Consider the following 115,343-nt stretch of genomic DNA (forward strand, 5'->3'; position numbering starts at 1 on the left):
CCGCCACATGTTCCTGAATTATCATCATAGACAACAACATCATAGTCGCCTAAATCTGCGCCTCCAGGGATACTTATCGTTCCGCTAAGGCTCGTAGTCGAAGCTGCAGTACCCGTAAAGGTGATTGTTGTGCCTCCATTCGTCAATTCTACACAGTGGCTGTTCGGGGTAGACCAGGTCGTTCCCATTCCCGTTATTGTTACACCAAACATATCGCCTTGCTCACCGGTATTTGGCGAAACGGAAATGGTTTGGCTTTGGAGAAACCCAATTGTTCCAATAGAACAGAGTAAAAAAAGCCAGAAGGCTCTTTGGAGAGAATGTTTCATGAGAATAAAATTTGTTTCCAACCAACACAAAAACAGGTCGTTGTCAGAAAAACAGTCCATTAAGGGCTTTATCCCCACTGTATCAAATTATCAAAAATGATATTTGAAAATAAATGGTCTGTCTTTTCGAGTGTAAAAAAACAAAAAAAACGTCGGATGTCCCAGTATTTTCAAAGAGAAGCTCTATTCTTAACCACCTTGACTTTCGGAATTGGCTAAAAAACAAACTCAACATTATTCCTTAGCATTTACCGCATCCTGAATTTGTTGTAGAAAAACGCTCTTCTTTTCCGGATTCCCTTCTGTTTTATTCACCCAGGACAAAGCTTCCTCTAGTGCTCCGATTTGATAATAAGAGTAGGATAAATTAAACATACCTTCTTCAAATTTAGAGTTGATCTCTAATGCCTTCAGGTATAAGGGGATCGCACTTTCATATTCTTTTAACTGAACATGTGTACTTGCTAAGTTATTGATCACATTGAAGTTGTAGGGGTTTACCTCATAAGCCTTCAAAAATAAACCTTTAGCCTTTTCATAGTCTCCCATACTGTATTCGGCTACGCCAGCATACCAATCCAAAGGAATCACCATTGGGTCCACATTGTACCAGATAGAATTGCCTTGGGTGGCATTGTCTTTAATAACCTTGAATTGGTCGCTATTGCGAAAGGTGATAATTTGTTTGCTAGCCGCATCTCCGATGTAGCGATAATAACCGACAGGAAGATTAATCAGCAGCAGCAGCAGTAACAGGCCGACTGAAAAGAACATTTTTTGCTTTTTTGAGGTCAAAGCAGCAAAAGAACTGCTAGGCTCTTTTGATCTTTCATAACCTATCAACGCTAATAATAAAGCCAGTGCGATCAGATGTTCGATTCGTTCTTTCGGAAAATCAAAGAAAGAAATTATACAAAAGCCTAGTAGCGTTGTTCCCAATAAAACCCAACGTACCTTGAAAGATGGTTTTGATCGCCGAAAGCCTTTCCATACCTGCCAAAATGCTAAAAGAAAAACACCTCCAAACAGTAACAGGCCAACGGTACCCACTTCTGCCCATACTTCTAAATAATCATTGTGCACCCTGGTGAATATCAGGTCTTTCTCCTGCATTCGGAATCCTCCTTCTATATTTTTGCTAGGAAAGAACAGCTTCCAGTTGCCACTACCAAAGCCCAATACTGGTCGGTCTTTTATTAACTCCCTGGTTTTATACCATACAAAGGTACGCTCAACAGCAGAAGCGCTTTGTGAATAGGTCGTCGGGTTTAAATATTTCAGATATTGTTGCCCCGCACCTGTCAATGATATTATCGCGCCACCAGCTATTACTAAAACAACTACAGCAGGCAATATTCGCCGAAGGGCTAACTGCCTAAGTTTACTATTTGAAAGTAAGAAATAAGCCATATTGATCACCGCGAAAGCTCCAATCGCCAGATAAACTGCACGTGCCCTTAGCAGTAAAATCAAAACCAGCATCCAGCCTAACAACAGGTAAAGCCACGGCTTTTTATTGAGGTCTTTAAACCAAAAAAGCAACAAGGAAAACAGCAAAAAGAGATAAGAAGAAGCCAGGTTTTTATGCCCGGAATAACCAGGAACATTGTACACTCCTTTTCCATCCAAGCCCGTTGTTGTAGCAACTTCTACCAACTGAACTGTAGGTACTATGCATGCGATAATCGCTGTTCCAATAAGAACTGGAAATAAATAACTTGCATACTTTTTGTCTTCTTCTAAAATCAGTCGAAATGCGAGATAGGCAATCGCTAAAAGCAGGCACTTTTGAGTGGTGAAAATTGCTTCGCCAAAGTTGTCGGCCCAGCTGACGGAAACAAGGTTAAGGAAGTAAAAGCCAAACAGTAAGCCATCCATTGGTTTCAGCTTTATCTGCTTCAACTTTGGGAAAATCATTAATACAGCCCCCAAGCAAAAGATGGTCGCTACTATAAATCGACTAACATGAAATTCATCTATCAGCGCAGGAGCCTTTATCAAAAAAGTAATCAACAAGATTCCTGTTATGAATACGTATATACTTCTACTTTGCGACATTTAACAACCTTGCTTAAAAATTCAGCTTAAAAAAATTGCTGTAATTTAGTAGAATATTACCGTCTGAAAGACTAAAAATACAGCTATTTTTCAGGGTTCTTAAAAATTTCCCTATTCTTGTCGGGCTCTAATTCTCTTGACAATTCTACGGTGTAACGAATTCCATGTTCAAAAATATAAGTTCATATCAGCCCGCAATTATTGACGCAAACAATTCTTTGCATCATGTTCTCATGCCTCTTTTGTACTTTGAAATATTCTCTTACCCACTGACCTTTGATGAAATATTACATTTCTGTCAAGATCAAAACTGCCAGCCGGAAGCACTAAAGAAATCGATACAGGAAGGCATTGAGAAAGGGTATATTTTCCAACACGAGCAATTCTATTTATGCCAAAATAAACCAGCATGGGTAAAAAAACGAAAAGAACATAACCATAGAGCAACCCGTTACTTATCCAGAGCCTATAAAATGGCGCAGATTATCCGTCGATTCCCTTACGTAAGGGCCGTATTCCTGTCCGGCGCACTCTCCAAAAATGTGATGCCCAAAGATGGAGATATCGACTACTTTATTGTTACCCAAACAGGCCGATTGTGGATCAGTAGGACCCTTCTGGTTTTATTTAAAAAAATATTCCTCCTCAATTCTCACAAATACTTCTGTGTAAATTACTTCGTAGACGAGGAACACCTGGAGATTGAAGAGAAGAACCTTTTTACAGCTATGGAAACGGTGACCTTGGTTCCACTCCACAATCCCGAAATTTATCGACAGTTTTATGCTGTCAATGATTGGGCCCAACAATATTTCCCAAATTCTCCAATGCGGCCCCTTGAAAAAACAATTCCCGTTAAAAAAAGCTTTTTACAGAACTCCATGGAGTCATTATTGAATGGAAAAATGGGAGATCGGATTGACCTGTACTGCATGCGAACCACCCTCGGTCATTGGAAGAAGAAATTCAGTAATTTTGATTCCGACAAATTCGATAACGCCTTGAAGTCTAGAAGCTATGTTTCCAAGCATCACCCGCAGGATTTCCAGAACAAGGTACTGACCGCTTATGAGGAACGTATTCAAACTTTTGAGCATCACCATCAGATCCAATTGGATCGCCCTATGTCATTGCTAAAAAAAGAGACAAAGAACCATGAATAAGGTACTGTTCACCAATGCCTATTTTTATCGCTTCGATGCCAAGCAGTGGGAAGATCAACGCCCCTACCCTCCTTATGGCACCATGTACGCTGCGGCATTGCTACGCCAAGAAGGCTACGACGTGGAGTTGTTTGACACCAACTTGGCCTCCTCTCCCAAGGAGATTGAGCCTTACCTGATAAATGCCCCCAATTTCCTGGTGATCTACGATGATGGCTTCAATTACCTCAGCAAAATGTGTCTGACCGTAATGCGCGAAGCCGCACTCGATATGATCAAGATAGCCCGTGAAAAGGTCGATTACATTCTCGTATGCAGCTCTGACTCTACCGACCACTCCGCATTATACCTTGACGCTGGGGCTGACTTTGTCATCAAGGGCGAAGGCGAATTAACCTTGTCGGAATTGTGTAGGCTACTAAAAAATGGAGAAACCAAAGCTGCTAAAAATATCCTCGGCGTTGCTTATTATGATAACGGAAAGCTTATCAGTAACACCAAACGCCCCGTATTAAAAAACCTGGATGAACTACCCGACCCCGCCTGGGACCTGGTAGACACCAGTGGTTATGAAGAAATATGGCGTAATGGACGAGGTTTTTTCTCTTTAAATATTGCGACGACCAGAGGCTGCCCTTTCAAGTGCAATTGGTGTGCCAAACCTATTTACGGCAATCGTTACAACTCTCGTTCTCCTCGTCGGGTGGCACAGGAAATGGCCATGCTGATGCAGGAAAAAGGAGCCGAATATTTTTGGGTTTGTGATGATATTTTCGGTCTCAAACCCGGATGGGTACAGGAATTTCAAAAAGAAATTGATAAGCTGGGGATTCAACCTAGATATAAGATCCAATCGCGGGCAGATTTGCTCTTAGAAGCCGACAACATTGACGCTTTAGCAAAATCCGGATTAGATGAAGTATGGATTGGGGCCGAATCCGGTTCGCAAGCCATCCTCGATGCTATGGACAAAGGAACTAAGGTCGAACAGATTTATGAAGCTACTCGCTTGCTCAAAGCCAGAGGGGTACGCGTGGGCTTCTTCCTACAGTTTGGCTACCTCGGCGAAACCAAAGAGGACATCAAAAAAACCATCAATATGGTGCGGGAATTGGTGCCTGATGACATTGGGATTTCCGTCTCTTACCCGCTGCCTGGTACAAAATTCTTCGACACGGTGGCCAGCCAGCTCGAAGGCAAACAAAACTGGACCGATTCCGACGACCTGGCCATGATGTATCGAGCGACCTTCTCGCCGGCCTATTACCGCCGCCTTCATCGCTATGTGCATAAGGTTTTTCGTTTACAGCAAGGCTGGGAAGCTTTTACGGGGCTTATCCGGCGTCCTTTTCAGGCAAGTACCCAGAAGCTTCGGTCGGTGGCGGCTACCGCGTATTACCTTCCTGCGATGTGGTTGGACCGGATCAGGTTGCAGCGGTTGCAGTAGATGGGTATTAGGTACTTGGTACGAAGTACTAGGTTTTTGATACTCCCTACATGGCTTGGGCTTCAGCCCGAGCGTGGATTTTACGTTTGGGCTGAAGCCCAAATTGCGCCCCTGAACGAGCTCAGCTTGGCCCAATGTGATTACCTATAATTAAAGTAAAAAGTGAAGCACACCTCCGCATTTGACGCCATTGCTGGCAGCTACGATGATACGTTTACCAACACTGCTGTTGGTCGGCTACAGCGAGCGAGTGTGTATGATTTGGTGGCTCCTTATCTCCGTAACGAACAATGCCGGCACATTTTAGAGGTCAATTGTGGCTCTGGGCAGGATGCTTTCTGGCTAACGCAGCAAGGAAAAACCGTATTTGCTACCGATATTTCAGCGGAGATGATTGCGGTTGCTGCGGTTAAAAGGCGAAAATTACCGACCGATCAACAAAAACGTCTTCGGTTACAAACCCTATCAGCAACAGATATATCCAGCATCAAGGAAGAAGGCCCCTTTGATTTGATCTTTTCCAACTTTGGTGGATTGAACTGCCTCTCTCCGCAAGAGCTGACTCCGTTCCTTGAAGATGCCGCCCAATTATTGCGCCCAGGTGGCCATCTCGTAATGGTAGTGATGGGAAGATTTTGCTGGTGGGAGACCTTGTACTTTACGCTCAAAGGTGCTTGGCAAAAAGCTTGGCGCAGGAGAAAGCGCACCGCGACAGATGCTCCGCTGGATGAAAACACCAGTATTCCTACCTGGTACTATTCGCCTTCGGATTTCACCACCAAGGCACCAAAGGGTTTGACTCAAAAGCAACTGAATCCTATTGGTTTTTGGGTACCTCCCTCCTATCTTGACCCTTTCTTTGCTTCGCGACCGAAGCTGTTACGCGTACTCCACCAATTGGAGGAAAAGACGAAGCTGTTTTCGGGATTGGCGGGTGGGGCGGATCATTATTTTTTGGTGATGGGGCGGTGATATTTAACACGTAAAAAATTATTGAACAGAACACTAAAATCTGTAGGATGAGGAAGGTGTCTCCTTATTTCCGTTCGTCTTTTTTTAGTGCTTTGTGTATATCTTCTTTATCTGTCTTGGAAACGCTTGGATCAGATAAGTACCTTATAAGATTGTCTCTTGCTAAATCCTTTTCCTTGACACTAGTTCTATTATTCCTAAGCAATTTTATGCTAAGCGAAAGAAAATCTGGATCTGGAAAATATTGCATGAAATACAGCGAAAGTCGTCTAGTGTAGTTGGAGTTGTTTTCTGCATACTTGTTCTTTATGTATAATTTTAAATCCTCTACGTTATTTGTTCCTAGCAAATGTCGAAATTTGTAATCTTTTTTGACGAAAGATAAATCTGACATACTAGAACTGTGATATAAAGAATCTAGTAGAAAAAGTGGGATAGTGCTTTCGTGCTCTAAAACTGAAGTAGCCTCGTATAACCATACAACTCTTCCATTCTCTGCAAAGTAGCTAAATGATGCTTCGATAAACTCCTCTAATGAACTAACAGCTTCTCTTTCAGCAATTCTCATTGTAGTTTTCAAGATAGACTTCATGAACAAAAGCTCATAAACCGCATCATTTATCTCGGTATAACTGTCTTCTTTTTCAAATCTGAAAGCTTTTAAGTAACTTATGAAGATTGGCGTTATTTTTTTTGAATAAATTTTTAGATAGTCGATTCTAGTTCCTTCGTAAGAATAAAACCAACCATTCAGAAGCATTCTTCGATAATATTTGGAATGACAGTTATAATTTTTCAAATAATCGTTACTCTGACGAGTTAAAAATCGCTTCCAGTCAAAAAAAATCTTTCTCTCTTGAGAGAAAATCTGTTCACCAGTCAAACTCTTTTCTCTGATTTGTAGGGTAGTTAATGCAGATTCGAACAAGTCAATTATTTGGAAATGATTAGAGAATAAATCATAATCACTTTCAAAGCACCTAACGTGCTTCCCCAATCTGATAAGAGGTTCGTACTGATCCTCTATAACTTTTATGTAACTATCATAAAGTTGTAAAACACGATCGTAAACATCGTATCCTTCAATGCTGATTAAATCGTAAAAAATACGATCTATCGTTCTTGCATTAGGCTGTCTTTTGTATAGTTGATAATGAGAAAGATCATATTGTTTCCAGCAAACTGGCACTATCTCTTTTGCTTCGATCAACTCTTGATTCTTAAGGTATAATGAATCGCCTAGCATTTTAATCATGTCATCAACCTAGCTTTGGCAAGACAAAAATCCTATAGGACTCAGAATAGTGATTAGGATAAAAATTAATTTATTTTTCATTATTTCTTCCAGTTAATAGAATGCATACTTTTAGCTTTCAGATTTAGAGAGATTGTTTTCGTTCTGTCATTTGTCAATATATAACCAATTGCCAAAAGCGCAAACGCAGAACCGGTTCCCCTAAAAACCTTCTTGGACAAAAGTCAGGATACTGAATGTACGGTTCCCTCAATGCACTAAGATTTAATAATTATCTGTCGGTTCACCCAAGATGATGAACGCAATGTCACTACGTATGCTCCTGCCGGCAAGGTGCTCAAGTCTATGATATCGCGATATGGCGACTTGTAAACTACTGTGGACTGCATGTTTCTCAGCTCTACAGTTATGCCTGGGTCAGCTAGTAATTGATCCGCCAAGGTAAAATATAAGGTAGAGGCAACTGGGTTGGGAGAAATCAGCACCTTATCGTTCTCGACAATTTCCAGGTTGTTTGTGATAACACAATCATATTCGAACATCCCGTTGAGCGTCAAACCTGTACACGGTTCTTCGTCATCTAAAAAGGAAAAAGCGAAAACTTCTAAGTCTGGGGCGCTGCCCGGTGTGGTACTAAATTGGTAAAGTGAATCGTAAGAAAGGCTAAGCACTTCGTTGGCAAATGGCGCTATGTTCGCATTGTAAAGCCCAGTAACATTCACGCCGGCCATCTCCAAAGTCAATTCGTAAAAATCATCCGTTTGATCTGAGGGCGTACCATTATTATTACAGTCAATGCTCAACTCCGTCGTCGTCAATAGGCAACCATCGGAGCAAGAACCGGGATCAAGAACAGTGACCGTTTTACGACAAGTAGCATCCGAGGCATCTTCGACAATGATTGGGAAATCGCCGCTTCCGGCAGGAACTATCCCTTGCGTACTAATCGGGTGAGCATTGTTGTATGTAAAAGGCCCTTGCTCGGTACCATTAGGAAAAATAAGGTAATAGCCTGACTCACTTAAGTTAAAACCCCAGGCTTGGAACAAAAACTCAAGGTAATCATCATCAGTGCTCGCTCCTGTGTCATTGTCATTGCACTCCAAATTGATAATCTGATGATAAACAATATCACAAACCGGAGAGCAATTCTCCGGAGCAGTTAATATTACCGTGGTTTCGCATTCCCCATCATTGGCGGTTAAGGTAAGTTCGTAATCTTCCCCTGTGGCTGAGCCAGGCTCAGTCCCTACAAGACAAGAAGCACATTCGGGTGTAACTGTATTTGGAAAAATGTCAATTCCCGGAATTGAGAGTTCAATATTTCCGTTAAGGTTGACTCCCTCAACGAAGGGAACAAATGTAAAATAATCATCCGACGGATCACTAGGTGTTTGCGCATTTTCACACGTGATATCTCTCAGGGTGACTTCAGTGATACTGCAAGTAATGTTATCATCACAAATAGAAGGGTTGGCTTGAAGGAAATAGCCCTCAGGGTTTCTACGATTTTCTGGTTCAATTAGTTCAATTGATGATCCACTTGGAACAGCGGGTACAAAAAGAGCGGGGTCGTCCCACAGCCCCATAGAAAAAGCAAAAGTTACTAAACTCTGGCTACCTCCCCATTGCAAGTAAGCCGTTGGAGTTCCCGAAGCAAACTCCAATAACAATTGCCCCCCTGCATTACTAAGCGGGCCATTGAACGTAAAAACAGTAATTTCTCCTGGGGCAAAGATAAAGTCTCCGCACTCCGTGGGCACACTAGTGCCCAGTGTTAGATCCCCTTGCATGGCATCCCATATACGACCGCCCGTTAGGTTGATGACATCATTGCCAATGTTTTTTAGTTCAATTTGATTAGTTGTAGGGTATACTTCATTGATTACTACCTGGCTTTGGCCAGTAACGGCAATTAGGAGAAAAAGGAAGGTTGTTAGGTGTTTCATAGGAAAATTAGATTTTGTTATTTTAGGTATTATCAGCTACTGATTTTAGGATGCTCTCCTTCCTTCGGGAAAACGACCTCCTCCCGCTTCTGCTGTATCCAGCGGACTTTAACCTGCACTTTTTTTTGTTCATCAACGGTGATAAGTAAGTAGTTGTCGGTCATTTGGTTGCCCATGCCACTGGCGACGAGGTGAATATTTTCCTTACGATCGGCAAAAAAAGCGGTACGATTCCCTGCTGCAGCTACATCTCCAGCAAAGCAATATACGGGTTTATCTGTAGCGATGAGCATTGGCATGACCTCCGACAGGAAGTTGACATCCGGTGCTCGTCCATCCAGGGAATTGGGGCGATACTGCTGGTATTCGTTATCTGGTGCCCACCAAACAAGGTGATGGAAGAACAAGAAAATATTGTCATAACCTGGGGCTGTAGCCAAGGTTTCTTTTAAAAATGCCATTTGCTCGCCCCAGATGTTCCAACCGCCTAAACCGGGATTAAGGATAATGCAGAGGTCGTTTTCTTGCTCAAAAGCAGAGTAGGTGATACCGTAGCGATCTTTGTAAGGCGATTTATGGCCTTCGTCGTGATTGCCGGTGGTGAAGTGAGTGGGTACTTTCAACTGTTGCAGTTGCTGATCGACATGGTTCCAGGAGGTATCATTACTGTAGTAGACGATATCTCCGGTGAGCACACCAAAGCGCATACCAGCGTATTGATTGAGGTAATCAAATTCGGCTACAAAAGGCATGTGTAGGCCGGGAATACGTTTCTCTTTGACGCCATAGGTGTGTCCAGCAACAAAGAAGCTATAGGGCAGAGGTGGCGGATCAGCACATCCCGATAAGATTAATACAAAAATTAAAAAAACAAAGGTATTTTTGGTCATAACTTATAACTTACTATCATTCTCCAAACATACTAAAACGAGTGACGCATTACAAAAATGTACTTGACCACTATGCCAATATTAATACGTCTTTTCTCCACGGAGCAGGCATTAAGGGTTCCAAACATTTATTAAGTGAAGCAAAATTGGCAGGAAACGAAAGTGTCTTTGAGTTGGGCTGTGGGACGGGTGCAAGCCTCGTGTTATTAAAACATAATTTTCCTGGCTTAGCAATTTCCGGAGGTGATCTGTCTCAAACAATGCTAAATGCAGCCCGGAAAAGAATCCGTTTTTGTGGCCTACACAAGGAAGTAACACTTTACAAACTACAACAAAACCAAGCTATTCCTCTCCCAGACAATAGCAAGGATGTCGTTTGGATTGAATCCGTTTTGGCCATCCAAAATGATCAGCAGCTTGACTTTTTGTTAAAGGAAATACATAGAATTTTGAAACCAGGAGGGAAACTTATTATTAATGAGACTCTCTGGTTACCGCACGTAACCATTGAACAAGCCAACCGCCTTAATGAAGAATGTCAAAAAGCATTCGGCATTATTCAAGCAAATGCTAATAATGCTCGTTTAGACAACTGGGGCGACATTATTGAAACTAAAGGATATAGCATTGATTACCACGGATGTATTGAAAGTTATTCAAACTTAGGCCCAAGCTTAACATCATGGAAAAACAACCACCGATCCAGGTTATTTGACTTTTTGGGAAAAACCAAGCGATTAGTCAACATTAAGTACCGATCAGATCACAAGACAATTATTCAAAAAGGAGAACAAGTCATTAGCAGCAGGGTCAAGGTACTAAATGCCTATGCTATGGTCGCTCGAAAATATTGATAACTCGAAATATTTTGAACCACATAAGGCATATAAGGGCATTTAAGGTTTTGTTTCTGGGGGTTTTGTTTATTCTACATGGCTGTACAAAGGACGCAAGGGTAGCTACTAATCTGCCCTTGCCTGATCTGAGGATAGAGATTGACGCGAGCGCCTTCCAAAAGATTAAGCAAAAGCGTGCGCAAGCGCTCGCACGCGGGCTTTTGGTCAGCGAAAAAGATGATTTTGTGCCAGCAAAGATTACCCTGGACACTCAACAATACACCGCAGAAATTCGGCTCAAAGGAGATTGGCTCGACCACCTCAAGGGGCAAAAATGGTCATGGAGAGTCAAACTGGGCGACGACCAAGCCCTCTGGGGTACGCGACGATTTTCGCTACAGCATCCCAAAACGCGTTATTACTTGCACGAATGGGTTTATCATCAGTTACTAGAACAAGAAGGGCTGCTCACTCCACAATACCAGTTTGTTGAGCTTTGGCTAAACGGCGACTATAAAGGGATTTATGCTTTTGAGGAACACTTTAGTGCCGACCTCCTGGCGCGTCAGCAGCAACCCGATGGCCTTATTTTCAAATTCAACGAGGATGGCTTTTGGCAAACCCAGGATTTCCGCATGCGCTACGGCAAAAATGTCACCCCTAATCTACCCGATTTTGAAGCCGCTGACATTGAAGTTTTCCAACAAAAACGTACGCTTGGTGATCGTATGCTTTCCTCTGCTTTCCTGGCAGGAAGGACGCGCATGGAGCAACTTCGCTCAACGGAGAACGATACACTCAATGCACCCTACATTGATATAGATTACTGGGCAAAATTCCTGGCGCTCACCGACCTCTGTGAGGCTTACCATGCCTTGCGTTGGCATAATATGAGGTTCTATTACCATCCCCATACCACCCAGCTTTACCCCATAGGGTTTGACGGTTACGGGGAGAGTGGCATTTATCGTTGGTTTAACAAACCGTTTTTAGGTTTTTACCAACCAGAAAAAGCCAAGGTCTATTTTGCCGAAGAGTACTTCCTTTTTAAGCTGTTCAGAAACAAGGAGTTTCGAGAACGCTATGGTCATTATCTCCACATTTATTCAGCACCAGCATTCTACCAAAAGACTAAAGAGGAATTAACGGAAAAGCTCAACGAACTCGCGCCTATTCTACAAAAGGAGTTTCCTGATTATGAATATTCTTTCGATCAACTTGGAAAGCGGGCCGAAGACTTGCGGCAGCTTTTAGAAACTTACAACTTTGCGGATGATAGTAATTTTAAATACACGATCTACGACCCCATGTACGAAGATTGTGCTACGAGTGTACCCCTAGCAGCTATTGGCTTAAAAGCTTACCGATCTGAGGACGGTGATGTTTTAGTTCAAAATTACTTTTGCAAAGAAATCACGATTGAAGCTACCGGTCCAAAGCGCTCTAAGCCATTGCATCCGCTTGACCAATCCTTCCAGCTTCCCCCTTTTGACATTCATTCGCCCATCCCTCCTTTTTCGGTTATTGAGCGTTCGCCAAGCGACCAGTATGTTTTTTATAGTGTGGCGGGAGTTGATTATTGGTTCAAACAAAAAATAGCGCCCTGGCCAGCGACTCCAACTATGTTTCTGAATAAGGAGCAATTACAAATTGACACCACTGTTTTTGTACAAAAGGGCAATCGTATCACCGTCAAGTCAGGCATCCATCAAATAAGAAGCGTTCAGGTTATTCCTCAACAATACGAACTAAATATTGAGCCCGGTACGCAGTTGGATTTACTGCAAGGTGCAACACTCCTGGTTTATGGTCCCGCGACCTTCGCAGGCACGGCAAAATTGCCTATCAAGGTTATGTCTTCTGATCAGACAGGTAGAGGTATCCACTTTTTCCAGCAAAACCCGGTACAAATTGCCCATCTCCATTTCAGTGACCAAACGACTTATCAGGACCATGGCCTCTTGCTCAATGGTGCGATGAGCTTTGATGGTTCCTTCCTGCATTTGACCCACAGTATTTTTAATAATATTGATGCGGAAGACGCTTTAAACATCAGTCAGTGCCAAGATGTCTGGCTTGAAAACCTTGTGTTCAAGGATGCTACCGGAGACGGGCTGGATATTGACTTTTCTACGGGAAGTATTCAAAACCTCATTTTCAATAAGCTTGGAGGAGACGCTGTAGATGTTTCCGGAAGCAATTTTGAAATCACCCAAGTTGATATAGAAAACATAACAGACAAGGGCTTCTCCATCGGCGAAGGAGCTATCATAACGGCCAAAAATCTTACGATCAATAATACGTTTACCGCAATAGCGGTTAAAGATGGTTCTAGTGCAAACATTCACGCTGTCAATATTACTAATGCCGAATATGGACTAGCGGTTTTTACAAAGAAAAGCACTTATGGAAATGCGAGCCTTGTTGTTCACGATGTAAATTTCACTGCCGTTAGGAAGCAAAACTTTGTGCTTGAATCTCCTCATAAGCTTACGGTAAACGGCAGTATCCAAGCATTCACCCATTTACCTCGACAGTTACTTCCCGTTTTTTATCCACCGGAAGAGTGAATTAACTATTTTTGACGTATGAATATTTGCTTTACCCATGCTTACTACATGTTTGAGGATGAGAAGGAACAGAAGATCAACAAACCTTATCCTCCTCTGGGCCTTTTGTATCTCAGCGCCTGGCTAGAACAACATGGCTATGACAATGAGGTCTATGACACGACTTTCTCTTCTTTTCAAGACCAACAAGCCTACCTGCTAGAACAGCAGCCCGACATCATTGCCATCTATACCAATCTGGTAACAAAACTGGGGGTCATTTCGCTCCTGAAATTCATCCGATCGCAAAAAACTTTGGCCAATAGCCTGGTCGTCTTAGGTGGCCCCGACCTACGCTACAATATCGACAACTACCTCGCAACTGGTGCTGATGTCCTGGTCATTGGAGAAGGCGAACAAAGTATGCTGGCGCTAGTAGAAGCAGTTGAACAGGGCTTACGGCCACATTTTGGGCACATTCCTGGTTTGGCTTTTATTGATGAAGACGGGAAGGTAACCCAGACGCCAGCGCGTAAGCACCTCCGAGCGGTGGATGAATTACCGATGCCCAATCGCAAGAAGATCGACCTAAAGCGCTACTTAGACCTTTGGAAAAAGCATCATTCCAGAAGTTCGATCACTGTGAGTACTCAGCGCGGCTGCCCCTACACCTGTCGCTGGTGTAGTACTGCTGTTTATGGGCAATCCTACCGACGGAGGAGTGCCGCCAAGGTAGCTGCAGAGCTAAAAATGCTAAAAGAGGAATACCAACCCGATCAGGTTTGGTTTGTCGATGATGTTTTTACCGTTAGCCACAAATGGCTGGCCAGCTTCCGCGATGAAGTGCTTCGGCAAGATGCTGTCATCCCTTTCGAATGTATCACCCGAGCGGAACGACTCAACGAAGAAGTCCTCACCATGCTCAAGGAAAGTGGCTGCTTTCGAATTTGGATTGGTGCAGAGAGTGGCTCACAACGTATTATTGATGCCATGGATCGCCGTGTATCCGCCGAGCAGGTGCAACAAATGACCATTTCGACCAAGCAGGCAGGCATGGAAACAGGCACTTTCATCATGCTAGGTTATCCCGGTGAGACAGAGGAAGATATCTACCTTACCCTCGACCATTTAAAGAAGGCCAATCCCGATCATTTTACGATTACGATCGCCTATCCCATCAAAGGCACGGGCTTGTATGAGGATATAAAAGATAAAATCACAAAGCAACCCGATTGGTTTTCTAGTACTGATCGTGATATTGATTTCCTTCGAACCTATCCACGAAAATACTATGACTACGCGGTGCGCTGGGTCGTTAATAGTGTACAATTACATAAGCTACAATTGGCTGGCAAACAGAACAAACTACAGGGATTGAAACTCCAACTAAAAGTAGTCGTTGCTCGCCTTGGTATGCTCTGGTACAAAAAAAGCATAAAAAAGGGGGTGTATTCAAAATCAGGTAACTCGCGCAGAGACGCAGAGCCCGCAGAGGTTTTCTAACTATGAAACTGCTCAATAACTACCCGGAAATAAACAACCTAACACATCTGACGCCGCCAGAGAATGACTTTGAGGCTGCTTACCTGGAGGCACGTATTAAAGAAGGTAGGTTGTATCCTGATGAAATAGTCAAGCAACTCCCCTATTTGCCTTTAGAGCACCCTCAAGCCAGAGAATGGAAGTTGCGGCAACACAATGTGAAACTGCTGCTGGAACAACTCAAGAAACAACCTAAGTCATCCATCCTTGATTTGGGCTGTGGCAATGGCTGGCTCACTCACCAGTTGGTTACTAACGAAGAAGTCCAGGTATTGGGCATGGATATTAACACTCCAGAACTTGAGCAAGCCAATCGGATATTCGCAAGTGATCAATGTTCTTTTGCCTACGGCGATATATTCAAAGCCACCTTGCCAGAGCATAGCTTTGACCTTATCCTTTTGGTTAGCTGTATTCAGTATTTTCCTGATTTAAGTAAACTTATGCACTGTCTGACAAGCTTATTAAGTCCCGGAGGGGAGCTACACATCATGGACAGCCCCATCTATGCTGCAACGCAAGTAGCTCAAGCCAAATCCAGAACGAAAGCCTATTACCAAGAACAAGGTAGCTCAAGCATGAAAGACCATTACCACCACCATTGCTGGGAAGCCTTGAGTGAATTTTCCTATCAATTGCAATACAACCCTAGCAATCTGACAAACAAAGTGCTACGAAAACTGGGAGCTACCAAAAGTCCATTCCCTTGGGTAATCATCTCAAAACCATGACTCGGTGAAGGTGGACCATCAAACATTTTCGTACGCCCACTTTTGGATACTCACCCTCTTGCTGATCGGTATCCGCTTTTTACATTTCCAACCTCAGCTGGACTTGCCTCATGATTGGCGGCAGGCCGATACTGCTTTTTATATCTGGGATTTTACCGAAAACGGTATTGACATTATGCACCCTCAGGTTTCCTGGATGGGAAGTCATGGAGAACTAGTCCTGGAATGCCCTCTTCCCGAAGCCATTGTAGCGCAATTACAGCTATGGATCGGGCCATCTATGTTTCTATCCAGAAGTGTTTTCCTCTTGTTCTTCTTGTTTTCTGTTTACTACTTTTATCGGATTACGAAATGGCTGTTTTCGATCACCATCGCACAATATGCGACATTAATCTTTCTGGCACTGCCACTTAGTCAATTCTACTCCCGGGCTATCCATATTGACTTTTTTGCGCTCGGCTTTGCTTACGCTATGTTTTACTATGCTATGAAAGCGGTAGCACGTAGCTCATTGTCTTTATTGTTACTTAGTAGTCTGTTAGCAATTCCTGCATTCCTCGTAAAAGTGCCTTACATCTTCTACCTGGCGCTCCCGATTCTAATCTATACTTGGCAACAAAAGAAGCTGACCTGGTTAATAACTCGAAGCATTTTTTTTGTCCTACCGCTGATGTGTTTTTTACTTTGGCGAGAGCATGCTTACTTGGTTAATGATGCCGCACCTGATTGGGATTACATCCTGCATTATCGCAAATTCACGGACAACGCTTCCTGGTATTTTGGGGTATGGCAACAGCGCATTTCCCTTTACCACTGGAAGGTTATTTCCATCAGAATGCTACTGGAGGTTGGAGGAGCAATGGGTATACCATTAGCCTTTGCGGGATGGTGGTTGAAACGAACAGATCAGCAAATGCCTATTCTTTATGCTTGGGGACTAGGATTGCTAATTTATTTACTGGTCTTCTTTAACCTCAATGCCATTCATAATTATTACCAAATCCCTTTTCTTGGGTTTGTTGCTATTCTGGCCGGCCTGGGAGTTGATAATATCAGCTCCATGAAGAACGAATGGGGATTGACCGTACTTGCAGCGCTGATCCTTAGTAGTACATGCTATGCCGAATACAATTATTATGACAGACCAAAGGCTCTTGAGGAGATCAGTCAATTAGTAAAAAGCAATACATCCACAAGTGATTTTCCTATTGTTGTTTACCAAGATTTTGATTGCAGAAATCCTCGAATTTTAGCGAGGGCACAACGAACGGGGTGGTCCTTGGAAAGTAATGCCGCAAAAGCAGAGGTAATGGAAAGGCTCAGAAAAGAAGAAGGCGCAACCCATATCTTCTGTGTTGATCCAAAGATCGCAACTGATTTTAAGACACAGTTGCCGCTTAACGTTATAAAGTTGGATAGCATACTATTAAAACCTGGTAAGGACTACTTGTATCGTCTAGAATTGCAGCCTAATCAATAATTGTACCTTTATAAAATCAAATTCGAGCTATCCTCCGTGGAGACTATTAATACAAAACATATCATCTGGGTAACACCGGGTTTTGCGGCCACCGAACAGGATAGCCAATGCATCCCCCCGATGCAATTGTTGGCAAAAGCGCTCATGAAGGTCGATGGGCTTCAATTGCATATCATAAGTCTTCATTATCCCAAAGACAATACGCCTTACCAATGGCACGGTACACAGGTATACCCATGTGCAAGAAAGGGACCGGCTACAAAAATACGTACCCGCATTGCTGCTTTTCGGCAACTCACCAAATTGCTTAAGCAATACCCCACCGCTTTACTACACAGCTTTTGGATGACCGATGCCTGCTTGGTTACCCATTTAGCCAACCGGCGTTTTGGTGTCAATCACCTTGTGACGCTCATGGGGCAAGATGCGCGGCCAGGGAATCGTTACCTCAAGCTCCTCCCTTCCACATCAATGACTAAAGTGGGGTTATCTTTGTTTCATGCTGATCAATTTCAAAAAACGACAGGTAGCAAAGTGGACTATATTATACCCTGGGGAGTCGCAGCGCATTCTATTAGCTCATCTACAAGCAAAAAGTATGACGTCATTGGCGTAGGCAGTCTTATTCCTTTAAAGCAATACGATTACTTTATTGACCTCCTTGTTTTAGTCAAAAAAACAATCCCTTCCTTTTCTGCTCTGCTGGTTGGGGATGGCCCAGAACGGCAAAAACTGGAAGCATTAGCAACAGAAAAAGGTCTTGCTGATAACCTGACCTTCACTGGGGCTTTACCACGAGAAGAAGTATTGTCACTCATGGCGCAAAGCAAGGTTTTCCTGCATACTTCTTCTTATGAATCTTTTGGCTTTGTGCTAGTTGAGGCATTACAGCAAGGGGCACAAGTGGTCGCTACCCCAGTAGGCATCGCTCCGGAGCTTAGTAATACAGTGGTAGGTACTAATAGCCAAGAACTCTTTGAAGCAATCATTGGTGGAATTCACCGGCTTTTTGAAGCAGAAAATGTCACCAATTTCTCTTTATCTAGCGTCGCAGATGCGTACCTTGAGCTTTATACTGCGCAAAAACAAACAACAAATCCTTGAATACTGTGTCCAAACCGACTGCTCATAAAGTTATTCTATTCAATCCCCGTAGTGCTGATTACAATCATCGCATTCCCAATAGCATATTGCAGGTTGGGGCCTCAATACACGGCACACATGACTATGTTTTTGTAGACGGAAACATGGAGGAAGATCCGTGGTTAAAAATCAAAAGCTATCTAGATACCGGCGAGTTCGGTTACCTGGGAACAACAGCCATGCCAGGGCCACAATTACAACAGGCAATTCCTATTTCAAAGCAAGCCAAGGAGCAATATCCTCATATCACTAATATTTGGGGAGGATACTTTGCAGCCAACCAATACCGGGCCGTCATGGGTGCCCCTTATATTGACTTTGTCATCAACGGCCCTGGAGACAAAGCTTTTCCCGCCCTGCTGGATGCACTCAACAACGGCACTCCCTACGAGTTTATCTCGAATTTGATCTANCAAAACCCGGATGGAGAGATTATCCAAAATGGTAAAAACGACCTGCTAGATCAAGATGCTTTAGCTGCATTGCCTTACGATTATCTCAACGAATTCTATCCGCTGCAAGGTTACCTCGCAAATACTTTTTTAGGGAAGCGAACCATTGCTTATCACTCTAGCGTCGGGTGCCCGTTCAAATGCTCTTTTTGTGCAGTTGTCCCTATCTACGAAGCTCGCTGGAAAGGTAAAAATGCCCAAAACATCTATGCAGATGTCAAAAAGCTAAAGCGAGAATACGGAGCAGATTCTATTGAATTCCACGATAATAACTTCTTTGTTTCAGAAAAGCGGGTGGCAGAATTTTGCCGCCTCATGCTCAACGAAAACATGGTCTGGTGGGGTGAGGGCCGCATTGACACCATTGATCGGTACAGTGACGAAACCTTGGAACTCATGCGCCAAGCAGGCTGTCGGATGATCTTCTTTGGTGCAGAAAGCGGTAATGACGAAATCCTAAAAGAAATGGACAAAGGCGGGAAACAAACCGCTGCGCAAATCAAGGCCTTTGCAGGCCGCATGAAGAAATTTGATATTATCCCCGAGTATTCTTTTGTGCTGGGCATGCCTGCCAAAAGCTCGGAAAAAGTGATGAATCAGATTGAGTCAGACATTGCTTTTATCAAGGAAATCAAAGACATCAATCCAGATACAGAGATCATTATTTACGTCTACAGCCCCGTACCTACGGAAGGGTCAGACCTTTACCGTCGAATAACGGAAGCCGGATTTAAATTCCCTACAACATTGGAGGATTGGCTCAGCCCAGAGTGGCAGGCGTTCGACTTGCGTAAAAATCCACTTACCCCTTGGTTGAAACCAGAAATGGTAGACAAAATCAAAGGTTTCGAGACCGTACTCAATGCCTACTACCCTACTGCTACCGATGTCAAACTATCCGCTTTTCAGCGTAAAGTAATGCGAGTAATCGCGGCCTTTCGCTATCAAAAAAACTGGTACAAATACCCTTACGAAATCAAGGCATTACAGAAGTTCTGGCTACGCTATCGCCAACCTGAAATTGAGGGATTCTAATGATCAAAAAGGTAATAAGGCGTGCATTGCAGCCCATTATTTGGCTAATGTATCGATGGTATAATGGCCGTGAACATTGGCATACCATGGATGATATCGAGATCTGCCTCGAACCCGGTGTATTTCATCCTCGCTGGTTTCTAACGACACGTACTTTTGTCGATTTTGCAAAAACAAAAATTGAGGCCAATAACACCGTTTTGGAACTAGGTGCAGGCAATGGTTTACTGGCCTTAAGCTGTAGCAAAATGGGTGGCATTGTAACCGCTAGCGATATCAATCCAGCAGCGGTAAGCTCCATACAGCGCAGTGCAGAAAGGAATGGGCTTGAACTTAAAGTGATTGCTTCTGATCTCTTCGCAGCTATTCCCGCACAAAGCTTTGATTTTATCTTTATTAACCCTCCCTATTTTGCCAAAGCTCCTACGAACGACCAGGAAAGAGCTTTCCTTTGCGGCGAAAATTTCGAGTATTTCAAAGCCTTGTTTTCCCAACTAAAAGCCTACAAAGAAAGCACCGTTTACTTTATCCTCACAGATGCCTGTGATCTCCCCAGCATCAGTGCAATAGCTCAACAAAACAATAGTGAGCTTATTCCCATCCAGCGGCGTAAAACATGGGGAGAAGAGCACTGTATTTATATGCTTCAGGAAACAAAGCATGAACAGGCTCAAAGTATTCAAGAAAGGTAGTAATGAAAACCCCTCCTCAGCAAACATTTTTCATTGCGGGTGTGCCTCGATCTGGCACCACCTTACTTCAACTGCTCCTCGATCATCATTCTGAAATTGCTGTTTGTCCTGAGACAAATATCTTCAATGTTATTGATCGGGTTTTAGCTAATAAAGAAATCAAAAAAGACTGGCAGTATGAACAATTAATAGCTGTACTTAACCAACGTTTGAAAGATTTTGACGACCCTGCCTTTAGTGTTATGAATGCTTTTCAGGCAGCACACTCTTCCTACTCCGGCAGCACCACTGAACTATTAAATGCGTTAAGAGAAAGCTACCTTTCCGCTAAGGGTAAGAAAATCTTCGGTGAAAAAACACCTGAAAATATTTACTTCCTCTCTACTATCCATAAGGTTTGCCCCCAGGCTAAAATCATTTTAATTGTCCGGCATCCACTGGACGTCACCTGTTCTTTGTTAAAATCTTTTCAAAAATCTAGTGTTAGCAGAAGCTATTCCGCTTCTCGCTTGCTACAGAAAGCCGCAATCTTTGTCAAGCGTGGGCTATTAGCCATTAAGCAGTTAGAACGCTTATTTCCAGGCAAGGCTTACATCGTTTATTACGAACAGCTGGTCAAGAATCCACAAAAAGAACTCCAACAACTTTGCCAATTTCTACAGGTAAATTATGAATCAGGCATGCTTGATTTCTATAACCGTGATCTAATTCGTGAAAACACCCCCGTTCTCGAAAACATCCATCAGCATCTTTCCAATCCTATCTCAAGCAATCGCACCCAAAAGTACCTGACCGAACTCCGTCCTTTTGAACGCCAATGGGTGAAAACTTTCTTAGGAAAAAGCATAAGTAACACCCATTATGAATTACCTAGCGAAACGGCCAAATGGCCAATGCGATATCATATTCAGCTGGTATTGGCTCGCCTGAATTTTTCGCTAAAGACCTACTATTGGCGAGAGGTTTTAAAAAAGAGTTGGAATTACTTGCGATTGAAGGCCAATAGGTAAAGGACAGCCGTAATGGACAAGCTGATAAAACCAGCAAGCAAACCACCAAGGATACCTAGAACCGGCAACAGTACCAAGGAGAGCGTAAAGTTGACACCAGCATTTATGATGCCATAGCGAATAACAATCGCTTCTTTTTTAATCCGATACAGATAAACTACACAAAGGATAATCACAAAAGTAGGTAGACAATAAAACACTGCCACAAGGTATATCTCGAAGTCGAAAGCCAAATCAAGGCCGTACTTAAACAATAGCGATAGGGCAACAACCCCGGCAAGGCTAATCCCCACTCCCAAAGCAGTTAATCGTTTGAGCTGTAGCGAAATATCGGCCTTACTCATTTTATAAATATCCGTAATGAAAGCGTAGACGATAAAACCTGCCGTTGCTCGGATAAAATTGAGCCCGCCCGTAAGGATTTGGTATTGGCCACTGCTTTCCGCGTCAAGCGTATAAGTGACTACATACAGGTCCATCTTACTACTCAACAGACCTACCATACCTACCACTAAAAGAGGTGCCGCAGTAGACAAGTATTTTAAATCAAAAACCTTAAATGTTCCCTTTTTAGGCAACTTGGGCAAGCCTATCAAAAAGAATAGCAGCAACCACCTTAAAGTGTAAGACATAGCATACAATGCAATCAAATATAGTGGCGCGGAAAAGGATGTTTGAGGTTGTAAAAACAACGCACCAACAATGAGCCCAAGGCCTAAAGCATCTACCAATGCCGCCAATCCAAAGGCCTTCTGATAAGTGATCCATGCATCACAACTTTGGTATAGAAAGAAAGCGACCAACCAGCCTAACAACCAGGTGACGGGTATTCCGATAGGCGCCAAAAAACTACCTACGAAGCTGACAACCACCAATAAACTCGCTCTGGCTCCCAGGCTTGAATAGAAAGCGCTGGCTATGTTTTTTTCGTCCAGGCTAAACTGTCGTAATAAAAACTCCTTATTGCCCCACCCAAGCACATGCGTCACCAAACCCATTCCCACCAAGTAAGGGACAAAAGTACCCCATTCTTCCGCAGAAGTTTGCCGAATAACAAGCCAAGCAATGAGTAGATTGCCTATACTGATAACAACAGTACGCAGGCCATTGGTAAAAACAGGTAGCACTATTTTAGCGGTCAGGCGCATTCTTTATTTTTGATTCTTTATTTGATACAATACCCAACCATCAGGAAACGATTCTAGCTCCTCCAGATAATAGTTCTTTCGTAAGTACTCCCAGTTTTCCATCAAGGTGTGGCCTTCCCACTGGTGGTTGAATCTTGATGGGTGAAACAATACATAACTTTGAATCTTATAGGCCGTAATGGGTTCCTTCCATAAGTTAATCAGTTTTTGAGGCACCTGATAACTCTCCAGGGCGGGGTAAAGATAGAAACAATACAGGTTGTCAGTAGGATAGGTTTGCAAGCTTGTAGCAATCGTTTTTTCGATCCTGTTCATTAACCAAACGGTATTAAACGAGTAAACGAACAATACCAACTGTAGACTCACCAAGCCCATAAAAACCCATTTGCGCTGCAGCCTGATTTTTGTTTGCAACCACTGCCAACTCCGTAAAAACGCCGGATAAAACAAGATCAAGCCAAGCGGCAACAAAGGCAGTAAAAAACGTTGGTTCTGAAAACCGATCCCCGCAATAAAAAAGGTATACAAGAGAACAGAGCAAAGTGTTATTCTTTGGATTGTTGGTTTCCAGTCGCTCCATTTTACAAATGGTAATACCCCTGCTCCAAGCAAAAAGAAACCAGGATGATAAACGTAGGAAAACGCATAAAGCACATTCGGCAATCGGTAGGCAACTTGGCCATCTTGCCTGCTAAACACACGCTGAAACCAGTGCTGCCAGGACCATTCGCCCAAGTAATTGTGTCCTAAAAACGCAAAGGGCTCTTCGTACCGAATCCATCCATGAGGAATCAAAAACAAAGCAGCTAAAACAATCGCCGGAAACAAAAGGTACCAATGACGGTTTTTAAACACCAAGACAAGCAAATGAAGGGCTGGAAGCACCAAGAATATCGCTAAAGCATAACGTGTCATCACGGCAGCTCCCGCGGCAGCAGACAATAAAAGGAGCCACTTCGCTTGCTTCGTTTCCGCATAACGAAAGTGGCCATAATAGAAGCACACAACACCCAAAATGGCCATACTGTCAGACATTACCAACAAGGCTGATCGAAGCAAAAATGGCGCCATTACACAGCAGCAAAAGCAATACAAGAACAATATATTCTTATCCTTTCCTGTAAAGTCTCCCAGAATTAGGTAAACCAGAAATGCTGTAGCTGTTAATGAAAATACAGAAATGAGCTGTAAGCAGGCCAATGTATTGCCCGTAAGGTAGCCGCCTATTGCACCGAAAAAAGGATAATTGACAGGCCAGAAATAGTCGCCGGGAGGATTCCCGTTTTCCAGCCAGTCTACCAGCGCATTCGCATATCGCAAGTATTCGTAAGCATCTTGTCCATAGAGGCCATTGAAGTCAAATAAGCGTAGCAGTATCCAAATCACTAACGGAAATACAATTAAAAAGCATAACGCTACTACAGCGCTGGAGAGATTCTTCCCATTTGGATTCGATGGTAAAACCAACATTCTTTAGGTTTAGTGTACGCTGATCAAGACAACTGCTGCTTTGGAATTAAGCGATCTGCCAATATCTTTTCCATTGGCCATTCGAAAAACAATGAATCACACCGTAGGCCCGCTATCCATTGAGCAGGAGCGGTATACCATTTCCGTTTTCTTCCTGCCAGCTTATTGTAGAACTTAAAGCGGTCCACCATTCTGTATTTTTCGGCACTTACCCATGGGCCAGATGAGCCGATATAATCAAAATCTGCCCAATCTTCGATAGTTTGAGGAAGTTGATAGCCTTTAGCAACTACATCCTGGGTAATTTTAGAACCAGGATAAGGCTTAAAGAAAAAGATAGGTGTCGTAAACCCTGGGTGCATACTATTCAATTCCCGAGCAACGCGAAGTGAGTCTAAAACACTTTTATCTGTTTCATCAGGAAAACCGACAATAAAGGGAAAAATCACATTGATATCTCTGGAGGCACATTTCTGGGCAGTTTCGTACACCTGCTCAAGTTTGATGTCTTTGGCCAACCAGTCCATCATTTCCTGGGACCCCGACTCCACTCCTACCAAGACGCGCCTGAGTCCGCCAGCTTTACACAAATCAAACTCTTCTTCGCTCATCCTGGCACCCTGATCAGCCCTCATTGTTCCTGCCCAGGTAGTTTTGATATCACGGTCCAGGAATTGTTGTGCAATCGCTGTTACGCGTTGCCGCTTAGTAAAAAAGGTCTCATCCTGAAAATTCAGGTCAGTAAATTGATACTTTTTATGCCAATACTCCAATTCTTCACCCATTCTATCAGGCTCAATCGCCGTCCATTTCCTGCTAAAGACAAATGGATCAGCACAAAAAGTACAACGAAATCTACAGCCCGCTGAGCTGATATAATCAAACTGGCGCTGCTTTTTGGCTTTGAAGTATTTCTCGACATCAATCAATTCGTAGTTCACCCTGGGCAATAAATTCATATCCTCTAGTGCTCTGCCAGGGTTCTTGACAATCTCTCCTTTAGCTGTTCGGTAACAAATACCATTGACGTTTGCCAAATCAGCTCCACTCTCAAGACAAGCAACGAGTTCTCGAAAAGTACCTTCGCCCTGGCCTTGAACACTGATGTCAATCGCGGGTTCATCACGCAAAGTTTCTTCCGCAAATAATGAGGTATGCCACCCTCCCCAAATGATAGGAATATTGGGATGACGGGCACGTACGGTTCTTGTTACCTTCAATGCATCACGCAGAGGGTTACCGGTTAGAGAAGTAACACCAAAGCACAATGCCCCTTCTGTAGCTTCTAACAATGCCTCTAATGGACGATCATCTACTCTGCCATCAATAATTATTACTTCATAATGAGCTGGATCAAGCATCGAACCAATCGCCAATAGCGCAAGCGGCATATCATAAAAAACAGCCTTAGGATTGTATAAAACGACCTTCTTTCTAGTCATCACTGTAGTTGATTAAGGATTTTTGCCCTAAAAGCAAGTAGCATTCCCTCTAATAAATAAGGAAATAAAAGGTAGCGGCCCAGCCCAGTATAATAAACTGTAACACCCTGTCACGATAGATGATCTCTACAGGTGATCCTGAAAATTTCTCATCAAGCGTAAGTAATAAGTAGCGTAAAATACCAAGAAAAACGAAAAAGGAAGTAAGATAGATCTTATCGGAATTCAATCGTTCCATCACCACTGGGGAAAGCGAGTATATAACATAGGCCATCAGTGTAATAGAGAGCATAATCGTAATAGCAAGATCTAAGAAAGGTAGTGTATAAGTAGGCCCGTTCCGGGATTCTAGCGCAACCTCCGGAGCAATCGCCAGATCGTGCCGGCGTTTTGCAAATCCTAAAGCTGTACTCAATAGAAAAACGATAGCCACCAACCATTCTGACACAAAAACCTCGGCATAAATCCCGCCCGCCACTACCCGCAAAACAAAACCAATTCCTAACACAGCAACATCTACGATTGCCAGGTATTTCAAATACAAGGTGTAAGCAATATTTAGAACAAGGTAAGCCCCAATAACCGGCGCAAGCTCCGGCAAGCAGAAACCACCTCCAATAACGATCAGCAAAAGGATAAACATACAAGCAAGGGCCATCCTGGGTGTAAAGTACCCACTAGCTATGGGCCTGAACTGTTTTGTCGGGTGCCGGCGATCCTTATCAAGGTCGATTANATCGTTGAAAATGTATACGACCGATGAGGTGATACAGAAATACAGACAGACTAGCAGAAGCGCCCATAAAGTATCCGCTCCTAATGCGCGGGCAAAAATGGCAGGGATAAACACAAAACCGTTCTTTACCCAATGCCGAACGCGCAACAACCTTGAAAATTGAACAACAAAGGTCTTCATACTGCCAAGAACGCAAAGTTGGAGAAGTATTCAGCAGTTTTAAGCTTGTTTTTAATAAAAAGTAAGGTAATTCCATATAAGTGCTAATTTTGGAAAATGCGAGCACTTGGAAAAATTAGCTGGATATTAATCGGTTTCTATTTACTATTGGTGGTTTTGAATGCCTGGATGTCTGATGATATCTATATCAGTTTTAGAAGCATCTACAATTTCACCCACGGGTATGGCCTCCGCTGGAATATTACCGAGCGGGTGCAAGTATTCACGCATCCGTTGTGGGTGATTCTGCTCGTTCCTTTTTATTGGATCAGCCATCATGCTTTCCTTACGGTAATGGGAATCAGTGTGACCTTATCAGCTGCTACTGCTTACCTATTGGTGAAACACGCTGCTACGCCTAAGCTTGCCCATGCAGCCCTTTTGTTATTGATCTCTTCTAAAGCATTCATTGATTATTCTACCTCGGGATTGGAAAACCCTTTGGCTCATTTTCTAATGATCTTCCTTTTTATTCAAATGGATCGGTGGCGTCAGCAGGAGGATGTTTCAACGTGGCTACTGGGCCTTTTGGGAGGTTTGCTCGTCATGGTTAGGTTAGACTTTGCGGTCTTGCTACTACCTGTATTTGTTTGGGTAATTGCCCAACAACCTCGTTGGGCTAACTTTAAGGGCTTGCTGCTGGGCAGTATTCCTTTTGTGTTGTGGGAGCTTTTTTCGCTGGTTTACTACGGCTCTTTTGTACCAAACACCTTCTATGCCAAGGCACAAACAGGCTTGCCTGCCATGAGTATGCTAACACAAGGAGCTTACTATTTCCTGGATTCACTACAGAATGACTGGCCAACTTTGCTTTGTATTTCCGGAACCATCTTACGCTGCCTCCGTAAAAGCAACTGGCTCTACAAATGCTGGGCAATTGGTTTGCTTTTCTACTTGTTTTACATTGCAACCGTAGGTGGAGACTTTATGAGTGGCCGCTTTTTTAGTGTTCCTTTTATCTTGGCGGTAATGCTTCTCAGTCAATTACAGTTACCTGAAAAAATTGTCTTTCGGGCCTCGCTTCTGGTTTTCTTGCTAAGCCTGCTCCAACCTTACCACCCCTTACATACTCGCCCTAGTTATTACGATGACCGAAAAGGCAATGAACGTGTACTCTATCCACATGGCATAGTCGATGAAAAAGGCATTGCCTGGGAACGCTCCGGTTTTCTAGACCTACGTTTTTGGGATCCCGTCTTTAAAATTGAGCAGCAGCTAAAACAAGATGCCTGTGCCAATCCTTCTGACACCATTGAAGATTGGCAGGTGCAAGTGGCCATAGGAATGCGTGGCTACCAGGCCGGGCCTAAAGTGTACATTGTTGACCAATTGGCCTTGAGCGACCCTCTTCTGGCACGGCTCCCTGCCGAGAGGCGTGACAATTTGCGGGTTGGCCACTACTTTAGAAAACTTCCGGAAGGGTACTTAGAAAGTTTAAAATCAGGTACGGACCAATTCACAGATCGCCCTCTGGCCACTTATTACGAAAAGGTGCAACTCATCACTCAAGGAGAACTGTGGAGCAAGGAACGATGGAACGCCATTTATGAACTAAATACCGGGCAATTGGATAAGCTCATCAATACTTCCTACTATGAGCAGCCACCGGAAGTTTACCCTCATTGATACTACACTCCAAGCTCAACAATCGGCATTCCTGTTACTGAGGTACCCAAGACTGTTGTTCCAATAACTGAAACAAGGAATCCGCAAGGCGTTGCTGTCCCACCTCATTCATGTGCGGGTCATTAGGATAGAAGTACAGCTCCTCTCTACTTGCATTTTTCACCCACGGCAAAGCGTTGACTACGCTACAATTACTCGTCGAGAGTTCTGCATTTAAGTAATCAAAAAAGGGATAATCTTCAGCCAATAAAGCAGCATGATCAGCTGGAATTGCCCCCAATTCCTCCATGCGTTCCAGATACAGCTCGCCAGTTTGAGCACAGTGAGGAATCACTAGTACGATTACTTTAGTAGCGGAAGGCACATCGTCTAACATGTCCTTAATATCTGCGCAAAAGGCTTTCATATCCTCCGCTCTCCCCCCTTGCAACAAGACCGAGTTTTGAATCAAGGCAGACTCCGCCTTTAGCAATAGCTTAGTCCTTTGATTATAGGATTCGGCACTATATGTGGCATCAGATTTGGGTTCCCGTGCCAAATCTTCCTCTTTTGTCCGTACTCTTTTAAATCCCAGCATTCTGGCATTGAGGTAACCTAAAACTAAAAACCGGTCAGCCAACCACCAATATGCTTTTCGCTTAACGCTAATGGCCTTACTGTCTATAGGATGTCGGTATTCGAGCAAATCATTGCCTACATAAACCTGATAAATCAATAGATCAGGTGTAAATTGTTCCAACCGTTTTTTTGCAAATAGTTGATGCTGCCGGATGCAAGTGCCAGGAATCGCCGCATTCACAATGCTTTGATCTGGCATTTTTGCCCGCAGGCCCTTTACATAACTTCGTTGATCTGCACTGAAAGAATCGCCAATGACCAAAACACTGGTTCCGGAAAAGTCTGCGCTTGTATTCAAGCCAGCTAGGTTGCTACCATAAAAATCGACCACGTACATTCTGAAGCACAACTCAAGTAAGCACAAAACGGCTATTCCCAGGAATAAAACATATCCAATTGCCCCCCCTACCCTTTTAAAACTCAAGCTTTTGTTACCCAGCATTTTAGTGATTTTCTTTGGCCTTGTATCCAGCAATAAGGTGGTAGCTATAAAATCGTTTCCTCAGAAAACACAGGATAAGCTATTGACCTAGTGGACCAACTGGTAAGTTTCGTTATACTAAGTCGCCATTTATTTGTGCTTGGGCGAGGAGCTGAAACCGGAATGTAGCCATAGCTACATGAGGATTTCAGGCCACTAGCTACCCCTTCAGGCCAAAACTACGTATTGGTTATTCATTGCCAAACAATTTTGGCTACAAGCTTTTCTCCTTCTTTGACGTAAAGGTTTCAATGAGTGATTGTACAGCTAAAACTAGCTAAAGAAGAAAATTACAAATGAGTAAAATTAAAAAACATCTAAATAATTTCAATTAGCGTTGTTAAAAAATGCCATTCCCCCAAAATCAAAATGGCCAACACCACCAAGGCACCGTGCCAAATGGCATCATTGAACCTATGGGTGATCCACAACCATCCACACTCAATAATTGGGAAAATTAAAAGTCCTTGCAAAACATCTAGAAAGTGAAGGGGCAAATCCCACCCCAAAAGTGGCCCTAGCCCACTGCTGATTGCCATTATTAAGAACACGGCAACCATCCCCATACCTAAAGCTAAGATAGGGGACACAATGAGAATGGATGAAAATATTTGCATTGCTGATTCACCTCCGTATGGTTTTTGAAAACGCCTTAAGGAACGGAAGTACCGAAACAACACATAGGCGCTCACGGAGCAGAATAGGCCAAACATGATCCTATGAATGATCCATAGATACCTGAGGGTAGGCAAGGGTTTTCCTCTGGTAAATGTAGCTCCTTTCTCATAACGGACCTTTTGGAGTTCTCCGCCCAAAGCATATTCCTCTGTGTATTGCAACTTTCCTAGGGTATCACGATATTCCCAAATGCCAAATTCAGTGCCCTCCTGAAATTGACCTATTTGCAACAACCCCAGGCTATCAAGTGTCGCAAACTGCCCCTGCAAACGACCGTCAACAAACCGATAACTTACTTCCTCATCAAATGCCGAGCTGTGCCACGTCAAGGAATCCACTGGATGCAATTGTTCTCTTTCAATCTGAAACAGATCAGTATTACCAGTAATGGAAATTGTCGTTGGATCATCATAAACAGGACTGGTACTAAAATATACCTCTTCTGGAAACAGGTCGCTTATTCTACTTGCTAGATTAGCATTACTTCGACGCCTTTTAGTTTCAAAAATCGTCTGATCGCCTACACCCAAAAGCGGAAAACTATAAGTGGCATCCAACTGTACGATTAACAAACTATCATTGATCCAAAATCGAAAAATTTCCCCCATAGTATTCGAAAACAAAACTAGTCCTCCATCTACCGTTGTTGCACTTATGGAAGTATCTTTTTCGAGCGTATATCTCCAACTAGTAAAATCCAATTGATGGTTAAAAGCTACCAAAACAGGGTTGGGCAATGGATAGGCTACCTGCCGCTGCGGAGAGCAGGTCGTCAACAGAAAAAGGCATAAGAAGAGTGAAGCCTTAGTTTTCAGATTCTCTAACATTTTTTGTACTTAGAGTCAATCGAAAACAAATAACCTGATTATTAGTTAATTCGTTTCCATTTCCCTTTCTTGAAAAAGAGGTTGTGAAATTTAGGAGACTTAAACACCAAATAAAAACTCCATGCACTATATACTAATCCAACTCAACATCTCAGGAAAGATAATGATGAGCACGAGTACAATGGCTTGAATAATGATAAAAGGAATAATACCCCGATAAAGATGCCCTGTTTTAACTTCCGGAGGTGCGACACCTTTGAGGTAAAACAAAGAGAACCCAAAGGGTGGCGTTAGAAAAGAAGTCTGCAAATTGAGCGCAATAAGGATACCCAACCAAACCAGATCGACACCCATCGCCTCGAATATAGGTGCCACAACAGGAACGATGATGAAGATAATTTCGATAAAATCAATAAAGAATCCAGCTACAAAAATCAAGATCATCACCATTGCAAGGAAAGCATAGGTAGAGAGGTCGGCTTGCTCAATAAGTTCCACCAAGTAGCGATCTCCTCCTAATTCACGGAATACCAACGAGAAGGTTGTTGCTCCCAGAAGAATAACAAACACCATAGTGGTAAGATGGGTAGTTTGCTGCATTACAGCTTTCAATACTTCCAGGTTGAAGCGCTTCTCCATAATCGTTAGCACCATCGCACCTACGGCTCCTACAGCTGCAGCCTCTGTAGGCGATGCGATCCCCCCTAAAATCGACCCCAAAACGGCAACAATCAGCAACAAAGGCAAGAAAAATGCTTTAAACAGCCGTTGCCAGTAATTCGATGCTCTAAATTCCGCAACTTCTTCCGGGGGCATTGCTGGCGCTAATCCTGGTTTGGCCCGAGCCAATAAAAACACATAAAAGATGTAAGCCACAACCAGTAAAAAACCCGGCAAGAGCGCTGCTGCAAATAATTGTCCAACACTAACATTCAGAACACTCCCTAGCAAGATAAGGACTATGGAAGGCGGTATGATTTGCCCCAAGGTGCCCGAAGAGGCGATTACCCCCGTGGCCAACTCTATCTTATAGCCTCTCCGTAGCATTGTAGGCAGACTAATCAAACCCATCGTAATTACGGTAGCGCCTACAATACCGGTACTTGCGGCCAATAGGGCTCCAACAATAATGACCGCAATGGCCAAGCCGCCAGGGATTCGCCCAAACAGCAATGCCATCGTTTCTAACAATCGCTCAGCTAGTCCCGATTTTTCCAGCATAATCCCCATAAAAACGAATAACGGAACGGCAATTAATTCCTCCTTGGCCATAATTCCTGCTATGCGCAGGGGCAGTAAGCTCACAACATCTGGCGACAAAAAACAAATACCATAAATCAGGGATAAGCCACCCAGCGTAAACGCGACAGGGTAACCATACAAAATGAGTAGAAATATGCTAACAAAAAGCAATAAGGCAAGTATCTCCATGACATAAAGAGCTTATTCCGACACATCGGTTCGTGAGCGAATTAATTCGGCAATGCCTTGTAACAATAACAAACCGATTCCCAAGGGTAAAGCAAATTGGATGAGCCATAAATTCGGCAATCCTGCTGCCTCCGGAGAACGTTCTCCCATTTTCCAGGCATCTACTGCTGCATTCCAACCTGAATAAATGAGCACCAAACACCAAGGAATTAGAAAAATAAGTGTGCCCCAAAAATTGATGCGTCGCTGGTCAGCCTTATCTGCTTTTTCATAAAAAAGGTCAACCCGTACATGTCGATCATGCCGAAGGCTATACCCTGCGCCAAATAGAAAGATCAGCGCAAACAAATGCCATTCTAATTCTTTAGACCATGCCAACGGCAAATTAAAGACGTACCGCAAAGAAACATTGGTAAATACAAGTAGTACCAAGCCCAAAGTCAGCCAGGAAACGCACCGCCCTACCCTTTCGTTTAACCGATTAATCCAGGAAGCCAAGCGCTCCATAATTATTTTTCTTGCAATGTAAAAAATTTAATTTGCTGAAAAGCCTATTCTGGTCTTTTTCCTTTTTCTTGAAAGAGATCATTAAAATTATCCTTGGTTTTTACAACTTTTACAAGTAGTTTTCCGCTCTTAAAAGCTCCACTTAGTGTAAAATTTACACTACCTTTGCTTAGCTAATAACTCAAGTCAATATTACCGTGATCATGAAAGTCATAGTCGATAGCGGATCTACCAAAGCAGATTGGAAATTTTTATCAGGTGAAGAGGAAACCAGCCTCCATACCATGGGTTTCAATCCTGTTTTTCACTCTAGTGATCAGATCGAACAAGAAGTAAACAAAGCCTTCAAGGGGATTGTAGACCTCGAACAAGAGGCAGAAATTTATTTCTACGGTTCTGGCTGTTGGGACCAAAAACGCAAAGTCATTATTGAAAACGGTCTAAAGCGCGTCTTCACAAATGCTAAAATTGATGTTCATCACGATCTCCTTGGGGCTGCTCGGGCTACCTGCGGCAATGACCCTGGTATCTCCTGCATCATCGGCACAGGTTCTAACACTTGCCTTTATGATGGCAAAGATGTGATCGACAACGTCACCAACCTTGGTTACCTTTGTGGTGATGAAGGTAGCGGAACCCACTTGGGTAAAAAGCTTATCCGCCATTATTTCTACCGGGAACTCCCCAAAGAACTAGAGGCGGCCTTTGAAGTTTTTGTAGGCGGCGGCAAGCAAAAAATTCTTGATACTGTTTACGACGGTACACCTCCAAACGTTTACCTGGCGTCATTCACACGTTTCATGTCTGAGCACGTTGATCATCCCTTTATTCAGCGTATCCTCTATCGCTCTTTTGCAGAATTCATTGATCGGCATGTTCGTAAATATCCCGGTCACCTAAAGTTACCAGTGCATTTCATTGGTTCTATTGCTTACGTTTTTCAAGATATGCTCAAAATTGTACTTACAGAAAGAGCAATGCACCACGGTATTTTCATCAAGCAACCTATCGACAACTTGGTTGCTTATCATCGTGAGTTTGCACACTAAATAAATCTATCATGCCAAACGAAAAAATAAAAAGAATAGCCGTTTTCACTTCAGGTGGCGATGCTCCTGGTATGAATGCAGCCATACGTGCAGTAGTGCGTACTGCGGCCTACCATGATTTACATATTTTTGGTATCCACAATGGCTATGAAGGAATGATTGATGGTGACCTTCACCGCCTGGATATCCGTGATGTTGGCAATATCATCTACCGGGGAGGAACCATCCTCAAAACTGCCCGTAGCAAACGTTTCATGACGCCTGAAGGTCGACGCAATGCCTACGAGGCACTCCAGGCTTTCGATGTAGATGCCTGTGTTGCCATTGGTGGAGATGGTACCTTTACTGGGGCCAAAGTTTTCTCGGAAGAGTACGACATTCCTATTGTTGGTATCCCTGGAACCATTGACAATGATTTGTTTGGTACCGATTACACGATTGGTTACGATACTGCAGTCAATACAGCCGTACAAGCTGTAGACAAAATTAGAGACACTGCTGATTCTCATAACCGACTATTCTTTGTGGAGGTAATGGGCCGGAATTCTGGTTTTATTGCACTTTCTACGGGTATTGCCAGTGGTGCTGGTAATGTGATGATTCCAGAGGTAGACACCAATATGGAACACCTTATTGAGTTGCTTCGCCATGGTGTGAAGCGCAAAAAGATGTTTGGAATCATTGTAGTAGCGGAAGGGAATAAACTTGGCCCAACAGCAGAGATCGCACAAAAAGTACAAGACGCTATTAGTTTTTACGATACCAAAGTCACTATCATTGGCCACATGCAACGCGGAGGATCACCTTCTGCTTTAGACCGGCTTTTGGCCAGTCGCTTAGGTTTCGGCGCAGTTGAAGGGCTCTTGGCTGGCCAGGGCAATGTCATGATTGGCTTGGTAAATAACGAAGTCGTCTTTACACCATTTACTGACGCGATCACGATAGAGAAGAAGCCTAATCAAAATTTGGTTAGAATGGCTGAAATCTTGGCCATTTAAAGCTTTTTGGGCCATGCAGGCAATGGCATTGCTGCACCGGGCTGTTTGGTCGCTATCGCTTCCGGCCATCACTTGTCCTCACTTCCGATGGAAGATCGGAATGCGGCAAGCTCCAGGCTACGCCTTGCGCGACAGTACTAATTACGTAGCCACTTCTAAGTTATACTTGTTGCCCTATCTAATAAAAAAATCAGCGGTCAACTCTTGGTAGGCTGCACTACGAGGTGAATCAGCTCCGCCTCTAGCATAAATACTCAAAGCTCCGTCTTCAGGCATATCGCCAGGAGGCGGAGTTTTACGTAAGGAAAGCAAAAGGCGATTGGGTGATTTTTCAGGACTAGGGCTGACTTTGATTTTTTGCCAAGTATATAATTGGTAGCTTTTCGCGAGTTCCATAAAACGCAAACCTTCCAGCCAGGGCAGCACCAAACAGAAACTCCCCGCTGGTGCCAATAGTCGCTGTACGCTGCGCAGTAAATCCTGATGAGATAGCTTTACGGTGTGCCGTACATTTGCTCTTCCTTCTTGTTCGGAAATTACACCACCAGTAAAAAACGGAGGGTTACTCACTATCAAATCAAACGTTCCAGCAGCGGTTGGGGTGTAATCCTGAATACTTCTTTGAATAATTTCCACTCGATCTGCAAATGGACTTGCAGCAACATTATCCCGAGCTTGCTCAGCCGCTCCCTCGTCTATTTCTATGCCAATGACTTGGGCCTGAGTTTGTCTTTGCGCCAACATCAGAGCAATCAAGCCGGTACCTGTACCTATATCCAGGATTTGCCGAACCTCCCCCACCCTGGCCCAAGCTGCCAGCAGAATACCGTCGGTACCTACCTTCATGGCACACCGATCCTGTGCTATAGCAAATTGCTTAAATTGAAAAACATTACTAGAGGCAGGTTTAGCCATTACTATCATTTTAATACGGGTACTTACAACAAGCCTCCAGACAGCTTGTTGTGTCTGGAGGCTTTATTTGAGTGTATTTAACTGCGCTGATCTATCTTGATCTGCTCTTATTTCACGACTTGAATTACCCGTGACATTTGTTCGTTTCCAATTTGCAATTGAATGATGTATTGTCCAGCTGGTAGCGACTGTACATCCAAAGATTCCGTATACTCGCCTTGCACATTGTTTATAACAATGCTCTGTAGGAATACGCCTCTAAAGTCGAGTAAATTCAAAACCAAATCTTCCTTTTTCTCTAGTGTAACATTGACCGTTGTAGTCGTACGTGCCGGGTTTGGGTAGATGGCTAACTCAACACCTTCTATTACACTTTGCTCGTCAACATCCGTTGCTACACAATCTTGGCCACCATGTGCTTCACACCACCTTGCTTCAAATTCCTGCAGGTAGATATTAGCAACATTGGCATCATGAACAATCAATGTATTTTCATCATTGCTGTTTTCTGCTCCAGCCGACCAATTGTGTGAACCCAAAACAACCTGTGGATCAGAATTCACATTGGTAGCATCAACGATACAGTATTTGTGGTGTGTCTGAACAGTTGTATTATCCTCTGTTACATCGACCCCCTGATTAACTAAGAAATCAAATTCAGATCCTTGGCTATTCACTTGATCAATAATTCCACGCACTGCTACACCGCTATTATGCTCGCTTAGCACAGCAGACCCCAATTCGTTATTTGTAAATACCAACAAGGCAAATTCAAGGTCGGTATCTGCACTTTCAACGGCCTTGGCAATACCTATCGTTGTATTATCTGAAGGTGAGAAATAAGATTCTATAACGATATCATTGATCAGGAATGTGTGCGGAGTATTATTGGTCTTATTTTCGCCAAACAATGCAGAAAAAACACCAGGCGAAGCACCTTCTGAACCCCACATTTCATTAAACTCTAAAGTATAAGCCTTAGCCAATGCTTTATCTTGAATGAAGACCGTATTATTATAATCAGTCGCAATGTTGTTGGCCGTCATGTTGGTAGAACCAGACATTACCCACGAATTGTCATTGTCATCTGCATCAAAAATAAAAAATTTGTTGTGCATCAACCCATCTTGATTTCCTCTTATTACTGGAAACGGGGGAGCAGGGTTTTGTAGCGCTAGGTTAGCAGTTTCATTATCCGCAACATACCTTACAACAACACCTCTTTCATGGGCATCTGTCAAAGCAGCAACAATGGTCGTTCTATTAATATTATAGATAGAACAATCAATAGAAACCTGAGCTTCATTTATTCTATGAATAATTTCACCTTCAAGAGCAGCACCTGTTGTGCCTGTAGGAAAATTACCGGTAGAATAACTTGGATCAACGCCACCATTGAAATAGATTTTCATCACACCAGAAGACGTAGAGGCCGTACTGTAAATTTGCTGCGTTGATGTCACCGTTGATGTTCCATTATTCGAAGATACTTCAACGTAGTAGAAGGTAGCTGGCTCCAAGCCTGTAACATCCAAACTGTGGGTTGTTGTCATATCCGATGCCGCAACCATCTCATTCAGATCAGTAGCTGTTGTACCGTATCTAACTGTTGAATTTCCTGCTACATTAGTCTCCCAACTCACGGTAAAACCACTTGTTGAAAGGTCCGTTTGAAGAGGAGCTGATGTCAAATAAAAATCGTCAGCGATTTCTAAATCGTTAATATCTCTTGGTAATAATTGATAGATTGAATTAAACTGAGACGCTATACCTGTTAAATTAACAGTTGCTAAAGGGATCTCAGTCCCAATCAAACTATGGCCAGTACGGACATAAATTTCTGATGCCTCTCCATTGGCGGTAAATTCATAATTTCCAACAGAGAACAAACTACCACCAGCAGTGAAAGTAACACCATTAATTTGAAGTAGCTCTGACTCCGTTTCTTCTCCTACACCAGCTGGTGTGGTTACCAAAGCATCAGGTAACGGATTACCCGAAGAGATGACATTGTACGACATCACAGGGTCTATCTCTAGTAAACCATTGTAATCCTTAAGGGCACCAGTCACTTCAACCAAGTCTCCTCTTTCTACAGCGTCAGGAAAGCCACCTACTGATCCGGTTCCTGGATACACAGCAATAGCTCCTGTCTCATCCTGGACATACCTAATAATTCCTAGACCGTCACCATTGGTTGCGATTCCTTGAATAGTAACTGTTGTGCCTTCAGACATACCTCTTACATCTGCTATGTCTTCTTGAGCATAAGCCATGCTGAAGGAGAGAGAGACGAGAAGGCAAAGTAATGTTCTAAGCATTGTTTGTTTTTTAAATGTTTAATTATTCGTTAGAGCTTGTTTGGCAGGATGAAATTTGCCGATTGCAGGGAATTGAGCCCCTACCAAAAAAGCGCTTAAAAACTAGCCTGCAATGATAAGCTCCACCGACGTCCTTGCCCATAAAATACAGAGGCAGACTTTGCATCAAAGTCTGTAAAACTTGGTGAATTGAAATCATCATTATCTCTAGCGTCCGTCAAGTAGACAGCATTGAATACATTCAATACATTGGCCCGAACGTTCATCGCCACTTTATTCCATTTGAAGTAATATCCAGTATGGAAAGACGACAGGTAATAAGAAGGCATTTTCCATGATTCTCTTCCACCATTATCTCCTTGGAGGTTTTCTGGTTGAAAATCAGCATAGTTATTGTCAAAGAATGTCGTATTAATTTTCACATAAAAGTCTTTGACTGGCTCATACCGTATCTGGCCACCAATCTGTAGTTGAGCAGCATCACCAACGTGTACACCAGCAGCATCAAACTCGTAAGTATAAGCCACACCATTAGGCAACACCCCTTCCACAACTTGCCCGGATTGCCATGTCCAATCACCTATAGAAGCTAAACCTTCTATAGATAAGTTAGGCACAGGTTTGAATACAAAGTCAATCTCAATGCCTTTATGCAAGGCATCAATACCAGGGATATTAACCGGTATACGGTTTGATTCCGGGTCACTTTCATCTTCAGCTATCGTAGGCAAACGATCTAAAGGCTTATTGCCCCAAAACGTATAATAAGTATTCACATTAGCAGAGAAGCGTTTGCTTTTATAATTATATCCGACTTCAACGGCGCGAATATCCTCGTTCTCATAATTATTAGCAACTTGTGCATCCACAGTAGGAGCCCAAAAGTTGGTAATAATTACGTTCCGGTAGGGCTGTGCTTTATTCAAAATTCCTGTATTGACAAACAAGCTGTTTTGTGTATCAAACTTATAAGTTGCCCCCAACTTGACGGTATAAGTTTGTACATCTACAAATGGGAGTTCAAATTTCGAGAAATTATCAATAAAGCCATATTGAGCATTCGCCACCGACAAATTCACAAAGGAAGCCCAATGGTTTCTCTTGTATTCTAATAATCCAAACGCACCGATTGATCGTACTTTACCGGTATAGTCATACTCATATTTATCCCCTACTCCGAGAACCGGACTATTAGGTGAAACCTGCCCTTCTTGCCAGCCTGAGCCACCTAACAAATCATATACTTCTCTAAAGTGATCACCATCATAAGATCGGCCATCTACTCCTCCTGAAAGGATCATATTCTCATTGATAGTGTAACGCAGTGTTGACAACATACCATACCAAAAATGATTATTCCTATTGGACCGAAGAATAGTATTTGAAATACCCTCTGGATTAAAAAGCGTGGGTTGATTACCCTGAATCGCTTGCTCTATATCCAGTTGGTCATCGTCTCCTCTTTGTATAGAGGCACCATCTACAGCGACTCCTCCTCCATTACCAATAGATAAATAGGCAACATTAGACCAATACAGTTTATCACTAGCTTGCCAGCTATGACGTAAACTAAACTGAGGTTTGTGGTAATAGTTTTGCCTTGTATTAAGTAGTTCGCCATCTCTGTAGCCCCAAGCATCATTATATCGACGGCCTTTGTTTTTTATATTCAGCTCTTCATTAACATACGCAGGAACACCTATGCTCCGCGCATAAGCGGTATCCACCTGACCCGCTTCTGCTGAAAACGGCCTTTGCCCGTGTTTTTGGGGCGCACCAAAGCCAGAGACACTCAAAAGGTGATCTCCTAATTGCTTATCAACTCTTGCGTAATAAAAGAAGCCTTGTGTGAAGTTACCATCGACCCAACCATTGCCTTGTTTGTAAGATCCAGCAAGCGAAACACCCCAACCATTCTTCAGCCTTCCGGTCGTTAAGCCCATCGTTGTTCTTGTGTAACCATTGTTACCAATTTCTTGCCTGACCCTAAGACTTTTTTTAGCATCTATACCCTTGGTAAGAATATTGATGGTACCACCAACAGCAGGTACTGATATTTTAGAAGCTCCCAATCCTCTTTGAACCTGCATGGTTTGGGTTACTAAATCTAAACCAAACCAATTGGACCAGTACACTTCTCCGTTTTCCATATCGTTAACGGGGATACCGTCCAGCATCACAGCTACATATCTTTGATCAAAACCACGAATGGAAATCCGGGCATCTCCATCACCTCCACCAGCTTCTGTGGCATAGGCACCTGGCGTAGAATTCAAAAGCATTGGAATATCCTGAGCTCCTAGCTCTTCTTCAATTTTTATGCTTGGTATGTTGGAAAAAGCAACCGGCGTTTCTCTTTCGATAGCAATGTCCGCCGTCACTACAATTTCATCCAACATCAGACTAGACCCCATAGCAATATCTAGGGTCTGGTCTCCTTTTATACTTACATTGATGGTTTGGGTGGCGTATCCAACATAAGAAAATTGAATACTGTAATCACCATTCTCCAAAGCCAGAGCATATTTCCCATCTAAGTCGGTAACAGTACCCGTGGTGCCAACAGTAATGGTTGCACCAATAAGTGCATCGCCAGAAACTTCATCGGTAACAACTCCTGATAAAGTGCTTGTCTGTCCTAACAATACCGAGCTGAAAAAACATAAACAAACACTCCAAATTATGGCCTTATTCATTAGCTTCATTAATATTAAGTAAGTAGGCCTTTGATAATTGATGAAAAACAAATGGAAAAAAGAAGAGAAAACAATCTTAATTAGAAGGCCTAGTAAGAAGGATTGTGTATAGAATATACTTATTCTTCACCTGATCCTAGAAAATATTAGAGGGTAGAGAAGTTGTATTTCCCTACCCTCTACTTCAGCATTTTTACTTTACAATTAATTTCTGAGTTGAAATCATATTGTCAGCGAAATGCACCTGAACAACATAAATTCCTTTTGCAATTGACCCTAAATTAAGGTTTGCAGTTTTCTGTGAAGCATTGTAGTTTTCTAACAAGATTGTTTGTCCCATTAGATTTACAACAGCAACTTTTTCAATGTTTTCTTCCGCTTGGATATCAAGTGATCCAGTACTGTTTGGGTTAGGATACACTTTGAAATCAATAGCATTGATAACAGATGTACCTGATACTGGGCCATTAGCACAACTGTACTGAATAAATTCTTGATCTGGGTGACATACACTGCTGTGGATGCCCAGGTAGCTAAAATCGTTTTTACGATTAATAGACCATTCTTCTCCTACGAAAGTACCGCCGAAAGCAGCAATGACATCCGTTGCTTCATTTCTACCGGTCATCACATTAGCATTTCTAACAATAGTCTTATCCTTGGTAATCCATCCTCCCTCTTCTGTTACCCAAGCATCTTGAGCTGGATCCCAGTTCTCTGGGTTTTCTCCAATAACACCGATAACATCTAAAATATTAGATCCATCACCTGCTATCACAGTTCCTGTGATCAATGCCATTGCATCATTTCCATTGAAATACATAGCGTTGTTCGTCTCATACTCTGGACAAAGGAAAGCGTCAGCTTTACATTGAAGATCATACTCTTCATTGTATTCCGTTCCGAAAACAGCATTGCCATCAATATATACAGGCCCCATCAATGGTTCTCCTGTTTCTTCATCTATAACTGGTTCTCCCGTCACTTCGTCAATAATGACGTCAATGACATTAAAACCATTCCAAGCTGGCTTATCAAACTGAGAGTCCCAGTCCATAGTATCCGTCAAATCAACCACAACAACAAAAACATCACCTGCAGCCAACATCTCGTTTGGCAATGAAATGATTTTATCAGCTCCCGCATTCGTGTTACCGTTTGAGAAACGAGCGATAGAATAACCAGACAGATTGATAGCAGCGTCTGTTGGATTGTAGATTTCCAACGCCTTATTGTTACTGTATCCTTCAACATATTCTGAGAAGAAAAGGTCATCACACTGTGCATTTGCCATCACAGCGAATAACATAAGGCTAAAAAATGGTAAGAGTTTATTCATTTTTTGGTATTTAAGAGTTCAATAAAAATATAAGCAGTCGTTTAAAACTCCTCATATACTGCATCAATTTAGACAAAAAATGACATTTACAATGTCTCCTTTCTGACCATCTCAAAAACAGGAAATCAAAGGTACTGATTTTTGATTTCAAAAGATACCTAGAGCCTGTTAAGCTTCTATTTTGACTCAAAAATAACATAGGCTTAATAGCGTAGTGTACTATCTTGCGAACTAGTACACTCAAAAGCATAGCTCTAAAAGAACCCCCATGTATTCAAGAGAAGAAGCTTCACAAATACGCAAAGCATTCTGGACCGCCTTTGGACAGTATATGCGACCAATACCTTCTGCGGATGGCTTAAAAGTCAATTGGGTCAATTACAAAACGGGGTTCAAGGGACTGAGCTTCAGCTTGAATGTTGATAAGAAAAATGCTTATCTGGGCATTGTCTTAAACCAGAAAGACCCCGACCTGAGAAGTCTTTTCTATGAACAGCTGCTGGAACTAAAAGGCGTACTCCATGCCCAACTTGGAGAGGAATGGACATGGGAAGAGACTGCAACAAATGCGCAGTACCAGGAAATTAGCCAAGTATATACGCTTTTACCAGCCGTAAGCATCTTTCGGCAAGAGGATTGGCCTAGTATCATTTCCTTTTTTAAACCAAGGCTAATTGCACTGGATGAATTTTGGTCGATGGGTAAATACCACTTTGAGCCGCTGCGGTTTTAATTTGAACCACCAAAGACACCAAAGTTTTTTTTTCTTAAGTGCCTTTGGTGGTTTAAATCCACGCTCGTTTTTTAACGCAGCACACTGCGCAGTACCCCCAACAAGCGATCTACCTCCTCTTTGGTGTTATGATGAGAAAAAGATACGCGGATATTTACAGCGTCATCATCATCCCCGCGAAGGGCACGAATTACGTGAGAACCCGTATCTGTGCCAGAACTGCAAGCGCTACCTCCACTCACGCTGATGCCAGCGATATCCAGGTTAAACAGCAACAACTCTGTCTTGGGAGACGGAGGAAATCGTAGATTGAGCACTTTGTAATGCCCTTGAGTCGGGTCTCCATTGAGATCTGCCTCGGGGAAATCCTTTGCGAGTTGCTCACAGAGGTAAGTTCGCAAGGAACGGATCTTTTGTTCCCTGTCTTCCCGTTCCTGACAAGCGAGGTCTAGCGCAGTGGCCATTCCTACAATCCCGTAGGTGTTTTCAGTACCTGCGCGCATGTTACGCTCTTGAGCACCACCATCAAGGTAAGGTTTGATGATGTTATCACCATTGATGTAAATAAACCCAACCCCTTTAGGGCCATAGAACTTATGCGCCGCTCCTGATAAAAAGCTAATAGCCGTGGCTTCTACATCTATAGGGTAATACCCCATTGTCTGAACGGTGTCGGAATGAAAATAAGCACCGTGCTCCTCACAAAGGGCACCGATCTCTTGGAGGTCGATCATGGTACCAATTTCGTTATTGGAGTGCATCAGGGAAACCATCGTCTTCTGGCTTTGATCCGCTAGCAAACGCCTCAAATCCGCCAAGTCTACCCTCCCTTTTTCGTCGAGTTCAACCTGTACTATCTCAACCTGATCCTCTTGTTCACCAATACTATCCAGCGAATGCAAGACACAATGGTGTTCTGTTGGTGAGGAGATAATCCGACGAACACCTAAATCCCGAACCGCACATTTTAGGGCCATATTGTTGGCTTCTGTTCCTCCGGAAGTAAAGAAAATCTCTCCAATGGAAGCATTCAGATGTTTCGCTATGGTGCGCCGTGCTTGCTCAATCGTCGTTCTGGCCTGACGGCCTTCGGCATGAATACTTGAGGGATTGCCATGGACGTCCTTCATTACCGCAGTCATAGCCTCTATAACTTGTGGGTCTAGTGGTGTGGTGGCGGCGTTGTCTAAATAAACTCTTGGGTTACTCATTTTGGAGAGTGTATATAAAAGCATGTTCGCGCAGAGACGCAGAGACGCAGAGTTTTTTCTCTCTTAATCTCTTTACGCTCTACTCTAAAAGCACGCGAAGTGGCTTGTGTCTTTATACGGACTTTGGCGATGCCAATGGCAAAGTCAAGCTTACAGCTCGCGGCTAAACCAGTCAGCTACGAGGCCCGTTTCCGTTCCCACCTCGTCTCGATGATGAAATTCGTTCGTACGTGGGTTGTATTCGTACTCTTTGGCCCATTCCTCATGGTTTTCAGCGAGTGCTTTGATACCATCGGCAATATAGTGTACTTCTTTATTGCTCATCACAGGATGGACAGACATTCTTATCCACCCCGGCTTGTCGGTTAGGTCTCCCTGATTGATCTTATCTGTGATCGAATGAGAAAATTGCTGGTCTACATTGAGCAAGTAGTGGCCATAAGTTCCTGCACAAGAACACCCTCCTCGCACCTGGATACCGAAACGGTCATTCAGAATACGAACGCCCAGATTGTAGTGAAGGTTTTGAATGTAGAAAGAAACTACACCCAAACGCTGACGATGCTGCTGTGCAAGCAAATTGAGGTTAGGCGTTTGATCAAAAACCTCCCAAATAATCGCCAATTGCTCCTCTTCTCGCGCAAGCATTTTACCAATATCCATTTGCTCCTTCAGTTGTACACACAAAGCGGTACGCATGGTTTGCAAAAAGGCTGGCGTGCCTCCGTCTTCTCTGGCCTCGATAGATTCCAGGTACTTGTGCTCGCCCCAGGGATTGGTCCAATCAACAGTACCGCCGCCAGGGTTATCAGGCACTCTGTTTTTATAGAGCAGTGGGTCAAAAATAAGAACGCCTGCCGAACCAGGTCCTCCTAGAAACTTGTGCGGAGAAAAATAGATAGCATCAAGGTGCTGTAGCGGATTTTCCGGCCGCATATTGATCTCAATATAAGGCGCAGAACAGGCAAAATCAACAAAGCATAGCCCACCAGCCTTGTGCATCATTTCAGCAATTTGGTGATACGGTGTCTTTATTCCGGTTACATTCGAACAAGACGTAACCGCTGCGATCTTCACCTTACGATCTTTGTATTTTTCCAACAACTCACTTAAGCAATCTAAATCCGTCAAGCCTTGTGAGCAAGGGCGGATGACTTCTACCTGCGCGATGGTCTCTAACCAGGAAGTTTGGTTTGAGTGATGCTCCATGTGACTAACAAAGACAATGGGGCGTTCTTCTGGGGTAAGGCTTACTTCTTCGCGGAAGCGTTCATGTAGCTTGAGACCAAGAATGCGTTGAAATTTATTGACCACCCCTGTCATGCCGGAATTAGAAGAGATCATTACATCTCTTGGATCTGCACCACAGTGCTGCTTGATAATTTCCTTGGCATGATGATAAGCCATCGTCATCGAAGATCCCGTAACGGTGGTCTCCGTGTGTGTATTACCCACAAAAGGGGCGATCTCCTCAGAGAGCAATGCTTCGATGGGAGCATACATACGACCGCTTGCTGTCCAGTCTGCATAAACCAACGGCTGATTACCGTAAGGCGTATCGAATCGCATATCATGTCCAATGACATTCTCACGAAAGTGAGCAAAATACTGTTCTAACGAGGTGGTGGTGGCAGTTGATGGCATATTACACTGGGCTTAATTTGCAACAAAAGTAGTAAGCAAAACTGAGAACAAGGGCACTAAAACCAATAGAAAGTCAACTATTTTACGTATCTTGCTGTTTTTGAGATAAACGATAACGATGAGAAGAAAGAAAGGATTTGACTACGGTAAAGGAAAGTACTACCTGACGATTGTTGATTTCCCCAATAACATTACGATGCACCGCATTGAGAAGGCTGCTGCTGTCCGCGCTTACGAGCACTACATTGCCATTGGCAAGAAAGTAGAGTGGCTGGGCAAGTGGGACGGCAAGAAATTTATTGAGGCCAAAGCGCCACAAGCTTCTAGCGCTGCATAACCCAATACTGCTAAGCAGAACGAAAAAAGCCGAGACTTACTTCATGTAGGTTTCGGCTTTTTTCGTTTTGGGGGTAAAAATTAAACCTCGTCTCATCCCGTAAAATAATATTCAACACTTACTTGTCTATCTTGAAATATAGATTTATGTTCGCATTTTTAATTTTATAATCTAACGTGTTAACTCTCTTTGAAATGAAAAAACTAGTCTTATTCCCCCTACTTGCTATTTTAATAGCTAGCTCAACCAGTGCACAATCCATCAGTTTTGCACCAGAAGAAACTCTTTTTGCTCACCCCGAGAGCAATACTTTCAACAGCCTTGAGTTTGACAGCCCCTATATTCCTTGCGATTATAACAACGATGGCTATATTGACTTTGTAGGAAAGAGAGGCTCCCAGGAACAGCTTATCTTAAAAGGTACCGCCGTTGATACTTTTCAGGAAGTGAATATACTCCCAGTAGGGTCACCTTCTGCAGGTGTGGTTTTTGACGTCTTAGATTTTGACCAGGACGGTGATGAAGATATTATTGCCGAACGTTATATCCTGATTAATGAAGGAGATGATCTTTTTTCTTTCCTTAACGTGGGTTTGAGCATTGGATTCGGCTTTGAGGAATTTGTTATTGGCGCAGCTGATTTTAACGGTGATGACCTTTTAGACCTATTGGTATTAAAAGATGTCTTCTTCGAAGATGAGGAAATGGCTATCCTTACCAACAATGGTGATGGTACTTTTACCAAATGCCTGATCTTTCTAGGGGATCGCATTGGCGACACCGAAATAGGCGACATCGACAATGATGGCGATCTGGATATTATCACTAGTAGCAGTAATAATAATGGCACTATACTATTACTAAAAAACGACGGCGATTGTCAGTTCTCTAATAGTGAGATGATCTACGAAGGTTTCACGCCGCTTTCTAGCCGAAGTATTGAGGTAAATGACATGAATGGTGATGACCAACTCGATATCCTTGTTATAGGCTTCAGTTCTGTATTTATCTTTGAAAATACGGATGGCTTTGTCACCGAACCACCTTTCACCAGTATTTCTACCGGCCAAAACACTTTCTTCAATGTTGCCGATTTCAACAATGATGGCAAGACCGATATCGCTGTATTGACCAGAGAAAGTTCTTTCAAAATCGCAGTCTTCGAGAACCTTGGTAACATGTCTTTCTCGTCGGCCATCCAAGCTGCCTCATTTTCTTTGGCTCCAGGATATGGCACCCCTGACTATAATTATTTTGAGCAAAATATGAGCCTCTACGATTACGATGACAATGGTATGCTAGACATCATCTTTACCAATGGATTTGGTCCACTTGGTAGCAATAATGTTTCGCTGGTATTGAATACAACGGAAGTCGTTAGCGTTGACGATATTTTTGCAAATGCAATTGATCTAGCCGTATTCCCTAATCCAGCAACTGCCGAAATTAGCCTCCCATTGTTATTCGATGCCAATGACAACAAGGCTGCATTCTTCCAACTTACCAACATCAATGGTCAAACCGTAAAAAGCGGATACCTGAGCAGTACTACCATTGATATAAACGACATCGCTAACGGCCAATACATTCTCTTGTTAAGGACTGATAGCGGCGATGTGTATCGTAGTACATTTATCAAAATGTAGCGTCTACTTTTTACGATAACCTTTAGCATGAGTCAACACGGATTTTGATTGTCACCAAAATCCATACTGACTCATGTTTGTTTTTCACAAAAGATCTAAAGAAACTTGTAGACAATTGAACATGATATTTTAAGGCTAGAAAGACATACGCTACGTAGAGATTTTAGATCGACCTCCGATCATGCAGTACCAGCAAAGCTGGCACTGCACCCACTGGGCGCTATACGTTTATCCGCTTAGCGCGGCCAGCACATAGCTAGCCAGTGGGGGGGATTAATAAAGCGTTACCATTTGTCCGATCCCTATCTCAATTTCCTCACCTTTCTCAATTTTGCCATGATGGATAATGTGTAAACTATCCTTCTGTTCATTTAAATTAGTAAGAAATTCTAAAGTTTCATTAACTTCTTTATTTATAAAAAATGGAAAGCTGAATTGAGCAAATTTTAGCTTTTTATTTTGTTCGGTCCAATAATATTCTTCAATAAAATAGTAACTCCCTTCCCCAGGGATTAATGTATCTCTACTATCTGCTGCTGATGTCGTCGTCAATCTTGACTCTCCAACAAGGGTATCTTTATTTGGAGATACAGAAAGGTACCCAACAGTTTCTGGGCTATACCATTTAACTCCATAAATCTTCGTGTAAGGAATAATTACCGTATCAAGAAGATTGTTATTGACTTGAATAAGTAATATTTTTCCATCGTGAACCTGGTTATAAAACGGAGCAAGAGAGCTAAGTTCTTTTTCGTCTGTTATCAACTCAACAAGTAGATTTTTGGGGCTTTCACCTGAATCAGATTTAGCTATAACACAACAATATTGAGTCAGAACAATGAGTAAAACCGAAGAAAATAGCTTAGTCATAATCATACAGCCCCGTGGCCTCATCCAACTCCTTACCATTATACCGATACGCATTATACGGCAAAACCTCCCAGACAAAACACTTACCTACTCTCCCCCATCACCATCTTTCTTCTTTCGGCGGAAAGGATTGAAGTCTTTGATATCTTCTTTAATTTTATCAACAGCGCCCTCTGCCTGCTCACGGATATTTGTGCCCGTAGCTGTAGAGTCTTTCGGTGTATTGGTACCAGTCAGCTGATCACGAATGGATTGGCCTGCTTGGTTCAACTGACTGGCGGCAGCATTTTTGATAGAATCAGCTAGTGCTGTTGCCTGCTGGGTGGCTTGGTCTTTCACTTGATTAACCTCATCTCTAACCTGATCTTTGGCAGCATCAACCTGCTCATTCACCAGGGCTTTGGCTTCGTCTTTAACAGCGTCAGCTACGGTTGCTTCACCATCTGCGCCCAGTAATTTGAATCCTACTTTAGGGTCGGCAATGTTCCCCGTAAGGGTAATCCGCACATTAAGATTTTCAGCGTCATTTACATTGACACCTAATTGACTAGCCTGTTTAACGAGCGCACTTACTCCTTGGTTGATCGTATTCCCCAGCTGGCTACTCCCTAATTTAGAACGTGGGATCACGGTATTAATCGCGTAATTCATTTCCTGGGTTAGGCTGTGGGTACCTGAAATATTAAAAGGCAAATCTGCAACCTTAATATCAAAAGGTTCTACTTCAACAGTTCCTTTTTCGATGGTAAACCAGGTTTTCAACCGGTCGATATTGATATTATCCTTAAGCTCGGAAATATCGAGGGCATTCCCGATGGCATTCAATGGCTTAAAGTTTAAGCCGCTAAGCGTGCCATTCAGTGTTTCAAAAAGGCCTTCAGCGTTGATAGACTCCAGCTTGGGCATCATGTCTTCCCCTAATTCCCCCGACATGATCAAGCTACTGGAGAACTTGCCATCTACCAATTTACCAATCGGGGCAAATGTAGCAAAGGTGTTAAAGGTGGAAAAGCTTTCCTTGAAATCAAGCTTATCCAGATCGAATTTAAACTCATAAAAAGGCTTGGTAACATCCTGGGTGTCATAAGCGCCAGTAAACCCTAGATTCCCACCCAAAGTACGAGCAGAACCATCTTCAATCACTACGGTCTCATCAGCGATGGTCAACTTTCCTTTAAGGTCCTTAAGCTCCATATCCGTATACTGTAGACGATCGACGGTTGCGCGAATGACCATATCGATATTTGCAGGAATAGGAATAACGCCATAAGCTTCTTCCGTATCGCTACTAGCAGTACCCGTTGTTTCCGTTTCCACCATAAAAGGATTGAGATCAAAATAACCGGATTTCAAGGATAAATCTCCTCGGAGTACGCCGTCATTGAAGGCATAATCAAAAGCATCCAGGATAACGCCATTACCACTAAAATCACTTTCTCCCAGCTTGGTTTTTATTTGGCTCACCTCCATCCGGTTCGGCTGGATACGACCTGTGACAGCAGCATCCTTCAATTCATAAGCGTCATAGACAATCTTATTCGCCGTAGCATTGAGCTGAAAATCAAAACGATCAAATACTTCGGTTTCTTCCACTGGGCCACTAGCAGGAATAGCTGTTGTTGCTTCTTCTTCCGTCATCCACTCATCTACCAAAAAGTAGTCGGTATGAGCGGTAAAGTTGCCTCGCATAGTCTTTTCTGGCGAAATGTAGGCCAAAAGGTTATCGATGGAACCACTGGCACGAAGGTCGCTTTTTCCTAATTGCGCAGAGAAATCAGCAATTTTTACACTTTGCGGTGTAAAGGTGGCTTCCGTATTATTAATAACGATTGCCGGCATACCATCCGCTACATACTTTAAGTCATTGATAGCAATAGAACCTGCCATCTTGACTTGATCATAAGCCTCTCTTTCTATGGTAGAAAGCCGCGTTTGAATATCTACATTCGCAACAATACGGCCTGTCATTTCCTGGATACCTTCCATCGGGAAAGCTTTTGCCCACTGGCCAAGGTCAATGACCCCATCCACATTGGCATTCACGTCAGGATCTGAAATCGGCGTTTTGACATTAAACTGCGCTGTAAATGGGTCTTTTCCTATGGTAAGGGCTATTTTTTCCGCGTCAATCACCATCTGATCGAGGTCTGCACTTGGGCTATTTACATCCAAAAGCGCCTGGATATTACTGATCCCAAGCGGAAGATCAGGATACTTTACATTACCATCTTTAACTTGGGTACGGATACGAAAGGCAGGATAGGTGGTTTCGTTATAGGTGCCTTTAACCAAGCCTTCAAGCGTAAAGCTGCCATTGATAGCTACGTCCTCATAGTCTTTGGTGTAGGCATTTGGTATCAGTGACCAAAGAGAACGGAAGTCGCTGCCAGGAGAATTAAACGCCAAATCGAGGAGAATATCCTCTTCCAAAAGCTGTACCTGCCCTTCAGCATTGAGTAGCAGTTCATTCACTCGGAGCTGGTTGTCTTTCAAGACATAAAGACTTTCATCCATATTGATATGAAAAACAGCATCCAAACCAAGCTCTGCATTTTTCAAATAAGCAACACCACCCTGTTTAACACTCATACTACCGATGGTAGTTTCCGTGTCCAGGTCGTATTCCGTTAGGGTAAAATTCCCTTCACCACTGTGATTAAGTCCTTCAATAGCCAGGTAAATATCACCTGCACGGTCGTCGTAAACTACGGTACCATCAGTAATACTGTAAGACTGCAATGCGATTTCCAATGCGCTGGCGGCTTCCGTCGTTTCTGCCGTTGGTTCTTCTTCTGTAGGAATAGCGATGTCATAATTAGCGGTACCATCAGCAAGCACGAGTACATTGACATTTGGCTGATCAAGGTTCACTGAACGAACAGAAAGCGGTTGCTCACCGAACAACGACCAAATATCGACGGTCACTCCGGCTTCTTTTGCACCCAAAAAAGGAACATCTACAAAGCGATCTTTTCCGATTAAAGAAAAATCACTAAGCTGCAATGTTAAGTGGGGGAAGGAGCTAAAAAGAGAAACGTCAACTTCTGCAAAATCAGCAGTGGCGTTAATATTTTGGTTGATCTGCTCTTTGACTACGTCTACCAGCTCGTCCTTAAAGATAAATGGAACAGCAAATAGAACTCCGATCACCAAGACCAGAAAAATAGATAATATCAGGAATAAACGCTTGATAAATTTCATGCTTAGATGGTTTGCTTTGGTACCTTCAGAGCTTGTTTGGTAGGACCTCAATTGTCTCCAAGTGGCAAATTTCATTTCATGCTGCGTTAAATTTTTCGTCGAATCGCCCGCATTCGACTGCAAAATTTGCCTTACCTGAAATGAAATTTGCTCACTTTCGGCTAATCATGCCCTACCAAACAAGCTCTCACTATAACGACAAATTTACGCGCTGAGTTTTAACAATGCATAATTTAGTCGTCTATTTCGTGGGAATAATAAAAAATCACATTTGTGCAGCGCCTTAGAGGATCGCAATGTTCACTTTTAACTACCTTGTGGTAAATTATAAAAACGTTAGGAACATTTTGGCGAAGTATCAATTAGTAGAAGACCAACGCGCGATGGACCGCTTCTATGCGGAATTAAAGGACGTTGACTGGATGTGTTTTGACACAGAATTTGTAGGTGAGAAAAGGTTTCGGACCCTGATTTGTCTGATTCAGGTGACCAGTCCTACGGGCAATTACCTTTTAGACCCTTTACGATTGCCTAATCTCGACCCACTTTTGGAATTGATCAGTAACCCTGACATCCTGAAGATCACCCACGCAGGAGAGAATGACTATCGCTTGCTCTATCAGCAGCACGGTGTGTTACCACGCAATATTTTTGACACCCAAATAGCCGCAGGTATGCTGGGGTACCACTATCCTAGTGGTCTTGGAAAAATTGTCAGTGGCGAACTCAGCATCAATCTTCGCAAAGGATATGCCGTCACCGATTGGGAAGCACGGCCTTTTAGCCAAAAGCAATTGGATTATGCACTAGAGGATGTCATTATTCTTGAACCACTATGGCGCAAACTCACAGAGCGCCTGAACGCAAGTAACCGCCTGGATTGGGCTATTGAGGAGTGTAAACAACTGGAAACAGAAGATTTCTACTACCAGGACCCTTACCACGAAGCATTAACCAGTAATTTGATCACCTCGCTAAAAACCAAAGACCAGGTATTTTTAATGAGGTTGTTTCAATGGCGGCGCGACGAAGCTGAAAGACGCGACGAATCAAAGAACAGGATTCTTCAAACCAAGCTGATCAGTCAGATTGTGAAAGCCATGCGAGGCGGTAAACAAGCACTTAAAGAAAACCGCAGAATTCCTGACTTCATCTTCCGAAAGTACGCAGACCTCTGGGCAAAAATGCACGAAGAACCTGCTCGTGAAGAAGAACTAGCTGTTCTGAAACGCTTGCCCAGCGCTCCTAATGAAGATGCCCGTGATGAGATTTTGCTGGAACTTCTCTACTTGCTCATGAAGTACCGTTGCCTTGATGATAATATCTCACACTCACTTGTGATGCCACGTAATGCAATCCGCAGGATGAAGAACGACCCCAAAATACTCAATAACATTCTGGGGAGTGGCTGGCGTAGAGAATTACTAGGCAAAGAGTTTGTCGACTGGCTAAAGAATTATGACCACCTTGACCTATCCATCAGCGGAGGGCAAATTGGAATAGAAATGACGAATCGTTAGGCGCTTGTCCGCAAAATTATCGAACAAACGCTAAGCAAAAGTGATGGTAATGGTGTTATAAGAGCATGTTTGGGTTATGACCCAAGCAAAAAGCTTCGTATTCACCTTGGCTAGAGCTTGTTTGGTGCGGATTCGTTTTGAAAATCAATGATTTATGGTTCTGACTTCGCATCAAAATGTGAATTTGGCGGGTCAAATGAGTATTTTGATGCGAAGTCAGGTTCGTAAAGTACTGGTTTTCAGTCGTAGTGAGTACCAAACAAGCTCGAAGTCCTCTTTACTCACTGGCATAAGCGTACTTTATGATCTCGTTAAACTCCAGGTTACTTATAGTTTTACTAGCAATTTTTTCTTTTAGCTGCGAAGAAGAATTCACCCCTCCGATCATCGAAGCAGAAGATCAAGTAGTCGTAGAAGGCTACATCGAAGCCGGTGATCGCCCTACCCCACCCTATGTTTTATTGACAAAGAGTTTCCCTTTTTTCAGCAAACTAAGTCAGGACGATCTTAATAATGCCTTTATCAGGGATGCTAAAGTGACTGTTTATGACGGCGAACAGACCGTCACGCTTACGGAACTCTGCCTTGATGATGTTCCGGAGGAATTTCGGGAACAAGCAGCAGATTTATTAGGAGTAGCTATAGATAGCGTGGGCGTTAATTTCTGCGTATACCTGGATTTGAGCTTGCAGATGATAGGTGAGGAAGGAAAAACTTACGAGCTTACAGTAAAAACTGGAGAAAAAACCATTACAGCAAGCACAACCATTCCTTTTGCTATACCTCTTGATTCCTTGTATTTTGTTCCTCCTCCTGGAGAGCCCAATGATACCTTGGCGCAGTTACGGGTAATTGTTAACGACCCTCCTGCCACGCCTAATTATTATCGCTATTTTACTAGAGAAGGAGAAGGACCTTACCTACGACCATTTGCCTCTGTTACCGACGACCTGCTCTTTGAAGGGCAGATATTTGAACTTCCGCTAGCAAAAGCAGAAGATTTAAATACCGAATTTGAACAGGAGACTTACGGCCTCTTTCGCTTAGGAGCAGCAGCCTCTATAAAGTGGATGACGTTGGATGAAGACCAGTTTAACTTCTGGAATACACTTGAATTCAGCCGAGCCAATCAAGGGCCATTTTCGTCTTATACACGTATTCAACACAATGTAGAAGGCGGATTAGGAATTTGGGGCGGAATTGCCGCTCGCTATTATGACCTTACTGTTGAATATTAATCCTTATTGTAAGAATAGGGTGTTCACGAAAAATAATACGGGAATCAGCACCTATACAATCTTGATATTGTAGCTTTGCGCAAAATTAATCTGAACAATAATAATGGATAAGAAAGTAATACAAACCAGCGACATCAATATTAAGATTGGCCTGAATGAGGAAAAGCTACCTGTTCGCATCGATTGGGAGGCATCAGACAATCCTAATGGTAAGCAAGTCTCCAAGGCTATGTTACTGGCATTCTTTGACGAAGAAACCAAGGACACCCTGAAAATTGACCTCTGGACAACAGAGATGCAAGTAATGGAAATGGATCGTTTCTTTTTCCAAACACTCAGAGGAATGGCTGACACCTATTATAAGGCCACACAAAATGCTGAGATGGCTACCTCCATGCAGCAGTTTGTACATTTTTTTGGTGAAAAGACTGGCATCATCAAGCCAGGACAATAATAGGCAAGGAATTGGTAATCATCTGCTTGTATTTCCATACTTGCGATAGTAAATGATAAGAGATCAAAAGTATAAACTTATTTTCTCTTTTAGATTTGTTCATAAGCTGCAATTTAGGTAGCTTTGCCCTCGGTGGGCGGCATAGGGCCAGCTCCCTTTAATCCCCCAGGGCGGAAACGCAGCAAGGGTACGAGGTTGTAGCGGTTCGTATGTTTGCTCACCACCTTTCTTTTTCGGAGCCTTTTCCTTTTCAAAAGGTTTCATTCCAACCCCACCAAGTCTATTAATTGAGTATGAAGTTTTTTATCGACACGGCAAATCTTGATCACATTAAGGAAGCTAAGGCATTGGGTATTCTGGATGGTGTAACGACCAACCCTTCCCTAATGGCTAAGGAAGGAATTACTGGAAAAGATAATATCCTTAAGCACTACGCTGCCATTGCAGAAACAGTGGATGGTGATGTCAGTGCGGAGGTTATCTCTACCGATTTTGCTGGCATGGTCGAAGAAGCAAAGGTGCTTACTGAAATTGCAGACAACATCGTGGTTAAAATCCCGATGATTATGGATGGGATTAAAGCATTAAGCTGGTGTTCTGAACATGGTATTGCTACCAACTGTACACTGGTATTTAGTGGTGCCCAGGCAATCCTTGCTGCAAAAGCAGGTGCTACTTACGTTTCTCCTTTCATTGGCCGTATTGACGATATCAACTGGGAAGGAATGGATCTCATCAAGCAAATTGCTGAGATTTATGCTATCCAAGGCTTTGATACAGAGATTCTTGCTGCTTCTATCCGAACCTCTAAGCACATCGTTGATGCTGCTATTTCTGGTGCAGATGTAGTAACTTGTCCACTGAATTCTTACCTTGGCATGCTCAAGCATCCATTGACAGATATAGGATTAGAAAAATTCTTAGCGGATTACCGCAAAGGCAATAGCTAAACCAAGCATTGCAAACGATATAAGCCTGATACATCTCAGGGTGTTTGCCGATACGATACGCCATCGGTACAACATAAACAAAGAGGCTATCTATTTTACATACCATTTTGAAGGGGAAGTTTTACTTCCCCTTTTTTTATGGGCTAAAATGAATTTATTTGCTCGATAAAACGTTAACTTTATAGAATCACAATTTTATTCAGCTAAAGCCACAAACATGGGCGTTGAACGAATCAAAGAACGGTTGCACCTTCGTATTGAGCAGGCGGATGAGCAGATGCTGCAAGTCTTGGTTGAAATGACGGAGAGTTTGTTTAGGACTTATCAGCCTCAGATATTAAAAGAAAAGGAAGCAGATTTGAACAAAGACTACACTGAGCATCTCCGCCCACTGACCCGCGAAGAACTCACCTCTGAAATTGAAGAATCAATGGCTGATTATGAACGGGGAGATTATCTGCCCTTAGACGAATCCAGCAAAGAAGCTTCCTCATGGTAGGCAAAATTTTCCGTGTAATCTTTACTCGACATGCACAGCGGCGCCGACAGCAAATCTTTGATTTTGAAGAAAACCTTAATGGCAAACGTTACGCTCGCAAAGTTCAGCAAGCTATTGATAAGGAATCTAAAAAACTAGAAGAATTCCCTGATTCACATCCCAATTATCTAGCTCGACCAAACCAACTATCGGCTAATCCAAACGCTTGACTTTCTTCCCCTTCACCTGCTGCTCATGCCGCTGAACATAATCCTCAAAGATCGCTTCTTGCTGCGCTGCAGGGGTAGGATTATTTTCGCCATAATAGCCTACTGCCAATCTTTGGCGTAAGCCTTCGAAGACACTTACTGCGCAGGCAACAGAGATATTCAAGCTTTGAACCATACCCATTTGGGGGATTAGAAAGTTCCCATCAACATGACTAAGTGCTTCTTCACTTACACCATCATGTTCATTGCCAAAGAGGAGCGCTACCGAATCGGTGAGGTTTAAGTCGTGCAAAGAAACGGCATCTTTGGCCATGTGGGTAGCATAGATGAAGTCATAATTGGCTCTCACTGCGGCCAAGCAGTTTTCCAACTGGGTGTAGTAATGAACATCCAGCCATTTGCGTGAGCCGGCAGAACTCTTTTTGCCCAAGGTTATGTATTCTTCCTGAAGATGCTTCTCCGTATAAAGAATATAGAGGTCGGAAATGCCTACTGCCTCACAGCTACGCATGACTGCGCTGATGTTGTGAGGATCATGGACATTCTCAAGAATAACAGTGAAATTTTTCTGTCGCCGGTAAGCTACTTCCCGCAAGCGGGCTCGGCGTTGCTCCGTCATGGGCGCCATCTCTATTCCGCTTTGGTGAATCGGTAATTCTGAAAACGAAGGATATTCACAAACTTATTCTCCCAGCGTTCTACCTGAGGGAATTCCATCCCACCAGTAGTTGTAGGAGTAATTATCCGTTGGAAATCAAAATTAGTATGCAGTAATTGCTCTGGGTTTTGCTCCAGCTGTAGTTGAAACTTAGTGCCAAAACGATTGATCATTCTACCGAAATAGCGAGAGACATCGTAACCAACAAAAGCTTCTTCCAGCGGTATTTCACCATAGCGCTCATAGTAGCGCCGCTTGAAAGCACGAATTTCAGGATTAAGTTCATCAAGAAAAACGCTGCTGCTCACGTGAACATTCAGCTTTTCGTAATAATCAAAATCAATCCGTTCGTAATCCATCCACTGTGGCATACCATAAACCTTAACCGTTTGGTACTGGCCACGATCCAGATCCAGTTTACGCAGGAAGTTATAGATGAACGTTTCTTTTGTCCAGGATGGAACAATAAAGACCGTCTCCCGATCAAAACTGAACCAAGGCTTAAGGTCAACAGACTGCATATCCAGCTTAGTGGTATCAATCGCTAGTCGCTTTAGCGGGTCTGTATTTTCGAGCCCGTTTAGGCGTTCGTATTCGCGCTGAAAATAATCAAAGCGCATTGTTTCACCCGGAACATCCATCCCTACCAAAACAATCTGATCATGCTTATAAGTGGCCAATACGTGCTGCATAATAGCTTGGCAGTGAGACTCAAGCGTTGGCTTTACCTGCACATAATTTGGATTCTGCGACGATACGGAACTAGATGCAGAATGAGGAGAAACCAATACACCATCGGTACTCCTTACTTTATTAGCTAGTATCGCTGTATTAGAACGCAGGTAAGGGCCTATTACCAAGTGGGACTCATTGAGTTCACGATTGGTACGAGCCAAATTGTTGACTTGCGTTTCGTTCGCTTTAGAATCCATAACAGTAACGTTCAATGCCACTCCTTCGTCGGAGAGTTCATCAAAGGCCATTTCCATGCCATTATAAAATTGCAGCGCCCAAGTAGAGTTTGGTGCAATTTGCTTATCAATGCTATTATACCGATCCGATAGGAAAGGTAAAATTACGGAAACATTGTAGGAGCTCAACAATTGAGAGTTCCCCTCTCCTACCCCAATTGGATTTACTGGGTTGCCACCAGGGCCAGGAGCCACAGGAGCAGAAGTAGAATAAATGGGAGGCTCAATGGAAGAAGGAATATCACGCCAGATGATGGTATCCATCGGGTCGGTAGGCGCATTTTCTACCAATACATAAGTGCCGGTCGCTGGATCATAAACCCGACGCCCCTGGATAGGGTCCAGTTCTTCTTTCCCATCTTTAGGGTCAGTGTTATTTCCTTGTGAAATTGGCTTAAAAAGCTCACAGGAACTAAACAGGACAATGGCAATTATGCCAATAACGGTCAGTAAAAACTGACTGATTCTATTCCCACTCAATGGTTGCTGGTGGCTTTGTACTGATATCATAAACGACTCGGTTAATTCCTTTAACATGATTGATGATTTCACTGGAAATTTTAGCCAGTAAATCGTGCGGTAAGTGGCTCCACTCAGCGGTCATTCCATCCGTGGAATTCACACAACGTAAGGCAACCGTTTTTTCATACGTACGCTCATCTCCCATCACGCCTACAGACTGTACAGGAAGAAGAACAGTACCGGCTTGCCAAACTTTATCATACCATCCTGAACTGCGGAGGTTATTGATAAAAATGGCATCTGCCTCTTGCAATAGAGCTACTTTTTCCGGCGTTATCGCCCCCAATATACGAATTCCTAGTCCAGGTCCCGGAAATGGATGGCGCCCAAGGATATTATCCGGAATATTTAGGGTTTTACCTACTCTGCGGACCTCATCTTTGAACAACATTCGCAGTGGCTCAACAATCTTTAAATTGAGGTGATCAGGCAATCCACCAACATTGTGATGCGACTTGATGGTAACCGACGGGCCGTGTACGGAAATAGATTCAATGACGTCAGGGTAAATGGTCCCTTGCCCCAGCCATTGGATGTTTTCGAGCTTAGCAGCTTCTTCTTCGAATACCTCAATGAAAACGCGGCCAATAATTTTTCGCTTACCTTCTGGATCTTGCTCGCCTTCCAGCTCTCTGTAAAACTGGCTTTTAGCATCAATTCCGAAAACTTGCAGACCCATGCCTTGGTAGGAGGCCAGTACTTCTTCGAATTCACCCTTGCGCAAAAGTCCATTGTCTACAAAGAAACAGAACAGTTGTTTGCCAATAGCATGTTGCAGCAAAACGGCAGCAACCGTGGAGTCTACGCCACCAGACAAACCTAGTAATACCCGGTCGGTGCCAATTTGTTTTTTGAGATCTTCAATTGTCTCTTCTGCAAAGGAGGCTGGTGTCCAAGAACCTGTACAACCAGAAATGTCAACAACGAAGTTTTTCAACAAGGTCGCTCCCTCAAGGCTATGATACACCTCGGGGTGAAACTGAAGGCCATAAACAGGTTGTGAAAACGCATCCTTCTTTGAACGAAAAGCAGCAACTTCAATGCTGTTGGTTCCTGCTACCAGTTCAAACTGCTCTGGTAGCTCGATGATGGTATCTCCATGAGACATCCACACTTGGGAATCCGGAGACATTCCATCCATCAAAGGATCGTCTGAAGCTTGTGTTTTCAAACTAGCCTTTCCATATTCCCGCTTCTGTGATCGCTCAACTTTGCCTCCGTAATGGTTTGCAAGGTATTGCGCACCGTAGCATACCCCTAGCAAAGGGCATTTTCCTACTACTTTCTCCAGTTCTGGATGAAGGGCATTGTCATCCTTTACCGAAAAAGGGCTTCCTGATAGAATGATTCCTTTGTAACTGTCATCCAGCTCAGGAATTTTGTTGTAAGGAACAATCTCACTGTAAACATTAAGTTCACGAACCCGGCGGGCAATAAGTTGGGTATACTGCGATCCAAAATCGAGGATCAATATTTTTTCATTCATGCGGCAAATATAGGTAAGTGAGGGATTAAAATTAAGGATATCCAGTTTCGATTCCTTAATTAGGTCTAATCACTCAAAAGCAAGTTAATTCCACGTAAAATCTTCGGGTACTTGAGCAATTACCGTAAAGGTGTTCCCCTTGTTGGTCATAATTGATTGCCATAGATCTTCTGGCTTAATGTTAAACACATAGTTAGCATCCATCCTAGCCAAGAGCCAGGAGCCATAGCCTATTTCATCAAGAAGCTGACCATCAGACCAACCAGTGTAACCAATAAAAAATCGAATCTGAGATGGCTTTATCAAATCGGACTGAATTAGAAACTTCAATTTTTCAAAATCTCCTCCCCAATAAACCCCTTTAGCAACTTTTACACTATCCTCCAATAAATCTCCAACACTATGAAGGTAATGGATAGAATCTACCTGCACAGGGCCTCCAAAGAAGACTTCCGAATCAAACTCCGGGAAATCATCAATTAAATCATCAATTTTAGTCTGGAGTGGTTTATTGAGGATAAACCCTACACTGCCTTCGGCCTTGGTGTGGTCGCACAACAAGACTGCAGACCGCTTGAAATTAGGGTCAATCATAAAAGGTTCTGCTAACAAAACCTTCCCTCGCTTCAAGGATGTTTTCGACGTGCCCATATTTACTACAAGCTACTACTAGCCAGCTTCCGGTCGATACGACGGATAAGCCCTCTCAGTACACTTCCTTTGCCTCCAGCCTCAACAAATTCAACATAACCATCCTGTGCCATCTGCTGTACTGTTTGAGTCCAACGAACAGGAGCGGTCAATTGCTTTACCAGGTTTTCCTGAATAACAGCAGGGTCTGTATGAGCTTGAGCATCTACATTCTGGTAAATGGGGCACCGTGGAGCCTTAAAGTTTGTGGCTTCGATCGCTGCTGCCAGTTTATCCTGCGCAGGTTGCATTAAAGGAGAATGGAATGCACCTCCCACTACCAGAGGAACCACTTTCTTCGCACCAGCGGCAGTCAATTGCTCGCTTGCTGCTGCTACCCCGGCAATACTGCCAGAGATCACCAACTGGCCTGGTGTATTGTAATTAGCAGGAACGACAACGTCACTGACCCCTGCACAGACATTTTCTACCACTGCATCCTCTAAGCCGATTACAGCAGCCATTGTACTTTCTTGCAATTCACAAGCCTCTTGCATGGCTAGGGCTCTGGCATGCACCAAGCGCAGGCCATCTGCAAAGTCCATAGCGCCGGCAGCTACTAATGCTGAAAACTCACCGAGGCTATGCCCAGCGACCCCTTCTGGTGCAAAATCGTCACCTGCTAAAGCTACTTTTATCACCGAGTGCAAAAAGATGGCAGGCTGCGTAATTTTGGTTTCTTTTAGTTCTTCTTCCGTGCCCGTAAACATGACATCTGAAAGGCGAAAGCCTAACAAATCATTAGCTTGCTCAAACATTTCTTTGGCAAGAGGGTGTTCGTCGTAAAGATCCTGTCCCATACCCGTAAACTGGGCTCCCTGCCCTGGAAAAACATAAGCTTTCATATTCGTATTATTGCGCAGAAAATAAATTGAGCCTACTTTTTGAAAAACGTCGGCTCAATTTATTTTTGTGCTGTTCCTTATAATTTAATGCAACTTGGCATTGATCAGGTTCAAAAATTCATTGCGTGTTTCTACCTTTTGGAATTCTCCGGTAAAAGCAGAAGTTGTCGTAACAGAGTTCTGTTTCTGAACACCACGCATCATCATACACATGTGCCGCGCCTCAATAACGACAGCAGCCCCTTGTGGTTGCAAAGTATTTTGGATACAGTGCAAAATTTGATCCGTAAGCCGCTCCTGCACCTGCAACCTGCGGGCAAAAACATCAATTACACGTGGTATCTTACTCAGGCCAACAATATAACCATTAGGGATATACGCTACATGTGCTTTACCAAAAAAAGGTAAAACGTGGTGTTCACACAAAGAGTACAGTTCAATGTCCTTGACAATTACCATCTCGCTGTAATTCTCCCGAAACATTGCAGAGCGTAAAATCTCTTCTGCATCTTGTTCATATCCTTGTGTTAGAAACTGCATTGCTTTAGCAGCTCTTTCCGGTGTTTTCACAAGTCCTTCTCTGGCGACATCTTCTCCTAAGTCACTAATAATATCACCATAGAATGCCTGCAACCGTGCTGTAACATCATCATCGTATTCCTCGTGGTGCTTGTAGGCCATAATAGCTTGTTTAAAACACAAAGCTAAGGAAAAGTTATCCCTTTTAAAGCCTCCTTGTCCGATCAAGACTCAAATTAATCTAAAAAATGAAAGGGTTATTCAGAGGCTATACTAACTTTACGACGAAATACTTAGGGATGAAGTTATTTTTATTGAGCTCAAGTTTTGCAAATAGCTGGAATAGTTCACCTTGGTTGGCCAAGGCCGGGCGTATTGCTTATCACGGGATATTCTGGATAGCGCTGTTTGCCTTTTTACTATATTTTGATGACTCAGGTCTCAGTACGCCTGATCGTTGGTTGAATGAGTTCATTAATTTACTCTTTTATGCGCTTATCGTTTATTTCAACCTTTTCTACCTCATCCCCAATTATCTTACCAAAAAGCGGTTCCTGACTTACTTGCTGCTACTGCTAGCTGTCACCTTGATTTTGACGCCCTTGAGGGTCATTTTTCTATACTTTCGCTTTAGTGGTCTTCCTCAGCTTCAAAATGCCCTGCTCGGCAACCTTGATCTTTATTTTTTACTCACTTTTACTATAGGTGGAGGATCAACCATTTTGCAAATTGTTACCGATTGGTTCAAGCAATTACGCGAAAAGCAAGAATTGGAAACCCAGACCATGCAATCGGAGTTACGCTTTTTGAAAAGTCAGATCAACCCCCATTTTCTATTCAACACGCTGAACAACCTTTATGCATTAACGCTAAAAAAATCGGACAAAGCTCCCGATATTGTTATCAAGCTTTCGGAGATGATGAGGTATATGCTTTACGAGTGCAATGAAAAAAGGGTGCCTCTCTACAAAGAAGTCAATTACTTGAAAAATTATCTTGACCTGGAACAATTGCGGCAGCATGATAATATCCGGATTAATTTCAATGTCGATGGGCAGGTAAGTGACCAGCAAATTGCACCCCTACTTTTTATTCCGTTTCTGGAGAACAGTTTCAAGCACGGTCTCAATACCCAGCTAAAAGATGGATTTGTAAATATTCACCTTCAGGTAGAACAAAAATCCGTTGATTTCAAAATTGAGAATAGCAAGGGACAAACCATTGCCAACCCCGACAATCGCCCAAGCGGTGGGATTGGTTTGGTCAATGTTCGGAGGCGTCTCAATCTGCTTTATCCCGATCACTACCAGTTAAGGGTCAGTAATACGCCGAATACTTTCGCCGTACATTTGACCATTGAGCTGGAATGACTATATTGAATTCTATAATTGAAGTGAAAATAACCCGCTAAACAATCACCGTTATGATAAACGTACTTATCGTTGATGACGAACCTCTTGCACAAGATGTACTAGAGACCTATATTGAGAAGATGCCAGACTTGAATTTGGTTCAAAAGTGTAATAACGCGCTTGAAGCCAACGAAGCACTCAAATCCAACGATATTGACCTGATGTTTCTCGACATCCAAATGCCACAACTTACCGGAACGGACTTTTTGCGTTCTCTTGCAAATCCTCCAGTTGTTATTTTCACTACTGCTTACTCCAACTACGCAGTAGATGGCTTCGAATTAAACGCCCTTGATTATCTCTTGAAACCAATTTCCTTAGATCGCTTTTTGAAAGCTGCCAATAAAGCAGTCGCACAAATTGAGCTTAAAAAAGCGGCAGCAGGCGCGAGTTCCCCCAAGGAAGAACAAGAGATTCAAGCGGAAGCTGATTTCATGTTTGTGAAAGCCGACAAGAAATTGATAAGGGTTTATTATGATGACGTTGTATACATTGAAGGACTGAAAGATTACGTTATCATCCGCCTGAAAGATACCCGGATTGTTACGCTGCAAACGATGAAGAGTCTGGAACAAAAACTTCCTTCAACTATTTTTAAGCGCATCCACCGGTCTTACATTGTCAACCTCCATAAGATTGATGCATTAATGGGCAATATGGTTGAGGTTAAAGAGAAAGGACAGGTAAAACATTTGCCTGTTGGCAAGAATTATCGGGATGAATTACTGGAGCTGATCAACCAGAATAGGCTTTAGCACTAAAGATCAACATTTTGTGCCACACACATTATTTATATGTGTTATTTTTTCATATCTTAGCAAAGTCTTAGTGCTTTAACCTTTTTTAATCCCATGAACATGTCAGGAAGCCGGCCCTTTTGGCCGGCTTCTTTGTTTAAGGAGGTACTAGGTAGAAAGTACATGGTACCGCGACACTTGCCTGGCTGTTCCATTATAAAGGCAAGCATCACCTTTATAATGGAATATTTCCATGTTTCTTCTTAGGCAGTTTCTTAGCCTTATTTTCCAACATGGCAAAGCCTTTAATTAGCTTACGACGTGTATCCCTTGGGTTGATCACCTCATCTACGAAGCCGCGTTCGGCAGCGAGATAAGGATTCGCAAACTTCTCTTTGTATTCCTCTTCTTTTGCTGCCAGCATTGCCTGTTTGTCCTCTGCTGCCATGATTTCTCTCCTGAAGATAATTTCCGAAGCTCCCTTTGCTCCCATTACCGCAATTTCTGCTGTTGGCCAAGCATAATTAAGGTCAGCCCCAATGTGCTTGGAGTTCATCACATCATAGGCACCACCGTAGGCTTTGCGAGTAATCAGAGTAATACGTGGTACAGTAGCTTCGCTGAAAGCATACAGTAATTTTGCACCATTGACAATAATACCATTCCACTCTTGATCAGTACCAGGCAAAAAGCCAGGAACGTCCTCTAGTACAAGCAGTGGAATATTAAAGCAATCGCAGAAGCGTACAAAACGAGCCGCTTTACGAGAAGACTCTACATCGAGTACACCGGCAAGACTCAAGGGCTGGTTACCAACGATCCCAATACTTCGCCCTCCCAGGCGAGCAAAGCCAACGATAATATTATCGGCATAATGCTCATGGATTTCAAAGAAAGAATCATCATCCACAATACCACTTACAACTTCCCGCATATCGTAAGGCTGCTGTGGGTTTTCAGGCATCAATGCCGCCAGATCTTCTCTCAATTCATCACCTAGTGTAAAATCAATTTTGGGCGCTTGCTCTTCACAGTTTTGCGGAAGATAGCTTAAGAGTGTTTTGACTTTTTCCAGACAATCGATATCATTGGCTGCCGTGAGGTGAGTAACTCCGGATTTGGTGGCGTGGGTCATCGCACCCCCCCAATTCTTCAGCGGTTACTTCCTCATTGGTAACTGTTTTCACTACGTTCGGCCCCGTTACAAACATGTAACTACTCTGTTCTACCATAATGGAGAAATCTGTCATGGCAGGAGAATACACCGCACCACCAGCACAAGGGCCCATAATGGCAGAAATCTGTGGAATAACGCCTGAAGCCATTACATTGCGATAGAAAATATCAGCATAACCACCAAGTGACTTAACGCCCTCCTGGATACGTGCACCACCAGAGTCATTCAAACCAATAACCGGTGCGCCATTTTCCATACCGAGGTCCATGATTTTGCAGATCTTCTCAGCATGGGTTTCCGACAAGGATCCTCCAAACACTGTAAAGTCCTGGGCATATACATATACCAGCCGACCATTAACCGTACCGTAGCCGGTAACTACACCATCACCAGGGATTCGTTGTTTTTCCATACCGAAATCCGAACTTCGGTGCATGACCAGTGCGCCTATCTCTTCGAAGGAGCCTGGGTCAAGAAAGAAATGTACACGTTCACGAGCGGTGAGCTTCCCTTTTCCATGTTGAGTAGCAATACGTTTTTCCCCTCCGCCAAGTTGAGCTTTGGCGAGTTTGTCTTCCAGCAGTTGCAGTTTCTTTTGCATACTTATTTTGGTTGAGACCTAATTAAATTGTTTGCCAATTCGAGCCGCATGTTTTTCGATTTGCTGCTCAATGATGGTATTAATTTTGTTTTCGAGGTCTATGTCTTGCGGTTTAGCAGTAAACACTTGGTAGAATAAGTAGTTCTGTCCTACTTGTTTTCCTTTGCCGCGTTCATTTTTTTCAAGTCGAGTTTGCCAAATGCTTTGCTCATGAGGAGGATAAGCAATAACGAGAATGACACAGCCATCTTCGTAAAAACGATCTTCGTAGCGATAAGCTCCTTTTTCCCGGTCCAGTCCTTTTTCAAAATAAAAACCGGCAATACTGTATCGCTCCTGTGCCTCTTTACTTTCTAAAAAATTCTTGGTATCAGCTGTAAAGCCATCTAGCCGAGAGTATACTTCTTCCATATCCGAAACCTGTAGCCGAATATCATTGAAAAAATCATAGAACACCTGGCGCTTAGGCGAAAAGGAAGCGGCTACCCGATCATCGGTTCCACAACCTAAGATCAAAAGCGTGGTTGCGATAATAAAAGTGAAACGAAACATCAGCATATTTTTCATACATCTAGAATTGGGCAGCAGCATTACGATAACGACTAGCATTTTCCATATCTCCCTGCTCTTCAAAAATTGTAGCAATACCCAAATAAGCCTGTTTTAGCTTTGGGTTATATTCAATAGCCTTGCGGAAATTATTAAAAGCAGTCTCTAATTCCTTGCGTTGCTTATATATTTCCCCAATCCAATAGTAAGCCATTGCATTTTCCGGGTCAACCTGTAGCAGGTGATTGAAGGTATTTAAAGCCTCTGGGCCATTGTTTTTAGTGAGGTAAGCATATCCTTTGAGGTATAAAGCAGTCTCGTTGTCAGGTGCGATCTCTAGGGCTTTCTCTGCTGAGGTTAGCGCCTGATCACCGTCTCCTATACTCACTTGGGCAGAAGCCAGACCATTCCATCCTTGCTCATTGTCAGGATATTTGGCAACTTCTTGCTGAAAGCGTTGAATGGCTTGAGGGGCTTGCCCTGCTTTTAGTAGCGCTTCAGCCTGCATAGCAAACTGATCGGGATCGTATTCTACGACTGCCAGGGGCACGCCATTCGCTTCAATGCGATGCACTGTCTTACTGGTTGGCCAGGTGTTGTTTCTCAAATGCGGCCCACGAATAAACCGACTGGGGAAAATGCCATAATCCCAGGATTCAGAAAACCGGCGGTGATACCGAATGTATTGAATTTTAACTTTTTTCTTGTAAGACAAATCCAATTGGCGGCGCACATTATAAGGGAATGTCGTTCCTATGGTCAATGTGTCCATTCCAGGATGCAAAATGCCTTCGTCTTCCATCCACTCCACGGCCTGACGAGAGCTTAGCCCCCAATAATCAAGTTCGTATTGGCCAAATGCGCCTTTGATCCCTCCTGCCAATGGATTGAAATAAACATAAGCAAGTGCTGGATTACGAGCAGTGAACAATAAAGCGTCCGCTGAAAGCAATACTACGATACCAATAATTGCAGGACCAGCCCACTTGGTTCGAGAAGTAAATCGTTGTGCCAAGTATTCAAAACCGAGCGCTCCCAAGACCAAAACGGTTGGGTAAATGAAAAGCAACTGCCGCCAACCGTCATAAAGCGCACTTTCCTTGAACATGATATATGCCAACGGGAAAATAGTTACAAACAAAAGCAGCACAACAGGAATAACTCCATGTTTTTTCACTAGTGCTGGGAACGTCAGCAAGCTCAAAAAGAATCCAGCTATTACCGAAAGGGCTACACTTATTCCTAGCCATACCAGTGGATACGAAGAAGGAATGCCGTCGGAAAACATATTTTCGCCACCAAAAAGGATAATAATTCTTACCGCATAATTAGAAAACAGGTCCAGCGCCTCCTTGGTGTGTTCAAGCGGTGCTTGCAGTGCGTAAGGCCAAAAGAGTAAAGCCAGACCAAACCCTGCCAAAGTACTCCCGATCCAGTAAGCAGCATAAGTCAAAAACTGCTTAAACTCTCCAGCAATTCCTTTCACGCCGTAGCGCAAGAGAAAATCAATGCCGAGGAATAACCCAGAATAACAGAAAATCAGAATTCCGCCAGCACGTGTAGCCGTAGCCAAGGCTGCTCCCAATACAAAACCCAAGGCATCCTGCCAACGTGGACGTGGCATGGACAATAGGCAGCGATACAAGTAAAAAGCTCCCATCAGGTAGCCAGCTGCAAAAGGAATATCCTTAGGGTTCATGACACTGTGGCCCAATAAACGTGGACTAGCCAACATCAAGATAATAGCCAATATTCCCGCACGGACACCTGCCATTCGGCGGCTCCAACCGGCAATAATCACTAAAATAAGTACGCCAAACAGCGCATTTAAAAGGTGCCGTACCCGGTGATACGAAGGGCCAGGATGATACCCTAGCATTCTGTTAACCGAACCACTTACCAGCTCGAAGAAACCACCATAAAATTTATTGAACCGCTGGCTACTGGTATCGTCTTCGTATAAAGCAGCCTTATCTCCGCCCCCACTGGCATAGTAGTCAACTAATTTCTCGGAATAATCGTCTTGGAATTTTTCATCTGCGTTTATCCCTGTGACCAACGCCAAGCCTAACAAAGTGACCACACTAAGCGCTAGCAGCCCATAGTAAACCTTATGCAGCGTACCAGAAGAAGCCTCTTCTGATTCGTTCCCATAAGCCCACGCTATCCAATTCCTTCTCGGTTTAGCCTTTGCGACCTTTTGGGGTGCCTTCTTTCCGGATTTCTTGGTGGTTTTCTTTTTCGCAGCCATAACTTTAAGTTAGTCCTACAAAAGTAAGATTACCTCTGGCAAATCGTAAATATTTACTAAAAAGGTACGCGAAGAAGTGGAAGATTCCATAAAAATAAGCCCTTGACATTTAGAATAAGCTTAACTTTGCAGCCGGAATTGTTATACTAGCTACAAAGTGGTTCATATTCATTTTTTTTGATAAAATACTTAATCACTTTTCACTGGGTACACATCACTTAAAAAAGGAAAAACATGGCAATGGTCAGCACAGAAATACTTTCGCAGACTGTTCTACAGATGGAAGAATCAGCTACCCTTAAAATGGCTCGCATAGCCCGGGAATTAGCTGATCAAGGACACGAAGTTATCAGTCTGAGCTTAGGTGAACCTGATTTCGACACACCTGACCACATCAAAGAGGCTGCAAAGCAAGCGCTTGATGATGGTTATACCAAATACACGCCTGTACCAGGCCTGCCGGAATTAAGGAAGGCCATTGTCAATAAGTTCAAAAGAGATAATGACTTGACTTTTGACATGAGTCAGATCGTAGTCTCTACGGGTGCCAAGCAGTCCCTAGCTAATATTTGCATGGCAATGCTAAACCCTGGCGACGAAGTCATTCTTTTTGCGCCTTATTGGGTTTCTTACCGCGCCATTGTATGCATGAATGGTGCCATCCCTGTACCTGTTGCTGCGGGTATTGACCAAGACTATAAAGTTACTGGTGAACAAGTTGCCGCTGCGATTACGGAGCGTACCAAACTCATTATTTTCTCTTCGCCATGTAATCCTTCAGGTTCTGTTTATACCCAGGAAGAATTGGAGGATATTGCAGAAGCAGTCGCTCCACATGAGCAAGTATATATCGTTTCCGACGAAATCTACGAATACATCAACTTCACTGGCAAGCACGTCAGCATTGGTACTATTCCCAGTGTAAAAGATCGTACCATTACTGTAAATGGATTCGCCAAGGGTTATGCCATGACTGGATGGCGGCTTGGTTACATTGGTGCTCCAACTGTTATTGCAGAGGCTTGCGCCAAAATACAAGGGCAATTTACTTCCGGTGCTAATGCTTTCGCACAAAAAGCTGCTACTCATGCATTAGAGGCAGACATGAGCCCTACTCATGCCATGCGCGATGCTTTTGAAAAACGCCGACAGGTAATCATTGATGGACTAGAGGGTATTCCTGGAATGAAAGTTAATCGTCCTCAGGGGGCTTTCTATATTTTCCCTGATGTTACCTCTTATTACGGTAAAAAATCGGGAGACTTTGAAATCAACTCCGATGATGATGTCTGTGAATATCTGTTACAAAAGGCTTATGTTGCTACTGTATCAGGAGGTGCTTTCGGTACACCGGGTTGTATCAGAATCTCTTACGCAGCCTCTGAAGAAACACTAAAGGAAGCTATTCAGCGAATTAAAGATGCTTTAGCTCTTTTAGCTTAATATCAACTGAACTGGCCAAGCACAAATAGAGGGTAGTGGGGTTTAAGCTCCACTACCCTCTTCTTGTAAAAAAAGGGCAATAGATTACTTGTTAATGGTCCCCACCGTTAACCCTTACCTATTGCCCATGCTATGGAAATAAGAATTGATTATTATCTTACTCCCTGTAAATGTCATCCCATATTTAGCTTCACCTCCTCCAAAGAGAAAATCAAGCCTTCTTTAGCTATGAAACCAAGAACCATACCAACTTTTCCAAGTCATGCTATTATCCTGCTTGTTATTGCCCTTTTTCTGGGCAGTTGCCGAACGGAGCCAATTGCTACCTACTCGGCGGAAAAACGAGGAGAATACGCCCATGCTGCTGTCGTTAGTGGCCATCCTTTGGCGTCACAAGTTGGTAACGACATTTTGGAGAAAGGTGGAAATGCTGTCGATGCAGCTGTAGCTGTACAATTTGCGCTGGCCGTCGTATACCCTCGTGCTGGCAACCTTGGCGGTGGTGGTTTTTTAGTCTATCGTAGCAATGATGGCAGTACCGATGCACTCGATTATCGAGAAAAAGCACCAGCAGCAGCCAGTCGCGATATGTACCTCGACAGCTTGGCCAATCCCGTCGATGGCCTCAGCACCAAGGGGCATCTTGCCGCAGGTGTACCGGGTACTGTAGCTGGGTTAGCCGCTGCTCACGAGCGCTACGGAAAGCTCACTTGGGAAGATTTGGTACAACCAGCAATTGAACTTGCCGAAAATGGTTTTTCTATTTCAGAAACAGAAGCCGACCGGCTCAATGGTTTCCAAGAGGCATTTTTGGCGTTTAACACCAACGAATGCCCCTTTATAAAAGAGCTATGGCAAACAGGCGATCTGCTCATTCAGTCTGACTTAGCGGCCTCTCTTAAGCGTATCAAGGCAAAAAAGGCGGCTGGTTTCTATCAGGGAGAAACAGCTGATTTGATCGTAAAAGAAATGCAAAGCGGCAACGGAATGATTACTGCCGAAGATTTGGCCAACTACGAGCCTACCTGGCGGCAAGCCATTACCGGAAACTATGATGATTACAAAATTATCTCCATGCCTCCCTCTTCAAGTGGCGGAGTTGCGCTATTACAAATGCTTGGGATGGTAGAAAATGCCCCCCTGAATGAATACGGGTTTCATAGTACGGCAGCTACACACCTTATGGTAGAAGCAGAACGCCGTGCTTATGCCGATCGCTCGGAATATTTGGGAGATAGCGATTTTTACCCAGTGCCATTGGACTCCCTGATTGATGAGAACTACCTCCAGTACCGAATGGATGATTTTCAGCCAGACAGTGCCAGCACCAGTGATCACCTCACGGCGGGTAATTTTGTCAATAGGAAAGAAAGTTTCGAGACGACCCATACTTCGATCGTTGATGCAGAAGGCAATGCTGTTTCACTCACCACTACCCTGAATTCTAATTTCGGATGCAAGGTCGTTGTAGATGGTGCTGGCTTTTTCCTCAACAATGAGATGGACGATTTCAGTATCAAGCCTGGCACGCCCAATCAGTTTGGGCTTCTCGGTGCCGAAGCAAACGCTATCCAGCCTGGTAAGAGGATGCTTAGCTCCATGACACCTACCATTATTGAAAAAGATGGCCAGTTGTTTATGATCCTGGGTGCACCAGGAGGGTCTACCATCATCACGGCTGTTTTTCAGGTATTTATCAATGTTGCTGAATTTGGGATGCCTCTGGATTCTGCCGTTTTTGCCCCCCGTTTCCACCACCAGTGGTTACCGGATCAAATATGGGTAGAGCCCACTGCTTTAGGAGAAGAAGTTAAAAGTGAACTGAGCGCAATGGGCCACCAATTCCGCGACGTTAACCGGATGGCGGTCATCAAAGCGATTCAGCGTTTACCTGATGGTAGCTACCTGGCTGTTGGTGATCCTCGTAACCCTGATGATGATGTAAGTGGGCACTAAAGGTTTAGCAAAACGCTACCTGTAATGCGGTTACGGTCGGCATAATTGGCATTCTGATAAAAGCATAATGAGTTTCCAAATGGTTCTAAACTTCTTGAGGCCCAGGATACGCAGGCAGATCCTCAAGAAACTCATAGCTCTCCTTAGAGAAATCTATCGAGCAGCAATAAGCCTCCGGGCCATTGCACACCAGTAAATAAGGGACCTGAAGAGGCATGTTGTAGGTTGCTATTTGACGAAACACCGACTGGCGTAAAGGAACACTTGGTGCTTTGCATTCTACCAATAGCCAAGGCTTCATCGCCCGATCGAAGATGAGAATATCGCAACGTTTTTGCAAGCCGTTGACACTAAGGCCACGCTCAATCGCTATCCTGTTCTTGTTGACCCCCAAAACATCTAGCAGGTATTGGATCAATAGTTGGCGAACCATTTCTTCGGGTTGCAATACCAGCCATTTATTACGAATGGGGTCGCGCAACCAGCGTTTGCCGTCGTCTTGTTTGACTTCCAGGAGTTCTTGGTAATGGGTAAGATTTAATCGGAGTTGCACTTAAACTAATCGTATTTTTAAAATAAAAAAGCGTTAAAGTTGTTTAGCTATTGCAATATGACCAATGATTTCATCAAAATCTGACAATTATTACCCATATGACAGCGTTTAAGTTACACCTTTTCCAATAAGTTGTTGTTTAGAAGGTGAATTTGCTTTACCTTTCGCTGTAAGAAAATACATTTTTTCCATGATGCGCAATAGAATCCCATTACTACTCGGTCTTTTTGTGGCCTTGAGTATTCCCCTGACTGCCGCTCAGGTCTTTATCCTCTTTGATCCTGCTTGTATGGATCGCCTTGAGTATGACATGAACAGGCCAGATGGTAAAGGTGACTACCTCGTTTATCACATTAACATTCGCTCTGGCGAAAAACTTATCCTAGAGGTCGGTGAAGAAAGCTCTCGTGAGCAAAACTACCTCCCCGAACCCTATTTGTATTGCAATAGCGGAGGCTTTGACCAAAGTCTTATGCGCCGAATCAACGCAAATATTGACGAAGTCTACCTTGTTTATCCTAAAAGTGACAAGAAATTCACTATTTCCAGGGTAGCTGTGGCTGCTTACTACTCCAAGAATGGAAGTGTACTCAGTTACGATTCCCCTAAGTATCGCTTCCGTTTTGATACGGAGTTTGGTACCATTGGAGAGAATATCGCAATTAACAATCCAGGTGCCAAAGTATACTTTGAGGGCCGGCTGGAAAATGACTGTACAGGATCTTATTTGTTCCGTCAGCTTTCTCCACAATCAGCTTATCCCCTGACAGACTTAGTTGTTACACCAGAGTTAGGCATTGTAGAAGAACGGAGTGGAGCCAATGCTTCAGCTGCCGCAAACAACACGATTGTTCTCAATAAAGTAAATGGTCGTTCTGCCGACCGCTACATTCAGGAAGTATGTGGCACGGAGCCTGGATCACAGAAGGCGGTGATAGGCGCACAGCAAGGTGCTGCGAATACCGTTACCAATTACAATGCTAGCAATTCTCGGATAAACCCTCCAGGCAACCTCCCTTCAGGAGCGATTCTTCCCACAGGAAACGTTGTAAACACACCTCGCAACGTGGTTGCTAATACTAACCAGCCTACAACTAGTATTATGACAGAAACCACGCCAAGTACTAATGGGGCCTCTACCCATACCGTGGCTTCTGGTGAAACCTTATATGGTATTTCTCGCAAGTACAGTGTAGATGTCGCAGAAATAAAGGCATGGAACAATCTTAGTTCAAATACCATTCGTCGTGGCCAGGTATTGCAGGTTGCTCCTGCGACCAACAATACCGCTCCTGAGTTGGTTAGTCGTGGTTTTGCAAATCGCACTACCCTGTCTGGCAGTACGGTGCCTTATGATCAAGCTAATACCCAGCGGATCATGACGGACAATCAGAATATGCATATTGTTAAGCCTGGGGAAACCGTTGCCTCCATTGCTTTGGAGTACGGATACACCAGCAAGAAATTCCGCGATATCAACGAGCTTGGTCCTAATGACTACATAAAAGTAGGTCAGCGCCTGAAAACTACGGATTGTGATTGCGCTACTACTTCTCCCGGACGAGCAGTAGTTCCAAATCAAGCACCTCCTACTTCAAGCCCTAGCAGTTATAATACAACTGGTGGCCGCATAGCTCCCTCTAATGATCTCGTAGCACGTACCCCTGCTGCTAGCTCGAATGTTATCAATCCGGGTAGTTCTCAAGTAGTTGTCAGAAATAGCGGAGGATTGACAAGCTACGCTCCTCCTACGGTACCTGTCACAACGACTAGTCGTAGCACTGCAAGCAATTACAATGCTATCCCTAACTCTTACAATGCACCGGCAGCTAACCGTTCGATGTCAGCACTGGAAGAAAAAGGCAGTTCTCCTCGGGCTATTGGCAACACCACTGACTTTGGCAATCCGGTGGCTCCTACTAACACCAGCAGAACGGCTACGCCATCCTCTTACGGCAGTCCTTACCCATCGCCCAACACGCCTATCAGTTACGATGCGGTACGTACTTCGCGTCCAGACGAATACTATCAACCTGCCAGCACTCAACGAAGGATTCACGTGGTAGCCTCAGGCGAGAGTCTTTACGGGATAGCCCGTAGATATGGTACTACACCAGAGCAACTTCGCAGGCTTAACAACTTGGGGCCAAGCGATCCTATTATTGAGTATCAAAATCTTTACATCGAGTAGCCCTGATAAGTATTTCAACCTAAAAGAAAGGGATTTCCGGTAGCACTGGAAGTCCCTTTCTTTTTTACCTTTGCAATTCAAAATAAGCTAAAGACCAACTATGATACTGCTGTTAATCTATGCTAGTTTGGCTATTGTCTTCTCCTTTTTCTGCTCCATTTGGGAAGCGGTACTATTGAGTATACCAGATTCTTATGCAGAAGCGCAAGCTGCAACAGGATCAGCAAATGGCAAACTACTCAAGGAAATTAAAAAGGATAGAGATCAACATATCTCTGCAATTCTCTCGCTAAACACTGTAGCACATACAGTCGGTGCGATTCTAGTAGGAAAGCAGGCTGAAGCCTACTATGGCACAGGAGGTTTTAGTTTTTTTGGTTTATTTGATGTTCCATTCACGGGACTAATAGCTGCCTTGATGACCTTAGGCGTACTCATTCTTTCAGAAATTATCCCTAAAACCTTGGGGGCCAACAATTGGAAAACCTTCTCTGTTTTTACTGCCAAAAGCCTGAGGGTTGTCACCTTCTTGATGAAACCACTGGTATGGATGAGTGATTTTGTCACAAAGAAAATGAAAGGGAAAGGACATGGAACTGAGATCAGCAGAGAAGAACTTTCTGCGATGGCGCAAATGGGAACCCGAGCAGGGGTTTTTAACGCAGGGGAATCGACCATCATTGATAACCTTATGCGGTTCCATTTAATTGAAACCCGCTCTATCCTAACACCACGCACCGTCGTAAAAGCTTCTAATCAAGATAAGACCATAGAGGAGTTTTACAATGCTAATCCAGGACTTCCTTTTAGTCGAATTCCCATTTTCGAAGGCTCCAAGGATCATATTACCGGCTATGTCCTTAAAGATGTTGTTTTAGATAAACTTGTAAAAAAGGAAGGTGACACCAAATTAAAGGATATTTCCCGCCCTATAACGGTCGTCAAAGAAGATCAGACCATTCATTCTGTCTTTAACCACCTCCTAAGTACCAAAGAACAAATAGCACTGGTTATTGGACAATTTGGCGGCATGGCAGGGATCATTACCTTCGAAGATGTCATTGAAACACTTCTTGGTCTAGAGATCGTTGATGAACTGGATAGCACGGAAGATATGCAGCATCTTGCTCGTCAAAACTGGGAGAAAAGAGCCCATGATTTAGGCATCCTCAATGCTAAAAGGTCAGAAGAAGACAAGCAATAATTCACTAGACTTATTCTTGCTGAAAATCAAGGTAGAGGATTCGCTTATCTACTTTGCCTGGAAGCGGGCCAAAATGCTGTAGCTTAATTTCTGCCATGCGCCGGCCTGCAAGTGCACATTGGTACAGGTTATATCCATCAATGTATGCACAAAGGAAACCCGACCAAAAGGCATCGCCAGCCCCCGTTGTATCTACCACCTCAATCGGTCGAGATGGAACAAAATGCTGACTTTCCTCGCTACTGACAAAGCAACCTTTTTCTCCTAGGGTAATACAGACTGTTTTGGCGCCAAGCCCATGTAAAAAGGATGCAGCGCTGGCTGGTTCATCAACAGGATATCCATATAATCGCTCCCAATCCACATCACTAAATTTCACCATTGCACCGTGGCTACAGTAGGTGGCTACAATTTCTTGTGCTTCGGCCTGATCTGGCCAAATTTTAGCAGCATAATTGGCATCAATACTCAGTTGTCCTCCTGCTGCAGCGACTTTACTGGCAGCGTTTAAGATTGTTGTTCGTGCAGGTTCTTTGCTCAAGGCGAAACAGGTGGTGTGGAATACTTTCACTGCTTCAAGCAAATTATCAGGTAACTGCTCCTTGGAGATTTGGCAATCTGCTAAGCGATAAGCTTCAAAATTAGAGACCTGTTGAGATTTTGTTACCAAAACCAACGTCGTAGGATAAGGAACCTGATGAACACCAGAAGTATCCAGCGATAAGTTATTGACAAATTTCTGCAAATAATCGCCCATGTCATCTTTACCAATACTGGCAACTAAAGCTGCGTGCTGCCCAAGTCGGCTAAGGTTACTAGCCATATTAGCCGGGCTGCCACCAACAATACGCTCAAAAGAGGTTACATCATCAAATGATGACGCATAAGAGCTACTTATTAAATCTATCAATAGCTCGCCTACTGCTAATACGGAAGGGAAATTTGTCTGACTCATAGAATTCTTTATATCCTTTAATCTTTAGTATTAAAGTCTGGTGATGTGGTGAAAATAACTACTTTTAGTATTATTGCAAGGCAAAATACAGAAGTGCATAGATAATGGCAAGAAAGACTAAAAAAAGAGCCCCCTTTGATCCTGCTCCTCATTTGGTAGCTGATACAGCAACGGAAACTAGCCAACGGTATCCCGATGTTTTCCAGATCAAACAAATCAACAAGGTCATCAAATACCAAAAGATTGATGATAACACTTTGGAAATCACTACCGAAGGAGAGATAAAACTCCGGGTCGAATTATGGACAGATACTACTTGGAGAGTTCGATACGCTGTTGAAAAATTCTCTACGCAACCCTCCTATGCACTGCACCCGGATCGAGAACCAAAGTCGGTAGACTTTACCGTCAAAGAAGACAAGCAACAAATATTTATCATCTCTGCCAGTGTGAGCTGTCGCATCCAAAAAAAGGATTGCCGGATATCTTTTCATACCAAAGACGGTAAAAAAACGATCCTGGAAGAACAGGAGCCCTATCTCCAGCGAGCAACAATCCTGGACGGAACGGATCACCTTCGGGTCAGCTTCAAAGCGCCCAAAGAGGAAGTCTTTTATGGTCTAGGTGACAAAAGCTGGAGCCTTAATTTGCGAGGTCGTTCTTTTGACAATTGGAACAGCGATGCTTTTGGGTATCACAAAGAAAAAGATCCACTATACCGAGCGGTGCCTTTCTACTATGGCTTGCAAAATGACCAGGCTTACGGCATTTTCTTACACAATACCTGGCGGACTCACTTTGATTTTGCCTCGCAAAAAGACGAAACCGTGCGCATGTGGGCAGAAGGAGGAGAAATAGATTATTTCTTTTGCTATGGCCCTGAATTAAACCAGGTTGCGCAATCTTACCACCAGCTTACTGGTACACCAGAACTGCCACCATTGTGGGCGCTAGGTTTTCACCAATGCCGATGGAGTTATTATCCAGAAGCTCGGGTTAGAAAACTGGCCGATACCTTCCGGGAATTGCAAATTCCTTGTGATGCTATCTATTTGGATATTGATTACATGGATGGATACCGTTGTTTCACCTGGAACCAGGATTACTTCCCAAAGCCTGGGGAAATGATTCGCGACATTGCCGAACAAGGATTCCAGACTGTCGTCATGATTGACCCTGGCATTCGGGTAGATGAAGACTATCACGTCTACAAACAAGGCGTAGAAAAAGACTATTTCTGTCGACGAGCCAATGGAGAGCTCATGCGCGGGCCGGTATGGCCTGCCGACTGTGTGTGGCCCGACTACACCCGCGCGGATGTTCGTGAATGGTGGGGCGAACTTTACCGTGAACTGTATGAAGACAACAGCATCAGCGGCTTCTGGAATGACATGAATGAACCGGCTGTCTTCAAAGTCAATAGTCTCACTTTTCCTGATCATGTGATGCATGATAACGATGGACACCCAAGCGATCACAAGCCGGTGCACAACATTTATGGGCAGCAAATGTCTCGCGGCACTTATGATGGACTAAAATCTATCAAGCCCGAAAAACGGCCTTTCGTACTTACCAGAGCATCCTTCTCCGGCGGCCAACGCTATGCGGCTGTCTGGACGGGAGATAACGTAGCGAGTTGGGAACACCTGGAATTGGCCAACCGCCAGTGCCAACGACTAAGTATTTCTGGCTTCTCGCTAGTAGGTACCGATATTGGTGGTTTTGTCAATCAGCCGAGTCCGGAGTTGCTTATTCGCTGGCTACAGCTTGGCATTTTTCATCCTGTTTTCCGTGTTCACTCGATGGGCAACAACATTGATGGTGCCGCTGAAGCGGATGCAGATGCCATCAAAGCATCGGAAGCTACCCTGCGCCTAGATCAAGAGCCTTGGGTTTTTGGGGAACCGTATACCAGCCAGGCGCGTACAGCTATTGAGTTCCGCTACCGGCTCCTCCCCTATTTATACACCAGCGTTTATCAAAATGTGACGCAAGGAACACCGGTTTTAAGAAGCCTCGCTTTTGAAGATCAGACGGATAAAAAGGCACAAAAACGGGAGAATGAATTTATGCTTGGTGACCACCTGTTGGTGAGCCCTGTCGTGAAACCAGGGGTTAAATCGCACAACACTTATCTACCAAGTGGAGATTGGGTCAACTACTACAATGGAAATCATTATGCAGGGCCGCGCAATCACCGACAGTCAGTCAAGGAGGACACCATTCCTTTGTATGTCCGTGGCGGAGCGATCATCCCTAATTATCCCGTACAACAGTACGTTTACGAACTAAATATCGAGACCGTGGAACTAAGAGCCTATTACGGAAAAAACAAAATAGAGAGCAGCTTTTACCAGGATGCCGGAGAGGGCTATGAGCACGAAAAAGGGCAATACCGCCATCATAAATACACCACTTCTTCTGGCAAAAACAGCTTCCTGATAAAACAAAAAACCGAAGGTAAATACGAGGGCGATCTATCTGCTTTTGAAATCAAGCTATTCGGCCTACCTTTTGAGCCGCAGCAATTATTGATTGACGGTGTTGCTATCCAAGTTATTGATAAAGAAGGAGATGCCTATGTGATCGTAGCTCCTTCTGACTTTAAGACGGTGGAGGTAAAGGGATGATTTAGGGAATGTGGAGATGTTTTTTATTGCGTATAGAAGGAGTTGCCCAAGATACTGCGCTGCGCATCTTGGGCAACGTTTTTCGGGCAATGAAATCTACAATTATAGGATTAAGCCAATACATCACGATGACGCTCCAGAGAAAGGGGAAAAGGTGGTACTGAGACCATTGAAAACAATATAGGTAGGACTCAAAATGAGGGAAAATACTTGCCTTCGGAATAGGCTAGGAAAATATTACGAGATAGTAGTATTTCGCAAATCGGTTTCTGTGAGTTACAAGCTGGTAGATATATTGCATTATCAGATAATTCGAATACTTACACCATATCACTTGAAGAGCAACACGGATTGATAAGAAATACAATTCTAAGCAGTGAAGTAGATATTTATCCGAAAGTCGCGAGATTAGATGATGATTGTGTAGTATGTCAATTGAATGAGTATTGGAATTAATAGGTAATTCTGACTTGAAGTCCTCGTTGAGGAAAGAGTCTTCAGATTCTGTAGAAATTGTTAGAAATGAATTACCTTGTTCAGGTTTTTCACAAACTGTACCCGGCAATAAGTGGTATAAGAACAAAATACTTAAAAACATGCAACGATTTAGCGAAAAATACATCATAACAAAAGAAATGGAGTGGGAAGAACTTGGTGGAGGGGTATCAAGAAAATTCCTAGGCTACGATAACCAAATTATGATGGTAAAAGTGAAATTCGAGAAGGGAGCATTAGGTTCTCCACATCAACATTTTCACACACAAGCCACCTATTGCGTTTCAGGTAAATTTGAATTTGAAATTGATGGCGTAAAGAAAATTGTAGAAGCTGGAGACGGGGTGTATATCGAACCTAATTTATTGCATAGCGCCGTTTGCTTGGAAGAAGGGATGCTAATCGACACATTTAGCCCTGTCAGAGAAGATTTTTTAAGTGGTGGTGAGGTATCTTATTTTGGTGACAAATAGTCATCAAGAAAATACCTGCTAGCGCTCTTTAAAGGTTTTTTCACGATTTACAACCGTATACTCAAAGACATAAACCTTTCTTTATCAACACCTTATCGGATTCTTAAAAAACCGACGCTCCCCATAGTCATGCTACCTCATTGGCCGATACGAAGTCCCAAGTTTGCACGAAACCCCGCGCAAGCTGCCTGTAGGATGCGAACGAAGAGAGCAGTGCCGGTGGTAGCGCTACGATGCGTCGTGGCGCTACCACCGGAACGCCCCCCGAAAGGGAGCGACCGAAGGATGCGCCCAAAACATATTCCCAATTGCTATTCCCTTACCTTTGGGACCTTATGAATGAATATTTTAAATCAATCATTTTACAAAAAACAGGAGCTTCTTCTTTATTTGAAAAAGAGATGATCCAGGAATTGTGGAGTGGTTATGGGAAAATCATCCGCGTCGGATTGGAGAATGCTGCCATCGAAAGTGTTGTGGTAAAGCACGTTCAGTTGCCCCTGTATAAAAATCACCCACGCGGATGGAACACAGATATCGGTCATCAGCGAAAGATCAAGTCCTACAAGGTTGAAGCTACGTGGTATGACACCTACAGTGAAAATAGCACTGCCCGCCTGCCGCAATGTTTAGCCCTTGAGACGCAAGATGACGAGGTACTGATGGTGCTGGAAGATTTGAATGAAGCGGGCTATCCCTTACGCAAAAGGACTGTCAGATGGGAAGAAATAGCGGCCTGTTTAGCATGGTTGGCACAATTTCACGCAAGTTACTTGGGGGAAGCGCCCAATGGGCTCTGGGAAGTGGGTACCTATTGGCATTTGGAGACCAGACCTCATGAATTAGCCGTGTTGGATGATCAAAAATTAAAAGAGGCCGCTGCTGTCATTGATAAAAAACTGAATACGTGTGTGTACAAAACATTTGTTCATGGTGATGCCAAGCTCGCCAACTTCTGCTTTGCTGAAGATGGCCCCGTTGCCGGGGTAGATTTTCAGTACGTAGGCGGCGGGTGTGGAATGAAAGATGTGGCGTATTTTATAGGTAGTTGCCTAAACGAAAAGGAGTGTGAACGCTTGGAGACACAAATCCTGGACACCTATTTTGGGTGTTTACAAAACGCAATGAAGGAAAAAAATGAAGCGTTGGAAAAGGAATGGCGTTCTTTATACCGAGTAGCCTGGGCCGACTTTCATCGCTTCCTAAAAGGCTGGAGCCCTGGTCACTGGAAGATTAATAGTTATAGTGAGCGTGTCACAGCAGAAGTGATTAATAGTTTATAGAAATGAATTTTTTACAGCTTAGCAATATAGCCATCAAGGCAGCCCTTGCCGCAGGAAAAATCATTCACAAGCGTATAAATGAGGATGTTTCGGTGGAGAAAAAGAAAGGAGGGACGAGCTATGCCTCGCAAATCGTAACAGCGGTAGACAAAGCCTGTGAATCAGCCATTTTTGCTCATCTACTTCCTACTTGTGACGAATTTGACTTAGCGCTTTTATCGGAAGAGACGGAAGATGATGGTAGTCGATTCGAGAAAGATTTCTTTTGGTGCATTGACCCTATGGATGGGACGCTTGCTTTTATCAATAAACGACCGGGCTTTTCTGTATCGATTGCTTTAGTCGCAAAAGACGGGACACCATATATAGGAGTAGTGTTTGATCCCAGCACAGATACCTTGTACCATGCTATTAAAGAACATGGGGCATTTAAGAATGGTAAACCTTGGGGGATTAAGCATAGAAATGACTGTTTGACTTACGTGACTGATCGAAAACTGAAGGATACACCTCGTGCAGCCGAAATAGAAAAATTACTACATAAAAATGTAGCGCAGCTGGCGTTGAATGGGATAAAAGAAATTGCTGGAGCCGGATCTGTATTGAACGGTATCATCGTACTGGAAAATGGCCCTGCTTGCATGTTAAAATTTCCAAAAAAAGAAACCGGAGGAGGGAGTATATGGGACTATGCTGCTACGGCCTGTATATATCAGGAGTTGGGCCTAACCGCAACAAATTTTGCAGGAGGAAGATTGGACTTGAACAGAAAAGATGGCACTTTTATGAATCACGAAGGCGTCTTTTATTCCAATTTGATTTATGGATAAAAGGTGGACCTAAAAAATGACTCAGGAATCGTGATGGTCGATGACCACGAAGTCGCTATCTTGAGGGCATCTAAATTGAAAACAAAAAACCCTATTAATTATGCGGAGTATTCTCCTCCTATTGACTTTTTTGGTCTATGCTTCTCTTTTATCGGCTCAATTGGTTTTAGAAAAAGACATCAACCAAGAAGCAGCTGATTCTGATCCTATCTTCTTTACCACCTTAAATGATGTTGCTTACTTCCGGGCAGATGACGGTCTTCACGGTAAAGAGCTATACCGCTACAATATTACCACTGGTGAGGCTTCTTTAGTATTTGATGTACGCCCATTTGATGATCATCCGAGCATTATTAGTATCGCAGAAATGGGCGGAAAAATATATTTCAATGGCCGCTGGGGCAACGGCTCTATTTCTTATCTGCTGGTACACGATCCCGTAGCGAATACGACGGGGCAACTAATCGATGCTGCTGGACAGACCGTCAGGGAGCCTAGTAACCTATTCGCTTTCAATGGGCAATTGTTCTTCCAGTCAGAACATACTGATGTTGGCATAGAATTTAGTCGATACGACCCCGTCACTGATGCCATAGAACTACTCGCAGATATCAACCCCGATGGAAACTGCAACTGCAATTTTTATAACAATATAAATGGCGTACTCTATTTTTCGGCCACTGACGGCTTAAATACCGGAGGAATCTGGCGCTACAATCCAACAACAGAAGTAGTAGAAAAATACAGCTACACCAGCCCCGATGGTATTTACCCCAACACGAACCTGTTGACTCATCACAATGGCAAGTTATTCTACCGGGCTACCCGGGACGGACAAGGACAAGAGTTAGAAGTGATCGATATGGCTACTAATAGTATTCTTGACGTGCCCGAAATTTATCTCAATTCGGGTAGTAGTTCCCCTTACGGAATGTTTGGTTTAGATGATAAAGTATTCTTCTCGGCTCGCACGCTTCTTGCCGGCACTGAATTATGGATATACGACACTACTACCGACGAATTGAGCCCAGCGGCAGAGCTTAATCCAACGGGTAACGCTTGGCCAAGTGGATTCACCATACTAGGAGATAAGTTTTACTTTACAGCTACCGTCGACGAGGAAAACTATTTCATTTATTCCTATGATCCTGTTACAGAAATTTTCACACAGGAAGCCACTCTAGATAATGGAGACCTGCCCTCATTCATAAATATTGAGGCAGAAGCAAACGGAACTTTGCTATTATCCGGGCAATTACTGGCTACTGGACGAGAGTTGTTTCAGTTTACGCCAGGAGATAGCGAGATCACCTTAGCTGCAGATATCAACACCAATACCATTGGCTCTGATCCCTTCGGATATACCCCTTATAATGGTAAACTTTACTTCGCAGCTACGGAAGTGTTTAGTGGCACTGAAATCTGGGTTTATGATCCGATTACCGGCAATACTGAAATCCTGTCTGACGAAGAAGGAAATCTCAACCCCAATGGTTTGATGGTAGTCGATGACCGGCTTTATTTTAGTGGCCTTCACCCTACCTTGGGATATGGCTTACTGTATTACGAGGAGGGCGCAACCGAGATTATGGCGACTTCCTACATTACTCCCACGCAGATTGGCCATATTTCAGAGATGATGGTTCATGATGGAACACTCTATTTCAGGGCAACCGATAACGAACAGTATGGTACCGAATTATTCTATTATGATTCCGCGGCAGATGAAGTTTTTTTAGCGGCAGATACGCACCCAACAGGCAATGGCTCTCCTGCTGATTTAATCTCATTTGATGGTCAACTGTACTTCAAGGCAACTCACCCAGATACGGGTAGAGAATTATATTGTTACGATAGCCAAACAAATACCCATAGCTTGGTCGTTGATTTGAACCCAGGGGAAGCGTCTGGTAATCCAGGCTCGCTAATTGAATACGCTGGCGAACTTTATTTCAAAGGCTCCGGTGAAAACAGTACTCAGCTATACAGCTACAATCCAGACTTGGATCTTATAACACAACGCAGTGATCTAAGTAGTGGTTTGGCTCCTGAATATCCCACTATTTTTCAGGATAAGCTCTTCTTTGCTGGTAGATTGGCGAGTAACCAAGGCACCGAGCTGCTATTTTTCGATATCGCAACGGGCGAAACCAGCCTCACCGAAGACTTAATACCTGGCTCAAGTTCCAGCAGCCCACGCGAGCTGACTGTTTTTAATGATCGCCTCTACTTTACGATTGAATCGGAGGATTTTGGTCGAGAAATATGGGAATATACAGATAGTACTATTGCGATTATCTCGGATATCCGGCCAGGTGTACCCGGTTCTAGCCCTGATAATCTTACCCTTTTTAACGATAAGTTATATTTCACAGCAGATGATGGCTCAAGGGGTACCGAAATATGGAGCTTAGCGGCCTGCCTCAATGTCGTCGTCGTCACTGAAGCGCAGCTCGATGCGGAGCCTGGCTCCATTGACTTGAGCGTAGCGGGCGGCCTACCACCTTACAGTTACAGCTGGGATATTGGAGCAGATACCGAAGATCTCTTTAACCTGGAGGCCGGCATCTACTCCGTCACTATAACCGATCAATCAGGCTGCTTATCCCAAGTGACGGCAGAAGTTTCCTTTATCAGCGACACGGAAGACATCCTACCTGGGGAGCAATTGATGGTATACCCCAATCCCAGTGCTGGCCAATTCACCGTAGACTTGACCAACTTAAACGCAAATCGACTGAGCGTACATAGTCTGGACGGGAAGTTGCTGTACCGCAAAAACATTACCCCTGATAGCGAGCAAGCGCAGTTTGAGCTGGATTACCTACCTGCTGGCGTCTATCTGTTGAAGGTAGCAGGCGAGGCTGGAATGGTGACGCAACGGATTATTAAAAGATAAGAGCTTATTGGGGAATCTTGCTTCCTGATTTTCAACAATTCGGAATATTTGTTTTTCACCAAACGAAATTCCCCAACATGCTCTTTACAAATACTTCTACCTAAAAAGCTGTAAATACAACAAAAGCACTATATTTGCGCAGTTTTTCCAAGGGCTTGTTTTGGAGGCACTCTTGGATAAGACTTTACGTATTTATTTTTTTTCTAATCTTAATTCGAGATTTTTTAAACTTTGAAATTATGCAAGGTAAAGGAATTGTAAAATTCTTTCTTGTGGTGATGATTCTGGTCACTTTGATCCAGTACCTATTTATTCTCCCGACAAATCGGGTAGAAAAGGACGCTGAGCGCTATGCGCTGAGCATTTCGTCATCCATTGAAGACGAAGCGGAACAGAACGAAGCCCATACGGACGCCGTTCGCGCTTACCTAGACTCTATGTCTAGCCAAACGATATTTAAAATACCGTTACTCAAGTCTTACACTTATCAAGAACTCAAAAGCCAGCAATTGGCTTACGGTCTTGATTTGAAAGGCGGTATGAGTGTTGTATTACAGATTGACCTGAGAGAACTAATAAGGACGCTCGCCCAGAATTCCAAGGATCAAAAATTTCGAACTGCATTAGAAAATGCCTCCAAAGCTCAGTTGAATGCACAGTCTGATTTCGTTGCTCTTTTTGCCGACGCATGGCAGGAAGTACGCGGTGAAGATCGCCTCGCTCCTATCTTCCAACGCAACGAATCTTTGCGTGATGAGATCAACTACGAGACGACCGATGCCGAAGTTATCCGTATTCTACGTACGAAAGCGGACGAAACAGTAGAGCTCACTTTCAACCTGCTCAAGCAGCGTATTGACAAGTTGGGTGTTGTGCAGCCAAACGTTAACCTTGATCAGGAACGCGACCTTATTTTGGTTGAACTTCCTGGCATTGATAACCCACAACGTGCTCGTGAATTCCTGCAGGCAGCAGCCAATCTGGAATTTTTCGAAACGTTCCGCGTAAGTGACCCAGCCGTTTCTAATGCGCTGACACAGGCTAACGAAAAGTTGCGTACCATTCGTGGTGCAAACACAGAACAGACCATCGAGCGTATTGATACACTTTATGTAACCGATTCACTTGGCAATGTTTCTAACGAAATCGAAAAGATCGATACGGTATACGCACAGAACAGCCTCAATGGTCCTCTGTTTGACTTGATGTCACCAGGCCAAGGTGCTGTAATCGGTGTTGTTAGCCGTAGCAATCTTGGAGAACTGAAGAGCGTACTAGAGATGGAGGAAATCCTGAACTTGTTCCCTTCTGACCTTCGTTTCCGTTTCTCACAGAAACCTTTCGAAAGCACTTTAATGGACGAGAGTGATCGGCCGTTGGAGATGTTTGAAGTATATGCCATTAAGATGCCTCGCTCTGGCGAAGCACCTCTAAGTGGTGACCACGTAGTTGATGCAAGCGCACAGCCAGACCCTCAGAGCAACCAGATTGCTGTATCCTTGAATATGGATCAAACGGGTGCTAAGATTTGGGCACGCATGACTACGGAAGCTGCAAATAACGGTAACCGTGAAATCGCCATCCTTCTGGATGATGAGGTAGCTTCTGCTCCTCGCGTAAACGAGCCTATTACCGGCGGATCTAGTTCTATTTCTGGTAGTTTCTCGCTACAGGAAGCAACTGACCTTTCCAATATTTTGGAGATTGGTAAATTGCCTGCCAGTACGGAGATCATTCAGGAATCTGTGGTAGGTCCTACCCTTGGTGCAGCGAACATTAAAAGCTCAATGACAGCACTTGGTGTAGGTTTCTTGATCGTGATTGCGTTCATGGTTTTCTACTACGGTGGTGGTGGTATTGTATCTGTTATTGCATTGCTGTTGAACCTTGTCTTCATCTTTGGCGCTCTTGCCAGCTACGGAACGGTACTTACCCTTCCTGGTTTCGCAGGTATCATCTTAACGATTGGTATGGCCGTGGATGCGAACGTGATCATCTACGAAAGGATTCGAGAGGAATTGCGAGAAGGCAAGTCAACCATAATGGCTGTTGCTGACGGTTTCAAACACTCCTATTCTGCGATCATTGATGCCAACGTTACGACGATCCTTACGGCGATTGTCCTTGCCTACTTCGGTTTGGGCCCAATCAAAGGATTTGCGGTTGTATTGATCATCGGTGTACTTTCTTCTTTATTCACAGCAGTACTGGTAGGGCGTTTGATGCTTGACAGCTACTTGAAGCGTAAGAAAGACATCAGCTTTAATACCAGCGTATCGAAGAACGCATTTGCTAATATGAAGATCGACTGGATGGGTAAGCGTCGTATCGCTTATATCATCTCTGGAACGCTGATCGCCTTGAGTCTTGTCTCTTTCGCAACTCGCGGTTTCGAACTAGGAGTAGATTTCAAAGGAGGTTATAACTACAATATCTCTTTCGATGATAATATAGATGTTGACATTGATGGCCTACGTGCTAATCTTGCCACTGCTTTTGAAGGTAGCACGCCTATCGTTAAAGAAGTAGCTGGTGTCAATACCTTCAATGTAGTAACAGACTACCTCATTGATGTACAATTTGACCCGGAAGCTTACGCTAACGAAGATGAAGCTAACGCCAATAAGCCAGAAACATTGGTTATGCACGCGCTTCACGATGGTGTTGTTAGCACCATTGGTAGCGAAGTGCCTTTCGATCAATTCAGCAATGCTGGTGGTGTGGGCACACATGTTTCCAGCTTTAGCAAAGTAGGTCCTACGATTGCCGATGATATTACTCGGAGTGCAATTTACGCGGCCATCTTTGCCCTGTTGTTGATCTTCCTGTACATCTTTATCCGCTTTAGCAAGTGGCAGTACTCACTGGGTGCCGTTGCAGCTTTGTTCCACGATACCTTGATTGTATTGGGTATCTTCTCTTTGGGGCACGGCGTCTTCGGTTTCAGTATGGAAATTGACCAACCCTTTATCGCTGCAATCTTGACCGTAATTGGTTACTCGATTAACGATACCGTGGTTGTATTTGACCGTATCCGTGAATACTTCAACACTTACACTAGTGGTGATAAGACTTCTGTGATCAACGCAGCAGTAAACAGTACGGTTAGCCGTACGATCATTACCTCTTTAACCACCCTCTTCGGTGTATTGGTACTCTTCCTATTCGGTGGAGCCAGCATCAAAGGTTTTGCTTTCGCAATCCTCGTGGGTGTTTTAGTAGGTACTTACTCATCTATCTTCGTGGCTACTCCATTAGTACATGATTTGTCGGATGATCTACAAATGAAAAAGGCTGATGACGGACGCCGGAGCTTCTCTCGTGCTGGTCAGAGTTCTTAAGGGTATATTGTATTAAGTACTAAGTACTTGGTATATTTCGCCTAATATTTTCCAAAGCCGCTTCGACATTGTCGGAGTGGCTTTGGTCGTTTTGTGTGTGTGGTGTCAAAGAGAGCTTTGATATTTGCAAAAGGCAGGGTGGGAAGCCTTTTAAGACTAGGGTTTCCCACCATCAGTTTTGCAAACCGATCCCGCCAGCGGGATACATTTGTTTCGTTGAATGGCAAGAGCCCCAAACACGAGTCCCCTCCGCGATTCCGATTCATCGGAAGAGCACCACCGTGATCCCGACTTTTAAGTAGAAAGAACACCCTCGCGACTGAAACGAGCACATTAACCGACATAAAAGAAATTAGCGACAACAATAAATTGGGGAAAATCGTTTTCTTTGGTAGTTCTTAAGCCCAAAAGTGATTTTTGTATCTAAACCACTTCTTAATTCAATTCCCGATGATCAAGCATCTCTCTTTACTAAGTCTTCTTGTTCTTTTACTAGCTGCGTGTTCCTATACCATGAAAATTCAAGATGGTGAAATGGCTGTAGATCGGAAGCAATATTCTGTAGCTGTCAAAATGCTAAAGAAGGAATATAGTAAAGCAGATACAAGGATAGAAAAAGGAAAGATTGCCTACCTACTCGGCACGGCTTATGATGGCCTTAATCAAGGTGCTGATGCTATAAGTTGGTATAAAACAGCTTACGACAACCAATACGGCATGGACGCCCTACGCAACTATGCGCAGGCGCTTAAGCAAGCTGGAGATTACCGGGAGGCCGCTCGTGTTTATAAAGAATTAGGTTTAGAAATTGGGAGTCCCTATGAATATCGCAAAGAAATTCGAGCTTGTGAAACGGCCGCAGAATGGGATGAAGAAGAACGCCAGGAATACGAAGTAGAAGCCTTAGCTGCAAATTCCGCTTCTTCGGACTATGCTCCAGTACTCTTTGGCCAAGAAGAATTGATTATCACTTCTGACCGGGCCGATGCCACTGGAGAAGAGGCTTATAACTGGACAGGAGAAGCCTTTAGCGATTTCTTTGTGCTCAATCTTACCACCAATACGGTCACTCCATTGCCTTTCGGCTTGAATACTGCTGATAATGAAGGGACCCTTAGTTTCAGTAAAGACCAAAGTCAGGTGTTTTTCACAAGATGCAACGGCCCCAAAGGAGAGGATGCGTTTTGCAAAATAATGGTTAGTAATAAGATTACAGACGACGCCTATGGTCCGGCAACACCACTTCCCTTCCAGGAGGCAGGTGTCAACTATATGCACCCTACGATGGGACCGGATGGCAAGACCCTCTACTTTAGTTCTAATCATCCTGATGGCTGGGGCGGGTACGATATTTATTCTTCTATTTACGAAAACGGAAACTGGAGTGATCCCAAGCTGCTAAGTCGATCTGTAAATACAGAAGCCGACGAGCAGTTTCCTACATTTGATCAGGACACCATGTATTTTGCCTCTTCCGGGCACACTGGCATGGGTGGTTTGGATGTGTTCAGGACTTACCCGCTGGCTTCTGGTAACTGGGCACCTCCCATCAACCTAAAAACGCCTGTTAATTCAGGAGGTGATGATTTTGGTTTTGTCATTGACCGACGTAAGCAAACCAATCAGGGGGATGTTGTTTCTACAGGCTATTTTACATCTCGTCGTGGGGAGATTGGCGGCGATGATATTTACAAATTCACCCAGAAGGTTTTGCCTCCTGAGCCAGAACCAGATGATTCCGAGCCTATAGTCTATAAAAATACGCTAGACGTTTACGTAGTAGAAAAAATTTACGAAGACCCCAGTAATCCTAATAGTAGAGTGCTAGGAAAACGCCCATTGCCGGGAGCGAGCCTGAAGATTCAACTAGGCCGTGAAGAACGTACTGTTGATATTGGAGAAGAGGGTAAAATCAGCCTTAACATTCAAGGTAATTCCCTCTATGCTTTCTTTGCAAACAAGGCAGGTTACCTCAATAACGATGGCAAATTCAGCAGCATTGGCCTGCCTGAAGACCCCCGCAATCCGGAGCAACTATATGAAGTAGAGATCGTTCTGGAAAAAATCTTCCTCAACCAGGAGATTGTCCTTGAGAATATCTACTATGATTTTGATGAATCCTTCATCCGTGATGATGCAAAGCCTACGCTGGATGCCCTCGCTAATATCTTAGAAAAAAATCCGGAAATACGCATCCAACTCGGTAGCCATACAGATTGCCGCGGTGGAGACCCCTACAACGAATCGTTGAGTCAAAGAAGAGCACAGGCTGCTGTTGATTACCTGATTAACCAAAAAAGCATTGATGCCAGCCGATTGGCCGCCTTGGGATACGGCGAAAGCCAACCCGCAAATGATTGTCTTTGTAGCCGTTGTAGTGAGGAGGATCATCAGGAAAATCGGCGAACGACATTTAAGATTTTGGAGTAAGAAGTTATGCTAATTACTCCATCACCACTATTTTTCGGGTTACCCAATGCTCACCTTTACGCATTCTAAGAAGGTAGAGTCCTGGCGTTGGGATTGTAATTTGCTCGCGGAGGAAACTACCTTTGTGGCGTAAAACTATCCTTCCTGCAAGGTCAAACACTTCTGCCTCCCAATGGTCTTGCTGATTGGTATCTTGCCAATCAAGCCAAAATCCTGTCCGGGAAGGGTTAGGATAAACACGAACCTGTAACGTCTCTACGGGGTCATCGGTATCAACAGAAAGATCTTCTACCAGAATGTTTTCGGTTGTATTCGTAATAATGGCTGGGTTGAGGTCAAAATAGATATGTGCAGTATTGTGAATTGGTGTAGGATCTGGCAGTTCCGCCCAAGGGCTTATTTGGTATTTAATGAAGCCCTGGCTACCAGCTACATCTTCCAGCTCAGGCGGCAGATTAATGTCCATAAATCGGAAAGTAGCCTCACGATCGCTGGTGATTGTTGTCGTCATTGAGTGGCTACTGGAAAGTATTTGCAAAGATGAGATATCCAGAGACGGATCAATGAAGTCGCGAATTACGACATCCTTGGCCCTGTAGTTCCCCATGTTTTGAAAACGAATGGTGTACTTTAGTGCTTCACTCAATAAGGAATAGTTAGCACTTGACTCACCTACTGCAGTGCATGTTTTGTCATTGGGATCAAAAGAACATAGTAAGATACGTTCATCCGAAGAAGAAAGGCTCTGTTCTCCACTGATAATGCTGCCAGTGAACGAATAGGTCTCGTTGAGTTCTTCTACCCCTGGGGCAACTAGCTGGAGGCGAAACACGCGGGATTCCAATGATCCTAAATTACTAAACGACCAGGTAATCTCTGTATCAGTGACGGATGATGCTTCAGGCGTAGCCTCCATGAAAGTAAAGTTAGCTGGAAATGTAAGGGTAACTTCTCCATTTGCGGGTAAAAGAGCTTCATTACGAAAGGTCACCCAGATGGTGCCCTCTTCGTTACAAACCAACTGCCCTGCTACCACATCTATACTCACCCGTTCTGGCAGCTCCTCTGCATATACCGCAAAATTCTGTTCTGTAATAGACTCATTGGCGTATGCTACATTTAAGCTCGTCGCAGTTACTGGCGTGAAAGGTGCAATTGGCGTAGAAGTAATCTCGTAATCACCGCTCTGTGCTGGGTAGAAACTGTAAGCGCCAAAACTATTCGTGATAGCGCTCGTATTATCTGGCAAAAGTAAGACCTCCTGACCAGGAAGACGAACGTCTTCTGACGATTCAAAAACGCCATTCTCATTGCGATCTATAAAAACCAGTCCACTGATATTGTTGCCGTTCTGGTAGTTTTCCAGCACGGAAGCTCCATACAGATGCAAAAACCAAACATCATTAGTAGCCGGATCAATGACGATATCCCGGGCATAACTAGAAGTCATTCCTGTATTTTCGATATTATAGAATGAAGTCGTATAGCCATCCCAATAAACCACTCCGAAGGTTACACCCAGCCAAAAGTTACCAAGAGCATCCTCCTTCATGCCTGTAACTCCAATAAAGTTTGGGTCAAGAACTAGGAACTCCCACGCTGTTCCGTCATATTTGGCTAGGCCACCATCGGCACTAACCCACAGGTTTTGCTGGCTGTCTTCATAAATCCAATAACAGTTTGCTGTAACAGGAGAATTGCTAGCGTCAAAGACCGTCCATTCGTCATTTTCCCACCTTGCTAAACCCTTATCACGGCTACCAACCCATAGCGCTCCATTGCTATGCATTTTCACCGACCTCACGTAGTTATTTAGGGGAGAATTACCTTCATTGAAAAAAGTCCATTGGTTATCTTCGCGCACGGCTAAACCCATCGTATGGGTACCAACATATAGCGTACTACTCGTTGAGACATCTATGCATCGCGCACTGGTTGAGCCTATATCAAAAGTGGTAAAATCGGAGCCATCGTAATATCCTACTTCTGGTTCATCGGGGCCATTGCTCCACAAAGCAAACCAAACACCACAAGTTTGAGGATCAATGACTGCCTGCCGTACGCTAGATTCAAACCCCGTTTCTTCTCTATAAAACAGCTCCCAATTCTCTCCATCAAACCTGCTAAGGTCGTATCCTGCCAGCCAAATATTATTGTCACAATCAATGACCATCGCATCATTCAGGTTACTAGCGAGCGGCGTTAGTTGTGTATCATAAGCAGTTATTGAAGTACCATCAGCATTGAAAACTTTGGGAGCTTGCATCCCACTAAAAGCATGGAACCATAAACTATTAGCCGAGTCCACTGCGTATAGTACAGGCGTTCCATACCAGATGGGGATATCCAAAGTATTGGTCGTGTAATATTGCCACGCTGTACCATTGTAGGTGCCATAGCTGTTGCCTTCCGTAACTCCTCCATTAAAATTAGCCCACAACTCACCATTTATATCTTTAAAAAAACTGGTAACATAACCAGGTGCATTACCGTCTTCTATTAACCATTGATTACCATCAAATTTTATCAGTCGATCATATCCAGTAGTATAATTCTCGGTAGACACCCATAAAATCCCTTGATTATCAACTTCAATACGTCGAATACTTTCGTCCTGTACTAAACCTATTGCTGTAGGAGAATAAGTCATTAGCATTTCATTACCGTCGTACCTGATGATGTCATTATAGGCTACAACCCACAGTTCATTTTCATCAATAAAGGCAAAATCTTTCACTCCCCGATCTATGGGTAATTGGAGGTTTTCCTGATGATTACTAAACTCACTTCCATCGTAGCTTATCAACTTGGGGCACCCCCAACAGGTGCCATTTGATACCGATAGAAACCACGGATTTCCATTGGGGTCAAGTTTAAGCTTGTCAATTTCGATCAACGTATCTCCAGTATTGATAAAGTAGAAGTTCTCCCAGCTATTTTCACCATCCCAACGAAAAAGGCCTGAATTCTGGCCTCCTATCCATTTAGTGCCGTCTTCGGCTATCTCAATCTCCTTTGGACTACCACCACGATAGCCGCTGTTGGCTGCCTGTATGAATTCTTTCTCGTTGGTTTCAATATTCATTTTCACGAGTCCTCCTTGGGTAGCCGTCCAAAAGAAGTCGCCCTCAAGTGCGATATCCTCGATAATGTGGTCATTGATGTGGTTGGTCCAGGTTGCCTGTGCAGCAAGGTTTGCACCTAAAAGAATTAATAGCGTAGAGAGGAGCGTTCTCATATTTTCAAGATTTCAGAAAAGCGGATTAATAACAAAACGTTCTACCAATATACAAACATTTCAACTTAACAAGCTTTGCAATTAATTCATTTGTAGGGAGATAACAAACTATTGTCTCCCCAAATCTCCCCTACCCTTCCAAACGATATCCAAATCCATCCAGAGCTGGTAGTCTTTGGCGTAAAGGAGGTTTAAACGGTGGACGGTAGCTTCATCAGGCTGGCTGATCTCCAATGGTAAAACAGGGTTTAAAACGCCCGGTTTGATTTTTGGCAGTAACTCCTTGCTAGTTGGCGAATCGGCATATCCAACCCAGCTTCGGCGGCCAATCAATACCTTAAAGATGTTCTGAAATAGGCCCAGCGTTTTTTTAACGATTAGCATACTTACTGGAAAGAAAAGTAAAAGAAACAAGCTCATTCCTATATCCAACAAACGCTTATTACGGCGTAGTAACGGTTGCGCAATGGCAAACTGTACATCTATGGTATAAAGCTCGCCACTATGGTTCTTAGAGTGACTGCCGATGATACTCACACTGTCTTCCGGAAGGATCTTGTAGAGCATTTTAGGGCCTAGTGTACTCATCCATTTCATGATGGCCTGAGCAGGGAGGTCTCGGGAGCAAAAGATCAATTCTTCAATACGGTAAATCCTGACAACTTCATCCAACTGGTTAAGGACACCCAAGGTTCCTGTTTCCTTATTTTCTGGGGCTACGCGACCGACCAGATTGGTACGTACATTAGCTTGTTGCAGCAATTGCAATGCACGGGAAGCTTCCTCTTCGCTTCCGACAAGCACCAATCGACGCTGCTGTTCCTGCCCAATCGCCAGCGACTTATAACGCATAAAGTACAACAACATTCGGGTGGCAAGCGTAATCCCGAACGCCCAGGCTGCCCCCAGCAAAATAAGCGCCCGTGAACTCCGGTATTCTTGCTCCAGAAAGCCATAGGTGGCTGCCAAAATCAAGGTTCCCATCAGTAGCCCCCGCAAGAGGCGACGTAACCGAAAAGGCTCATCATAAGCCCCTGAGAAAAAGTTGCTCCCAAGCCAGATCAGTACATACAGCGGAAAGTTGATATAACGGACCGCAGGCTCATAATAATCGGGATTCTGAAAGTGATAATTTGCCCAAAAGTTTTGTAAAAAAATCAAGCCTAGATAAATCAGGATGCCCTCCAGTGCTGGCAGGTAGATTTTGCGAATCATATTGCTCACCAAGGTCATTCCTGCTCGTAGATAGATGGCTCCTTGTAGCATCGCTACGAATAAGCGTGCCTGACCACCCTGAAAATGTTTACGGGCAAAAATGATCATGGCCTGATAGAACGCTTTGACGTAATTAAGGCTCCCTTTTTTGGTACTCTCTCCTTTGTAGTGAATGATTGTTGTTGTCGGCAGGTAGTAGTTTTTGTAACCACCTTGTACAATCCGGTAAGAGAGATCAATGTCTTCACCGTACATAAAGAAGGCTTCGTCCAGCAGGCCTACTTTTTCCAAGGCACTACTGCGCATAAACATGAATGCGCCGGAGAGTACTTCTATTTCGTGTGTTTCATGTTCCGAGAGATAGCCTAAATGGTAATGATTGAAGCGCGGAGAGGACGGAAAAATCTTTGCTAACCCAAATGTTTTGGCGAAAGCCACCCAAGGAGAGGGAAAGCCACGTTTTGATTCGGGCAGAAAGTTACCGGCTCCGTCTATCATCCTTACACCTAGTCCTCCTGCTTCGGGGTGAGCATCCATAAAAGCGACACAAGTGGTGAAGGTATCTTCCTCGACCAAAGTGTCTGGGTTTAGCAACAATACATATTCTCCGGCTGCTTGTCGGATAGCTTGATTGTTCGCAATAGAAAAACCTGGATTTCCTTGATTGGCAATAAGTTTGACTTCAGGAAATTTCTCTCGCACCATGCTGACCGAGTCGTCGACAGAATTATTATCCACTACAAAAACCTCCGCAGATACATGAGCCGCAGCTTTCCTGACGGAGAGAAGTGTTTGTTCCAGAAAATACCGGACATTATAGTTGACAATAACGATGCTGAGTTTCATAGCACTAATCTACCTTGTAAGGTATACGAGCTACAATACTGCGGCCCAGCGTGAGGCCATCTGCGTATTCTAGTTCCCCGCCAAAGGAAACGCCCCGAGCGATGGTACTGACTTTCACATCAAGCGCTGCCAATTGTTTGGTAATATAAAAGATCGTTGTATCACCTTCTATGGTAGGGCTGATAGCCATAATGACCTCTTTAATCCCTCTTTCGTCAATTCTACCGACCAAGGAGTCAATATTCAATTCAGCAGGGCCGACACCTTCTATCGGAGAGATAACGCCGCCCAAAACATGGTAGCGCCCACGGTACTGCCCCGTTTCTTCAATGGCCATTACATCTCTGATGTTCTCGACAACACAGACGAGTTGGGGGTTGCGGCGGTCATCTTTACAGACCGTACAAAGCTTATCATCACTGAGGTTATGGCATTGCTCACATTCTTGGATGCCGCTACGCATTTTGGTGAGCGCATTGGCAAACGCATCTACCGTTTCACCAGGTTGTTGGACCATGTGAAGCACCAGACGCAAGGCTGTTTTACGACCAATTCCGGGAAGACTAGAAAAAGCTTCGACTGCTTCCTCAATTAATTTGGAGGAGAATTGCATATTTGTTTTCTTCGTGCTGCGCAAAGATACAGCCTTCTTTGACAATAGGGGATAACATGAACTATGAAAAGGTTAAGCTGTTGATTGCTAGGATAAGGATAATTTCATAAAAAAATTGCATTTTTGCGTCAGCCTTGACCAAAGATTTACAAGAAACAACAGAAAAACATCAAAATATTATGGCGGAAGTCATTCGTATGCCGCGCATGAGCGACACCATGGAAGAAGGTAACATTATCGGTTGGCTCAAAGCTGAAGGAGAAACCGTAGAAGCTGGTGAAACACTAGCTGAAGTGGAAACCGATAAAGCTACCATGGAATTGGATAGTTATTTTGACGGTGTGTTACTACACATCGCCGTAAAGGAAGGTCAAGTGCCTATCAATGGCGTTATCGCTGTAATTGGAGAAGAAGGAGAAGACTGGAAAGCAGCTATCGCTGCTGCCGGCGATGTTGATGGAGGAGATGATAGCAGCTCGGATGCTCCTGCTGCCGAAGAAGAATCTTCCTCAGCTAGTCCTGCCGCTGCACCTGCTGCACCTGAAAGTGAAGGAGACCGACTAAAAGCTTCTCCCCTTGCTCGTAGCATGGCAAAAGAAGCGAATATCGACTTAGGTAACGTTACCGGCTCTGGTGATCAAGGTCGCATCGTGAAGCGTGATATTGAAGCTGCGATAGAACAGCAATCTTCTGCTCCTGCGCCAAGCCCAGCGCCTGCGGTTGCTGCACCAAGCCCAGCCGCTGCACCTGCAAAAGAAGAAGCAGCACCTGCTGTTACACCATTTGCTTACACTGGTGGTGGTGATAACTTTGAAACTGTTCCTCTTTCGCAAATGCGTAAGGTAATTGCTCGCCGTTTGGGTGAAAGCAAATTCACAGCTCCTCATTTCTACCTAACGGTAGAAATCAATATGGACAAGGCTATTTCGTTGCGCAAGCGCATCAACGAAGTTGCTCCTACCAAGGTTTCCTTTAATGATCTTGTGATCAAAGCCAGTGCTGCTGCCCTGCGCCTACACCCTGCGGTTAATAGCGCATGGATGGATGACCACATTCGTATCAATAAGGACATCAATATTGGTGTAGCTGTAGCTGTAGAAGATGGCTTACTCGTACCCGTTGTTCGTTATGCGGACATCAAAACGCTTTCGCAAATTAATACGGAAGTAAAGACATTGGCCGGCAAAGCCAAAACTCGCAAGCTACAACCCGACGAGATGCAAGGCAACACCTTCACCATCTCTAACTTGGGCATGTTTGGCATCGAAGAATTTACGGCCATCATCAATCCGCCAGATGCTGCAATCCTCGCCGTGGGTGGTATTATTGAGAAACCCATTGTAAAGAATGGAGAAATCGCGGTAGGTAGTCAGATGAAAGTAACTCTTTCTTGTGATCACCGCGTGATTGACGGCGCTACTGCTGCGCAGTTCCTGAATACGTTTAAGGATATCCTTGAAGACCCCATCCGCTTGATGGTGTAATTGCACAGCTTGATTGAATTAAAAAGGCCCGGACAACAGTGTTGTTCGGGCCTTTTTAGGATAGTCTTACAAGCTGATCAGAAGTGTTACTAAACCTCTCTAATTCCACTTTCTGGTCTCAACAATCGCTTGTGGGTAATCTTTACCAATTTCTACATGATGTTCTTCCTGCTCTACAAATTTCAATTGGTCTGGAATATGCACCATGTCTGCGGGCAACTCTGCCAACTCTGGCACCCATAGTTTCACATAATCCCCTTTTGGGTCATAACGACGAGCTTGTTTAACGATATTGAAATATCTATCTTCTCTGGGATCACTACCTACGCCTGCGATATAATTCCAATTCCCCCAATTGCTGGTCACGTCATAATCGATCAGCATTGATTCGAAATATTCCGCTCCCATCTGCCAGTTGACAAAAAGATCTTTCACCAAGAAACTCGCTACATTCTGCCGCCCACGATTGGACATGAAGCCCGTGAGATTGAGCTCTCGCATATTGGCATCGATAAAAGGAACTCCAGTTTCTCCTTCAAGCCAGGGGCGCATATTTTGCCAATTATCGCGCAAGCCTGATGGCTCTTCCCTTTTGGTCCCTCCTTTTAAAAATATTTTCTCTCCATATTTTTTTCCCATGAGCCGGAAGAAATCTCGCCAGAGTAGTTCAAAAAACAACCAGTAGGTGCTCTTATTCGCGCCACGCTCAGCTTCGTACTTCTTTAGCTCATGATAGATCTTTTTTGGCGAAAGGCACCCCTGCGCCAGCCAAGCCGAAAACTTGGTGGAATAATCCCCACCGACTAAGCCGTTCCGGGTTTCTTTGTACTCCTTAATGTGATCCGTCTCCCATAAATAATAGTGCAGCCTGTCGAGTGCTGCGGTTTCCCCCCCCTGGAATTGGATAACTGAACGTGAATCTGGAACAACTTCATCGTGGCCAAAATCCTGAAGTGTAGGAATTAATCCAGGTACGATATCCGAACTGAAATGCGGAATTTGCTTTGGTGAAGGGAGTGGCTCACGTACGGGAACTATCCGTTCTACTTCCTTGCGAAACTGGGTAAAAACATCAGGGGAATGAGTGACAGGAAACGGTAGGTCTGCTGTGTAATAGAGCATCTTTCCTCTAGTGTACAGCACCTCCTGCCCTATTGTCCACAGTTTTTTCTCAAGTGTATTTTGTACAGCTACCTCTTCTGCTGTCCGTTCACGATTACAAAACACCCAATTACTCCTGCATTCTCGGGCGAGCTCAAAAATAACTTCTTCAGGCTTGCCTACCCTCACTACCAATTCACTTCCACAGGAACGTAATTGCTCACGTAAATCCTCCACTGCTTCAATGATAAACTTAGCTCGAAACTTACCCGTTTTTGGAAAATCAAAACATCGAGTACGCCCTCTAAAAATACGCTCATCGAAGACATAAACCGGCAATACTTCATCGGCCATCTTTAGGGCGTTGGTGATTGCTTCATTATCATGTAAACGTAAATCTTGTCGAAACCAGACTATTGCGCGGCGCAAACTCATAGATATCGTTTTAACAGTACATTATTGTAAGAAAAAACTACCACTATACTGTTCTTTTTGAAAATTTTGAAAGTAAAACAAAGATACAACTACTTGGTTTGGAAAATGACCGTATAAATCATCATTTTTTAGACACATTTTATGGGTTAAGAAAAATCCTTATGTTGTGTCGATTTCTATCATTGATTTTCAGCTTGTTCAAGTACTTTTATGAGATACTGTCTCTATGTTTTTTACTTTTTCATCCCCGTATTATTCGCCATTAGCTGTCAATCAGCGGATAGCCTTCCTATTTTAGGTCCTTATGAAAAAGTTGATGGAGAAAAAGTATTTCATCCCGTCCGGGATTTTCAACTATTGAATCAAGATAGCCTTACGGTCACCGAGGAAACATTTCTGGGAAAAATCAGGATTGTAGACTTTTTTTTCATTTCCTGCCCGACTATTTGCCCTAAGGTACAAGCACAAATGTTAAAGATTCAAGAGCGTTTCAGTACAGAAAAAGAAGTAGTTCTAATTTCTCACACCATTGACCCCAAGCGAGATGATGTAACAGCTTTGGCTAAGTATGCTAAAAACATTGGTGTTGAGCAAACTGACAAATGGCAATTCCTTACCGGCGACCGAACATTGCTTTATCAACTTGCTGACGACCATTTCAACATCGTTGTTGAGGATTCCTCTGTACCAGGAGGCTTTGACCATACCGGCCGAATAGTATTGATTGACAAAAAAGGATTCATCAGAAGCTTCGGCAACGGTACTAACCCCGCTTCTATAGATACCTTGATTCAGGATATTGACCAATTGCTGATACAGGAATGATAAAACAGAACAACAATATGTATACTACCTTTTTTCGCTTCGCGCTTATTGCTGCTACGTTAGTGCTGCTTACCCAAAACTGCCAACAGGAGCCTTTTCCGCAAGGTAAAAACCTCTACGCCAAGAATTGTGAAAATTGCCACATGGCAGATGGTAGTGGTTTGGGTGCCAACATTCCTCCATTAGCGCAAGCGGATTTCCTAAAAAACGAGCAAGATAAAATTGCGTGTATTATCCGTTATGGAATTACTGACACCTTGATTGTTAATGGAACAACGTATGAAACGCCTATGGCTGGCATTGAAAAACTCAGTGAGTTCCAGATCGCAAACATTATCAATTACATCAACCACGCCTGGGGGAACGACTACGGTTTTGTTACTGTTGAGCCACTTCGGATTCAATTAGAAAACTGCAAATAAGCCGACGGTAATAAGATTAAATTCCTTAATAATTTCAGAATTAGTACATTGTAGTCTACTTCTCTATCTAAATGACTGCTACAATGCTACAGAACGTTAAGAATACGCTCTTTTTATTGATTTTTTTCATCACTACTGTTTCCCTTCATGCTCAAACACCAGTCAATGATGATTGTGTGGGCTTGATTGATTTAGGAGTCGCTCCTTATTGCCCTGATATTACTATTCCGGGGAATGAAACAGAGATTTATTCCAATGTTGATGCTACGGCTTCAGATATAGGATTTGGTAATAATCCGCTTTGTTTCAACGGAGGTACCACCCAGCGTGATGTCTGGTTTGCTTTCACAACCAGCGATACAATTTTTGACTATACCATTACGGTTATGGGTGTTGAAGGCCCTGATGGAGAAGCCTCCATCGTTAATCCTCAGGTGGCCCTTTATAGGGGTGCTTGTGCGGTAAACAACCTGGCAGAGTTACTCTGTTCCTCTGCTGATCCTGGCGAAACAATGGTGGAATTAGATGCAGAGGGTCTTACCCCTGGCATCACCTACTTTATAAGAATCAATGATTATTCTGGCACCGCTACGCCCAACGCCGGAAGCTTCAAGCTTTGTATTGATAAAAAAGACCCTATCGACCTCATTACTGACGGAGGGTCGACCAATTGTAGTGGAGAGCTCTACGACTCAGGAGGCCCCGATGGGGATTATGGCAATAATGAGAACAGTGTTTTCACCATTTGTCCTAACCAACCTAACCAGTGTATCAATTTCACGCTGGAGTACTACAATATGGAGTACAATGATTTTACTGTTACTGATCAGATGGTTTTCTATGATGGAGATGGTACAAATCCTGGCACAATCATCACTACCTTAGGTGGTAGTGATTTTGGTAACACCACTGCTAATTCAGGTGTTTGCTTTGCGGTACAAGCGAGCAGTGGTTGTATGACCATCCAGTTTATTTCCGATGGTACAAGTACTTTCCAGGGATTTGCTGGCAGCTGGGAGTGTTCCGCTCAGGCTTGTGAAATCAATGAGCCAGTAGTCGTTAATGCTGGCGCTACAGCTACTGAAATTGAGGATGCACTCTCTACACCGTTTACNCAGACAACCATTACCGACATCAATTGTGACGGTGTTGCTTATGGTACTTTTACCGCCGGCGATAATACAGATTTAGGCCTTGAACGTGGGCTTATCCTTACCTCAGGAAGCGCAGCTGGCTCTATAGGCCCCAATAATGAAGCAGGCGCAACCACTGCTTTGTTTCTAGATGGAGATGATGACTTGGATTTCCTCTCTGATTTTTCTGGCAACGGAGAGCTTTCCGAAGATGCCTGTGTGATTGAGCTTGATGTGTTTGTCAACACAAATGAACTTTCCTTTGAATACGTCTTTGGTTCTGAAGAATACCCGGAGTTCGTAGATGATATCTACAATGATATATTTGCGTTCCTTATTTCTGGGCCGGGAATAACCGGCATCCCTGGATTAAATGGGCAGGATAATATTGCGACCATCCCCGGAACCAATACTTTTGTAGAAATCAACAGTGTAAACACTTCCTTAAACTGGGAATACTATCGCAATAATCAGGATGGTTTAAGCCTTGAGTATGACGGTTTAACGTCTGATTACCTAGGGGTTAAAAAAAGCCTTACGGCTCGCGCTACAGTTGAACCTTGTAATACTTACCATCTTAAACTGGCCATTGCTGACCGAGGAGATCCTCTTTTCGATTCGGGGGTCTTTGTCTCTGAATTAAGTGGTGGCACCCCGCAGCTTCTTGTTGAATTCAATTCCGGTATTGATTATCTGATTGAGGACTGTACAGATACGCCTGATCAGGTCATCTTCAGCCTCGACAACCCGTTGGACAACGATATCACCTACAATGTCGTAGTTACAGGTACTGCAACCCAAGGAGAAGATTATCTTTTCGTGGTTCCTTCACAACTAACCTTTACTCCTGGTCCAAACGAGATCTCGTTTCCTATTTCCGTGCTTAGTGATCTGGATGACATGGAAGGCATTGAAAATATTATTATCACCCTAACCAATGACTTTGGTTGTGGCCTGGTTGAGCTTGCTACCCTGGAGATTGAGTTGCGTGACCAGTTGATCGTTGATATTAATGCCGGTAATGATACTGCCAGGGTTTGTGCAAACAGTGAGGTTGTACTGACAGTAGAAGGTGCATCTGATTACTTCTGGACTCCCGTAAATGTATTTGATGATGTCACCTCTAGCATGCCGACTGCTACCCCCACCGAAAGTGGATGGGTATATGTCGAAGGGCAGGTCGGAAATGCTTGTGCTGCTGTAGACTCTATCTACCTGCTGATTCTTGATCCTGTCATTGACATTGTCGAAGATACCATAGCAACTTGTCAGTCTCAGGCGGTTCAGCTTGAAGCCATCAATAATGTCTCCGCAGAAGGACTTAGTTGGAGCCCGATTGCTGGTCTGGATGATCCAAGCTCTGCAACACCAATGGCTAACCCTGAATTTACAACCTCCTACATAGCGACCATTGATCTTGGTTTCGGCTGTGTTGTTGCAGATACCGTTTTGGTTCAGGTAGACTTTTTCAATGTCCCGGAAGTGGCTACAGACACCACTATTTGTCAAAATTATGGGGTAAACCTGGCCGAGTTGCTAGATCCTAATGTTTCAGCAACAACTTACAGCTGGAGTCCTGATGCAGGATTGGATGACGCAAGTAGCCCAACGCCTATTGCATTTCCTGATGTAACGACAACCTACGAACTTACTTCTACTACCGCAAATGAAGCTTGTACAACGACAAGTGAGGTAACGGTAACCGTACTAGCGGCTGATGTTGCTATCACTAATGAGCCCGATACCCTACTTATCTGTTTGGGTTCAAGTATCACCCTCAATGCACAAACCAGTACGGGTACTAATGACAACTTCGGTTGGGCTCCAAATGATGGAAGCCTTAGCAGTACGACGGACCTTACGGTCACTGCATCACCAATAACAGGAACAACTTACTTTACCACCTTTAGTGTGGGGGCATGTACCGTTATGGATTCGGTTTATGTTCAGGTGGACTCCCTGCCTTCGGACCTATCCATCACGGTAGAACCTTTTGAAGAGTCTTATTGTCAAGGAGAATTGGTAACCTTAACGTCGCCAACTTTCGAGCCTGTTTTCTATCCTAACATTACCCATGAATGGATAGGGATAGGTTTAGAAACGTCGGATACGCTTTTCAACATGGTGTTTACCACAACCGATACCTTCACTTATCAGCGGATTACCATCAATGGCGGTTGTACTTCCGTGGAAGAGGTCACCATCAATGTCATCAGTAATGATGAAATAACCATTACGCCAGACCAACCAACCATTTGTCCCGGAGAAGAAGTACAACTCACCGCAAGTTCAAGTAATTTAGGGGAATTGGAATGGACACCAGCAGAGACACTGAGTTGTAGTGATTGTGCAACACCAGTTGCAACACCAACCAGTACGACTACTTATACGCTCAGTTCTAGCATAGAAGGATGTGCCATTGAGAAATCCGTCACGGTGAATGTATTGAGCCCTGATGATTTTAGTCCAATAGACGACCAGACTGTTTGTGCTGGCGAACTACCGCTTGCGTTAAACCCCAGCCCTAGTTCGGATGCTACTTACGTATGGACTTCTACCCCAGCTGGTTTCAATAGTACAGACCCTAATCCTGTCGTTAATCCGGTAGTGACCACAACTTACAGTGGGACGGCAACCAACGTGTGTGGCAGTACAACAGAAGAAGTAACCATTACTGTGATTGATCCAGGAAGTATTATTAGCATTGCTAACGGATTAGATACGATTGTTACTTGTAGTGGTTTTGAGTTTGACCTTACCGCTACTATTGACAATAGTAGTAATGCCACCGAGACCCTCACTTGGATTTATGATGGAGAAAGTGCCATTGGAACGGATGTCTCCTTCACCGCTGGAAACAGTGGCCTTGCTACATTTATTTACCAATACGGTACCAGTGCAACCAATGATTGCGAATCACTTACGGAAACGGTCTTTATCCAGGTAAATCAAGCTCCTCAGCTTGTAGATGTACGGCCCGACACCACACTCTGTTTTGATGCAGGCCTACCGCTTACGCTATTCACAGGCACCGTAGAGCCGGGAGTTAGCTACAACTGGACAAGCACCAATGGTGATTCCTTTATGGAGGCTGACCCCGAAGTGATGCCAACAAGTACGACTACTTACACGCTCGAAGCTAGCCTTGGTGAATGTACAACAACAACTGATGTTACCATCACGGTAATTGAAGCAACAACGCTTACTATTGACGCTACTTTATCGACCGGACTTATCCAGGAAGATGTAGAAACGCTAAACTTGATAGCAGAAGCCCCTAACGAGTCAAATCCGGCCATTGACTGGATGTTTAATGGCAGCAGTATCGGCATGGGCTCTCCCCTGGATTGGACACCTAATCAAGCACAACGTGATTCTCTTCCAGGATATGTATTTGCTACGATTAGCAATGCTTGTCAGGAATTGGTTGATTCCTTCTTTGTTCAGAAGTTACTCTTCCAGATGCCTAACATCTTCTCTCCTAACGGCGATGGTAACAATGATGTGTTCAAGCCTTTCTACCTTGGTGAGATGGATGTGGTAGAATTAATCGTCTATAACCGCTGGGGACAAGTTGTTTTTGAATCAGATGATCCAAACAACCCTGGATGGGATGGAAAGAAAGGCAACAAAGATGCTCCATCTGAGGTCTATATCTATGTTGTTAGAGTAGGCGTTGGAGGAAAAACAGTAGAAGAAAACGGACAAGTTACCTTATTGAGGTAATGACGTAGCCTGGGCTTCAGCCCGATCAAAGAAGCCCCAGCCCAACATCGTTGGGCTGGGGCTTCTTCACTTATAATCCCTATGCTCCTCGTAGTCCCCAGACTACGAGGCCCTATCTGGCTGGTCTCCTGACCAGCGTAAAGAAGACTAATCTAATTGCTGGTCAGGAGACCAACGGGATATTACATGTTAGTTAGGAAACTAACATGAGCAATGAAGTTTGAAAATTCACTTTTCTTTGAATATCCTGTCTGAAAGATGTGTTTCTTCTTGATTCCGCTTGTGTGTTTTTGAGATGTGTCTCAGCCGTAGTAGACTAAACATGAGTCATCCCGAATTTTGGCTAAGGCCAAAATCCAGCCTGACTTTAACTTAAAAAGAGTGATTTGTCCGACTTCTTATACGCCCCCCCATGATTTCACTAGTAGAAATCATGGGGGTTCGTCTTTAACGACAGGCTTTGCAGTTGGTCAGCACGGATTTTGATGACAATCAAAATTCGGGATGACTCATGTTCACTTATAATCTCTTCTATTTTCTTATATGGTTCAAAAAGATCATTCATTTCCCGGTGTGACCACCTCTACCCAATAACCGGAACTGCTGGCGAAAATATCATTGTCATACATCGCGCCACAAGTACTGGCAGGTAAATAGAATCGCCCACTATAGGTAGCGCTGAGATAGACCCGGAAGGTCTTACTCTCATTTGTTCCCAAGTTAAAGAAGGTGTTTACGCGATCATCACGAAAATCTCGATAATTGTAGCCAGATTCAGGGTTCGTATTGATTTCCTCAAAACGGGTGTTGGTGATTTCCCAGCCCGCAGGGAATACCTGCTCCAAGGCCAGCTGACGATAGCCATAATTGAGCGAATTAGGGTGCGAAACCGTCACTTCTGCGATAAAATCAGTGCCTTGCTCCATGCGCGACACATCAAGTACTCTTCCAGCAGCGTCTCGGTAAACAATATTAATCCGGAGCTGCCTACTGATGGGCTGCTCTTCTTCTGGCAGGGGTTGTCCTTGACGGACAATGCTACCAAAAAGTTTCTGCGTACTGGTGTTTTTTACCAAAATAGGGTTAGCACGATCCTTCAGGTTGATTTGAATATAAGGATGATCAGCACCTACGTCTACTGCATTGGCAGCTCCTTGTTTCATGGTGAAAGTGTACGTCTTGCTCAATTCATCATTTTCACCAATGTATTTACTAAACGACAACAGACAATAGGCGACTTCCTGTGTACTTAGCCACCTCTGAGAGTTCATCTGCTTAGCAATCTGTTGGGCAACTAAGTCCGCAGAAGATTGGTCTTCTAATAAAATCAACGTTTCCAAAATCATCGCTTGGTCACGTAATCCCGAACCGTAGGTAAAGTCCATTTCCCGGTAATTCGAAACCTCGGTATTAAGGGTGCGAACAAGGTCTTGGGCGGCACTCCCCTGCCCTGCCAGCGCATACGCAGCAGCTAAGCGCCAGCGGCTCGTGCCACTCAGGGCATTGCGTTCTCGCAGGCGATTCATCGCTCCCAGTTCAGGTTTTCCGGCCAGGGCCAAGGTGTACAAACGATAGGCTTGATCCAGTTCATAGCTCCTTCGGCTTACGAGGCCGAAGTCAGCTATTCGGCCATCCCATGCGCGAGCAGCACCCTGCTGATAATCTTGCCAATCTTGTAATATCCCCGAAGGAATCGTGTAACCTGCTGCTTGGGCTGCTAAAAGAAAATGCCCGACATAAGAGGTCGCCCAAGAGGATATTTCTCCGCGATTTGGCCAATAGGAAAACGCGCCATCACTTCTTTGAAACTGCCTTAACCTATCGAGTGCAACCCCAATATTTGTACGAACCTTATCGCGCTGCTCATCATCAAGCTCCATAAAAGTAGCCAAATGCAATTGAGGGAAAGCTGCCGATGTCGTTTGCTCAAGACAACCGTAGGGATAGCGTAGTAAATATTTCAACCTACGCTCAAGGTCCAATGGCGGCAGATTGGTCATCTCTAAAGTGCCGCTGCGGGTTCCTGCCGAACCAAAGGGCACATAATCCAGTGTTGTTTCTTCTCCTTTTGCCAATACAAATGGTGTTGCCAGGCTTTGCATTGGGTTGGGATTGCGGATATCAATCTCTATCTCTTGGGTTGTACGTTCTCCGCCGCCTTCCGCAATGACGGTGAATTTTGCTATGCCCGTTCCATTACCGACACTGATCGGGAAGCGCACCAGTTGATCACCGGTTGTAGAGAAGTTTACTTGCTTACTTGTGGTTGCAATATTCACCAATCCAGAGCTTTCTTCCAGGCGAACTTTTACATTGCCAAGCTTTTCTTTCATGGCAAATACATTGACGGGAAGTTCCAACTGCTCGCCAATGCCGAGTACACGCGGCAAGGTCGCCAGCACCATTAATGGTTTGCGAACAGGCACTGATTTTTCAGCGGAGCCATAAGCATGCGGTTTCGCTGCGACCACCATTGCTCTTACCGCTCCTACGTAATTGGGCATTCTCAAGCGATGTTTGACTTTCTGCCCCTTGCCTAGCTCAAATGGCCCCAAATGCAGGACAACCGGATCAAAGCGATTGGCGCGATCTTCTTTTTTACCACCTTCCAGGTCACCATCACCACCAATAGTCAAAACATGATTAAGCTCGACATTCGTTCTGGATAAAACGTAGCGGTACAAGTCCCAGGTTTTTACCCCCAAAGCCTCACGCGCAAAGAACGTCTCGTGTGGGTTTGGGGTTTTAAAGTTGGTAAGACTCAATAGTCCTTCATCAACGACGGCCAGCGTATAGGTCATCGCTTGCCCCTTGGTTTCAGAAACCTCTACCGTAAAAAATTCTTCCGGCTTCAACTCTTCTGCCATCAATATCTTAGGCTCCAATATCGTTGCTGGGTCTTCAACCTTGATGGGGATAACCCCGTAGGCGCGCATCGGCAAGTCATTCGCATCCTGGTCGTAAGGTTGTAGAACAGTGAGGAAAGCATAGACCGTAGGCGCCATATCTGCTGTGGCCTTGAAGGAAACAACATTGTCGCCGGCCTGGGTATCCAACCAGCGTTCTTCGATCACGCCTTCTCCGTTTTCTAAACTCAGCAAGGCCCTGCCAGCACTGCCTGCGGGGAAGGTCACACTTACTTCATCACCTACCTCGTAGGCGGTTTTGTCGGTTCGGAAGGTAAGCATACTTGCTTCTTCAGAGAAGGTATCTTCATTGTACCAAGGCGAACCAGCGTACACATAACCGGCAGCACAATGCCCACTTTCGTCATCACATACCCGGATAAGGTAGCGGCCCCAATCGTCTACTTTCACTTTCCAATTAGCCTTGCCACTAGCATCCGTGGTGACTGTCTCAGAGGAAAGGCTCCGCAAATTCCGGTCACGGGCATAGCGTGCGCCACGGGCATCCTCATCATCCCACCACCATCGCCATTCTACTCGAAACAACTCTGTCGTCAGCTTGCGGCCAGCAGCAACTTTACCTTGGTAATTGACACTTGCTAGTTGGATGGTTGCATCTTCGCCAATCAGCACCCGGGGGCTGCCATAGCGATCTTCTGGCATTCTTAAACCTGCATAATAGTCGAATGGAAAGACCTCAAAAGAACGGCTTTCAGTGCTAAAGTTGCCTCCTTGCTCGTAAACGCGCGTTCGCAGTCGCATTCGCAGTGGTCCGGCAGCAGTATTAGCATTAGGCATGCGCACTTCTACCTTTGCTTTTCCTTTATCATCCAGCGGCGCATCAAAAACAACCTGGTTTTGCGAAAGCAAATTGCCTTGACTACGATCATAAAAACCATAATCAGGAAATGCTTCAAAGCCACTTCTGTCCAATTGGAAAGAAGCCTCCACATTTGCTTTTAAATTGGCAGCAGGAGCACCATGTAACCAGGCAGCCTCCAGGTTCATTCGAGAAACACCTGATGACATCCTGATGGGGTCTTCGGCGCCAGTTAGCGCTACTTTTATCCGATTAGGCTTGATCGTCTCAATCCTCAGGTTTTTGCGAAACACGGCATCACCAGCAGAAATAGATGCCTGCCAAACTCCAGTAACATCATCTGGCGATGTACGGAAAAACACCGGGTAAATTTCGCCTTCAGGCACAATGCCTTCTCGCTTTTCGACCATTTGGCCTTGGGCATCACGCAGTTCAAAAGTTACAGGATAAGCAGGGGGAAGAAGGCCTTTTTCATCTTCCAAAACGAAATTTAAAAAGACAGAGTCACCGGGGCGCCACACCCCTCTTTCTGCATAGAGGTAACCTTTGAGCCCTTCTTGCAGCACAGTACCTCCTACATCAAAACGACTGGTAGATAGCGCGCTTCCGTCATCAAGACGAACATACGCTTGATCGGCTGTGGTTTCAGCGACAGCAAAAAAGGCATCTTCAGATAATTCTTTAGCGCCCAGCCCCTTGGCATCGGTTGTCAAAGAACCTAACAGTTGCTGCTGATAGTCATAGAAATGAACAGTTGCCTCAGCTACAGGCCCTGCCGTTTGCAGATTAGTAACGGCAACGGAATAAGATTGATTCTGCCCTTCTTTAACGATGAGTCCCAAGTTAGAGGTCATCACATTACGGACGATAAACCGATCAGAATTATAGTAAGCAGGATAACATGGATCATCACGCTGGTCCCAACGATATTCCTGATAATAACCTTCCAGACCGTACCAGTTATTCAGTATACTGGCATCATTATTTCGATTGTACCGCTCTTGAAAGGTGAAATTTTGGTTGGAACAATTATAGCGACTCTGATCACGCCGAAAACCAATGCGTACTTGATAAAAAGACTTGGCATCCATTTCAAAAAACTGGCGTAAATCCAGTGCATAACGCTCCCATTGCGCCTGGTTGCCTGTGGGTTTAAGGTTCTTGAGCGCGACTTCCTGCCGTAGGATGACTTTACCCACTTTGTTCAGGTCGTATTGACCATCCAGGTTGTTATCCTGAAGGAATTGTAAAATATTGCTGCTGTGTATTTTGAAAATTTCTACCTCAACGGCATTTAAGCCGATGGCTTCGAATGGGAAAACCAATTTTGCGGAAGCAGGAAGAATATTTCCTTGTCCAACTAATCGCACCTGTGGTTCTGTGGCGGTGAAAGTCACCTCCCAAACGCTGCTTCTGGGCATTGTTTCCCTATAGCGATTTTGGATACCCGTATAAACGCTAAGCTGTTGGTTGCCAGCAAGGGGCTCATTCAGGTAAAGGGTGAGGACGTGCCCTTTGGCTACGTAACGGAATTCATTCGTACTATTGCTAATGTTTACCAAGCCACTAAAATCCTGGTCTTCCTTGATAGGATCGGAAAAATGAATGTCAACCTTGGCTTCACCTCCTCCATAAGGAACCGCTTTAGTTACCTTAAAGTCGCCGATTTTTGGCACCTCCACCTTCTCATTTCCTTTCTGCATTGCATTAATCGCAGCACCGTTCCAATTGAGGGTTATTTCACTCGTTGAGTTACCTCTTTTTACACCAGGTGCTGTGAAATAATGAACGGTCCCTTCTGCATTATGGGACCAAACAAGATTAAGTGCCTGGTTACTTTGAGCGACACTAAGTAGTTCAGGAACCTCTTCATCGGCAACGTAATCCGATGTAAGAATCTGCCCTTTTAGCACCTGAGATTCTCGAACAGAGGGGTCTGGTGTCGTAAGTCCATCCAATTCCAGGGAAACGAAAGGGTCGCGGGTTTTTACAGAAAATTCGAACTCCCTGGCCTCATCTGGTACATTATCAAAAAGATCTTCTAAAGCAACAGTTACGATATAGGCGGTAGCAAATTCCATTGCCGGTGCAGGATCAAAACGGAGGGTTTGCCGATCGACCCAAGTCCATTTTCCTGCTGCCGAAGGAGACATTTCCACAAGCCCCCTTGCAGCTTCTGTCCCTACCTCTTCTTCTGTGATAACGATGCCCGCAAACTGTATCTTTAAAGGGGCGATCCGTGACACTACGCCATTGGAATAAGCATACACATAAGCCTTGGCACTTTCTGGCATGGGCTTGGCCGTCTTATTACTTGAACAAGAGTGCCCTATTATTAGTAGTATTGAAAAAAACAAGAGGAGTACACGATTCATAGGGGTAGGTATTAATACGTTTTCAGGAATAATTCTAACAAGTCATAAAAATAACGTTAATTAGCACAAGCTCTTTAATCAAACTATTAAAAGACTAAAATATTTAACATGCCCCGCCAAATTGCGCTTTTCCCCCTTCAGATTGTGGTCTTCCCCGGTGAGGCTGTCAACCTTCACATCTTTGAAGAGCGTTACCGCAAACTAATTAAAGATTGCGAAGAGGATGGTATCACCTTTGGCATTCCCACTTACCAAAACGGCTCGATAAAAGAATTTGGCACAGAAGTAAGGTTACTGAATATTGAGAAGGTTTACCCCGGCGGAGAGATGGATGTCAAAACGGAAGCTTTAGGCATTTTTAGAATCAAAGATTTTTATCCAACGCTGGAAAACAAGCCCTATGCGGGTGGATTGGTCAATGATTACGAGATCGACCTGAATGAAGCCCCTCATCTCAACGAACAAATTCTTGCTTATGCTAAAAGGCTCTTTGCTGCAATGAAAATCAAGCGTCTCCTTCCTGAAGATGCCAGTAATTTTACAACTTACGATATTGCTCATTTTGTAGGCTTCGACCCCGAGCAAGAGTATCAGTTCCTAACGACCTTCAATGCCGCTAGTCGCCAGCAGCTCATTATTGAGCAGATCAGTCGCATCCTACCGATTGTAAAAGAGATGGAGAATTTGCGGGATAGGGCCAAGATGAATGGCCACTTCAAGAATTTGATTCCGCCAGAAATTTAAAACACCACACAAGTACCGGGTGGTTTTGGACCCTCGATAAAACATGGTTAGAGCCGCTGTTGTGGTTCAGTAATCCCCTTGTCTCGTAATGAGAATATCAACCGAAGTTGATACTGAGGCCCGCCTTAGTCACACGCAAAGTCAAACTCTAATTTAATAAGTGTAGAGCCAAAACGCTTGTGGGTACCTGCGTGGTTTGTTTTGCTGAAAGGTACATGATGTCTCTTTCGTATGCAAGAAGAATAACGGATATTAGTAGGAAAAGTTTTGATGGAGGTGGATTAAGTGGTTTAGCTTGGATCGGAATCGTATCCGCTTGTGCGAAAAGCATAACATCACTAGCTAGCGAAAAACACAGCAGCAATAAGACTCGAATCATCATCATTTTTGGTAACAGCATAAGTTCATTACTATCTTTTACCATTAGATGTCTTATAGTCTATTTTGGGTGTAAAAACGAGATGTTGTCTTCTAAACTATAGTATCGTATTCTACTGGTCGGAAGACCAGCGATATATAACATGTTAGTTCGGAAACGAACATGCGCTATGGTTTAGGAAACGTATAAAAACTGATGTTTTCACTTCTCTAGAACTTGCACCCGCCACAAAATGAAGAGGAACCACTAATTTGAGGTAATCAAAATCCAAGTACCTCGTACCGCTACTCTTTACTCCTCGGCTTAAGTCCTAACCTCAAGCTCACTACATGTGAAAAAGTATTCTGGTCATCTCCCAAATCGGTGTAAGCATAATCAACGAGAAGGCTACCCAACTGGAGGCCTATGCCCATGCTGGGGCGCATCGTGAGGGTTTCTTCGTTGCCGAAGTCAAGCTCACGCTGAAACTGATTGATACCGGCACGTAGGAAGAGGAATTTGCGATAAGCCATCTCTAAGCCCAGGCTAGGGTCAATACTGATAGGGTCGGCAGAAATGAGGGTATTACGTTGACCATCGGTGGTGAAGATCAGGTTCATTTCAGAAAGCAGACTTACTTTTTCATTGATCTCAAAAGTACGGGCACCGCCCATGATGAGTTGTGGTCGTGTGATCTCTACAGAGTTGATAGGAACTTCGTTATTGGTCAGTTCCAAGATGTCCTTTTCCTGGTCCGTAAAGGAAAAGCTCCAGGCGTTGAAGGTGGTGGTGATGTCCTTGGCAAGAACGGCCCAAACCCACTTGTCGCGTACGACCTGCACGCCCAAATCGGCACCAAAGCCCCAAGAAGTGGCAAAGGGGCCAATTCTACGATGCACCACTTTTACAGAACCACCAAAACGGATAGGCCCTTTGGGTTTGTTGATCTCTTTGGCGTAAGAGCCCACAAACGCATAATCAGCAGAGGAGAAATCAGTGATATTATCGAAATTGATAGAACCGTCGCTTTCGTAAAGAGAAAGCGTGTTAGGGATATTATCAATACCAAAGCGTACCAAGCTAAAAGCGAGGCGATTGCCCGATTGGGTCGTTGGTAACGTAAAGGCCAGGTAATCGAATTTGCCTACGCCACCAAACCACTCAGAGTGCATCGCCCCCAACTGGAGGCCATCATCCGGCGTGAGGGCTGCTAGGCCTGCAGGGTTCCATACCCCGGCATAGACATCATTGGTACTCGCAACAACGGAATTGCCCATAGCCTGCGCCCTTGCCCCGACTCCAATCGACAAAAATTCATTGGAATACTTTTGAGCTTGTAGCTCTGTAAAAAACAAGGTGCTCGTTAGAATCAGGCACAGGTAAATATATCTCATAGTCGTAATTTTCGATGCTTTCCTCAAGGAAACGTAAAAGTGGAGGTTTTACCCTTCCGAG

78 protein-coding genes and 1 pseudogene are annotated in these 115,343 nt (G+C 43.9%); 41 read left to right on the forward strand and 38 right to left on the reverse strand.

Going from position 1 to position 115,343, the window contains the following annotated elements; all coding sequences use genetic code 11:
* Nucleotides 1-329: hypothetical protein (locus A3EU_RS34540; RefSeq protein ID WP_169433328.1), on the reverse strand; the 329-nt coding region annotated here is incomplete at its 3' end.
* A 234-nt stretch (nucleotides 330-563) separates the two neighbouring features.
* Nucleotides 564-2,345: an O-antigen ligase family protein gene (locus A3EU_RS0108275; protein ID WP_169433329.1), complete on the reverse strand. Its 1,782-nt coding sequence runs from the start codon at nucleotides 2,343-2,345 to the stop codon at nucleotides 564-566.
* A 260-nt stretch (nucleotides 2,346-2,605) separates the two neighbouring features.
* On the opposite strand from A3EU_RS0108275, the gene A3EU_RS29825 reads away from it, so the two are divergent.
* The 3 genes from A3EU_RS29825 to A3EU_RS0108290 all read left to right on the forward strand — a co-directional run bounded on the left by A3EU_RS29825 (nucleotide 2,606) and on the right by A3EU_RS0108290 (nucleotide 5,969).
* A complete protein-coding gene (locus tag A3EU_RS29825; protein ID WP_211213917.1) occupies nucleotides 2,606-3,550 on the forward strand; it encodes a hypothetical protein in 945 nt (314 codons plus the stop codon).
* Nucleotides 3,543-4,997, forward strand: a complete 1,455-nt coding sequence (locus tag A3EU_RS0108285) for a B12-binding domain-containing radical SAM protein (protein ID WP_020535677.1) — start codon at nucleotides 3,543-3,545, stop codon at nucleotides 4,995-4,997. The genes A3EU_RS29825 and A3EU_RS0108285 overlap by 8 nt, the downstream gene beginning before the upstream one ends.
* A gap of 162 nt (nucleotides 4,998-5,159) precedes the next feature.
* Complete coding sequence (locus tag A3EU_RS0108290; RefSeq protein ID WP_020535678.1) at nucleotides 5,160-5,969, forward strand: class I SAM-dependent methyltransferase; 810 nt, start codon at nucleotides 5,160-5,162, stop codon at nucleotides 5,967-5,969.
* Nucleotides 5,970-6,033: 64 nt separating this feature from the next.
* On the opposite strand, the gene A3EU_RS0108295 is transcribed toward A3EU_RS0108290, so the two are convergent.
* The 3 genes from A3EU_RS0108295 to A3EU_RS0108305 form a co-directional block, all read right to left on the reverse strand.
* The gene (locus A3EU_RS0108295; protein ID WP_020535679.1) at nucleotides 6,034-7,224 is read right to left on the reverse strand and encodes a hypothetical protein; all 1,191 of its coding nucleotides are present in this window, start codon (nucleotides 7,222-7,224) and stop codon (nucleotides 6,034-6,036) included.
* A 257-nt stretch (nucleotides 7,225-7,481) separates the two neighbouring features.
* Entirely contained in the window at nucleotides 7,482-9,173 is a 1,692-nt protein-coding gene (locus A3EU_RS0108300; RefSeq protein ID WP_020535680.1) for a T9SS type A sorting domain-containing protein, read from the reverse strand.
* 32 nt (nucleotides 9,174-9,205) lie between these two features.
* Nucleotides 9,206-10,063: a metallophosphoesterase family protein gene (locus A3EU_RS0108305; RefSeq protein WP_020535681.1), complete on the reverse strand. Its 858-nt coding sequence runs from the start codon at nucleotides 10,061-10,063 to the stop codon at nucleotides 9,206-9,208.
* A gap of 41 nt (nucleotides 10,064-10,104) precedes the next feature.
* Between A3EU_RS0108305 and A3EU_RS32620 the strand changes: the two genes are divergently transcribed.
* From A3EU_RS32620 to A3EU_RS0108350, 9 genes are all read left to right on the forward strand, one after another.
* Complete coding sequence (locus A3EU_RS32620; RefSeq protein ID WP_020535682.1) at nucleotides 10,105-10,917, forward strand: class I SAM-dependent methyltransferase; 813 nt, start codon at nucleotides 10,105-10,107, stop codon at nucleotides 10,915-10,917.
* A gap of 227 nt (nucleotides 10,918-11,144) precedes the next feature.
* Complete coding sequence (locus A3EU_RS0108315; protein WP_169433330.1) at nucleotides 11,145-13,469, forward strand: CotH kinase family protein; 2,325 nt, start codon at nucleotides 11,145-11,147, stop codon at nucleotides 13,467-13,469.
* Nucleotides 13,470-13,487: 18 nt separating this feature from the next.
* Nucleotides 13,488-14,951, forward strand: coding sequence for a B12-binding domain-containing radical SAM protein (locus tag A3EU_RS0108320; RefSeq protein WP_020535684.1), 1,464 nt, complete (start codon nucleotides 13,488-13,490; stop codon nucleotides 14,949-14,951).
* 2 nt (nucleotides 14,952-14,953) lie between these two features.
* Nucleotides 14,954-15,721 (forward strand): class I SAM-dependent methyltransferase, encoded by a 768-nt coding sequence (locus A3EU_RS0108325; protein ID WP_020535685.1) that lies wholly within the window; start codon nucleotides 14,954-14,956, stop codon nucleotides 15,719-15,721.
* A gap of 10 nt (nucleotides 15,722-15,731) precedes the next feature.
* Nucleotides 15,732-17,201, forward strand: a complete 1,470-nt coding sequence (locus A3EU_RS0108330; RefSeq protein ID WP_156825704.1) for an ArnT family glycosyltransferase — start codon at nucleotides 15,732-15,734, stop codon at nucleotides 17,199-17,201.
* Between the two features lie 36 nt (nucleotides 17,202-17,237).
* Nucleotides 17,238-18,305: a glycosyltransferase gene (locus A3EU_RS32625; RefSeq protein WP_156825705.1), complete on the forward strand. Its 1,068-nt coding sequence runs from the start codon at nucleotides 17,238-17,240 to the stop codon at nucleotides 18,303-18,305.
* Nucleotides 18,306-18,640: 335 nt separating this feature from the next.
* Nucleotides 18,641-19,831, forward strand: coding sequence for a B12-binding domain-containing radical SAM protein (locus A3EU_RS0108340; RefSeq protein WP_425412663.1), 1,191 nt, complete (start codon nucleotides 18,641-18,643; stop codon nucleotides 19,829-19,831).
* Between the two features lie 47 nt (nucleotides 19,832-19,878).
* A complete protein-coding gene (locus tag A3EU_RS32630; RefSeq protein WP_169433331.1) occupies nucleotides 19,879-20,523 on the forward strand; it encodes a methyltransferase in 645 nt (214 codons plus the stop codon).
* A gap of 2 nt (nucleotides 20,524-20,525) precedes the next feature.
* Nucleotides 20,526-21,533, forward strand: a complete 1,008-nt coding sequence (locus tag A3EU_RS0108350; RefSeq protein WP_020535690.1) for a sulfotransferase family protein — start codon at nucleotides 20,526-20,528, stop codon at nucleotides 21,531-21,533.
* Here A3EU_RS0108350 and A3EU_RS0108355 read toward each other — a convergent pair.
* Genes A3EU_RS0108355 through A3EU_RS0108370 form a run of 4 tightly spaced genes read right to left on the reverse strand, consistent with a single transcriptional unit; the run spans nucleotide 21,506 to nucleotide 26,509 of the window.
* On the reverse strand, nucleotides 21,506-22,681 hold the full coding sequence (locus tag A3EU_RS0108355; protein ID WP_020535691.1) for a hypothetical protein: 1,176 nt from the start codon (nucleotides 22,679-22,681) through the stop codon (nucleotides 21,506-21,508). The two genes, A3EU_RS0108350 and A3EU_RS0108355, sit on opposite strands and share 28 nt — an antisense overlap.
* A gap of 3 nt (nucleotides 22,682-22,684) precedes the next feature.
* Complete coding sequence (locus A3EU_RS0108360; RefSeq protein ID WP_020535692.1) at nucleotides 22,685-24,151, reverse strand: glycosyltransferase family 39 protein; 1,467 nt, start codon at nucleotides 24,149-24,151, stop codon at nucleotides 22,685-22,687.
* A 23-nt stretch (nucleotides 24,152-24,174) separates the two neighbouring features.
* On the reverse strand, nucleotides 24,175-25,593 hold the full coding sequence (locus tag A3EU_RS0108365; protein ID WP_020535693.1) for a B12-binding domain-containing radical SAM protein: 1,419 nt from the start codon (nucleotides 25,591-25,593) through the stop codon (nucleotides 24,175-24,177).
* 49 nt (nucleotides 25,594-25,642) lie between these two features.
* Nucleotides 25,643-26,509 (reverse strand): UbiA prenyltransferase family protein, encoded by an 867-nt coding sequence (locus tag A3EU_RS0108370; protein WP_020535694.1) that lies wholly within the window; start codon nucleotides 26,507-26,509, stop codon nucleotides 25,643-25,645.
* Between the two features lie 96 nt (nucleotides 26,510-26,605).
* Here A3EU_RS0108370 and A3EU_RS0108375 point away from each other — a divergent pair, with 96 nt between their 5' ends.
* Entirely contained in the window at nucleotides 26,606-28,174 is a 1,569-nt protein-coding gene (locus A3EU_RS0108375; protein WP_020535695.1) for a hypothetical protein, read from the forward strand.
* A 34-nt stretch (nucleotides 28,175-28,208) separates the two neighbouring features.
* Here A3EU_RS0108375 and A3EU_RS0108380 read toward each other — a convergent pair whose 3' ends face one another.
* From A3EU_RS0108380 to A3EU_RS0108395, 4 genes are all read right to left on the reverse strand, one after another.
* Nucleotides 28,209-29,234, reverse strand: a complete 1,026-nt coding sequence (locus A3EU_RS0108380) for an SGNH/GDSL hydrolase family protein (RefSeq protein ID WP_020535696.1) — start codon at nucleotides 29,232-29,234, stop codon at nucleotides 28,209-28,211.
* A 356-nt stretch (nucleotides 29,235-29,590) separates the two neighbouring features.
* The gene (locus tag A3EU_RS0108385; RefSeq protein WP_020535697.1) at nucleotides 29,591-30,778 is read right to left on the reverse strand and encodes a hypothetical protein; all 1,188 of its coding nucleotides are present in this window, start codon (nucleotides 30,776-30,778) and stop codon (nucleotides 29,591-29,593) included.
* A 126-nt stretch (nucleotides 30,779-30,904) separates the two neighbouring features.
* Nucleotides 30,905-32,209: a TRAP transporter large permease gene (locus A3EU_RS0108390; RefSeq protein ID WP_020535698.1), complete on the reverse strand. Its 1,305-nt coding sequence runs from the start codon at nucleotides 32,207-32,209 to the stop codon at nucleotides 30,905-30,907.
* A gap of 12 nt (nucleotides 32,210-32,221) precedes the next feature.
* Complete coding sequence (locus A3EU_RS0108395) at nucleotides 32,222-32,716, reverse strand: TRAP transporter small permease subunit (RefSeq protein ID WP_020535699.1); 495 nt, start codon at nucleotides 32,714-32,716, stop codon at nucleotides 32,222-32,224.
* A 203-nt stretch (nucleotides 32,717-32,919) separates the two neighbouring features.
* On the opposite strand from A3EU_RS0108395, the gene A3EU_RS0108405 reads away from it, so the two are divergent.
* Nucleotides 32,920-33,765, forward strand: coding sequence for a hypothetical protein (locus A3EU_RS0108405; protein WP_020535700.1), 846 nt, complete (start codon nucleotides 32,920-32,922; stop codon nucleotides 33,763-33,765).
* Between the two features lie 11 nt (nucleotides 33,766-33,776).
* Complete coding sequence (gene pfkA, locus A3EU_RS0108410) at nucleotides 33,777-34,763, forward strand: 6-phosphofructokinase (RefSeq protein ID WP_020535701.1); 987 nt, start codon at nucleotides 33,777-33,779, stop codon at nucleotides 34,761-34,763.
* 174 nt (nucleotides 34,764-34,937) lie between these two features.
* On the opposite strand, the gene A3EU_RS0108415 is transcribed toward pfkA, so the two are convergent.
* The 4 genes from A3EU_RS0108415 to A3EU_RS0108430 form a co-directional block, all read right to left on the reverse strand.
* Nucleotides 34,938-35,678: a tRNA1(Val) (adenine(37)-N6)-methyltransferase gene (locus tag A3EU_RS0108415; RefSeq protein ID WP_020535702.1), complete on the reverse strand. Its 741-nt coding sequence runs from the start codon at nucleotides 35,676-35,678 to the stop codon at nucleotides 34,938-34,940.
* 107 nt (nucleotides 35,679-35,785) lie between these two features.
* On the reverse strand, nucleotides 35,786-37,999 hold the full coding sequence (locus A3EU_RS29845; RefSeq protein WP_083937321.1) for a phospholipase D-like domain-containing protein: 2,214 nt from the start codon (nucleotides 37,997-37,999) through the stop codon (nucleotides 35,786-35,788).
* 95 nt (nucleotides 38,000-38,094) lie between these two features.
* Nucleotides 38,095-40,695: a TonB-dependent receptor gene (locus tag A3EU_RS0108425; protein WP_020535704.1), complete on the reverse strand. Its 2,601-nt coding sequence runs from the start codon at nucleotides 40,693-40,695 to the stop codon at nucleotides 38,095-38,097.
* Nucleotides 40,696-40,888: 193 nt separating this feature from the next.
* Entirely contained in the window at nucleotides 40,889-42,034 is a 1,146-nt protein-coding gene (locus A3EU_RS0108430) for a lamin tail domain-containing protein (RefSeq protein ID WP_020535705.1), read from the reverse strand.
* Between the two features lie 268 nt (nucleotides 42,035-42,302).
* On the opposite strand from A3EU_RS0108430, the gene A3EU_RS0108435 reads away from it, so the two are divergent.
* The gene (locus tag A3EU_RS0108435; protein WP_020535706.1) at nucleotides 42,303-42,767 is read left to right on the forward strand and encodes a DUF4268 domain-containing protein; all 465 of its coding nucleotides are present in this window, start codon (nucleotides 42,303-42,305) and stop codon (nucleotides 42,765-42,767) included.
* Nucleotides 42,768-42,838: 71 nt separating this feature from the next.
* On the opposite strand, the gene A3EU_RS0108440 is transcribed toward A3EU_RS0108435, so the two are convergent.
* Complete coding sequence (locus A3EU_RS0108440; protein ID WP_026211295.1) at nucleotides 42,839-43,978, reverse strand: cysteine desulfurase family protein; 1,140 nt, start codon at nucleotides 43,976-43,978, stop codon at nucleotides 42,839-42,841.
* A 150-nt stretch (nucleotides 43,979-44,128) separates the two neighbouring features.
* Nucleotides 44,129-45,622 carry an aminotransferase class V-fold PLP-dependent enzyme gene (locus A3EU_RS0108445; protein ID WP_020535708.1) on the reverse strand — a complete coding sequence of 498 codons (1,494 nt, stop codon included), beginning with the start codon at nucleotides 45,620-45,622 and terminating at the stop codon, nucleotides 44,129-44,131.
* 118 nt (nucleotides 45,623-45,740) lie between these two features.
* On the opposite strand from A3EU_RS0108445, the gene A3EU_RS0108450 reads away from it, so the two are divergent.
* On the forward strand, nucleotides 45,741-45,959 hold the full coding sequence (locus A3EU_RS0108450; protein ID WP_020535709.1) for a hypothetical protein: 219 nt from the start codon (nucleotides 45,741-45,743) through the stop codon (nucleotides 45,957-45,959).
* Nucleotides 45,960-46,153: 194 nt separating this feature from the next.
* Nucleotides 46,154-47,605 carry a T9SS type A sorting domain-containing protein gene (locus A3EU_RS0108455; RefSeq protein ID WP_020535710.1) on the forward strand — a complete coding sequence of 484 codons (1,452 nt, stop codon included), beginning with the start codon at nucleotides 46,154-46,156 and terminating at the stop codon, nucleotides 47,603-47,605.
* A 273-nt stretch (nucleotides 47,606-47,878) separates the two neighbouring features.
* On the opposite strand, the gene A3EU_RS0108460 is transcribed toward A3EU_RS0108455, so the two are convergent.
* Both A3EU_RS0108460 and A3EU_RS0108465 read right to left on the reverse strand, forming a co-directional pair.
* Entirely contained in the window at nucleotides 47,879-48,475 is a 597-nt protein-coding gene (locus A3EU_RS0108460) for a hypothetical protein (protein ID WP_245569343.1), read from the reverse strand.
* Nucleotides 48,476-48,562: 87 nt separating this feature from the next.
* A complete protein-coding gene (locus A3EU_RS0108465; protein ID WP_169433333.1) occupies nucleotides 48,563-51,676 on the reverse strand; it encodes an AsmA family protein in 3,114 nt (1,037 codons plus the stop codon).
* A 347-nt stretch (nucleotides 51,677-52,023) separates the two neighbouring features.
* Between A3EU_RS0108465 and A3EU_RS0108470 the strand changes: the two genes are divergently transcribed.
* From A3EU_RS0108470 to A3EU_RS0108495, 5 genes are all read left to right on the forward strand, one after another.
* Entirely contained in the window at nucleotides 52,024-53,196 is a 1,173-nt protein-coding gene (locus tag A3EU_RS0108470; RefSeq protein WP_245569344.1) for a ribonuclease D, read from the forward strand.
* A 302-nt stretch (nucleotides 53,197-53,498) separates the two neighbouring features.
* Nucleotides 53,499-54,434, forward strand: coding sequence for a DUF4249 domain-containing protein (locus tag A3EU_RS0108475; protein WP_020535714.1), 936 nt, complete (start codon nucleotides 53,499-53,501; stop codon nucleotides 54,432-54,434).
* A gap of 103 nt (nucleotides 54,435-54,537) precedes the next feature.
* Complete coding sequence (gene gldC, locus A3EU_RS0108480) at nucleotides 54,538-54,888, forward strand: gliding motility protein GldC (RefSeq protein WP_020535715.1); 351 nt, start codon at nucleotides 54,538-54,540, stop codon at nucleotides 54,886-54,888.
* Nucleotides 54,889-55,181: 293 nt separating this feature from the next.
* Nucleotides 55,182-55,838 carry a fructose-6-phosphate aldolase gene (gene fsa / locus A3EU_RS0108490; RefSeq protein WP_020535717.1) on the forward strand — a complete coding sequence of 219 codons (657 nt, stop codon included), beginning with the start codon at nucleotides 55,182-55,184 and terminating at the stop codon, nucleotides 55,836-55,838.
* A 217-nt stretch (nucleotides 55,839-56,055) separates the two neighbouring features.
* On the forward strand, nucleotides 56,056-56,337 hold the full coding sequence (locus A3EU_RS0108495; protein WP_020535718.1) for a hypothetical protein: 282 nt from the start codon (nucleotides 56,056-56,058) through the stop codon (nucleotides 56,335-56,337).
* A 192-nt stretch (nucleotides 56,338-56,529) separates the two neighbouring features.
* Here the strand turns inward: A3EU_RS0108495 and A3EU_RS0108505 are convergent, their stop codons facing one another.
* From A3EU_RS0108505 to folE, 6 genes are all read right to left on the reverse strand, one after another.
* Nucleotides 56,530-57,174, reverse strand: coding sequence for a TrmH family RNA methyltransferase (locus A3EU_RS0108505; RefSeq protein ID WP_020535720.1), 645 nt, complete (start codon nucleotides 57,172-57,174; stop codon nucleotides 56,530-56,532).
* 2 nt (nucleotides 57,175-57,176) lie between these two features.
* Complete coding sequence (locus tag A3EU_RS0108510) at nucleotides 57,177-58,685, reverse strand: ABC transporter substrate-binding protein (protein WP_156825706.1); 1,509 nt, start codon at nucleotides 58,683-58,685, stop codon at nucleotides 57,177-57,179.
* A complete protein-coding gene (gene guaA / locus A3EU_RS0108515; RefSeq protein ID WP_020535722.1) occupies nucleotides 58,642-60,183 on the reverse strand; it encodes a glutamine-hydrolyzing GMP synthase in 1,542 nt (513 codons plus the stop codon). The genes A3EU_RS0108510 and guaA overlap by 44 nt, the downstream gene beginning before the upstream one ends.
* A gap of 84 nt (nucleotides 60,184-60,267) precedes the next feature.
* Nucleotides 60,268-60,834, reverse strand: coding sequence for a YqgE/AlgH family protein (locus A3EU_RS0108520; protein WP_044085602.1), 567 nt, complete (start codon nucleotides 60,832-60,834; stop codon nucleotides 60,268-60,270).
* A 5-nt stretch (nucleotides 60,835-60,839) separates the two neighbouring features.
* Nucleotides 60,840-61,718 carry an ACP S-malonyltransferase gene (fabD, locus tag A3EU_RS0108525; RefSeq protein ID WP_020535724.1) on the reverse strand — a complete coding sequence of 293 codons (879 nt, stop codon included), beginning with the start codon at nucleotides 61,716-61,718 and terminating at the stop codon, nucleotides 60,840-60,842.
* An 84-nt stretch (nucleotides 61,719-61,802) separates the two neighbouring features.
* On the reverse strand, nucleotides 61,803-62,399 hold the full coding sequence (folE, locus tag A3EU_RS0108530; RefSeq protein ID WP_020535725.1) for a GTP cyclohydrolase I FolE: 597 nt from the start codon (nucleotides 62,397-62,399) through the stop codon (nucleotides 61,803-61,805).
* 137 nt (nucleotides 62,400-62,536) lie between these two features.
* On the opposite strand from folE, the gene A3EU_RS0108535 reads away from it, so the two are divergent.
* Complete coding sequence (locus A3EU_RS0108535) at nucleotides 62,537-63,607, forward strand: sensor histidine kinase (RefSeq protein ID WP_044085617.1); 1,071 nt, start codon at nucleotides 62,537-62,539, stop codon at nucleotides 63,605-63,607.
* A gap of 53 nt (nucleotides 63,608-63,660) precedes the next feature.
* Nucleotides 63,661-64,404: a LytR/AlgR family response regulator transcription factor gene (locus A3EU_RS0108540; RefSeq protein WP_020535727.1), complete on the forward strand. Its 744-nt coding sequence runs from the start codon at nucleotides 63,661-63,663 to the stop codon at nucleotides 64,402-64,404.
* 217 nt (nucleotides 64,405-64,621) lie between these two features.
* Here the strand turns inward: A3EU_RS0108540 and A3EU_RS35365 are convergent.
* From A3EU_RS35365 to A3EU_RS0108560, 3 genes and pseudogenes are all read right to left on the reverse strand, one after another.
* A pseudogene (locus A3EU_RS35365) lies at nucleotides 64,622-66,164 on the reverse strand (acyl-CoA carboxylase subunit beta).
* A gap of 18 nt (nucleotides 66,165-66,182) precedes the next feature.
* Nucleotides 66,183-66,731: a hypothetical protein gene (locus tag A3EU_RS0108555; RefSeq protein WP_044085603.1), complete on the reverse strand. Its 549-nt coding sequence runs from the start codon at nucleotides 66,729-66,731 to the stop codon at nucleotides 66,183-66,185.
* 4 nt (nucleotides 66,732-66,735) lie between these two features.
* A complete protein-coding gene (locus A3EU_RS0108560) occupies nucleotides 66,736-68,964 on the reverse strand; it encodes a tetratricopeptide repeat protein (protein WP_020535731.1) in 2,229 nt (742 codons plus the stop codon).
* Between the two features lie 234 nt (nucleotides 68,965-69,198).
* Here A3EU_RS0108560 and A3EU_RS0108565 point away from each other — a divergent pair, with 234 nt between their 5' ends.
* Nucleotides 69,199-70,407, forward strand: coding sequence for a pyridoxal phosphate-dependent aminotransferase (locus tag A3EU_RS0108565; RefSeq protein ID WP_020535732.1), 1,209 nt, complete (start codon nucleotides 69,199-69,201; stop codon nucleotides 70,405-70,407).
* Nucleotides 70,408-70,635: 228 nt separating this feature from the next.
* On the forward strand, nucleotides 70,636-72,363 hold the full coding sequence (ggt, locus tag A3EU_RS0108570; RefSeq protein WP_020535733.1) for a gamma-glutamyltransferase: 1,728 nt from the start codon (nucleotides 70,636-70,638) through the stop codon (nucleotides 72,361-72,363).
* 85 nt (nucleotides 72,364-72,448) lie between these two features.
* Here ggt and A3EU_RS0108575 read toward each other — a convergent pair whose 3' ends face one another.
* Nucleotides 72,449-72,916, reverse strand: coding sequence for a type I restriction enzyme HsdR N-terminal domain-containing protein (locus tag A3EU_RS0108575; RefSeq protein WP_020535734.1), 468 nt, complete (start codon nucleotides 72,914-72,916; stop codon nucleotides 72,449-72,451).
* A gap of 190 nt (nucleotides 72,917-73,106) precedes the next feature.
* Between A3EU_RS0108575 and A3EU_RS0108585 the strand changes: the two genes are divergently transcribed.
* Both A3EU_RS0108585 and A3EU_RS0108590 read left to right on the forward strand, forming a co-directional pair.
* Nucleotides 73,107-75,107: a LysM peptidoglycan-binding domain-containing protein gene (locus tag A3EU_RS0108585; protein WP_020535735.1), complete on the forward strand. Its 2,001-nt coding sequence runs from the start codon at nucleotides 73,107-73,109 to the stop codon at nucleotides 75,105-75,107.
* A gap of 100 nt (nucleotides 75,108-75,207) precedes the next feature.
* Nucleotides 75,208-76,311, forward strand: a complete 1,104-nt coding sequence (locus tag A3EU_RS0108590) for a CNNM domain-containing protein (RefSeq protein ID WP_020535736.1) — start codon at nucleotides 75,208-75,210, stop codon at nucleotides 76,309-76,311.
* Between the two features lie 10 nt (nucleotides 76,312-76,321).
* Here A3EU_RS0108590 and A3EU_RS0108595 read toward each other — a convergent pair whose 3' ends face one another.
* A complete protein-coding gene (locus A3EU_RS0108595) occupies nucleotides 76,322-77,266 on the reverse strand; it encodes a carbohydrate kinase family protein (RefSeq protein WP_020535737.1) in 945 nt (314 codons plus the stop codon).
* A 104-nt stretch (nucleotides 77,267-77,370) separates the two neighbouring features.
* Between A3EU_RS0108595 and A3EU_RS0108600 the strand changes: the two genes are divergently transcribed.
* The 7 genes from A3EU_RS0108600 to A3EU_RS0108630 all read left to right on the forward strand — a co-directional run bounded on the left by A3EU_RS0108600 (nucleotide 77,371) and on the right by A3EU_RS0108630 (nucleotide 91,647).
* Entirely contained in the window at nucleotides 77,371-79,896 is a 2,526-nt protein-coding gene (locus tag A3EU_RS0108600; protein WP_020535738.1) for a glycoside hydrolase family 31 protein, read from the forward strand.
* Nucleotides 79,897-80,492: 596 nt separating this feature from the next.
* A complete protein-coding gene (locus A3EU_RS0108605) occupies nucleotides 80,493-80,864 on the forward strand; it encodes a cupin domain-containing protein (RefSeq protein ID WP_020535739.1) in 372 nt (123 codons plus the stop codon).
* 335 nt (nucleotides 80,865-81,199) lie between these two features.
* The gene (locus A3EU_RS0108610; protein ID WP_026211297.1) at nucleotides 81,200-82,147 is read left to right on the forward strand and encodes a phosphotransferase; all 948 of its coding nucleotides are present in this window, start codon (nucleotides 81,200-81,202) and stop codon (nucleotides 82,145-82,147) included.
* A 2-nt stretch (nucleotides 82,148-82,149) separates the two neighbouring features.
* Entirely contained in the window at nucleotides 82,150-82,977 is an 828-nt protein-coding gene (locus A3EU_RS0108615; RefSeq protein WP_020535741.1) for a 3'(2'),5'-bisphosphate nucleotidase CysQ family protein, read from the forward strand.
* 100 nt (nucleotides 82,978-83,077) lie between these two features.
* Nucleotides 83,078-85,876, forward strand: coding sequence for a T9SS type A sorting domain-containing protein (locus tag A3EU_RS0108620; RefSeq protein ID WP_020535742.1), 2,799 nt, complete (start codon nucleotides 83,078-83,080; stop codon nucleotides 85,874-85,876).
* Nucleotides 85,877-86,115: 239 nt separating this feature from the next.
* Entirely contained in the window at nucleotides 86,116-89,217 is a 3,102-nt protein-coding gene (gene secDF / locus A3EU_RS0108625; protein ID WP_044085620.1) for a protein translocase subunit SecDF, read from the forward strand.
* Between the two features lie 450 nt (nucleotides 89,218-89,667).
* Entirely contained in the window at nucleotides 89,668-91,647 is a 1,980-nt protein-coding gene (locus tag A3EU_RS0108630; RefSeq protein WP_020535744.1) for an OmpA family protein, read from the forward strand.
* Between the two features lie 13 nt (nucleotides 91,648-91,660).
* On the opposite strand, the gene A3EU_RS0108635 is transcribed toward A3EU_RS0108630, so the two are convergent.
* From A3EU_RS0108635 to recR, 3 genes are all read right to left on the reverse strand, one after another.
* The gene (locus A3EU_RS0108635) at nucleotides 91,661-94,885 is read right to left on the reverse strand and encodes a DUF7619 domain-containing protein (protein ID WP_020535745.1); all 3,225 of its coding nucleotides are present in this window, start codon (nucleotides 94,883-94,885) and stop codon (nucleotides 91,661-91,663) included.
* A 108-nt stretch (nucleotides 94,886-94,993) separates the two neighbouring features.
* Nucleotides 94,994-96,946, reverse strand: a complete 1,953-nt coding sequence (locus tag A3EU_RS0108640; RefSeq protein ID WP_020535746.1) for a glycosyltransferase family 2 protein — start codon at nucleotides 96,944-96,946, stop codon at nucleotides 94,994-94,996.
* Nucleotides 96,947-96,950: 4 nt separating this feature from the next.
* The gene (recR, locus tag A3EU_RS0108645; RefSeq protein ID WP_020535747.1) at nucleotides 96,951-97,559 is read right to left on the reverse strand and encodes a recombination mediator RecR; all 609 of its coding nucleotides are present in this window, start codon (nucleotides 97,557-97,559) and stop codon (nucleotides 96,951-96,953) included.
* Nucleotides 97,560-97,738: 179 nt separating this feature from the next.
* Here recR and A3EU_RS0108650 point away from each other — a divergent pair, with 179 nt between their 5' ends.
* Nucleotides 97,739-99,043 (forward strand): pyruvate dehydrogenase complex dihydrolipoamide acetyltransferase, encoded by a 1,305-nt coding sequence (locus A3EU_RS0108650; protein ID WP_044085621.1) that lies wholly within the window; start codon nucleotides 97,739-97,741, stop codon nucleotides 99,041-99,043.
* Nucleotides 99,044-99,142: 99 nt separating this feature from the next.
* On the opposite strand, the gene A3EU_RS0108655 is transcribed toward A3EU_RS0108650, so the two are convergent.
* Nucleotides 99,143-100,579 carry a DASH family cryptochrome gene (locus tag A3EU_RS0108655; RefSeq protein WP_020535749.1) on the reverse strand — a complete coding sequence of 479 codons (1,437 nt, stop codon included), beginning with the start codon at nucleotides 100,577-100,579 and terminating at the stop codon, nucleotides 99,143-99,145.
* A gap of 210 nt (nucleotides 100,580-100,789) precedes the next feature.
* Between A3EU_RS0108655 and A3EU_RS0108660 the strand changes: the two genes are divergently transcribed.
* From A3EU_RS0108660 to A3EU_RS32635, 3 genes are all read left to right on the forward strand, one after another.
* Nucleotides 100,790-101,404, forward strand: a complete 615-nt coding sequence (locus tag A3EU_RS0108660; protein WP_020535750.1) for an SCO family protein — start codon at nucleotides 100,790-100,792, stop codon at nucleotides 101,402-101,404.
* A 17-nt stretch (nucleotides 101,405-101,421) separates the two neighbouring features.
* Nucleotides 101,422-101,826, forward strand: a complete 405-nt coding sequence (locus A3EU_RS0108665) for a c-type cytochrome (RefSeq protein ID WP_020535751.1) — start codon at nucleotides 101,422-101,424, stop codon at nucleotides 101,824-101,826.
* A gap of 956 nt (nucleotides 101,827-102,782) precedes the next feature.
* Nucleotides 102,783-106,685 carry a choice-of-anchor L domain-containing protein gene (locus A3EU_RS32635; RefSeq protein WP_425412664.1) on the forward strand — a complete coding sequence of 1,301 codons (3,903 nt, stop codon included), beginning with the start codon at nucleotides 102,783-102,785 and terminating at the stop codon, nucleotides 106,683-106,685.
* A 557-nt stretch (nucleotides 106,686-107,242) separates the two neighbouring features.
* On the opposite strand, the gene A3EU_RS29860 is transcribed toward A3EU_RS32635, so the two are convergent.
* On the reverse strand, nucleotides 107,243-112,786 hold the full coding sequence (locus A3EU_RS29860; RefSeq protein ID WP_083937327.1) for an alpha-2-macroglobulin family protein: 5,544 nt from the start codon (nucleotides 112,784-112,786) through the stop codon (nucleotides 107,243-107,245).
* A 108-nt stretch (nucleotides 112,787-112,894) separates the two neighbouring features.
* Between A3EU_RS29860 and A3EU_RS0108680 the strand changes: the two genes are divergently transcribed.
* On the forward strand, nucleotides 112,895-113,530 hold the full coding sequence (locus A3EU_RS0108680; protein ID WP_020535754.1) for an LON peptidase substrate-binding domain-containing protein: 636 nt from the start codon (nucleotides 112,895-112,897) through the stop codon (nucleotides 113,528-113,530).
* Between the two features lie 663 nt (nucleotides 113,531-114,193).
* Here the strand turns inward: A3EU_RS0108680 and A3EU_RS0108690 are convergent.
* Entirely contained in the window at nucleotides 114,194-115,282 is a 1,089-nt protein-coding gene (locus tag A3EU_RS0108690; RefSeq protein ID WP_020535756.1) for a putative type IX sorting system protein PorV2, read from the reverse strand.
* Between the last annotated feature and the right edge of the window lie 61 nt (nucleotides 115,283-115,343).

This window comes from Lewinella cohaerens DSM 23179, assembly GCF_000379805.1.
Lineage (GTDB): Bacteria > Bacteroidota > Bacteroidia > Chitinophagales > Saprospiraceae > Lewinella > Lewinella cohaerens.

Coding starts and splice junctions, on each gene's coding strand:
- A3EU_RS0108285 (WP_020535677.1), top strand. CDS start 3,543: ATGAATAAGGTACTGTTCACCAATGCCTATTTTTATCGCTTCGATGCC.
- A3EU_RS0108295 (WP_020535679.1), bottom strand. CDS start 7,224: ATGATTAAAATGCTAGGCGATTCATTATACCTTAAGAATCAAGAGTTG.
- A3EU_RS0108300 (WP_020535680.1), bottom strand. CDS start 9,173: ATGAAACACCTAACAACCTTCCTTTTTCTCCTAATTGCCGTTACTGGC.
- A3EU_RS0108305 (WP_020535681.1), bottom strand. CDS start 10,063: ATGACCAAAAATACCTTTGTTTTTTTAATTTTTGTATTAATCTTATCG.
- A3EU_RS0108320 (WP_020535684.1), top strand. CDS start 13,488: ATGAATATTTGCTTTACCCATGCTTACTACATGTTTGAGGATGAGAAG.
- A3EU_RS0108325 (WP_020535685.1), top strand. CDS start 14,954: ATGAAACTGCTCAATAACTACCCGGAAATAAACAACCTAACACATCTG.
- A3EU_RS32630 (WP_169433331.1), top strand. CDS start 19,879: ATGTATCGATGGTATAATGGCCGTGAACATTGGCATACCATGGATGAT.
- A3EU_RS0108350 (WP_020535690.1), top strand. CDS start 20,526: ATGAAAACCCCTCCTCAGCAAACATTTTTCATTGCGGGTGTGCCTCGA.
- A3EU_RS0108355 (WP_020535691.1), bottom strand. CDS start 22,681: ATGCGCCTGACCGCTAAAATAGTGCTACCTGTTTTTACCAATGGCCTG.
- A3EU_RS0108360 (WP_020535692.1), bottom strand. CDS start 24,151: ATGTTGGTTTTACCATCGAATCCAAATGGGAAGAATCTCTCCAGCGCT.
- A3EU_RS0108365 (WP_020535693.1), bottom strand. CDS start 25,593: ATGACTAGAAAGAAGGTCGTTTTATACAATCCTAAGGCTGTTTTTTAT.
- A3EU_RS0108375 (WP_020535695.1), top strand. CDS start 26,606: ATGCGAGCACTTGGAAAAATTAGCTGGATATTAATCGGTTTCTATTTA.
- A3EU_RS0108380 (WP_020535696.1), bottom strand. CDS start 29,234: ATGCTGGGTAACAAAAGCTTGAGTTTTAAAAGGGTAGGGGGGGCAATT.
- A3EU_RS0108385 (WP_020535697.1), bottom strand. CDS start 30,778: ATGTTAGAGAATCTGAAAACTAAGGCTTCACTCTTCTTATGCCTTTTT.
- A3EU_RS0108390 (WP_020535698.1), bottom strand. CDS start 32,209: ATGGAGATACTTGCCTTATTGCTTTTTGTTAGCATATTTCTACTCATT.
- A3EU_RS0108395 (WP_020535699.1), bottom strand. CDS start 32,716: ATGGAGCGCTTGGCTTCCTGGATTAATCGGTTAAACGAAAGGGTAGGG.
- A3EU_RS0108405 (WP_020535700.1), top strand. CDS start 32,920: ATGAAAGTCATAGTCGATAGCGGATCTACCAAAGCAGATTGGAAATTT.
- pfkA (WP_020535701.1), top strand. CDS start 33,777: ATGCCAAACGAAAAAATAAAAAGAATAGCCGTTTTCACTTCAGGTGGC.
- A3EU_RS0108415 (WP_020535702.1), bottom strand. CDS start 35,678: ATGGCTAAACCTGCCTCTAGTAATGTTTTTCAATTTAAGCAATTTGCT.
- A3EU_RS29845 (WP_083937321.1), bottom strand. CDS start 37,999: ATGCTTAGAACATTACTTTGCCTTCTCGTCTCTCTCTCCTTCAGCATG.
- A3EU_RS0108425 (WP_020535704.1), bottom strand. CDS start 40,695: ATGAATAAGGCCATAATTTGGAGTGTTTGTTTATGTTTTTTCAGCTCG.
- A3EU_RS0108430 (WP_020535705.1), bottom strand. CDS start 42,034: ATGAATAAACTCTTACCATTTTTTAGCCTTATGTTATTCGCTGTGATG.
- A3EU_RS0108435 (WP_020535706.1), top strand. CDS start 42,303: ATGTATTCAAGAGAAGAAGCTTCACAAATACGCAAAGCATTCTGGACC.
- A3EU_RS0108440 (WP_026211295.1), bottom strand. CDS start 43,978: ATGAGTAACCCAAGAGTTTATTTAGACAACGCCGCCACCACACCACTA.
- A3EU_RS0108445 (WP_020535708.1), bottom strand. CDS start 45,622: ATGCCATCAACTGCCACCACCACCTCGTTAGAACAGTATTTTGCTCAC.
- A3EU_RS0108450 (WP_020535709.1), top strand. CDS start 45,741: ATGAGAAGAAAGAAAGGATTTGACTACGGTAAAGGAAAGTACTACCTG.
- A3EU_RS0108455 (WP_020535710.1), top strand. CDS start 46,154: ATGAAAAAACTAGTCTTATTCCCCCTACTTGCTATTTTAATAGCTAGC.
- A3EU_RS0108460 (WP_245569343.1), bottom strand. CDS start 48,475: ATGACTAAGCTATTTTCTTCGGTTTTACTCATTGTTCTGACTCAATAT.
- A3EU_RS0108465 (WP_169433333.1), bottom strand. CDS start 51,676: ATGAAATTTATCAAGCGTTTATTCCTGATATTATCTATTTTTCTGGTC.
- A3EU_RS0108475 (WP_020535714.1), top strand. CDS start 53,499: ATGATCTCGTTAAACTCCAGGTTACTTATAGTTTTACTAGCAATTTTT.
- gldC (WP_020535715.1), top strand. CDS start 54,538: ATGGATAAGAAAGTAATACAAACCAGCGACATCAATATTAAGATTGGC.
- fsa (WP_020535717.1), top strand. CDS start 55,182: ATGAAGTTTTTTATCGACACGGCAAATCTTGATCACATTAAGGAAGCT.
- A3EU_RS0108495 (WP_020535718.1), top strand. CDS start 56,056: ATGGGCGTTGAACGAATCAAAGAACGGTTGCACCTTCGTATTGAGCAG.
- A3EU_RS0108505 (WP_020535720.1), bottom strand. CDS start 57,174: ATGGCGCCCATGACGGAGCAACGCCGAGCCCGCTTGCGGGAAGTAGCT.
- A3EU_RS0108510 (WP_156825706.1), bottom strand. CDS start 58,685: ATGATATCAGTACAAAGCCACCAGCAACCATTGAGTGGGAATAGAATC.
- guaA (WP_020535722.1), bottom strand. CDS start 60,183: ATGAATGAAAAAATATTGATCCTCGATTTTGGATCGCAGTATACCCAA.
- A3EU_RS0108520 (WP_044085602.1), bottom strand. CDS start 60,834: ATGGGCACGTCGAAAACATCCTTGAAGCGAGGGAAGGTTTTGTTAGCA.
- fabD (WP_020535724.1), bottom strand. CDS start 61,718: ATGAAAGCTTATGTTTTTCCAGGGCAGGGAGCCCAGTTTACGGGTATG.
- folE (WP_020535725.1), bottom strand. CDS start 62,399: ATGGCCTACAAGCACCACGAGGAATACGATGATGATGTTACAGCACGG.
- A3EU_RS0108535 (WP_044085617.1), top strand. CDS start 62,537: ATGAAGTTATTTTTATTGAGCTCAAGTTTTGCAAATAGCTGGAATAGT.
- A3EU_RS0108540 (WP_020535727.1), top strand. CDS start 63,661: ATGATAAACGTACTTATCGTTGATGACGAACCTCTTGCACAAGATGTA.
- A3EU_RS0108555 (WP_044085603.1), bottom strand. CDS start 66,731: ATGAAAAATATGCTGATGTTTCGTTTCACTTTTATTATCGCAACCACG.
- A3EU_RS0108560 (WP_020535731.1), bottom strand. CDS start 68,964: ATGGCTGCGAAAAAGAAAACCACCAAGAAATCCGGAAAGAAGGCACCC.
- A3EU_RS0108565 (WP_020535732.1), top strand. CDS start 69,199: ATGGCAATGGTCAGCACAGAAATACTTTCGCAGACTGTTCTACAGATG.
- ggt (WP_020535733.1), top strand. CDS start 70,636: ATGAAACCAAGAACCATACCAACTTTTCCAAGTCATGCTATTATCCTG.
- A3EU_RS0108585 (WP_020535735.1), top strand. CDS start 73,107: ATGATGCGCAATAGAATCCCATTACTACTCGGTCTTTTTGTGGCCTTG.
- A3EU_RS0108590 (WP_020535736.1), top strand. CDS start 75,208: ATGATACTGCTGTTAATCTATGCTAGTTTGGCTATTGTCTTCTCCTTT.
- A3EU_RS0108595 (WP_020535737.1), bottom strand. CDS start 77,266: ATGAGTCAGACAAATTTCCCTTCCGTATTAGCAGTAGGCGAGCTATTG.
- A3EU_RS0108600 (WP_020535738.1), top strand. CDS start 77,371: ATGGCAAGAAAGACTAAAAAAAGAGCCCCCTTTGATCCTGCTCCTCAT.
- A3EU_RS0108605 (WP_020535739.1), top strand. CDS start 80,493: ATGCAACGATTTAGCGAAAAATACATCATAACAAAAGAAATGGAGTGG.
- A3EU_RS0108610 (WP_026211297.1), top strand. CDS start 81,200: ATGAATGAATATTTTAAATCAATCATTTTACAAAAAACAGGAGCTTCT.
- A3EU_RS0108615 (WP_020535741.1), top strand. CDS start 82,150: ATGAATTTTTTACAGCTTAGCAATATAGCCATCAAGGCAGCCCTTGCC.
- A3EU_RS0108620 (WP_020535742.1), top strand. CDS start 83,078: ATGCGGAGTATTCTCCTCCTATTGACTTTTTTGGTCTATGCTTCTCTT.
- secDF (WP_044085620.1), top strand. CDS start 86,116: ATGCAAGGTAAAGGAATTGTAAAATTCTTTCTTGTGGTGATGATTCTG.
- A3EU_RS0108630 (WP_020535744.1), top strand. CDS start 89,668: ATGATCAAGCATCTCTCTTTACTAAGTCTTCTTGTTCTTTTACTAGCT.
- A3EU_RS0108635 (WP_020535745.1), bottom strand. CDS start 94,885: ATGAGAACGCTCCTCTCTACGCTATTAATTCTTTTAGGTGCAAACCTT.
- A3EU_RS0108640 (WP_020535746.1), bottom strand. CDS start 96,946: ATGAAACTCAGCATCGTTATTGTCAACTATAATGTCCGGTATTTTCTG.
- recR (WP_020535747.1), bottom strand. CDS start 97,559: ATGCAATTCTCCTCCAAATTAATTGAGGAAGCAGTCGAAGCTTTTTCT.
- A3EU_RS0108650 (WP_044085621.1), top strand. CDS start 97,739: ATGGCGGAAGTCATTCGTATGCCGCGCATGAGCGACACCATGGAAGAA.
- A3EU_RS0108655 (WP_020535749.1), bottom strand. CDS start 100,579: ATGAGTTTGCGCCGCGCAATAGTCTGGTTTCGACAAGATTTACGTTTA.
- A3EU_RS0108660 (WP_020535750.1), top strand. CDS start 100,790: ATGAGATACTGTCTCTATGTTTTTTACTTTTTCATCCCCGTATTATTC.
- A3EU_RS0108665 (WP_020535751.1), top strand. CDS start 101,422: ATGTATACTACCTTTTTTCGCTTCGCGCTTATTGCTGCTACGTTAGTG.
- A3EU_RS29860 (WP_083937327.1), bottom strand. CDS start 112,786: ATGAATCGTGTACTCCTCTTGTTTTTTTCAATACTACTAATAATAGGG.
- A3EU_RS0108680 (WP_020535754.1), top strand. CDS start 112,895: ATGCCCCGCCAAATTGCGCTTTTCCCCCTTCAGATTGTGGTCTTCCCC.
- A3EU_RS0108690 (WP_020535756.1), bottom strand. CDS start 115,282: ATGAGATATATTTACCTGTGCCTGATTCTAACGAGCACCTTGTTTTTT.